Consider the following 112,919-nt stretch of genomic DNA (forward strand, 5'->3'; position numbering starts at 1 on the left):
GTTCCCCCGACGCATTTCGTCCGCGGATCGCTCAGGGCGCGTCCTGGACGTAGTAGTGCTTCTCCGCCCCGGCCCGACCGGTGCCGACGACGTCCACGGACGAAGAGTCACCGGTCGCTCCCCCGGCGACGCCGACCTGGTCCGTGCCGAGATCGACACCGCGACCACCGTTCAGGGGCGAGCCGGTGTCATCGTCATGGTGGACGACACCACCGCCGGCGGCGTTGTCGACCGGAGACTCGACGTGCGCGCGGCCACTGGCCACGACCGTCGTCCCATCGGTCGTCACCGTCACCGCCGCGTCGTTGCCGGCTGCCGCTCCCGAGACCGTCACCGGACCCGCGGGTCCGCGGTCCGGGGCCTTGATCGGTTGCTGGGCCACCGAGGCGGCCCGGCTGTCGGCCTGCTCGACGGACTGCGAATCGGCGCAGGCGACCGCGGCACCGGCGACCATCAAGCCACCTGCCACAAGGGTCACCGCCACCGATCGCCGAAGTCCCCGGAGGACCTTCGAGTTCATCGCGTTCTCCTGACGTGTTCGGGTGTTGAGGGAATGCGGGACCCCGTCAGCGCCCGCACCCGGCGCCCGAGCGCTCGGGGATCGCGGCTGGCGCGGACGGGGTCCCGCCGAGCGGGGCGAGCGAGGTCCTGGTCACGCTCATAGCCCCACCCATCGGACCGGACGGATCGGCAGTCTGAGGCGACTGGCCAGCTTCACGCCCGGTGGTAGATCCATGCAGGGCGACGCCCCCCGGCGTCCAATCGCCCACATGGATCCGTTGCTCGGTTCGACGCTCGACCGTCACGGCGCGTCCGGCGTCACGAGCCATCGCGGCACGGCGTACACCGTGGCCTCGACTGCTCGTCGAGGCCGTCACAGCCTCATTGCTCAACATGGACGCTCCCGAGTTCGGTCCGAATCAGAGCCTTCAGTACTTGTTACGTACGTCGATGCGCCGATGTTGCAGTTCTTGGAGAAATATCGAAAAGGTCCCGCAAACACATCACTGAGACGTGTTTGCGGGACTTTGTCTCCGAGTCAGCAGCCCTCAGCGCACCTCCGTCGTCGAGCTCAGCTCCTCGACGACACCCTCGTCGCCGGCGTCGACCGAATAGTCCGAAGCCGAGGTGGCGTCCTCACCGTCCGGCACGTTGAGCGCCCTCAGGATCGGGGTCAGGACGACGACCACGATGAGGTTGAGCAGGAACGCGGTGAGCGCGATGTAGATCGGCGTCTCCGTGCCCGGGAACGGCGCCAACGGTCCACCGAAGTGCTCCTGCGTGGGCGAGGAGACGCCGTACGCGACGATCGTCCCGTACGCCATCCCGACCGCCCAGCCGGCCAGGACCGCCCAGCGGTGGAACCACCGGGTGTAGAGGCCGACGACGATCGCCGGCAGCGTCTGCAGGATCCAGACACCGCCGAGCAGCTGCAGGTTGATGGCGTACGACTTCGAGAGCGCCAGCACGAAGATCAGCGCCCCGAACTTCACGACCAGGGACACGATCTTGGCCTGCTTGGCCTCGTCCTGCGGGGTCGCGTCGGGCTTCAGGTATGCCTTGTAGATGTTGCGCGTCCACAGGTTCGCGGCCGCGATCGACATGATCGCCGCCGGCACCAGCGCACCGATGATGACGGCCGCGTACGCGACGCCCGCGAACCACGCCGGGAACTGGTCCTCGAAGAGCTGCGGGATCGCCAGCTGCGGGTTCGGCGGGTCGCCGACCATCACCCCGGCCGCGAGGGCGACGAACCCGAGCAGCGCCAGGAGCCCCAGCAGGAACGAGTACGCCGGCAGCAGCGAGGCATTGCGGCGGATCACGTTGCGGCTCCGGGTGGAGAGGACGCCGGTGATCGAGTGCGGGTACATGAACAGCGCCAGCGCCGAGCCGAGAGCCAGGGAGGCGTAGGCCCACTGGCCGGCCGCCTGCGTCGGGAACAGTGCCTTCGGGGCGGCGTCGCCGGCGGCGATCGCGTCGGCGTTCTCGGTGTTGAACGTGTCGAAACTGTTCTGCACCGTGTCGAAGATGTTCCCCCACCCACCGAGCTGCGACGGGATGTAGATGATCGCCACGATGATCACGATGTAGATCAGCGAGTCCTTCACGAACGCGATCAGCGCCGGCGCCCGCAACCCGGAGGAGTACGTGTAGGCGGCCAGCACCCCGAACGCGATGAAGAGCGGCAGGTCACGGATGAACCAGTTCGAGGAGTCGCTCTGCAGACCCATCACCTCGAGCACGACCTCCATGCCCACCAGCTGCAGCGCGATGTAGGGCATCGTGGCCAGCAGGCCGGTGACCGCGACAGCCAGACCCAGGGACCTGGACCCGTAGCGCCCGACGACGAAGTCGGCCGGGGTGACGTAGCCGTGCTTGTGCGAGACCGACCACAGCTTCGGCAGGAACGCGAAGATCAGCGGGTAGACGAGGATCGTGTAGGGCACCGCGAAGAACCCGACCGCCGAGCCGGCGAACAGCGTCGCTGGGACCGCGATGAAGGTGTACGCCGTGTAGAGGTCACCTCCGATCAGGAACCAGGCCACGAACGTACCGAAGCCGCGCCCACCCAGACCCCACTCGTCGAGGTTGTCCATCGACTTCGCCCGGCGCCAGCGCGCGGCGGAGAAGCCGAGGATCGTGACCAGCAGGAAGAGGAAGGCGAAGACGGAGACTGCTACCGCACTCACTGGCCACCCTCCTTCCACGGACGCCCGGCGGCGGCACGGTCACGCCGGAACGCGGCCTTGGCGACGAAGTAGGCGAGGGTCGTGAACAGGACCGAACAGGGGATGAGGACGAGCTGGAACCAGAAGTAGAACGGGAATCCGGCGAACGTCGGATCCTCCTTCGCGTACAGCGGCACCGCGAGCGACGGCGCTGCTGCCGCGAACAGGAGGACCCCGACAAGGATCCACGAGCCCTTGGACGAGGACGGCATGGGTCACCTCCGAGATCTGTCGAAGTGGGGTTGGACGACCTGTGACCTTGGTCACATTCAAGTGCCGTGTCCAGCCCAATTCGACCGACACGACGACGAACGGTCGATCTGCCGGGACGAGCGGTCGAATCGCCTGCCGAGCAACGCCTTCAGGGCTAGCCTGCAAGGTGATCCTCCCCCTCGGCACAGGAGCGCCCCATGACCACTGAAGTCCCCAGGATCGACCGGCGCCGTCTGCTCGGCGCTGCAGCAGCCGGCACCGTGGCGGCGCCGCTTCTCACCGGTTCGGCGGGCGCCTCGACCGAGCAGGTCTCACCGCTGGGTGGCGGCGAGGCGGTCAGGACCGGCGCCGAGCGAGCGGCCGGCGACGGCTGGTCGGTGCTGTCGGGCGATCGGGTCGGCATCATCACCAACCCGACCGGCGTGCTCCGCAACCTGCGCAACATCGTCGACGAGATGCACGAGTCCGGGACGGTCCGGATCGCCGGTGTCTTCGGACCGGAGCACGGCTTCCGCGGCACGGCTCAGGCGGGCGGCTCGGAGGGCACCTTCGTCGACGAGCGCACCGGGCTGACCGTCTATGACGCCTACGGCGCCAACGTGGCGAAGATGACCGAGCTGTTCACGACCGCTGACGTCGAGACCGTCGTCTTCGACATCCAGGACGTCGGCTCCCGGTTCTACACCTACATCTGGACGATGTGGACGGCGATGCAGGCAGCCGTGGCGACCGAGAAGCGCTTCGTGGTCCTCGACCGCCCCAACCCCGTGGGCGGGACCGCCCGCGGACCGATGATGACCGCGGCGTACACCTCGGGCGTCGGCGCCCGCGAGATCGTCCAGCAGCACGGGATGTCGGTCGGTGAGCTGGCCCGGTTCTTCGACGGGGAGTTCCTCGAGGAGCACGCCGGCGGGCGGCTGGCGCAGCTCGACGTCGTCCAGGTCTCCGGATGGCGGAGAAGGACGTTGTACGCCGACACCGGGCTCGACTTCGTCCTGCCGAGTCCCAACATGCCGACCCCCGAGACCGCGCTGGCCTACCCCGGCACCTGCATGTTCGAGGGCACCAACCTGTCCGAGGGGCGAGGCACCACCAAGCCGTTCGAGCTGATCGGGGCGCCGTTCGTCGACCACCGCTGGGCCGCGGCGCTGGAGGAGGCGAACCTTCCGGGCGTGACGTTCCGGGAGGCGTACTTCAACCCCTCGGTCAACAAGTTCGCCGGCCAGGTCTGCGGCGGAGTACAGGTCACGATCCGGGACCGCGACCGCTTCGACCCCGTCCGCACCGGCGTCGAGATGCTGGTCACCGCCAAGGCCCTCTACCCCCAGTTCGCCTGGCGCCAGGACTCCTGGGACACCGCCCGGCCGTTCTGGATCGACAAGCTCACCGGCTCGACGAGGCTGCGTACGCAGATCGACGCGGGCGAAACCGGCGACGAGGTCGAGGCGGCCTGGCGAGACGAGCTCGCCGCCTTCAACTCGACCCGTCGCCAGTATCTGCTCTACCGCTGACCTCGCCCACCCGGCGAGGTCAGCGGAGAGCGGCGGTGGCGGCTGCGAGCGCGGTGACGCGGTCCCAGTCGCCGGAGGCGAGCGCGTCGGCGGGGGTGAGCCAGGAGCCGCCGACGCAGCCGACGTTGGCGAGGCCGAGGTAGCTGGGAGCGGTGGCGAGCGAGATGCCGCCGGTGGGGCAGAAGCGTGCGTCGGGGAGCACGGACGGCAGCGAGCCCAGGTACTTGGCACCACCGGAGGCCTCGGCCGGGAAGAACTTCATCGCGGTGTGGCCGGTCTCGAGCACCGCGAGGGCCTCGGAGACGGTGGCGGTGCCGGGCAGGAACGGCAGGCCGGTGTCACGCATCGCACCGAGCAGCGTCGGGGTGGCACCCGGCGAGACCAGGAACTGGGCCCCGGCCGCGGCGGCCTCCTTCGCGAGCACGGGAGTGGTCACGGTGCCGGCGCCGATCAGGACCTCCGGCACCTCCTCGGCGATGGCCCGGATCGCGTCGAGCGCCACCGGCGTACGCAGGGTCAGCTCGACCACGGGCACGCCGCCCTCGGCGAGGGCGCGGGCCACGGGCACCGCCTGGTCGACGGAGTCGACGACGACGACCGGGATCACCGGGGAGAGGTCGAGCAGATGGGTGGAGGTGAGGTCAGACATGAACGGGGGTCTCCTGGGGCGAGGCGCTCTGCTGAACGGGAGCGAAGGGGAAGACGGACGCGCCGGTGTCGGCGGAGCCGACGGTGGCGCGGAAGGCGGAGAAGAGCTCTCGGCCGGTGCCACGCCACTCGGCGTCGAGCGGTGCCCGGCCGGTGGTCGGGCGGTGCGCGAACTCGTCGGCGTCGACGCCGATGCTCAGTGTGCCCGCGACGGCGTCGACGGTGATCAGGTCGCCGTCCTGCACGCGGGCGAGCGGCCCACCGAGCGCGGCCTCGGGGGTGAGGTGGATGGCCGCGGGCACCTTCCCCGAGGCGCCGGACATCCGGCCGTCGGTGACGATGGCGACGTGCTGGCCGCGGTCCTGCATCACCCCGAGCGCCGGGGTGAGCTTGTGCAGCTCGGGCATCCCGTTGGCCGCGGGGCCCTGGTAGCGCAGCACCGCGACGAAGTCACGACCGTCGAGGCGCTTCTCGGAGAAGGCGGTGAGGAAGTCGGCCTGGTCGTCGAAGACGATCGCGGGGGCGGAGACCACCTGGTGCTCGGGCGCGACCGCCGAGGTCTTGATGACGGCGGTGCCGAGCTCGCCGGTCAGCACCCGCAGACCACCGTCGGGTGAGAACGGGTCGTCGGCCGGGCGCAGCACGTCGAGGTCGCCGGAGACCGGGGCGCCCTCGACCAGCTCGATCTCGCCGTCGCGGGTGAGCCGCGACTCCTGGGTGTAGGCCGACAGCCCCGGCCCCAGGATCGTGGTGACGTCCTCGTGGAGCAGCCCGGCCTCGAGCAGCGTGCGGACCAGGAAGCTGACGCCACCGGCCGCGTGGAAGTGGTTCACGTCGGCGGAGCCGTTGGGGTACATCCGGCTGAGCAGCGGGACCACCGGCGACAGGTCGGAGATGTCGGACCAGGTCAGCTGGATCCCGGCGGCGCGAGCGATCGCGACCAGGTGGAGGGTGTGGTTGGTCGAGCCGCCCGAGGCGAGCAGCGCGACGCAGGCGTTGATGATCGACTTCTCGTCGATCATCTCGCCCACTCCCGGACCGCCGGTGAGCGCCAGCTCGGTGGCACGGGCGGCGGCGGCGCGGTTGAGCGCGGCCCGCAGCAGGGTGTCCGGCGAGGCGAACGAGGAGCCCGGCAGGTGCAGGCCGAGCACCTCCATCAGCAGCTGGTTGGAGTTGGCGGTGCCGTAGAAGGTGCAGGTGCCGCGGGAGTGGTAGCTGGCGGCCTCGGCCTCGAGCAGCTCCTCGCGGGTGGCCTCGCCCGCTGCGTACCGCTGTCGGACGCGGGCCTTCTCCTTGTTGGGGAGCCCCGAGGACATCGGGCCGGCCGGAACGAAGACGGTCGGCAGGTGACCGAACGAGAGGGCCCCGATCAGCAGGCCGGGCACGATCTTGTCGCACACGCCGAGCATCAGCGCGGCGTCGAACATGTCGTGCGAGAGGGCGATCCCGGCCGACATCGCGATCACGTCGCGGGAGAAGAGGGAGACCTGCATCCCGTCGCGGCCCTGGGTGATGCCGTCGCACATCGCGGGTACGCCGCCGGCGACCTGCGCCAGCCCGCCGGCCCGCATCACCGCGGCCTTGAGGAGAGGCGGGTAGGTCTCGTAGGGCGCGTGCGCCGAGAGCATGTCGTTGTAGGAGGTCACGATCGCGACGTTGGGCTTCGCCGCAGGGGTGATCACCTTGAGCTCGGCCTTCGTCGGCGCGGTGGAGGCCGCGAAGCCGTGGGCCAGGTTGCTGCATGCGAGCCGGCCGCGGGCGGGCCCGGTCGCGCGGGCGGAGGCGATGCGGGCCAGGTAGTCGGCCCGCGTGGCTGCGGAACGCTCGATGAGACGCGCGGTGACGTCAGCGACGGTGGGGGATACGGCAGTCACGGGTCCTCCAAAAGACAGTGTGCTTTCGCACACCTTGACACGATCTTTGGATCGATACAAGTAAATCTTTGGTACATGAAAGACATAAGGGGCGTACGCTTCACCCCATGCCCGAGATGACAACCGCCGCCGACGTCCTCGCTCTGGTGCGCTCCGGGCGCGCCCTGACCCGCAGCGATCTGCAGAAGACGACCGGTCTGTCGCGTACGGCTGTGGTCTCCCGGGTCTCGGCTCTCGTCGACGCCGGACTGATCCTCACCGGGGAGGAGCTCGCCTCCACCGGTGGCCGGCCGCCGGGCTCGCTGACCTTCAACGCCGACGCCGGGGTGGTGCTGGCGGTGGCGATCGGGCGCTCACGCAGCCAGCTCGCCGTCTTCGACCTCGACGGCCGCGAGCTCGCCGGCGACACCCGTGACCACGAGGTCGGCATCTCCGCCGACGACCTCATGCCCGACGTGACCGACCGGCTCGAGCGGCTCCTGGAGGGCATCGAGCCGCCGGTGCTCGGCGTCGGGATGAGCCTGCCCGGCGTCGTCGACCCCGTCCGCCTGGTCTCGGTCGACTCACCGGTGATGCGGGGTTGGGACGGCGTCGCGCTCGACCCCTACTTCGACCGGCTCACCGACGGACCACTGGTTCTCGTCAACGACACCGACGCGCTGGCCACGGCGGAGCTCTTCGGCAGCGGGCTGCACCCGCGGGACGCGCTCGTCGTGAAGGCGTCGACCGGTCTTGGCCTGGCGGTCATCGCCGACGGCCAGGTGCTGCGCGGCCACGCCGGGGCGGTCGGCGAGATCGGCCACACCCGGGTCGAGTCCGCCGGCGAGCGCCCCTGCCGGTGCGGTGCCACCGGATGCCTGGAGACGGTCGCGGCCGGCTGGGCGCTGACCCAGGGCCTGGTCGACTCCGGCGTCTCCGCCGGCCACATCCGCGACCTGGTCGCCGCCGCGCTCGCCGGTGACGCCATCGCCCGCGGCCTGCTGCGCGAGGCCGGTCGCCAGCTCGGCGAGGTGCTGGCGATCGCGATCAACCTGCTCAACCCCGAGGTGGTCGTCATCGGTGGCGACATGGCGGGTGCCTTCGACCTCTACACCGCGGGCGTACGCGAGACCGTCTACTCCCGCTCGACCGCCCTGGCCACCCGCGACCTGACCTTCGTCCCCTCCACCCACGCCGACTCCACCGGCATGGTCGGCTGTGCCGCGGTGGTCATCAACCACCTGCTCTCGCCCGAGCGCCTCGACGCCCACCTCGACGCCGTCGCCAAATGATCCCTACTTCGCTCCGACCGTGAAGGCGGCCTCCACCTCGGCGTAGACCGAGATGTCGTCGGGATCGAAGGCCAGGTCGGGTGCGCCCGAGCCCGACTTCCGGGCTCCGGCGGGGGCCATCTCCATGTCCATCGCCGCCGACGCGTACGCAACCTGGTGGCTGATACCGACGTCGTTGATGCTCCGGACCGCGACCGGGCCGAGGTCGAGCGCATCGGCGTAGTCCTGCGCGCGCACCTTGGCCTGCCGCACCGCCTCCTGGCGTACGTCACGCTCGACCTTCAGCCGGCTCTCCTTGGTCAGCTGCCACGAGACGTGGTCGACCCGGAGACCTTCGTTGCCCGCGGTGCGGCCGACCCATGTCGCCAGCGCCTTGAAGTCGACGAACTCCGCCCAGAGACCGACCGTGGCACGGTGCACCAGCGGCAGCTGCTTGCCGTCCTTGTGCCAGGGCCGCTCAGCCGAGGTGCGCGCCCGCTGGATGACGAGCCGCTTGATCGCGCCCTCCTGCTCCAGCCGCTCCAGCTCCGTACGCACGCCGTGCAGCCCACGCCGCAGTTGCTCCATCACCGGCTCCGGCGCGGGACCGTCGAATCGGATCTCGGCGGACACCACCCCTCGCTCCGGCGCCACCTCGACAGTGTGCGACCCGCGCACCTTGATCAGGATTTCGCTCATGTCAGGAAACGTACGCCCGACGTCCTATCCTCACCACGTGAACGCAACCAGCCGCCTGCGCCAGATGACCGGACGCGACCCGCACGAGGAGCATCGGGCCGCGACTCCCTTGGAGCTGCTCTTCGACCTCACCTTCGTCGTGGCCTTCGGCATGAGCGGCAACGAGCTGGCCCACCAGCTCGCAGAAGGCCATATCGTCGCGGGGATCGTGGCGTTCTGCTTCGCCTCGTTCGCGATCTGCTGGGCGTGGATCAACTACTCCTGGATGGCCTCGGCCTACGACACCGACGACTGGGCGTTCCGGCTGCTCACGATGGTGCAGATGGTCGGCGTGATCATCATGGCCCTCGGCCTGCCGGAGATGTTCGAGAGCGTCCACGAGGGCGAGCGGCTCCACAACGAGATCATGATCGCCGGGTACGTCGTGATGCGGGTCGCGCTCTGCGGCCAGTGGCTTCGTGCCTGGCGCCAGGACCCGGGCCGACGCGGCGCGCACCGGGTCTACCTTGCTTCCGTCCTCGGCTCGCAGGTGCTCTGGTGCGTCATCGCCATCCTGCCGCTCGACGTGGCGACCGCGTTCGCGGCGATGATGGTGCCCCTGGTGATCGAGCTGTTCGGACCGTTCATCGCCGAGCGCCACTTCGGTGGCACTCCCTGGCACGCCGACCACATCGCCGAGCGCTACGGCCTGCTGACGATCATCACTCTCGGCGAGGGCGTGATCGGCACCGTCGCGGTGATGTCCGCGATCGTCCACGAGCCTGAGCTGGGATGGAGCCTTGAGGCGATCCTGCTGCTCGCCGCCGGTATCGGCCTCACCTTCGGCCAGTGGTGGACCTACTTCACGATCCCCTGGGCCACCATGCTCGAGCGGCGGCGTGACCGCTCGTTCCTGTGGGGCTACGGACACATCCTGCTCTTCGCCGCGATCGCGGCCACCGGGGCCGGCCTGCACGTCGCCGCCTACCTGCTCGAGCACGAATCCAAGCTCGGCGAGGTCGGCACGGTCGTCTCCGTGGCACTCCCCGTCGGGGTGTACGCCTTGGTCCTCTACCTCCTCTACAACCTGTTCATGCACGTCATCGACCCGTTCCACATCCTCCTGGTCGCCCTCACCGCCGTGGTGCTCGTCGCGAGCGTCGCGATGGCGATCGCGGGCGTGCCGGTGGCCTGGTGCCTCGTCGTCGTCGCCCTCGCGCCAGTCGTCACCATCGTCGGCTACGAGGCCGTCGGACACCGCCACCTGGCCAGCCACCTCGACGCCCTCTGACCTCACCGGTCACATGAGCAGGTGCCCCACACTCGAGAGCGTGGGGCACCTGTCGTTGGCGGACATCAGGGCTTCGGGTCGGGGCCGGGCTCGCCGTCCTCGGACTCCTCGACCTCGTCGATCTGCTCGGCGGTGACGGTGTGTTCGTCGTCGCCGGCCGCGAGGATGCCGTAGAGCTTGCGCCGGGTGTCGGCGAGGACATCGGCAGCGGCCTGGCGCTGGGCGTCGGTGCCGGAGGTGGCGAGCTGCCACACGGCCGGGAGGACCTGGGCGAGCTCGCCGCCGAGGACTCCGAAGCCGGCCAGGTCACCCAGACCACCTGGACCACCACGGCCGCCGCGACCCTGGCCGCGGGCATTGTCGACGGCCTTGTCGAACGGCGTCCAGACGCCTGCCAGCTCGTCGGCGTGCTCGGTGGCGTAGGTCTTGCCGGCCTCGGTCAGCCGGATCGCCCGGCGGCCGTGCTCGTCGTCGGACTCCACGAGACCCTCGTCCTCGAGCTGCTGGATGGTCGGGTAGACCGAGCCGGGGCTCGGCCGCCACTCACCCGAGCTGCGCTCGGAGATCTGCTGGATCACCTGGTAGCCGTTGATCACCTGGCCCTGCTCGGCCGCCTCGGCCATCACATAGATGATCGCGGAGCGTACGTCACCACGACGGACCCGGGGACCGGGTCGCTGCGGGGGCTGGTTCTCGAAGCCGAGCAGCGCCGCGATCCACGGCGGCGGACCAGCCGGTCCACGACCGCGACCGTGGTGGCCGCCCTGCCAACCGGGACCGCCAGGTCCGCCCCAACCGGGACCGCCCTGCCAGCCATGGGAGCGGCGCGGGCCGCCCTTGCCGAACTCTCGACCCATCTGGTCGATCCACTCACCCCAAGGGTTGCTGTTGTTGTACGTCATCAGGTTTCTCTCCAACTTTCGGAAGACTAGATCGCGTTCCTTCGCGATATATCGTGATCTTACGCCGGAGATCAGAGCGATTCAAGTCAAAAGCAAGGGAGCCCCCGAAGATCCGGGGGCTCCCTGAGCCAGACCCTGAGGGTCGTGAGTGCGATCAGACGCCGGGCGTCTGCGGCGGCGTCGGGTTCTGAACGGTCGGCGCGGCAGCCGAACGCGCGCCGCTTTCGGCCTGGAGCCGCTCCAGCTGGCGGGCGGCAGCCTCGCGACCGCCGAGACCGAAGGCGAGCGCCGCAGCAGCGGCACCACCGACGACCACGGCACCGAAGCCGAGGTTGATGATCGAGTCGGCGAGACCCATGAACTTCAGCCCGATCGCGACGAAGAGCACGATCGTGGCGTACTTCAGGATCTGCGAGGCCGACCCGGGCACGAGCTTCGCGATGACACCGGCGATCACGACGCCGGCGGCGATGATCGCGCCACCGAAGATGACCTTGCCACCGAGCTCGAGAACCTCGCTGATGAAGGCAGTGATCTGCGGGAACTCCAGCATCTGCGCCGCCATCACGGCGAAGAAGAGCACGATGCCGATCTGGATCACCTTGGTGATCGCCGGAGTCGCGCTCTGACCGGCAGGCAGCACGTCCATCGAACGGAGCGCGTTGTCGAAGCCGAGGCCGTCGATGATCTGGCCCAGGATGTCAGCGGCGAAGCGGGCGATGAGCACGCCGATGCCGAGCAGGATCGCGGCGGCGATGAGCTTCGGGATCGCAGCCAGGATCATGTTGAGCATGCCCTCGGCAGGCTCGGAGATCGAGCTGATCCCGAGAATCTGCAGAGCGGCGATGGCCACCACGATCATGATGATCGCGTAGAGAACGAGACCGATGACCTTGACGATCTGCGCGGCGGTGCCCGCGGGCGCAGTCGGTGCGTCGTACGGGTCGGCGGTGGTGTCGACACCCACCGTCGCGTCGACCTGGCCGGAGAGCTTGCTGCCACTGCCGATCCACTTGTCGAACGGGACCGCACCGAGCGCGGTCTCGACGAGCTGGCGGACGACCTTGGCGACGAGCGCGCCGACGATGAAGACGAAGACCGCACCGATGAGGTTGGGCAGGAAGCCCATCACACCGTCGAGCAGGCCCTGGATAGGCGTCAGCACGGAGCTGAGCTCGAACAGGTCCAGCAGCGCGATCAGACCGAAGAGCCACACCAGCAGGGCGGCCACGGAACCGAGGCTCTTGCCGATGCTGTCGCCGTCATTTCCAGCCTTCTGGAGCACCGGGATCTTCGAGGTCAGCTTCGCGAACGCCCAAGCGACGATCTTCGCGATGATCCATGTGACGACGAGGATGACGATCGCGGCGAGCACCTTGCTCCCGAGACCCACCCAGTCGATGTCCTTCACGGCATCCATTTGTCTCTCCCCTCAATAGGGTTCAGTTGAGAAGGTGCCTGAGATCGACGAGCAGCCCGAGTGATGCACGCAACAGGCACCTCTGCTTCCAGAGACGTTCGTCCAGATGGAGCCACGACGCAAGTTTGGCGCTCCATAGGACGCAAATAAGCGATTCCTTTACAAGACAAGGATTTCGTGTTCGTACGCGTCAAACACGTGTTATAAGCGCCTTTCAGGGCCCTGTGTCAGTAGCGCATGTAGTTCCGGGTCATCTGCACCGGAGCTCGGGTCAGCGGAACCAGGCGCACCCGTCCGCACGCATCGGTGGAGCGGCGTACCGTGGCCCACTTCCACCCGCTGGTGCGCGACCAGGCGCTCACGGTGCCGACCTTCGAGCTGCCCAGAAAGACGTTCATCTTGCCCTGACCGGGGCCCTTGAACACGCGGACGCGAACCCCCTTGGCGCAGTAGGCCCCATTGCTGCGCTGCGTGCCGAAACGCGTCGACACGTAGGCGACGGCGGGGCTGTCGGCGGACCCGTCGAGGTGCAGGCCGGAGATCAGGTTGGGCTGGCAGCACCATGACCACGTCTCGGCGGCCCGCATCGGGGCGTGCGCGCAGCGCCAGCCCGTCCATGCCGAGGTCAACCCCGCCGCGTCCTTGGCCCGAACGCGGAAACAGTCGACGGCACCGGGGTCCAGGCGACCTCGGACCGAGGTCCGGGACGGGTAGAGCCACGTGCTGGAGCCGTCCGCCCGCCACACATAGCCGGCCGCGCTCATCTTGGCTCGGCGCGTCGGGGAGGTGCTCCACGGTGCGCTCTTCCGCTGCACCTGGAACCCGGTGACGCCCTGGTCGTCACTCGCTGCGTACGAGAACGCCGGGGTCCACTGGATGAGCCCTTCGGTCTTCACCGGCATCCACGTGGAGATCGTGGCCTTGGTGATCCGGGGCGCGGTGTTGGCAGATGCCGGAGCGGCGGTGAGCAGAGTGGCACCGAGAAATCCGAGGATCGCGAGGGCGAGAAGACGGGTCGAGCGACCCGGACGGGGATACATCTGAAGAACCTGCCTGGGGGAAGGCACGAGGAGTGCCGGGCGACGCTGACGAACATTCAGCGGACGTACCCTAGCGGGTATCGCGACCGCTGCCGTCCGGGGTCCGTGATCGCGTCAGGAGACCAACCAGGCCGCATACGCATCGAAGGAGTAGGGCCGGCCGAGGAAGTCGGCGACCAGGTCGGCCGCGTCCTTCTCGCCGCCGCGGGCGAGCACGAGATCGCGGTAGCGGCCCGCCACCTCGGGATTGAACAGGTCGTCCCGGTCGAAGGCGCTGAACAGGTCCTTCGCGATGACCAGCGACCACATGTAGGTGTAGTAGGCCGAGGAGTAGCCGCCCAGGTGGCCGAAGTTGGCGAAGAAGTGGGTGCCCTCGAGATAGGGGTAGGGAGAGTACGCCGCCTGGAGCTCCTCGAGCCGCTTGGTCAGGTCGTCGGGCTGCTCCTTGTGGAACCAGTAGGAGATAGCGGCGTAGAACATCTGCTGCCGTGCGTGGTAGCCCTTGCCGAAGTCGTCCGCGGCCCGCATCCGCGCGACCAGGTCGGCCGGGATCGGCTCGCCGGCCGCGTTGGTGGCGAAGGTCTGGAGTACGTCGGCGTCCCAGGCCCACTCCTCGAGCATCTGGCTCGGCGCCTCGACGAAGTCCCACTCCGTCGCGACCCCGGAGAAGCGCGCCCACTCGCCCTGTCCGCCGAGCACGTGGTGGATCAGATGGCCGAACTCGTGGAACAGGGTCACCACGTGGTCGTGCTCCATCAGGCCGCGGGAGAAGTTGCAGACCAGCACGCCCTCGGGGAGCTGCCGGCCCTTCACCCCGGTGGCCAGGTCGAACTGCGCGGCGTGCTTGTACTTGCCCTCGCGGGGGTGGAGGTCGAGATAGATCCGGCCGAGGGGCTCGTCGCCGTCCTGTTGATAGACGTCGAAGACGCTCACGTCCTCGTGCCAGGTGACGACGTCGGAGACCGGCTCGTAACGCAGCCCGAAGAGCCGGCCGGTGACATCCAGCAGCCCCTGGTGCACCTTCGCGAAGTCGAAGAACGTACGCACCACCTGGCTGTCGACGTCGTACTTCTCCTGCCGCACCAGCTCCTCGTAGTAGAGCGCGTCGGCGGCGGAGACGGCGCTGGCGCCGGGGACGTCGCGGTCGTAGCGGTCGAGGAGCACCTCGAGGTCGCGCTTCATCCGCCCCTCGGCGGCACCGGCGATCTTGTCGATGAACTCGGGGATCGCCGGTCCCTCGCCAATCATCTTCACCGCGGCGTCGAAGGCCGGCCAGTCGTCGTAGCCGACCAGGTTGGCCAGCTCGTGCCGCAGCGCGAACATCTCCTGCAGAACCGCTTCGTTGTGCGGCCAGCCGCGCTCGAGGCTGGCAACGGTGACGGCGCGACGGATCGCGGGATCCCTCACGAACATCCGGGCGGGAAGCGCGTCGGGGTAGTCGGTGGTGATCTCGACGAGCCCCTTGTCGTTGACCGGGTGCGCCTCCAGCCAGTCGGCCGGCATCCCGTCCAGCTGCTCGGGCGTGGCCAGGGTGATGCGTACGTCGTCCCGGGTCACCCGGGAGAACTCGAGGTTGAGCTCGGTGAGCCGTTCGTTGATCTCGGTGAGCCGGGCCCGGGTGGCGTCGTCGCGGTCGACGCCGGCGCGGGTGAAGTCCTGCAGCGTCTTCTCCAGGAGCCGTTTGGCCAGCGGGTCGAGCGAGTCCGTCTGGTCGGCAGGAAGGTCCGCGAACACCCGGTAGAGCGCCTGGTCCTGGGTGAGCTCGGTGCGCAGCCGGTCGACCTCGACCTCGGTGTCCTCGCACGCCGTACGGACCGCCTCGACGGGGTGCACGTTGGCGAGCAGGCCGGCCAGGCCGCCGAGCGAGCCGAGCTCCAGGGACAGCTCGTCCCAGGCCTTCAGCACCTCGATCGCCGCGCTCGGCGGCGCGGTCCGCAACTTCTCGGCCAGCTCCCGCACGTGGGTCAGCGTCGTGGACGTACGGTCCTTGACCCAGCTCTCCGCGGCTTCGGTCTCGGGCAGGGCAAGCGGCTCTGGCGTCATGCGGCAAGCCTGCCACGACCTGAAACGCTTCGCCGCCGAGATCCAGCGAAGCGTTGGATCAGGTCCGAGGCTCAGTCGTCCCAGGAATACTCGTTCGGGAAGCGGTGGACCTCCTGCGGCCAGTCGAGGCAGACCGCCACCTTGCCGGCCCAGTAGCGCGCAGCCTCGTCATCGGCCACGTCGATGACCGTGAAGCCGCCGATGTGCTCCTTGGTCTCGACGTAGGGACCGTCGGTGAAGACGGCCTCGCCGTCGTCCGCCTCGACACTGAAGAGGGCGGTCGAGGCGTCGATCCCGCCATTGGCGTAGACGAAGACCCCGGCGGCCTTCATCTCGTCGAGCACGGCCTTCGAGGCGATGCTCTTCTCGCGCAGCTGGTCCGTCGTGTGCTCGTCCACCCACTCGTCGTTGAACGCGATCATGTACTCGGGCATTCGTTTCGTCTCCTCGTCTCCGGGGCAGTCCGGTGACCGCCGCTCACTCCTTCTACGAACGCACCTGCGCCGATCCGACAGCGTAGGAAGAAATTCGTTCAACTTCGTCCGAGCTGGTCCCGGCGTCTGGTCAGCAGCGCGACCTCGGCGGCGTTCTCGGCGAGCTCGATGGCCTTGTCGTACGCCGCCCGCGACTCGCCGCTGCGGCCGAGGCGGCGCAGCAGGTCGGCTCGAGTGGCGTGAAAGGCGTGGTAGTCGTCCAGGCTGGATCCCAGGTGCCGGTCGATCTCGGCGAGCGCGACCTCGGGGCCGTCCAGCTCGGCGACGGCGATCGCCCGGTTGAGACGGACGATCGGCGAGCCGTCGACCCGGATCATCTGGTCGTAGAGCGCGACGATCTGGGACCAGTCGGTGTCGCGGGCGTCGCGCACCGAGGTGTGGACTGCGTTGATGGCGGCCAGGATCTGGTAACGCCCGGGCCGGGGGCCGCCGTTCGCGACGACCTCGAGCCGCTCGCGCACCAACGCGTGGCCCTCGGCGATCAGCGCGAGATCCCACGAGCCGCGGTCCTGCTCGTCGAGCCGGACCAGCTCGCCGGTCGCCGAGATCCGGGCCGTACGCCGCGCCTCGATCAGCAGCATCAGGGCCAGCAGGCCGGCGACCTCGCCGTCGTCGGGGAGCAGCGCACGGACCAGCCGGGTCAGCCGGATGGCCTCGAGGGTCAGGTCGCCGCGTACGGGATTCTCGTGGTCGCCGGAGGATAGGTAGCCCTCGTTGAAGACCAGGAAGAGGACCGCCAGGACGCCCGAGACCCGCTCGGGGAGGTCGGCCGCCTCCGGGACCCGGTAGGGGATGTGGGCGGCCTTGATCTTGTTCTTCGCGCGGGTGATCCGCTGGCCCATCGTGGTCTCCTGGACCAGGAAGGCGTTCGCGATCTCGGGCACGGTCAGGCCGCCGACCATACGCAGCGTCAGCGCGATCCGCGCCTCGGGTGCGAGCGCGGGGTGGCAGCAGGTGAACAGCAGTCGGAGCCGGTCGTCCTCGATGGCGCCGAGAGGCTCGTGCGGGGTGTCATCGTGCATCGCGACGGCCTCCTTCTGCTTGTCGTCACGCTTGGACTCGCGGCGGATCCGGTCGATCGCGCGGCGGTTGGCGGTGGTGGTGAGCCAGGCGCCCGGGTTGGGGGGTACGCCATCGAGCGGCCAGCGCTCGACTGCGACCGTGAACGCCTCGGCCGCGGCCTCCTCGGCGATGTCGAGGTCGCCGAAGCGCTTGGCGAGGCTGGCGACCACCCGGGCCCATTCCCCCTGGTGGGCTCGGGTGATCGCCTCGTCGATATCCGTCAACAGCGGTTCACGCCTCGGGGCCGGTCTGCATCGGGCGCACCTCGACCTTGCCGAGGCAGGCCGCGGAGGCCTCGGCGGCAAGCTTGAGAGCGACATCGAGGTCGGGGACATCGATGATCCAGAAGCCAGCCATGTACTCCTTGGCCTCTGCGTAGGGGCCATCGGTGATGACCGGCTTCTCGCCCTGACCGTCGACGACGGTCGCAGTCTTGGCGGCATCGAGGCCGTCGGCGAAGACGAAGTAGCCCTCCTGCTGGAGCTTGTCGTTGAACTTCCCGGTCGCCTCGAACGACTTCATCATCTCTTCCTCCGAGGCGTAGCCGTAGTTCTCCTTCTCGTAGTCCGAGTCGGGACCCCAGACGGACATCAGGTACTTGGCCATGGTGCTCACTCCTTTGTGTCGGACGGCCTCGGTGGCCGCCTCTCACCCTTGCTACGAACGTCTACACCTCGATCCGACACCTCTCATCGGAATTTCTCCAGGTAAATTCATTCGCTTAGCATGGGTAACCATGTCGAAGGCCCCGCAGAAGTGAGCATCGCCGACAAGCTCAGAGGTGCCGTCGCGGACACGCGCCCCCTCCAGGAGCCGCACTTCCGGCGCCTGTGGATCGCCGGGATCATCACGATGATCGGCGCCCAGCTCACCGTCGTCGCGGTGCCGGCCCAGATCTACGCGGACACCGGCTCCTCGGCGTACGTCGGGCTGACGGGTGTCTTCGGACTCGTCCCGCTGATCGTCTTCGGCCTCTACGGCGGCGCGCTCGCGGACCACTTCGACCGGCGTACGATCCTGATGGTCTCGACCACCGGGCTGATCGGCACCAGCGCGCTCTTCTGGCTCCAGTCCGCGCTCGGCAACACCAACGTCTGGCTGCTGCTGTGCCTCTTCTCGGTCCAGCAGGCCTTCTTCGCGGTCAACCAGCCGACCCGGAACTCGCTGCTGCCCAAGATCCTGCCCGCGCACCTGCTCCCGGCCGCCAACTCGCTCAGCATGACGGTCTTCCAGGCCGGGGCGATCGCGGGACCGCTGGTCGCCGGCGTGATGCTGCCGTTCACCGGGTTCACCTGGCTGTACGCCATCGACACCGTCACCCTCTTCGCGACCCTCTACGCGGTCGTGCTGCTGCCGAGGATCCCCGTCGAAGGCGCCGGCTCGAAGGTTCCCGGGCTGCGTTCGGTGTGGGACGGGTTCGCCTACCTGCGCCATCAGCCGGTGCTGATGATGAGCTTCGTGGTCGACCTGATCGCGATGGTCTTCGCGATGCCGCGGGCACTGTTCCCGCAGATCGCCCACGAGTCCTTCGGCGGCCCCTCTGAGGGCGGGATCGCGTTCGCGCTGCTCTTCGCGGCCATCCCGGCCGGCGCGGTGATCGGTGGGATCTTCTCCGGCTGGGTCTCGCGGATCGAGGCTCAGGGCCGCGTCGTCATCTACTGCATCGGCGTGTGGGCCCTCGGGATCACCCTGTTCGGGCTCACCGTCGCGTTCGCCGAGCTCGCCGTTGACAAGCGCAGCACTGCCCTGATGCTGGGCCTCGCCGTGCTCTTCATGATGGTCGCCGGCGCCGCCGACGTGGCCTCCGCGGCCATCCGGATGTCGATCCTCCAGTCGGCGGCCGACGACAACGTACGCGGCCGGCTGCAGGGGGTCTTCACGGTCGTCGTCGCGGGTGGCCCGCGGGTGGCCGATGTCCTGCACGGAGGCGCGGCGGCCGTGGTCGGCACCGCGATCGCGACCACCGGCGGTGGCCTGCTCAACCTCCTCGGGATCGCGCTGTGCGCGCTACTCGTCCCGAGCTTCCTCGCGTACCGGGTCAACCGGACCGCGCCCACCGAGAACGAACTCGCGAAGTAGCCCGGCGAGCAGCTCGGGCTGGTCGATCGGCACCAGCGTGGAGGAGTCATTGACGATCTCCAGCCGCGCGTCTGGATAGTGCGCCGCCAGGCGCGGGCCATGCTCGGCGGGCATCATCGTGTCCTGATCGGCCCAGACCACCAGCACCGGCTTGGTGAACTTCTGCTGCCCCTCGGCCAGCTCGAGCAGCTCGTCGCGACCAGGAGCGCCGCCGGCGAACTTGATGAAGTCGCGGCGGATCGCCCGGTCGGTCAGCGCCGGCGCGAACCAGCCGTGGACGAGGTCGTCGTAGAGGTGGTAGCTCTTGTCGACCGACATCCCGCCGTAGCCGGAGCTCATCTGCCGGAAGCTCTCCATGCGGAAAAGCTGCAGCGCGGCGGTGAAGAGCGGCGGCATCTTCGAGAGCACCGCCAGCGGCTTGGCCGCCTTGGGCGGGTAGTTGTCGAAAGCCTCGCACGCCACCAGCGCCAGCCGCGCGATGCGGTCGGTGCGGTCGGCGTTGATGAGGAACTGGCCACCGCCCCAGTCGTTGAGGACGAGAGTGACGTCGTGGAGGTCGAGCGCGTCGAGGAAGTCGCCGAGGATGCTCGCCACACCCTGCTGGCTGAGGTCCGCGTCGGGCCGCATCGGCCGCCGGTGACCACCCAGCGGCAGCGTCGGCCGGATCACCCGGAAGCCGCCGAGGTAGGGCAGCGCACGGCGCCACAGACGGCCGTCCATCGGCACTCCATGGAGGAGTACGAGGACAGGACCGTCACCGCCGGTATCCTCGAAATCGATCGGACCGGCCGACAGCTCGACGCTGGGCATTCAGTGGGCTCCTCGAAGCAATGACGTGGGGTGCCCACACCTTGCCCCCCGGGGAACAGGCGTGCAACGGGAATCGCCCAATTCCCTACGCATCTGGGTATATCGCAGGTCTTAAGTCCCTGAGCCACTAGGGCCGTGTTATACGCCCCAGGGCTTCCCGGCGGACGCCGACGGGAGGCGCTCAGAGCCCGACGGGCAGGTCCTCCGCGGCGGCGAACGCCTCGATGCCCTTGGCCGGGCCACGCTCGTCGATCGTCTCGATCAGGGCGGCGAGGTCGTCGCGGCGGTCCTGCGAGACCAGCCAGGCCATCAGGCGCTGGCCACGCGGGACGGTGGTCTCCTCGAAGGGGACGCCGGCGTCGTACCAGAACTCGAGGACGGCGCCACGCAAGAGCGACCAGTAGCGGTCGGGGTCCTCGGTGGTGGGGTTGACGGCCGCACGGAAGTGCTCCCACATGTCGATCGGGAGGATCTCGGTGCGCAGCGTACGCATCAGCTTCGCCGAGCCCGAGCCGGCCACGAGCTCGACGGTCTGGCGCTTGGTCGTGATCCGCTCGAGCAGGTTGGCGATCTGGGCGCGCTTCTGGGTCGCGGAGGAGAAGTCGGAGCGGACCCGCCAGTCGTAGACGACGTCGGTCAGGATGTCGAAGTTCCTGGCGGCCAGGAACGCCTGGGTCAGGGCCACCTGGTCCTGATAGCGGGTGCGCTCGGGGAAGGTGATGTCGTTGTCCGCCCAGAAGGAGCGCCGGAAGATCTTGTTCCACACGAACACGTCCGCGAGCATCAGCGGGGCGTCCTCGATCCGGCACCTGAGCCGTGTCCGGGTGTGGTTGCGGCGCATCAGCGGGGTGACGTACCTCCGCTCCTCGCCGTTCACGAGGGTGACCCGCTCGGCCGAGCCGACGACGAAGTCGGAGCCCGTACGTCGCAGCGTCTTCACCATCGAGCTCCAGGCGTCGCGGGGCAGGATGTCATCGGGGTCGACGAAGGTGAGCAGGTCACCGGTGGTGGCCTCGATCCCGGTGTGGCGGGCGATGGAGACACCGGAGTTGGGCTGGGAGATCAGCGTGACCCGAGGATCCTTCGCGGCGATGTCCTTGACGATCTCGGCCGACCCGTCGGTGGAGCCGTCGTCGACGACGACCACCTCGATGGCACAGACCTCACGCAACGGCTGATGAAGGATGCTGTCGAGGCTCTCGGCGACGTAGTCGGCCACGTTGTAGACCGGCACGACGACGCTGAGCAACCTCGGCTTCCTCCTTCTGAATCCCCCCACGCGCATCAACTCTAATTGGGTGCGCATCAACGCGACCTAGCGATGGTGAGCGTGTCGACCTCGGAGCCGTCGGTGGCGATGACTTCGAGGTCCAGCCTCGCCTGCCCGTGGGCGTCGCGCGGGTGCGCGTCGAAGAACGCGACCGAGTGGGTGGCGTCGCCGACGGCGCGGTAGGTCGTCGGCTCGGGGATCTTCAGGCCGTTCTTGGCCGTGTAGTAGGAGAACACCGGCAGCACATCGGGGTAGGTCGAGCCGCCACCGCCGCCGGCGGTGATGTAGATCGTCCCCTCGTTGGTGCTGACCGTGGATCCGCGCGGCGCCTCCTGGACCGGCTTGCCGTCGCGCATCAGGTGGGTGCGCTCGTAGCAGTGGTTGTGGCCGTTGATCACGACGTCGACCTGGTAGCGGTCGAAGAGCGCCTCCCAGCGGTCGCGGATGCCGCCGTCCGAGGCGTGCGCGATGTTGGTGCAGTAGGCGCACTGGTGGAAGCCGACCAGGATGAAGTCGATGTCTCTACGGGCCCGGAAGTCGGCCAGCCGCTCCTCGAGCCAGCTGTCGAGCGTCTCACCGAGGTAGCCCGCGTTCCGCGTGTATTCGTACGTCGCGTCGTTGCCGTCGAGGGCGATGAAGGCGACGTTGCCTCGGACGAAGGAGTATGTCTCCTGTCCGCCGCCGGCGCCGTTGCCGGGGTGACGGAAGCGAGCGCGGTGGCCGTCGTAGCCGAGCTCGCCGTTGCCGTTCTCCATCTCGTGGTTGCCGACGACGGTCATCCACGGGATCGCGTTGGCGCTGGGCTGGATCTGGGTCAGGAACTCGTCCCAGACGCCGAAGTCCTGCTGCATCTCCCCGCTCTTGCCCTGGCCACCGGTGTCGGCGTACGCGATGTCGCCGACGACGAACGCGAACTCGGCGCGCTGCTGACGGATCAGGTTCACGTTGCGCGCCGCGTCCTCGGCCACGCCCATGTCGCCGAAGGCCGCGAAGCGGAAGGATCCCGTGGTCTTCGGGGCGGTGGTGAACGAGCCCCTGGTCGCGGTGCCCCCGTCATGGCTGAGCCGGTAGTAGTAGCGCGTGCCCGGTCGCAGGTCGCTCAGGTCGACGTGGTGGTAGACGCTGTCGACGCGGATCGAGGAGAGCGACTCGGGTCGGAGGGTGAGCCCGTAGTCGGGCGTCACGCCCAGGTCGAGCCGCGGCGCCTGCACCGACCCGGCGGTCGACCAGGAGACGTTCATCTGCTTGACCGGGTTGGCGCCGTACGACAGATGTACGCCGGTGGCCGGTGCGGCCGACCTGGCCGCCTGTGTCCACAGCATCGGGCCGGCGACGACACCGGCACCACCGATCAGGCCGGCCTTGAGGAAGGTGCGCCTGGAAGGGGCCATTGTGGTCGGGCCACTGTGGGGGCTATCGGTCACGGGAGGATCAACGCATAGGTAGACGAGACGTTAGGCCACGTGTGGTGTCGCCCGGGTGAACGAGCGGTGAGGAATTAGGCACTCGCGGCATGGGATGCTGCCATTTGGGCACCGAAGGCTGCGTTGTCACGCACCAGCGCGATGTTGGTCGCCAGCGAGTCACCGCCGGTCAGCTCGACGATCCTGGCGAGCAGGAACGGGGTGATGTCCTTGCCGTGGATGTCGCGGGCCTCGGCGTCGGCGAGGGCCCGGTCGATGTGTTTCCCGATCACCTCGGCGGGGATCTCGTCAGCGGGCGGGACCGGGTTGGCGACGACCAGGCCACTGGGGAGGCCGAGCTCCCAGGTGGCCTTCATGACCGCGGCGGCCTCGTCGGGGCCGTCGATGCGCAACGGCGCCGCGAAGCCGGAGCTGCGGGAGTAGAAGGCCGGGAACTCGTCGCTCCCGTTGACCAGGACCGGCACCCCGTAGGTCTCCAGGGTCTCCAGCGTCAGGCCGATGTCGAGGATCGACTTCACGCCGGCGCTCACCACCGCGACCTGGGTGCGGGCGAGCTCGGTCAGATCGGCGGAGATGTCGAAGGAGGTCGCCGCGCCCCGGTGTACGCCACCGAGACCGCCGGTCACGAACGTCCTGATCCCGACCATGGCCGCCAGGCGCATGGTGGCCGCGACCGTGGTGGCGCCGTGGAGGCCGCGGGCTACGACGTAGGGAAGGTCGCGGACGCTGACCTTGGTCACGTCGGGGTCGGAGGCGAGGAGCTCGAGGTCGTCGGGCGACAGTCCGGCACGAGGGATGCCGTCGAGGAGCGCGATCGTGGCCGGGACGGCGCCGTTGTCGCGCACGATCTGCTCGACCTCGGTGGCCATCTTGACGTTGTCGGGATAGGGCATGCCGTGGCTGATGATCGTCGACTCCAGCGCGACGACCGGGCGACCCTCGGCGAGCGCGACCCCGACCTCTTCGGTGAGCCGGACCTTCACGCCAGCTCCCGCACGAGGCTCTCGCTGAGGTCCATCCGGACGGTGTCGTGGGTGCCGCAGGTCAGCGCCGCCGCGGCGTGCCCGAACCGGGCCGCCTCGACCAGGTCGACATCTCGGAGGAGCTCGTGGGTGAACGCCGCGAGCATCGCGTCGCCCGCACCGGTGACGTCGAGGACATCGGTCCGCACGGCGGGAAGCTCCTGGTAGACGTCGTTGTAGCTGATCACCGAGCCACGGGCGCCGAGGCGCACCCAGACGACGCCGACACCGCGGTCGTGCAGCGAGTGGACGGCCTTCTCGATCTCCGCGTCGGTGCCGGCGGGCAGGTCGGTCAGCGCGGCCAGCTCGGCCTGGTTGGGCGTGACCAGGTAGAGCTCGCGATCGGCCCGGATCAGGTCGCGCGCCCGCCTCGCCTTCGGCACCGAGACCGGGTCGAACCCCACCGGCACGTCGAACTCGCGGGCGAGGTCGATCGCCACGTCGGCGGTGCGGACCGGGATGTTGCCCTCGACGAGCACACCGCGAGCGCTCTTGATCAGGTCGCGGGCCGCTTCCACGACCAGCGGGGAGAACTCGTCGGTCGCGGCCATGTCGGCCACCGCGACCACCAGCTCACCGGAGGAGTCGAGCACGGCGTTGTAGGTGCCGGTGCGTACGTCTGCCCGGCGTCGGACGTAGGTGCAGTCGACGCCGACGTCCTCGGTGTAGCTGATCACCTCGTCGCCGATCGGGTCGTCGCCGACGACCGAGACCAGCGCCACCGAGTCACCCAGCCGAGCGAGGTTCTCCGCGACGTTGCGGCCCACCCCGCCGGGCGAGAGACCGGCGGAACCGGACATGCTCGACCCCATCACCACCTGCTCGTGTGCACGAGCGTGGAGATCCATGTTGGAGCCGCCGATCACGACGATGTCTGGCGGAGATTGCGGGTTCATCACTTGCATCGTAAGTGGGGTTCACAGATAGCGCCCCCTCATAAAGTATGAACTTGGCGCGGCCGAGGCGTGTCCCTGCTCTCACCCGCTGTCCTCAGCCGAGGAGCTCGCGGCCGATCTCTTCGACAGAGCGGCAGCCGACGAGGCCGAGGGAGAGGTCGAGCTCGGCGATCATGTGCTCCAGGACGGCCTGGACGCCGGCGGCACCGGCGAGGGCGAGGCCGTAGACGTAGGGGCGGCCGATGAGGACCGCGTCGGCACCCAGGGCGAGCGCCTTGAGGATGTCGGCGCCGGAGCGGATGCCGGAGTCGAAGAGGACCGGGATGCGGCCGTCGACCTCGTCGACGATGCTCGGCAGGGCGTCGATGGAGGCGATGGCGCCGTCGACCTGACGGCCGCCGTGGTTGGAGACGATGATCCCGTCGACGCCGTGCTCGAGCGCGCGCCGGGCGTCCTCGGGCGCCTGGAGTCCCTTCAGCACGATCGGCAGGTCGGTCATCTCCCGCAGCCGGTCGAGGTCGTCCCAGATCAGGTCGGAGCGGGAGAAGACGTCGAGGAAGGTCTCGACCGCGGCTCGGGCGTGACCGGAGCGAAGGTTGTCGACGAGCTTGCCGGGATGGTGCTGGGCCATCGAAGCGACCGCGGTGAGCGCCGAGGGGATCTCCCGGAGTCCGGGGCGCACGCTCGTCCCGCTCTTGCCTGCGAGCCGCGCTTCCACGAGGGCGCGGAAGGCCGGGTCGGAGGTGTACTGCGCGATCCCCAGTCCCCGGGCGAATGGCAGGTAGCCCAGATCGAGATCACGCGTACGCCACCCGAGCATGTGCGTGTCGAGGGTGACGACCAGCGCGTCGGAGCCGATGGCCTCGGCGCGGCGTACGAAGGACTCGACGATCGACTCGTCCTTGGACCAGTAGAGCTGGTAGAGCCGCGGGGTGTCGCCCAGGTCCTTTGCGACCTCCTCCATCGGGACGGAGGCCTGGGTGGAGATCACCATCGGGATGCCCGTCGCGCGGGCCGCCGCGGCGACCTCGTGCTCGGCACGAGGATGGGCGAGCTCGAGCACGCCGACCGGGCCGAGCATCAGCGGCGCCGGCATGTCCACGCCGAAGAGCGTGGTGCGCAGGTCGCGGCTCTCGACGTTGGTGAGCATGCGCGGCACCAGTCGGAAGTGGTCGAAGGCGGCGGTGTTGGCGGCGACGGTGCGCTGCTGGCCGGCTCCGCCGTCGACGTACGCCCAGGCCTCCTTGCTCATCGCCCGCTGGGCGGCCTCGGCGAGCGCCGAGGGCTCGGTCGGCACCACGGGGCGGTGGCCGAACAGGCCCTTGCGGAAGATCGCCGACTGGAGGTCTCTGCCGATGCTCACGCGCGTAGGCTACTGCGTTCCGCTGCGGGCAGCGCGGCGCCGGAGATCGCGATGATCAGCCGATGGCACCGCTCCGTCATCTGAGCCGGCGTGACGCCGGGATGGTCGAGCCACCAGGTGATCAGCGCATCGACCGCACTCATCCAGACCGCGGTCAGCGCGGAGGCGTCGAGGGGATCGTCGTCGCCGACGAGCCTCATCAGCTCGCCGACGCCCTCGACGGCGAGACGGGTGATCCGGTCGGTGTAGACGGCGCGAGCGGCCGCCACCTCACCGTCGTCGGGCGCCGACGGATCGAAGAGGAGCCGCCACACCCACGGCTGCGGCTCGAGGGTACGGAAGAGGCCGTCGAGCGTGCGCAGACCACGTTCGAGGCCGACGGAGTCGTCGGCGGCGACCCGCTCCATCTCGGCGGCGAGCGTCTCGGCGCCGTAGTTGAAGCTGGCCAGGAAGAGGCCCTCCTTGGAGCCGAAGTACTGGTAGACCAGCGGTTTCGAGATCCCGGCGTCGGCGGCGATCGCCGCGACGGACGCCTTGGCGAACCCGACGGTGCCGAAGGCCTGGCAGGCGGCACGCACGATCTGCAGCTCGCGGTCGGCGCGCGGGACGCCCTTGGTTCCAGCGTTGGCCCGTGACATGTCCAAGAGTCTAGCGGCGGCATATGACCTTGAGGTAACTTACTCGAAGGTCATATCCCTGGGAGGTCCCCCATGAACGACATGCTCGACCCGTTGAAGAACCCATTGACGTACGCCATCCCGTTCTTCGTGATCTCGATCCTGATCGAGCTGGCGGCGCTGAAATGGCTCGACCACGACGACAACCTGGCCGGTTACGTCTTCAAGGACGCACGCACCTCGATCCTGATGGGCCTCGGCTCGATCGTGTCGATGACCGTGTTCAAGGTGCTGACCTTCGCGGTCTACGCGGCGATCTTCGCCTACGCATCGCTGTGGCAGATCCCGGAGACGTGGTGGGGTCTCGCGATCTCCGTCGTGGTCGTCGACCTCGCCTACTACTGGAACCACCGCTTCGTGCACCGGACGCGAGTCGGCTGGGCGGCCCACCAGGCACACCACTCCAGCGAGTACATGACGTTCGCGACCGCGCTGCGGCAGAAGTGGAACCCGTGGTTCGAGTTCTTCTTCTTCCTGCCGCTGCCGTTTCTCGGCATCTCACCGGCGGCGATCTACATCGCCTTCTCGATCAACCTGATCTACCAGTTCTTCGTGCACACCGAGACGATCGGCAAGCTCTGGCGGCCGCTGGAGCTCGTGCTCAACACGCCCTCGCACCACCGCGTCCACCACGGCTCCGACCCGGAGTACCTGGACAAGAACTACGCCGGCATCCTGATCGTCTGGGACCGCCTCTTCGGCACCTTCCAGCCCGAGCGGCAGCGCCCGACGTACGGCCTGACCTACAAGGTCGACACCTACAACCTGCTCCGGCTGGAGTACGGCGCCTTCCGTGAGCTCTGGACCGACGTACGCAGCGCCGACGGCTGGCGACTCAAGCTGAGCTACGTCTTCCGGCCGCCGGGGTGGGTGCCGGAGGAGGCTACGCGGCCTTCCGTCGCCCGAGAATCATCACGATGATCAGGCCGAGCAGGCCGACGACGACGAGCACGACGCCCGGAGCGGCGACCTCGACGAGCTTCTGGCCCTCGGGAGACGCGGGCTCACTGAAGCTCACCTGCTGAGGCTCGGGGGCGATCACCTCGGGGAACTCCTTGGCGATCTCGGCCTGGAGCTTGTCGGTGTACTCCTCCACGCGCGGCGCGCTGCCGGCGGCGAGGATCGTGTCGCCCTTCTTCTGCACGAAGAAGTAGTAGTCCTCGTTGGCGGTCAGCGACTTCTTCTGGCACACGCCGGGGTTGAGCGCGACGTCGAGGCTGCTGCCGCCGGTGACGCCCTTGAGCGCCTTGACGACGGTCACCGGGTAGACCACGGGGCCGCCCTTCTTGGTGGCCTTGCCGGGTCCGGTCACCCGCGCGTGGAAGACCAGCGGCTCCTTGACCGCGTCGCTGAGCTCGAAGGCCGGGCACTTCGCGGGAGCCGTGACCGGGGCTGCCGAGGCGGGTGCGGGGCTCGTCATGACCACCGCTGTCACCGCAAAGGCGAGGGCAGCGAGGAACTGGGGGACGCGGCGCATGGCGAAGATCAAACCAGTCACAGGCCGAAGACTCCAGCCAGGACCCGCGCGACACCGTCATCTTCGTGCCCGGGCGCCAGGTGCGACGCGCAGGCGACCACGCTCGGATGGGCGTCCGCCATGGCGTACGAGGTCCCGGCCCAGGTCAGCATCGGCAGGTCGTTGGGCATGTCGCCGAAGGCGATCACGTCCGAGGCGGAGATGCCGAGCTCGGTGCAGACCAGCTCCAGGGTGGAGGCCTTGGTGACCCCGGGAGCGCTGATCTCGAGCAGCGGAAACGACGAGTGGGTGACGTTGACGCGATCGCCGACGACGGCCGTCGCGGCCGCGAGCAGCTCGTCGGCATCGTCGTGGTCGTCACGGCGGGCGAGCAGCTTGATCAGCGGCTCGTCGGCGAGCTCCTCGATCGTCGCGACGCGCCTGGCGGGGCGGAGGGCGTCGGAGGTGTGGGTCGCGAACGCGGGCTCGCACGACCACCCCTCGAGCGACTCAGTCGCGAACACCAGTCCGGGCACGCTCTCCTTCAGCGTCGCCGCCACCTCTGCGGTCAGGGCCGGCTCGATCAGCCGGGTGAGCCGGGGCTGATCGGTGGCGACGTCCCAGACCAGGGCTCCGTTGGAGACGATCGCCAGCCCGACGCTGCCGATGTGCTCGAAGAGCTCCCGGGTCCAGCGCAGCGGCCGACCGGTCACGAAGATGACCGGCACGCCGAGCTCCTCGAGCTTCACGAGCACGCCACGAGTGAAGTCCGAGACCGAACCGTCCGCTCTGACCAGGGTGCCGTCGAGGTCGGTGGCGACGAGCTTCGGCGTCCTCATTCTTCCATTCTGCCACCGGGCACCGGCCTGGCCATCACCAGATGCCCGTCCTCGTCGGCGCCACGCAGCTCGGTGAACCCGCACTTGGCGAGCACTCGGAGACTGGCGGCGTTGGTGGGCTCGACAGAGGCCCGGATGCGTACGCCCTCTTCGTCGGCGCACGCCAGCAGACCCTTGAGCGCCTCGGTCGCGAAACCCCATCCGCGTGCCTCTTCGATCAGGCCGTAGCCGACCTCGGTCTCCGGGGTGCCGTCAGGGGAGGCGTCGGGCGGCCCGAAGAAGCCGATCGAGCCGAGCACGGTGCCGTTGCGCATGATGTAGCGGGAGCTCCACCGGTCGCCCTCGACCCACATCGTCGCCGCGTCGCGGTCGTCCTCGCGCGGGAACTGCGGGTGCCAGCTCTGCGGCCGCCCGATCCCGCCGTCGGGATCGCTGATGGCCTCGACGTCGGCGCGGGTCCACAACGGCAGCGTCAGCCGCTCGGTGGTGACGGTGTTGGGAAGAGTCACGAGGTGGCACTCTGCCACCCGTGTACGTCCCGACCAACCGGAAAACGCCGGCCTTGCTCCGGCCGGTGGCGGACATTTTCCCGCCATGGCGGGAAAATGCGGCCCCGCCGGCGACACCACCCCCGCAGAATCCCGCCATGGCGGGATTCTGCTCAGCTCAGAACCAGCGGGAGAGTTCCAGCGCCGCGCCGTCGTCGGCCACGTGGGCGGTGACGGCGTCGGCGACCTCTTGGACGACGTCGGGGGCGTTGCCCATGGCTACCCCGCGACCTGCCCACTCGAGCATCTCGACGTCGTTGCGACCGTCACCGATGGCGAGTACGTCGGCCGGCTCGAGGTCGAGCTGGTCGCAGACGTAGGAGAGGCCCGATGCCTTGGAGACGCCGACCGGGGTGAGGTCGAGCCAGGCGGTGTAGCCGACCACGTAGTCGATGCCGTGCAGGCCCAGCTCGCGGCCGAGGGCGAGGAAGTCCTCCGGCGTCGCGTCGGGGTCGCGGATGATCACTCGGGAGACCGGCTCGGCGACCATCTCCTCGACCGGGGCGATCAGATGAGCACCGTCGAGCTCGCCCTCGGGGAACGGCCGGTTGAACCGGTAGCCCAGGCCTCGGTTCTCGACCGCGACCAGCACGTTCGGCCGTCGTTCCACGATCTTCTCGACCGCCGCGCGGGCGTCGAAGGTCTCCTCGTGCACCACGTCGACCGGCGGGTAGCGAAGCACCACCGCCCCGTTGGAGGCGACGATCCACAACCGCTCCGCGCCCTCGTCCGGGAGCCCGAGCAGGTCGGCGATCCCGGTCATCGAGTGGGCCGAGCGACCGGAGGAGAGCACCACGTGGGCGCCGGAGTCGTAGGCCCGGCGGACCGCGTCGCGCACCTTGTCCGAGAGAGCCTCGGAGGTCGTGCCGGTGCCCTCGATCCAGCGCAGCAGGGTGCCGTCGATGTCGAGCGCGACGAGCTTCGGCTGCCACGCGGCCTCACCGGGCCAGGCGGTGGTGCTCTCGGTCGTGCTCACTTCTGGATCGGCTCCAGAACCTCGCGGCCGAGCCACTTCTGCAGCGCCTTCGGCACCCGCACCGAGCCGTCGGCCTGCTGGTGGGTCTCCAGGACGGCGACGATCGCGCGGGTGATCGCGGTCAGCGTGCCGTTGAGGGTGGCGACCGGGGTGGTGCCATTCTCGGTCCGCGCCCGGATGTCGAGGCGACGTGCCTGGAAGGTGGTGCAGTTGGACGCCGAGGTGAGCTCGCGGTACTTCCCCTGGGTGGGGATCCACGCCTCGCAGTCGAACTTCCGCAGCGCGCTCGGACCGAGGTCGCCCGCGGCCACGTCGATGACCTGGTAAGCGAGCTCGAGCTTGTCCAGGAAGGCCTTCTCCCACTCGAGGAGACGCTGGTGCTCGGCGTACGACTCCTCGACGGTGGTGTAGACGAACATCTCCACCTTCTCGAACTGGTGGACCCGGATGATGCCCTTGGTGTCCTTGCCCGCCGATCCGGCCTCCTTGCGGAAGCACGACGAGAAGGCGGCGTAGCGTCGCGGGAGGGTGTCGGGGTCGAGGATCTCGTCGGAGTGGTAGGCCGCCATCGGCACCTCCGAGGTGCCGACGAGGTAGAGGTCGTCGTCCTCGATCTTGTAGACACCGTCGTCGACCTGGTCGAGGAAGCCGGTGCCCTCCATCGCCTCCGGGCGCACCAGCGCGGGCGCGATGACCTGGGTGAAGCCGGCCTCACGGGCCTGCTCCATCGCCAGGTTGATCAGCGCGAACTCGAGCTCCGCGCCGACCCCGGTCAGGAAGTAGAAGCGGCTGCCCGAGACCTTGGCGCCTCGCTCGAGGTCGATCGCGCCGAGCAGCTTGCCGAGCTCGACGTGGTCACGCGGCTCGAAGCCCTCGGCCTCGAAGTCACGGGGCTTACCGACCTTCTCGATCAGGACGAAGTCGTCCTCACCGCCGGCCGGGGCGTCGTCGGCGAGGTTGGGGATGGCCTTGAGAGCCTTCTTCCACTCCTCCTCGGCAACGCCCTGCGCCGCCTCGGCCGCCTTGACGGCGGCGGCGAGGTCCTTCACCTCGGCGAGCAGCTGCTGCTTCTCCTCGCCCTTGGCCTGGGCAACCTTCTTGCCCATCTGCTTCTGCTCGGCCCGCTTGGCCTCGAAGTCCGCGATCGCCGCGCGCCGGGCGCTGTCCGCGGACAGAGCCCGGTCCACCACGTCGGAGGACGCGCCACGGCGCTCCTGCGAGGCACGTACGCGGTCGGGGTCTTCGCGGAGGATGCGCGGGTCGATCATGCGGCAAGGCTAGTCGACCGGACCACCAGATCTCACTTCAGTAATCAGCCGGTCACCAGTAGACCGGGCTGGTCTTGCCGCACGGGCGCAGGAACGAGCGATAGACGGTCCTGTTGGGGAAGTCGTAGCCGTAGGAGTCGTTGGTGAAGTAGGTGCCGCCGGTGTAGGTGATGTACGCGGCCGAGGTCCCATACGTCTTCGGGAAGCCCGAGGGGTTCGACGCCGTCGAGCGCGAGCCCTTGCTGGGGATCGAGCCATTGATCACCGGGTTCGCGAGGGAGCCGCTGGTGGTGATCGTGGCCTGCCTCCATCCGGTGCTGCGCTTGTTGGTCACCGTGTAGCGGATCGACTGGCCGCCGCGGACGATGACGCAGGCGTACCAGTTCGCGGTCGCGGTCGACGAGACGATCGTGCCGGCACCGGACATGCCCGCCTTGATCTTCGACCAGGTACGCGACCCGACGATGCCGTCGGCCGACAGCCCCTTCGCGCTCTGGTAGTCCTTGACCCGGGCGGTCGTCGCGGACCCGAACGAACCGTCCGGCCGGAGCCCGCCGAGCACCTTCTGCAGCAGCGTCACGCAGCTGCCGGTGTTGCCGGGACGTACGGTCTTCGGGCTGCTGATCGTGCAGCTGACCGCTGCCTCCGCAGGCGCCGTGCCCGCGTCCACGGCGACCAGTCCGCCCGTTGCCACAGCTGCCGCCGCGAGCAGGCCGCCCATGCGCAACCGCACCGATGTCTTCACTGTATGGATCCCTCTCGATTCATGTGCTCGGAACTCGAAAGGGGCAGTGTCGCGAACCGGTGCTGCCGCCCGAACCCGTACCTCTCCCGTACCTCTGGGGCTACGGAATGCGTACGCGCCGCTCGACCGACGAGCTGCTGTCGCTGCCCGTGCCACCGTCACCGTAGTCACGGCCGTAGCCGCCGTAGAGGCGGTCGTTGCCCGAGTGGCCATAGAGCGAGTCGTTGCCCGAGCCGCCCTCGATCCGGTCCGAACCGCCGAGGCCGACCAGCTTGTTGGCGCCCGAGTTGCCCCGAAGGACGTCGGCGTAGTTGGTGCCTGTCAGTCGCTCGAAGGTCAGCAGACGATCCGCTCCCGCGCCGGTCGACTGCACCGAGGTCGTGTTGAGCGCGACCTTCACGCCGTTGCGTACGTTCGAGTACTCGACGGTGTCGGTTCCCGAACCACCCTCAGCGCGGTCGTTGCCAAGTCCGGGCAGGATCGTGTCGTTGCCGCCGCCACCGAGGAGTACGTTGGCGCCGCCGTCGCCGGTGAGGCGGTCGGAGTAGGGACCGCCCTTCAGGTTCTGCATCCCGGCTAGCGTGTCGCTGCCGCCGCCACCGGTCGCCCGGGACAGGCTCGCGGTCACGGGGTTGTCGGCGGTCGCGTAGGACGCTGTGTCGATGCCGGTCCCGCCGTTCAGAGAGTCGTTGCCGGAGTTGCCCGCCAGCACGTCGTCGCCGCTGTCGCCGCGCAGTGAGTCGGTGTCGTTTCCACCCTCCAGGGTGTCGTTGCCGCTGCCGCCCTCGATCGCGTCGTTGCCGGCGTCTCCCTTCAGACGGTCGTTGCCTCCTCCGCCGAGGACTCGGTCGTTACCGGCTTCCCCGACGACGGAGTCCGCGCCCTCTCCCGCACTCACGGTGTCGTTGCCGGGGCCGGCCTTGATCGTGTCGTTTCCGTCCCCGCCATCGATGCTGTCCGTGGATCCGACGGTGGGGCTGTAGTGGTCCTCGTCGCCGTAGATCTCGTCTGCTTCGCCCTGACCATGGATCGAGTCAACGCCGGAACTGCCGATCAGCACGTCCTTGCCGGCCCCGCCCTCGATGAGGTCGTTCCCCGCGCCACCCCTGATGTAGTTCGACGCCGCAGCACCGTAGATCTTGTCGTCGCCGGCATCGCCTGAGGCGTTGAGCGAGCCAGAGCCGCCGTGGATGACGTCGTTGCCGTTGCCACCCTCGGCCACGCCCCCGAACTGACCGACGTGGATCGTGTCGTTGCCGTCCTCACCGAAGGCGTTCTCGGCTGCCCGCTCAGCGCGGCCGATCGTGATGGTGTCGTCGTCGCGGCCACCGAGGATGACCGATGCTCCGGTGCCACCGTTCAGGATGTCGTTGCCGTCGCCCCCGAGGATGGTGTCGTCCCCAAACGCCCCACCGGTGATGGTGTCGTTCCCACCGTCACCGTAGAGCTGGTCGAAGTTGTCGTTTCCGTAGGGCGTCGGCGTGAGCGTGTCGTCACCTTCGTCGCCCCGGACGACGTCGTCGCCAGACCCGTCGTTGAGCGTGTCCTGGCCCTCGCCACCGCTCACCCGGTCGTCGTCGGCACCGGCCTCGACGACATCGTCACCGCTACCAGCATCGATGTTGTCGTCGCCGCTCTCCGCACGGAGGACGTCGTTGCCGAAGCCACCGACCAGTCGGTCGTTGCCGCGGTAACCCAGGACCGTGTCATCACCTGACCCCGCGTCGATCGTGTCGTCGCCCTCGTAACCGTCGATCGTGTCGTCACCGCTCGTACCAGTGATCACGTCGGCGTGCCTGGTTCCGACCACCGACTCGAACCCGGCCAGGGTGATGCCCCAGCTGTTGGCGCCGGACGCCATGTCGAGCTCGATGGCCGTCGCCGACAGGTTGGTGTCGAGATCGGGAGCGAGGTCGAGCTCGTCCGTCGCGGTATCGGCGGAACCGGCATCGAAGACATCCCCTGACGCGCTCGCGTCGTTCACCGTGATCCGGTCAGCGCCCTCGCCGCCGAGCACGGTGTCGGCGTCCGCATTGCCCCTGAGCCAGTCCGCACCGACGCCGCCGTCAATGAGATCGGCACCTGCATCTCCGCGGAGACTGTCGTCACCGTCCGCGCCGTAGAGCCGATCGTCTCCAGCCCCGCCGTAGCCGATGTCGCGACCAGGGCCGCCGAAGAAGGTGTCGGTGCCGCCCTGCCCGTCAAAGACGCCACCGGTGGTTCCTGCGTGGAAGGTGTCGTCGCCCTCTCCGCCCTTGGCCCCGGCGGCGACGTGGAGCGGCTGCTTACCCCCATGGATGACGTCATTTCCAGGACCCGCGTCAAGGCCGATGAAGCCGCCGCTGATCGTGTCGTTCCCCTCACCCGCATCGACCCTATTGCCGTAGTCGGAGTAGATGGTGTCGTCGCCGAGCCCGCCGACGATAGTCGCCGTGCCCTGGCCCTGGACGCAGATGGTGTCGTGACCGCCCAGCGCGTCGATGGACACTGCCGGCGGAACGGCGATGACGTCATCGCCCTCGGTTGGGACCTGACCTTCAACCGAGAGGTCGACGGTGACCGTCTTGCCGCCACACTCACCTTCTGCCGCGGCCGCAGAGCCGGCGAGAAGGCCACCGACACCGAGGGCGACGGCGGGGACAGACAAGAGCCCGAGGAGGGCGTACGCGGAAGCGCGAGAGCGCATGAGAGACCTCACAACGACGAGGGACCGAGGGGTGCCGGCGCCGACCCGAATCATGCGCGGAAAGCGCACGATAGCGCTTTCCTCCGGCCACTGCCTCAGCTTTTGTCCAGCCCGTTCATCGACTGTGTGGAAGACGTTTGGCGCACAACGGACTCACGAATCACGGAAGGCTGACCTTGCGCTCGATCGACGTCCACGAGTCTCTGCCCAAGCCGCCATTGCCGTAGTCCGTCCCGAGGCCGCCGTGAAGGGCATCCGTGCCGAAGTTGCCGTCGAGCTTGTCGCTACCCCTGCCGCCGTAGATCTTGTCGGCCCCTTGACCGCCGGTGATCACATTGACCAGGGCGTTGCCGCTCAGGACGTCGGCGTACTCCGTTCCCACCAGGTTCTCGATGTTGCGGATGGCATCACTGCCAGCCCCGGTGGCCTGAGGAGCCGTCGTCGCGAGCGAGACCTTCACACGACTCCACTGATCTGCGTACGAGAGAGTGTCCGTCCCTGCGCCGCCGTCGACGCGGTCGTTGCCGCCCTTCGGGAGGATGGTGTCGGACCCGCCTCCGCCCAGAAGGACGTTGCCGCCGGCGTTTCCGCGGAGGCGATCTCCATACCGAGATCCCGTGACGCTCTCGATCTGATCCATGGCATCCGTCCCAGCCGCCCCCGTCGCTCGGGCAGCCCCCGCGGCGAGCGAGACGTTGACCGCACCGGAGGCACTCGAGTACGAGGACGTATCCGCACCTGATCCACCAGTGATCTGGTCGTTTCCGGTCCCGCCGACGATCAGGTCGTTCCCGCTGTCGCCGCGGATCGTGTCATTGCTCGAGCCGCCATCGAGGGAGTCGTTGCCACTGCCACCCTCGAGGTGGTCGTCGCCCGCGTCACCCGCAATCAGGTCATTTCCGGCATCCCCGCGGAGTTCGTCATCGCCGACGCCCCCGACGAGGCGATCAACGGCCGCATCTTCGGTCGTGCCGTCATGAGCGCCACCCGTCAGGAAGTCGTTGCCGGCATTCCCGTAGAGAGTGTCAGCGCCATGCCCGCCATAGACGATGTCGGTTCCCGAGCCACCCTCGATTCGGTCGTTGCCGCCGAGCGCCGAGATCTTGTTGCCACCACCGCTGTCACGCACCAGATCATTGCCCTGCGAACCTACAATCCGGTCGTCGCCGAGACCACCGTCGATCGTGACCTTCGAGCCGCTGTTCCCGTTCAGGAAATCGTCGCCGGCGCCGCCCAGGATCACGTTCGCGCCCAAGCCACCGTCGACCGCGTCCGTACCGGTGCCGCCGTCCAGGCGATCATCACCACCCCACCCGTAGATGAGGTCGTCGCCACCAGCGCCGATGACGGTGTCCGCACCGTCGTCTCCGTCCAGTTCGTCGTGACCTTCGCCGCCGTCGACAAGGTCGTTGCCGACGTACCCGCTCATCTCGTCGTCTCCAGGACCGCCGAACAAGAGGTCGTCGTCTCCCACGCCTGAGTCGTAGTTGTTCCCGCGCTCGCCGTAGACAAGGTCAGCGCCGTCTCCTGCCTCCACACGATCCTTGCCCTGCCCGCCTTCGAGGACATCACCACCAGCACCACCGAGAACGACGTCGGCGCCCTCGGATCCGTCTACCCGGTCGCCCCCGCCGGCCGCATCGATGGTGTCGTCAGCGTCGGTGCCGGTGATCACGTCGGCGTGATCGGTGCCGACCACCGACTCGAAGCCCGCCATGGTGACGCCCCAGCTGCTCGTTCCGGACGCCATCTGGAGTTCGATGCCTGTGCCCGAGGGCACGAGACCCTGGTCGAGGTCGAGCTTGTCCACCGATGCGTCGTCGGGACCGGCGTCGATCACATCTCCCACCGCGTCGACGTCCGTTACGGACACATGGTCTGCGCCGCTTCCTCCGAGCACGGTGTCAGCGCCGCCGTCACCCCTGAGGTTGTCGTCACCGTCCGCACCGTAGATCCGGTCGTCTCCGGCACCGCCGTAGCTTCTGTCGTTGTCCGGACCACCGTAGAAGGTGTCGGCGCCACCCTGTCCGTCGAAGGCGCCGCCGGTGGAACCCGCGTGGAACGTGTCGTCGCCATCACCTCCCTTGGCGGTGACAAACAGAAACTGCATCCCGCCGAAGATGACGTCGTGTCCGGCACCCGCGTCGAGCGTCAGGAAGTCGCCGTCGATCGTGTCGTTTCCCTCTCCGGCGTTCACGCGGTTCCTGTACCTCGGGTAGATCGTGTCATCACCCGGGCCACCGACGATGTCCGCGGCGCCCTCCCCCTGGACGCAGATCCAGTCGTTGCCACCCATGGCGTCGACAGCGATGCCTGCCGGGACGGCGATGACGTCGTCACCCTCGGTCGGCGCCTGACCCCCGACGCTGAGGTCGACGGTGACGGGCCTGCCGCCACACTCACCTTCTGCCGCGGCGGCAGAGCCGGCGAGGAGGCCACTGACACTCAGGGCGACGGCTGGGACGGACAGGAGCCCGAGAAGGGCGTACGCGGAGACGCGAGAGCGCATGAGAGAGACCTCACAACGACGAGGGACCGAGTGGTGCCGGCGCCGACCCGAATCATGCGCGGAGAGCGAACGATAGCGCTCTCAGTCAGGCCCTGCCCGCGCTTTTGTCCAGCCCGTTCATTCACTGTGTGGAAGACGTATCGCGCATACTGACTCACCGTGCTTGACCTTTCGCGCCGTGCCCTGCTGCTCTGGGCGGCCTCGCTGTTCGCTCTGTGCGCCCTGATCGGGATCGTGGGGATCAACGGGTGGCCGCCGGTCTCGACGATCGACGAGCTCGGCCGGGACGCGACGGCGGTGACCGCGGAGAACGGCTGGATGCTCGACTTCTGGCACGTCGTCGAGGTCGGCACGGACTGGTACTTCGCGGCCGGGGTCGCACTCCTGGTCGCCGCGGGCCTGTTCCGCAAGTATCCGCGCGCGGCGATCTACGTCCTCGGCGTCGTGGTGGTCACCCTGGTCGTACGGCGTGGGCTCGTGCAGCTCGTCGACCGGGACCGGCCCTCGTGGCAGCTGACGTCGTGGCTGCACGAGTCGCCTGCGTACCCGTCCGGTCATGCGACCGGGATCGCGGTGCTGGCGGGCGTGATCGCCGTGGTCGTGACGATGTTCGTACGCCGCCGCGGCATCCGGCGCCTGGCCTACACGGGCCTCACGCTGCTGGTCGTGCTGGTCGCCGCCGACCGGGTCTTCCTCGGACGTCACTACCCCTCCGACGTGCTCGGCGGGATCCTCTTCGCCGCCGGCGCCGTCTTCCTCGGTATGGCGCTCTACACGCCGCTGCCCGTCTCGCACGCGCTGGGACGTCGGCCGCTGGTCGACTCGGTGCGCGGCAACCGGAAGATCGCGGTCGTCCTCAACCCGATCAAGGTCGAGTCGGTCGAACACTTCAAGACGATGGTCACCGCGATGGCCAAGGAGTCCGGCTGGAAGACCCCGACCTGGCACCTGACCACGGTCGAAGACCCGGGCAGGGGCATGGCGCGTGCCGCCCAGGAGGAGGGCGCCGACCTGGTCCTCGTCTGTGGCGGCGACGGCACCGTACGTGAGGTCTGCTCCGCCCTGGCCGGCACCGGCATCGCGGTCGGGATCGTCCCCGGTGGCACCGGCAACCTGCTGGCCCGCAACCTGTCGATCCCGCTCTACATCCGCGCCGCGATCGACGTCGCGCTCACCGGGCAGGACCGGGCGATCGACCTGGTCCGGGTCTCGGGCGACAACATCGAGGACACCAACTTCCTTGTCATGGCCGGGATGGGCTTCGACGCCGCGATCATGAGCGGCGTCAACGAGGACATCAAGAAGCGGATCGGCTGGATGGCGTACGTCCTCTCCGCCTTCAAGAGCCTGATGTTCCCGGCGATGCGGCTGGAGATCTCCGTCGACGACGGCGAGTTCACCAGGCACCGGGCGCGCACGGTCGTGGTCGGCAACGTCGGCTACCTCCAGGCGAACATGCCACTGCTGCCGGCGGCCGCGCTCGACGACGGCCTCATCGACGTGGTGCTGCTCTATCCGCAGCGATTCTGGTCCTGGCTACCGCTCGCTGTCCGGGTGCTGAGCAAGCGCCCGCGCACCGACAATCTGGTCAACCGGATGACCGGTGCGAGCGTCGTGATCCGGACCAACCACGACCAGCCTCGCCAGCTCGACGGCGACACGATCTCCGAGGGTCGCGAGCTCCGCATGCAGTGCCTCCCCGGGCGCCTGCTCGTCCGCGTGCCACGCTGACGCCCAGTCCCGATTCGGTCCCGAATCTAAACGACACGCGGCAGGGCAGAACGTCCCGGGAATCAGGGCCTAAAGTCCCTCTTTCTGCGGGTTTTCAGCGCGTTTGGCGTCGATTCTCGTGGCAAACCGAGCCGACTCGCCGACACAGATGTCTTGTTGACAAGTAAATGTTCATAAGGTGTCTGACGCGACTCGGCGTGAGCCGAGTCGTCGTCTTCGACCGGGCTCAGCCTGACTCCGGCCGGTGACGTGGCAAGACCCACACACTGGTCGGATATCCCCCGCGACCAGTGGTCGACTCCCGGGCCGTCCCACCCGCAGCCCGGGTTTGAAAAACCGGCACGCTCGGAACGGTTCCCCCGCCACGCCCGAGCGTGCCGGTGTCGTTTTCGGGCCCGGATCAGCCCGGATCAGCTCCTGGGTTTGGCCTGCTGGACGGCCTCGGTCTCCTCGGGTGACATCAGCTGGGACGACTTCCAGGCGCTGATGCTCTTCGCGTACGACCTCGCCTCGGTACGGCCGTGGATCGAGGTGAGCACGACCCCGTCGCCGTTGTCGTCGAGCAGCGCAAGGCACCAGCTCAGGTGGCCGCCGGCGTCTCCGAAGGCGTCGAAGCGCACGACCGCGAGGTGGCGCAGGTTCATCGCCGACTCGGCGCGCAGGGCCGCGACCTCGGCGCGCAGACCGGCGACGTCGGTCGGGAGCGACTCGACGGCGGCAGGGTCGGGGCGACGTACGTCCTTCGTCTTCTGCCAGGCCGCTCCGGCGAGGACCAGAGCGGCGATTGCTGTCAGCAGACTGAGAATTGCAAGAGCGAGCACATCGGGCGAATCTAGACTGTCGCTGTGTCCGAGCCACATCGCATCGCCTATCAGGGCGAACCAGGGTCCAACTCACACATGGTGTGCCAGCGGCACTACCCCGAGCTGGAGTCGGTGCCGTGCGCCTCGTTCGAGGACGTGTTTGCGACCGTCGAGGCGGGTGAGGCATCGCTTGCGATGATCCCGATCGACAACTCCCTGGCCGGGCGGGTGGCCGACATCCACCACTTCCTCCCCGAGTCCAACCTGCACATCATCGCCGAGCACTACCTGCGGATCCGGTTCCACCTGCTCGGCCTTCCGGGCGCCCACCTCGACGACATCCGTACGGTCCACTCCCACGTCCACGCCCTGGGCCAGTGCCGAAACATCATCCGGGAGCATGGCTTCACGCCGGTCGTCTCCGGTGACACCGCCGGCGCCGCGCGCGAGGTGATCGAGGCCGGCGATCCGACGATGGCCGCGATCTCTCCGCCGCTGGCGGCCTCGATCTACGGGCTGGACGTGCTCGCCACCGACATCGAGGACGCCGACCACAACACCACCCGCTTCGTGGTGCTCTCGCCCGACTTCATCCAGGCTCCCGCCGACGCGGGTCCGGTCGTGACCTCGTTCATCTTCAACGTACGCAACCTCCCGGCGGCGCTCTACAAGGCGCTCGGCGGCTTCGCGACCAACGGCGTCAACATGACCAAGCTGGAGTCCTACATGGTGGATGGGAAGTTCACCGCCACCCAGTTCCTCGCCGAGGTCGACGGTCACCCGGACCAGCCGGGGCTGAAGCGGGCCCTGGAGGAGCTGGCCTTCTTCACCACCGACGTGAAGCTGCTGGGCGTCTACCCCGCCGACCCGGCGCGGTTCTGAGTGATGTCGGACGACGAGCCGACCGCCGACCTCGGGTTCGCCCGCGTGGACCTCGACCGGGAGCGCCGCACCGGCGACCCCGAGGTCGTGTACGCCGGCGGCAAGACCCCCGAGCAGGTCGTCGCGATCCTTCGCCGACTGCACGAGGCGCATCCCTCGCGCGCGGTCCTGGCCACCCGGGTCTCCGCCGAGGCGGCCGCCCGGGTCGGGGCCGAGCTGCCTACGGCGGTCCACGATGCCGAGGCCCGCGCGGTCACGCTCGGGCCGCTACCGACCCCGCACGGCCGGGTGTGCGTCGTGGCCGCCGGGACCTCCGACGGGCCGGTCGCGGCCGAGGCCGCGCTCGCGGCCCGCGTCCACGGGGCCGGTGTCGAGCGGATCACCGATGTCGGTGTCGCCGGGATCCACCGCCTGATGGCCGTACGCGACCGGCTCGACGACGCCGACTGCCTGATCGTCGTCGCGGGCATGGAAGGTGCCCTGCCCTCCGTGGTCGGCGGGCTGGTCGGAGTGCCGATGATCGGGGTGCCGACGTCAGTGGGCTACGGCGCCTCCTTCGGCGGGCTGGCCGCGCTGCTGGCGATGCTCAACTCCTGCGCTCCCGGCGTGACCGTGGTCAACATCGACAACGGCTACGGCGCCGGGGTCGCGGCGGCTCGGATCGCGCGGCGGGCGCTGGGTCAGGGATGAGCATCGTCTGGGTCGACGCGTCCTCCGGAGCCTCGGGGGACATGCTGCTCGGCGCGCTGGTCGGCGCCGGCGTGCCTCTCTCCGTGATCGCCTCGGCCGTGGATGCGGTCGCCCCCGAGCCGGTGGATCTCGCTGCTTCGCCGGTGACCCGTGGCGCGCTGGCCGCGACCCGGTGTCATGTCGAGATCGCCGACTCGGTCCATCACCGCACCTGGACCGACGTCCGCGCACTGCTGACCGCCGCCGCTCTCGACGGCTCCGTGCGCGACCTGGCGCTGCGGGTCTTCGAGCGGCTGGCTGAGGCCGAGGGCGCCGTTCACGGGATCTCTCCCGAGCAGGTCCACTTCCACGAGGTCGGGGCGCTGGACGCGATCGCCGACGTCGTCGGGGTCTGTGCCGGTTTCGCACATCTGGGCGCCGACGCAGTCGTGGTCTCGCCCGTCGCGGTCGGGTCGGGCTCGATCCGGGCCGCCCACGGCACCCTCCCGGTGCCGCCGCCGGCCGTGGCGCGGCTGCTCACCGGCGTACCTTCCTTCGCGGGACCTCCGGGACATCCCGAGATGGAGCTGTGCACACCGACGGGCGCTGCCCTCCTCGCCACTCTCGCCACCTCCTGGGGCGAACAGCCAGCGATGACGACCCGAGCGATCGGCACCGGCGCCGGCGGCCGGAACCCGGCGGGCTGGTCGAACACGCTGCGCCTGCTGATCGGCGACGCTGCGGTGCGGCCGGGGGCAGAATCCCGCCATGGCGGGGAAATGCGGGCGGATCCCGCGGTCGGAGGCGGCATTTTCCCGCCATGGCGGGAAAATGCGCCGACCGAGCTCGTCATCGAGGCGAACATCGACGATCTCGAGCCTCGACTGATCCCGGGCGCCCTCGACGCGCTTCTGACCGCCGGCGCGAACGATGCCTGGGTCACGCCGATCCTGATGAAGAAGGGCCGACCGGCCTACACGCTCCACGCCCTCACCCGTCCCGATGCCGCCGAGGCGGTCCGGCGGGTGTTCTTCCGGGAGACCTCGACGATCGGCGTACGTCAGCACGAGGTCGTCAAGCACGCCCTGCCCCGCGAGATGCTGACCGTGACCGTCGAGGGACACCCGATCGCGGTCAAGGCCGCCCGTCTCGACGACGAGGTCGTCAACCTGCAGCCCGAGTGGGACGACGTCGCGCGCGCCGCCGCCGCGCTCGATCGCCCGGCGATCGACGTACTCGCCGAGGCCAAGGCCGCCGCCCTCGCCGAGAAGTCGGCCCCGTCGGCCGAGAAGTCGGCCCCGTCGGCCGACTAGGCACCGCCGTGACGTCTCGGCCGACGCAGGCGACGTCTCGGCGGGGCGGTGGTGCGACGATATGAGCCGGACGTAAAGAAACTGGAACGGAACCCTGATGGACATCACCGTCGTCGCGCTGGCCTTCGCCGCGATCTTCGTCGTCGAGCTCCCGGACAAGACGTTCCTGGCGACGCTGGTGCTGTCGACGAAGTACCGGCCGATCTTCGTCTGGCTCGGGGTGGGCGCGGCGTTCGCGGTCCAGACGCTCATCGCGGTGGCGATCGGCGGGGTGGCGACGCTCCTTCCGACCGACCTGATCCATATCATCGCCGCCCTGCTCTTCCTCGGCGGCGCGGTGTACCTGTTCATCGAGGGGCGCCGCCACCACGGCACCGCGTCCGAGGACGACGGCAGCGAGTTCGCCGAGAAGGCGAAGGACGTACGCGGCTTCCGCCAGGTCCTGGCCAGCTTCATGGTCCTCTTCGCGGCCGAGTGGGGCGACCTCTCCCAGCTGCTGAGCGTCTCGCTGGTGGCTCGCTACCACGACCCGGTCTCGGTCTTCATCGGATCCTGGGCCGCGTTGCTGACGGTGTCGGGGCTCGCGGTGCTGCTGGGACGTACGTTGCTCCGGTTCATCAAGCTGCACTTCCTGCACTACGTCGGAGCCGTCGTCTGCCTCGTCCTGAGCATCCTGACGTTGGTCGAGGTGTTCGCCTGAGCGGCTTCATCTAGGCTCTGCGCCATGGTGAGACTTGGCGCCGACAGCGAGGTCGGACGACTGCGTACGGTAATGCTCCACCGGCCCGGCCGGGAGCTCACCCGGCTGACGCCGCGCAACAACGACAAGCTGCTCTTCGACGGCATCCCGTGGGTGAAGCGGGCACAGGACGAGCATGACGCCTTCGCGGCCGCGCTGCGGGATCGCGACGTCGAGGTGCTCTACCTGACCGACCTGCTCACCGAGACGCTCGAGGTGCCCGAGGCGCGGAAGCTGGCGCTCGAGAACGTGCTGGGCTCGCTCACCCTCGGCGACACCCTGCGCGGCTACCTGAGCGGTGCCCTCGCCGACGCCGGACCGGCCGAGCTGACCGACCATCTGACCGCCGGCGTCCGCAACGACGAGGTACGCGGAGGCCACGGTCTGGTCACCAGCCTCCTCGCCCACGACGACTTCCTGATCGACCCGCTCCCCAACCTGCTCTTCACCCGCGACTCGTCGGTGTGGATCCGCGACCGGGCCACGGTCACCTCGCTGGCGATGCCGGCTCGCAAGCGCGAGACCGCGCTCACCGAGCTGATCTACCAGTTCCACCCGCGCTTCCGGGCCAGCCCGCGGCTGCACGGCGCCCACCTGGAGCACGTCGAGGGTGGGGACGTACTCCTCCTCGCTCCCGGTGTCGTCGCGGTCGGGGTCGGCGAGCGCACCACCCCCGCCGGGGCCGAGCGGCTCGCCCGCCAGGTCTTCGCCGAGGAGCTCGCCCACACCGTGCTCGCGGTGCCGATCGCGCAGGAGCGCGCGACGATGCACCTGGACACCATCGCCACGCTGGTGAACACCGACAAGATGGTGATCTACCCGAACGCCGTCGACTCGCTGGTGGCGTACGCCGTGACCCCCGCGGGCGACGACGGCCAGCTGAACATCGCGGCCCCGCGCCCGTTCCTCGAGGTCGCGGCCGAGGCGATGGGGATCGACAAGCTCCACCACATCGACACCGGGCTCGACCCGGTCGCCGCCGAGCGCGAGCAGTGGGACGACGGCAACAACACCCTGGCACTGGCGCCGGGCGTGGTCGTGGCGTACGAGCGCAACACGCAGACCAACGGAGCCCTGGAGGCCGCCGGCATCGAGGTCATCGCGATCGCCGGCTCCGAGCTGGGCTCCGGCCGCGGCGGCCCGCGATGCATGAGCTGCCCGATCGCGCGCGACCCGCTGCCCGCATAGGCAACTACACCCGCGGGTAACCCCTGTAGACGAACATCGTTGATCTCTGTAACTGCCGTCACATAGCGGTAGCCACCCCACAGCCGACCCCGAAGGAAACCCTCGTGACCGAGTCGTTCTTCTCCATGTTCACGCCCAAGGAGATCGCGCACATCAGCGCCACCGGCACCCGCGTGCACCTGCCCGAGGGCTGGTCGCCGATCTGGGAGGACACCCCGCCGGACAAGGCCTACATCATCCTCGACGGCACCGTCTCGGTCCGCCGGGACAAGGAGGAGATCGCCCAGTGCGGTCCCGGTGACATCATCGGCGAGGCGGCGATCATGAGGGGCTCGCTGCGCACGGCCTCCATCGTCGCCCTCACCCCGCTCGACCTGATCCACCTCAGCGCCGACAAGCTGCAGCAGCTGTCCGTCGAGATGCCGACGTTCGCGCGGGCGCTGGAGAAGGTCGCCAAGGATAGGTTCGGCTCCTGACGCTCGAGGACCAGGCTGACGAGAGCCTCGGCCAGGGCCGTAGCCGTGAGGCTGACATCGAGCTGGCCGAGGCGCTCGCCGTGGTCGAGTCCTTCGTTCTCGGCCAGACGCCCACGCTGACCCGCGCCGAGGTGGCGGATGCCGCCGGCGTACCAATGGAGGTCACCGAGGACCTCTGGCACCACCTCGGCTTCCCGCACGCGGGCGAGGACGAGATCGCCTTCACCGAGGCCGATGTCGAGGCGCTGCGGATGACGCAGGAGCTCGTACGCCTCGGTGTGCTCAGCGAGGACCGGCAGGCCGCGCTCGTACGGACCTGGGGACGGTCTTACGCGCGCCTGGCCGAGTGGCAGACGTCGCTGCTGGCCGAGGTCGCCCGGGAGCGGGGCGGCGACGAGGTCGAGGACCTGGTCGCCCTGACGGGGCAGGTGCTGCCCCTGGTCGAGTCGCTGCAGGACTACGTCTGGCGGCGCCACCTGGTCAGCGCGGCGCGGCGGATGCTCACCGTCGCGGACGCCTCCGCGGTGCCACTGGCGGTCGGCTTCCTCGACATCGTCGGCTACACGGCCCGGTCCAAGCGGCTCAGCGACAAGGAGCTGGTCGACTGGGTCGAGGAGTTCGAGGACACCTGCTCCGACGTCGTGGTCGAGCACGGCGGACGGGTGATCAAGTATCTCGGCGACGGGGTGTTCTTCACCTTCGAGGACGTCGCCGCCGCAGCCCGGACCGCCCTGGACCTGGCCGCCCTCGGAGAAGATCGCGACAGCGCGTTTCCGCACGTCAGAGCCGGGATATCCTACGGCGACGTGGTGCTCCGGCTCGGCGACGTCTTCGGTCCGACGGTCAACATCGCGGCCCGCCTCACGACCGTCGCCCGGCCATCATCGGTGGTCATCGACGAGAACGCCGCCGCCGCGCTCGAGGACGTCGACGGCTTCCAGGTCGAGAAGATGCGGCGTACGAGCGTGAAGGGCTACTCCCGCCTGCAGGCGTTCCGGCTGCGTTCGCGGTCCGACTGAACCTGATCGAACCTGGCCAGACTGAATCTGACCAGAAAGGTCGGGCGCCGGAGGTTGCTCCCGGGCGAGGCTTGATGGCGAAAGGAGGACCACATGATCGGAACGCTCAACACCCTGGTCGACCTGGTCGAGGCAGAGCTCACCGGCGAGGTGGACGTGGCCCAGGTCGCCCGCGACCACGGCACCACCGAGTACCACCTGCGCCGGATGTTCTCGGCGCTGGCCGGGATGCCCCTGTCGGAATACGTACGCCGCCGCCGGATGACCCTGGCAGCCGCCGACCTGGTGGCCGGCGCCCCTGACCTCCTGGAGGTCGCGGTGCGCTACGGCTACGGCTCGACCGAGGCGTTCGGGCGCGCGTTCCGTGCCGTGCACGGTTCGGCTCCGGCTGACGTACGCCGATCCGGTGGTCCGCTACGCACACAACCCACGCTCAGGTTCCGTCTGAGCGTCGAAGGGAGCACCCCGATGGACGTCACCATCAACGACATGCCCGAGCTGCGGCTGGTCGGCCACGCCACCAAGGTCCCGCTGATCTACGAGGGCGTGAACCCACACATCCAGACACACATCGCCTCGATCCCGCCCGACGAGCACGTTCGGCTCAAGGAGCTCAACGACACCGACCCGCGCGGCATCCTCGCCGTCACCGACTCCCCGTCGCCCGATGCGCAGGAGGGGACGATGATCACCTACCTGCACGGGGTCGCGGTCACGCCGTCGGCCGCGGTGCCGGACGGGCTCGACAGCATCACCGTGCCGGCCGGCTCCTGGGCGGTCTTCGCCTCCAGCGGCCCGCACCCGGAGACGCTGCAGCGGCTCTGGGCGGCGACCGCCACCGACTGGTTCCCGTCGAACCCGTGGCGGCTCCGCCCCGGGCCGTCCATCCTGCGCTACCTCGAGCTCACCGAGACGTACGCCTCGTGCGAGCTCTGGTTGCCAGTCGAGCAGTAGCCGCTGGTCGAGTCAGCGGATGGTGACCTGGCGGTTGGCGAGCCCGGCGCGAGCCGAGCGCACCTCGGGGGTGATCTCGGAGTCGTCGGCGAGGGCCTCGTCGAGCAGCTTCTTGAACGCCACCGCCGGCTCCTCGAGCGCCTCGGCGCCGGTGCCGACCGGCAGGTCCCAGACGGGAGCGAGCAGGCCGTGGGCACGGAACATGCCGACGAAACGAGCGTCGGGGACGATCACGTCCTCGCCGGTCACGTGCAGGCGCGCGAGCGCGGTCAGCAGGGCGTCCTCGGGCTCGGGCATCACCCAGCGCAGGTGCTCCTTGGAACCGACCGAGGTCCAGTACGCCGCCTCGACCGAGGTCAGCCGCTCCGTCGGCAGCACCGACTCGTTGGCGTGCTCGAGCGCGTGCTCTGCCCCAGAATCAAGCAGAGCGCCCTTGTCCTCGACGTCGGCGAGCCACCAGTCGAAGCCCTCGTGGACGGTGACGTCCAGGGACTCGTTGGTGACGATGTCCTGGAGTCGCGGGCCGGGTCCCGGCGCGGAGGTGAGGCCGAAGATGCCGGACTCGCCCGCGGCGCGGCTCTCCAGCGCCTGGAGCAGGGCCGCGGCGACGTCACGCGACACGTCTCCGTAGTTGTGCTGCACTTGCAGCCCGGCCCAGACCTCACCCGAGTCGCGGGACATCGCCGGCGCGGCGCCGGGCAGCAGGGTGCCCAGCGTGACGGGGGTCGACTCGAAGCCCTTCACCGTCAGCGACACCGTCGCCGAGGGCACCAGCTCGCGCAGCGCGACCAGGTCGCACTCGCCGGGCAGGCCCTCGAACGGGCGCCCCACGAACGCGCCGCCGGCGGCACCGTGGCACGCCTTGTAGCGCTTGCCGGACCCGCACGGGCACGCCGCGCGCGGGTTGGGACCGTCCGTCGGGGCCGCAGCCGCCTGACGGTTCTTGACTCGGGACTTCTTGGCCACGGCCAAACCCTAACCTGCCGGGCCCGCGCACCAGGTAACACGCCTCAGCGGCCGAGCAGCTCCAGCATGAACCCTGGCCGGTCGGTGATGACCGCGCTGACCCCGAGGTCGAGGCAGAGCTTGAGCTGCTCCTCGGTGTTGACGGTGTAGACGTGGAGGTTGCGGCCCTTCGACGCCAGCCGACGCCCCAGCTTCGGGTGAGCGGTGAGCATCTCGATGCTGGCCCCGAGCCACCAGTCCGGGCCGATCGCGTGCCGCAGGAGCGACCAGTTGGCGGCGCGGTCGACGAGCTGGACCAGAGGTACGCCCGGCGCCAGCCGCTCCACCCGCTGCAGCGCCGTGAACGAGAAGCTCATCACCCGCACCGGGCTGCCCGGACCCGCCCAGCCGAAGTCGTTGAGCACGTCGACCAGACGCCCCTCGGTCAGCCCGCCGTAGCGCGTCGGGTGCTTGGTCTCGATCGCCATCTCGACATGCCGGCCGTAGTCACGCACGACCCGCAACAGCCGGTGCAGCGTGAGCACGCCGCGCATGTCCCGGTCCGGCAGCTCGTCCTCCCCCTCCCAGAACCCGTTCTTCCAGGCCGCGAAGTCGATCGCCTGCAGCTCGGCGAGGGTCATCTCCGAGACCAGCCCCCGCGCGCCGATGCGGCGCAGGTGGCGGTCGTGGACGCAGACGAGATGCCCGTCCATGGTCAGCCGGACGTCGCACTCCAAGGCGTCCGCGCCCGCGTCCAGGGCCGCGACGTACGCAGCGAGGGTGTGCTCGGCGATCTCATGACTGGCGCCGCGATGCGCGACCACCTGGGGCCTCATGAGGAGATTGTGGTCCATCTGCCGACCGCGCGGGTGCACGACACGACACCGAAAATCGTTACCCCACGGCGTACGCGGCAGGTCCTAGAACGGCACGGCCACGAAGCGACCGAACGCCACGAAGGCCGCCAGCGACCAGAAGACCAGGTCACCGGCGGCGGAGCCCCACTCCTTGCGGATGATGCGGGTGGTCGTCGCGCCGGTCATGAGCAGCACCAGCCCGAGAGCGGCGAACGGCACCAGCCAGGTGGCGACCCCGGTCACTGCGGGCAGGATCAGCCCGGCCGCGGCCAGCACCTTCATCACACCGATGGCCTTGAGGAAGCCGCCGGGGAAGTCGTCGGCGTAGTGCCACCCCTCGAAGGCGTTGCGGAACCTCTCCTTCGACAGCAGCAGCATCGCCAGTCCACCGGCCAGGAATCCGGCAGCCAGAAAAATCGTCACGATCCACAAGATGATGTTCATGCCAACGAGACGACGTACGTCGCCCTGCTGTGACATCAGACGGGGGACATCACCGCCCGCCGGTCACCCGCAGCGTCGTGGCGGTGACGTACCCGGCCTTCTCGCTCATCAGCCAGGCGACGGCCTCGGCGACCTCGTCGGGTGAGCTCGCTCGGCCGATCGGGATCTGGGGTGCCATCCGCGCGATCCGGCCGGGGTCGCCGGTGTTGGCGTGCATGTCGGTCTCGGTGAGCCCGGGGGCGACCGCGACGACCCGGATGCCGAGCGAGGCGACCTCGAGCCCGAGGCCCTTGGTGAGCGCGTCGATCCCGGCCTTGGCGGCGGCGTAGTGGACGTACTCCCCCGGCGATCCCAAGGTGGCGGCGCCGGAGGAGATGTTGACGATCACGCCGCCCTCGGCGAGCGCCGACACCGCCGCACGGGCGACCAGCGTGGGACCGACCAGGTTGACGGCGTACGTCTTCCGGATCTCGTCGGGGGGAGTGTCGACGAGGGGCGCGTAGCGGTAGGTCGCGCCGGCGTTGTTGACCACGCCGGTGATCGGGCCGGCCGCCTCGAAGAGCGCGGCGATCCCGGCGTCGGTGGTGATGTCCGCAGCCACGATCTCGCAGGAGACCCCGAGCGCCCTGATCTCGTCGCGCGTCGCGACAGCAGCAGCTTCGTCGGACAGATATCCGAGCACGAGCGAGTGGCCCTCAGCAGCCAGCCGGCGAGCGACAGCGGCACCGATCCCGCGGGTGCCTCCGGTGATGAGAGTGCTCAGAGTTCTATCGTTCACACCCGAAGGGTGTCACGCAGCCTCCACGCCACCAGCGCCAGTGCCAGGACGCCGGCAAGCGCCCATCCGGCGGGGTAGTGCACCGCGGGTTCGTTCCAGCGCTCGTGGAAGTAGACCAGGTGTGAGGAGAGCAGCCCGGCGTCGACCGAACGGCCCTCCTGGATGAGTACGCCGATGGCCACCAGCACCGTCAGCAGCGTCTGCATCGCCCAGCCCAGGATCCAGGCGGGCACCCAGGCGACGACATCGACGGCGCGGCGTACGGACGTCACCAGCACGGTCACCAGGGCGGCCGCCAGCAGCGCGTCGATGACCGACGACGGCAGCTCGCCCGGGAGCATCCCGTCGAGCCAGAGGGGTACGCAGACGGCCGGCGCGGCCAGCATCGGTGCCCGCAGCACGCACGGCCCGAGGCTCGCGGCGATCCCGGCGGCGAGACCGGCGACCGTCGTGATCGCGGCGATGGCGATCAGATGGGTCAGCATCGATGGGTTGGCCGCCGCCGGCCCGGCGGCGAACATCAGCCCGAGGAGGGCCGCGACGACGACACCGGTGCCGGCGAGCACGGCACTGAGCAGCCGGCGGTCCGGGCGCAGCCCCGCGGCGAGCCCACCGAGCGCGGCGGCGAGCAGCGTGAACGAGACCAGCTCGGCGACCATCGGGGCGAGCAGGAGCGGCTGCGGCTGGACGAGCTGGGGAAGGAAACCGACGCCCCAACCCGCGGCCGCGACCAGCGGAACCATCCACAGACGAGTCCGTTCAGTCATGTCGTCCACGGTGACAGGCGGAAGGTGAGGCCAGGCGGCGTACCGGGGAACACCAGCCCAACGTCAGGTGGCCCGACCGTTGCCGTTCATCACCAACGTAGGTGGATTTCTAATTGCAGGGCGCAGAAATGGAATACCTGGGTAGGCTCATGGGACGGACACGTACCCCACGCGTGGAAGAGGTGAGACCGGCATGAGCAAAGCACCCCGAAAATTCTGGGCCAGAAGCATCAGTACAGCGGCGCTGACCAGCATCGGGCCTCGGGCCGTTGCCGCCGTCGCGCTGACCGCTGCCTTCGCGGTTCTGGCCCCGAACGAGGCGCGCCTCGACACCGGTCATCAGCAGCCCGAGCTTCCCGATCCGGGCGCTCTTCAGGACCCCCTCGGCATCTCCAACGGCCTGGGTGGCGTGAAGAACCTGACCCCGAGCGACGCGGTGAAGCTGGCCTCCAACGCCGAGGAGCTGTCGATCCCGGCGGTCGCCCTGGCTGCGTACCAGCGCTCGGCCACCGTGCTCAACGACGCCGACGCCTCCTGCCGCATCGACTGGGCGCTGGTCGCCGCGATCGGCATGGTCGAGAGCAACCACGGCCGCTTCGGCGGCAGCGAGCTCAACTCCAACGGCCTCGCCCTCCCCGCGATCATCGGCCCGCAGCTCAACGGCGCCGGCAACTTCGCGGCGATCCGCGACACCGACAACGGCCTCTACGACCACGACACGGAGTACGACCACGCTGTCGGCCCGATGCAGTTCATCCCCTCCACCTGGACGGTCATGGGCACCGACGGTGACGGCGACAACCGCCGCGACCCCCAAGACGTCGACGATGCTGCCGTTGCCACCGCGGCCTACCTGTGCGCCGGCACCGAGGACGTCAGCACCGACTCCGGCGCCCAGTCCGCGGTCTACCGCTACAACCAGAGCGACACGTACGTCGAGGCAGTGCTGAAGATCGCCGACCAGTACCGCAACGGGGAGTTCCCGGGCTCACCGAGCGTCGACGGCGGGTCCACCTCGTCTATGCGGCCCACTGCCTCCCCGCTCCCGGTCACCTCGAACACCGTCAAGCCGACGACCAAGTCGGATATCAAGGCCGCGCCGGCCAAGACTCCGGTCAAGGATCCGGTCGAGAGTCCGGCGCCGAGCAAGTCGCCGACCCCCTCCGACAACAACACCGGGGAGACCGACTCCGGCGACAACTCGTCGGGTGGCGAGACCGAGACCCCGACGCCCACGCCGACCCCGACTCCCACCCCGACTCCCACGGACCCCCCGACCACGGAGGAGCCGGAGCCGACCGACGCCGCCACGGCAGCGACCCTCGAGGCGCCCTGCAAGGCAGCGACCGCAGCGGTCTACGAGACGCTCGAAGCGAGCGACCCGGACACCTACACCCTTGTCATTGCCGACTGCATCGCGAAGTTCGAGCCCGAGACCACGATGCCCACCGACCTCACGATCAGGGATTACCTCCGCACTCTCGCCGGCACGGAGGAGTTCCCGACCCTCAAGGATCCCGCCCCGGAGGCCACGGCCCCCGAGGAGGAGATCCCCGCGGGGTGATCGAGGTCAGCTGACCTGGATCACCGTCTTGCCGAAGTTCTGACCCCGGAGCATCCGGTTGAACGCGGCAGGCGCGTTCTCGAGGCCTTCGGTGATGTCCTCGCGGTAGCGCAGCCTGCCCTCGGCCAGCCAGCCGCCGGCCTCGGCGAGGAAGGTCTGCTCGTGGTCGCGGACGAACTCGGTCTGGATGAAACCCCTGATCAGCAGGGACTTATTGAGCACGTGCCGCATCAGCCCGGGCGCCCGGTCGGGCCCCTCGGGCGCAGCGGTGTCGTTGTAGTGCGCGACGATCCCGCAGACCGGCACCCGGGCGAACTTGTTGAGCCGCGGCAGCACCGCGTTCCACACGTGGCCGCCGACGTTCTCGAAGTAGACGTCGATCCCGTCGGGGACCGCCGCCTTCAACTGCTCCTTGAAGTCGGGTGCGCGGTGATCGAGGGCGGCATCGAAGCCGAGCTCGGTCAGATGCGCGACCTTCTCCGGCCCGCCGGCGATCCCCACCGCGCGGCAGCCGAGGATCTTCGCGATCTGTCCGACCGTGGCGCCGACGGGACCGGTCGCGGCCGCCACGACGACGGTCTCGCCGGGCTTCGGCTGCCCGATCTGGGTCAGCCCCGCGTACGCCGTGAACCCCGGCATCCCCAGCACGCCCAGCGCGGTGGAGACCGGTGCGGCGGACGGATCGAGGCGGCGGGTGTGCTTGGCCGGCGCGACGGAGAACGCCTGCCAGCCTCCGTACGCCAGCACCACATCGCCCACCTGCCGCGACGGATCCCGCGACTCCACCACCTCGGCGACCGTGGCGCCGGGCAGCACGTCGCCCAGGGCGGTCGGAGCGGCGTACGACGGCGCATCGCTCATCCGCCCGCGCATGTAGGGGTCGAGCGAGAGGAACTTCGTACGCAGCAGCACCTCGCCCTCCGCGGGCGACGGCACCTCGGAGGTGACGATCGAGAAGTCCTCGGCGGTCGGCTCACCGACCGGGCGAGCGCGGAGCAGGATCTGGGTGTTCGTATCGGTCATCCCGCCATCGTGCCTCACCGGCGGGCAGGCTTGCTTAATTACAACTAAACCTATTGACTTAGCCCATGAAGCCCGCGGTCGATGTCCACCAGCACCTGTGGCCACCCGCGCTGGTCGAGGAACTACGCCGCCGGCGGCAGCCTCCGTACCTCGATGGCTGGGTGCTCCACCTCGACGGAGAGCCGCCCTACGACGTCGACCCGGGAGATCACGACCTCACCCGCCGCGCAGCGCAGGAGAACGGGCTCGTCCTGCTGTCGCTCTCCAGCCCGCTGGGGATCGAGTCGCTCGCCGCGGCCGAGGCACACGGGCTGCTCGACGCCTGGCACGGCTTCGCCGACGACCTGCCCGCCGACTACGGGCTGTGGGCCGCGCCGGCGCTCGTCGAACCGGACCTCGACGGCCTCGAGAAGACCCTCGCGCACGACCGCGTCCACGGCCTCCAGGTCCCGGCGACGGCGCTGTCGACCCCGGCCGCGCTCGAGACCCTGACTCCCGTCCTGGCCGTGGCCCAGCAGGCCGATCTACCCGTCCTCGTGCACCCAGGACCCGCCGACCCAGGCCCAGCGAGCGAACTGCCCGGATGGTGGCCCGCCCTGACTTCGTACGTCGCCCAGCAGAGTGCCGCGTGGCACTCCTGGCACGTCGCGGGGCGGTCGCTGCTGCCGACTCTGCGGATCGCCTTTGTGGCGTTGGCCGGCCTCGCGCCGCTCCACCACGAGCGCCTCGCGCAGCGCGGCGGGGACCTCGGTGCGATCGACCGGCACGTCTACTACGAGACCTCGTCCTACGGCACCCAGGCGATCGACGCGATGTCGCGCGTGGTCGGCGTGGACCCACTGGTGAACGGCTCGGACCGGCCCTACGCCGAACCGACCGATCCCGCCCTCGGCGAGGCCCTGAGCCAGGCGATCTTCGTCGCCAACCCGCACCATCTGCTCACCGGAGGAGACCGATGACCGTCACCGAAGCGACCGTGGACACCGTCCTGAGCACCGCGGACCTGCCCGAGCTGCCCGGACGTACCCTCACTCCCGGCGAGCTGCGCGCCTGGGTCGACGAGCTCGCCGCGCACCCCGAGCGGTGGGAGCACCTGGCGCGCCACGACACCGGCGGTCGCCACTACGTCTCGCTCTACCGGGACAAGGACATCGACGTCTGGCTGCTGTGCTGGAACACCGTCGACGACACCGGCTGGCACGACCACGACATCTCCTCGGGGGCGGTCGCGGTGACCCACGGATCGGTCTTCGAGCAGCAGCCGAGATTCGGCGGCGAGCCCGTGCAACGGGAGATCGGGGCGGGTCGCAGCTTCGGCTTCGGGCCCGACCACATCCACCGGATGAGCGGTGCGGTCGACGGCTCGGTCTCGATCCACGCCTACTCGCCGCCACTGTGGCGGATGGGGCAGTACGCGATCAGCGACGACGGCGTGATGCGTCGCGTCTCGGTCTCCTACGCCGACGAGCTGCGCCCGCTGGAGGACTGAACGACCTGCGCCGCGCCGAGTCGACATCTCAGGCATCGAGTCCCGGGATGTGGCAGATTTCAAGCATCGAGGTGCGCGGCTCGGACGGCGAACCCGACTTACCTGTCCGTTTAACATCTTCGGTTCTTTCCCCAGATCTGGCAGGCTGAGGATCTTGTGCAACGGCGTCCGCAGGTGAAGAACAACAGACAGGAGCGGTGGCTGTGATCGAGTTCGAGGGCGTCACCAAGCGCTATCCGGACGGCACCGTTGCCGTGGAGGACCTCTCCTTGACGGTCGACACCGGGAAGATCACCGTGTTCGTCGGGCCGTCCGGATGTGGCAAGACGACCGCGCTGCGGATGATCAACCGGATGATCGAGCCGAGCTCCGGCCGGATCCTGATCGACGGTGACGACGTCACCAGCCGCCCGGAGGCACAGCTGCGGCGCGAGATCGGCTACGTGATCCAGGGCGCCGGGCTCTTCCCGCACCGCACGGTGCTCGACAACGTCGCGACCGTCCCGATCCTGCAGGGCATCTCCCGCCGGGAGGCCCGCACGAGCGCCCTCGACCTGCTCGAGCGCGTCGGGCTCGCCGCCAACCTCGGCGAGCGCTACCCGGCCCAGCTCTCGGGCGGCCAGCAGCAGCGCGTCGGGGTCGCCCGGGCGCTCGCGGCCGACCCGCCGGTGCTGCTCATGGACGAGCCGTTCTCGGCCGTCGACCCGGTCGTACGCGACGACCTCCAGCAGGAGCTGCTCCGGCTCCAGGACGAGCTCGGCAAGACGATCGTCCTGGTCACCCATGACATCGACGAGGCGATCCGCCTCGGCGACAAGGTCGCCGTCTTCGCCCAGGGCGCCCGCCTGGCCCAGTTCGCCCCTCCCGCCGACCTCCTCGCCGCCCCGGCCGACGACTTCGTCGCCTCGCTCGTCGGCCGCGACCGCGGCTTCCGGGGCCTCGGCTTCGCCGATGGGAGCTCGGTCGCGCTCAAGCCCATCGACCACGGCGTCGACGGCCTCACCCTCGAGGTCGACCGCGACGGGCGACCGCTCGGCTGGCGTGGCTCCAACGGGCTCCTCCCGACCGAGGGCACCTTCAGCGACGGCGCCAATCTGCGTACGGTCACCGACCTGGTCATCCTCTCGCCCGCCGGAGCGGCGATCCGGGTCGACGCCGAGGGTCGAGCCGACGGGCTGGTCCTGCTCGAGGACCTGGCCGGGAGCGTACGTTCGCAGCAGCGGGAGCGCCTGGCGGCCCTGGCCTCCGCGGAGGAGGCCGGGTGAGCGAGATCTGGCGCTATCTCGAGACCAACGCGGACGACGTCTTCACCGCGCTCGTCCAGCACATCTGGCTCGCTCTGATTCCGGTGGCGATCGCCTTCGTCCTGGCCCTACCGCTGGGCGCCCTGGTCCATCGCTACGTACCGGCACGCCACATCGCGCTCACGGCCGGCAGCGTGATCTACACCGTCCCGTCGCTGGCGCTGCTCCTGCTGCTTCCGGGCATCCTCGGCACCAGCGTCCTCGACCCGGTCAACGTGGTCATCGCGCTCACCCTCTACTCGCTAGCGCTGCTCGTCCGCACGACCGCCGACGGTCTCGACGCGGTCGACACCACGGTCCTGCAAGCAGCCACCGCGATGGGCTATCGGCCCGTACGCCGCTGGTTCACCGTCCAGCTGCCGCTGGCGATGCCGGTGATCCTGACCGGTCTGCGGGTGGCGACCGTGGCCAACGTGAGCATGGTCAGCATCGCGGCCCTGATCGGCATCGGCGGCCTCGGGCAGCTCTTCACCCGCGGGTTCCAGCTCGGCTTCTACCTGCCGCCGATCATCATCGGGCTGGTCCTCTCGGTCACTCTCGCGGTCATCGCCGACGTCCTCATCGTCGCCCTCCAGCGCGGGCTCACCCCGTGGGCGAGAGCGGGTGCGCGATGAGTCTCGACTATCTGCTCGACGCCGCCAACTGGTCGCTGACGAGCCCCGACGGCTTCCCCCAGCGCATCCTCGAGCACCTCGGCTACACCTTCCTCGCCCTGGCGATCGCGGCCGTGATCGCGTTCCCGATCGGTCTGCTGATCGGCCACACCGGCCGCGGCGCGCTGGTCGCCATCAACCTCGGCAACGCCGGCCGCGCGCTGCCGACCCTCGGCGTGCTCATGCTCGCACTCGGCCTGGTCGGGATCGGTCTGGTCCCGGTCACGATCGCCCTGGTCGTGCTCGCCGTCCCGCCCATCCTCGCCACGACGTACGCCGGCATCCAGTCCGTCGCCGACGAGACCGTCGACGCGGCGCGAGGGGTCGGCATGACCGAGGCCCAGATCGCCTGGCGGGTCGAGGTCCCGATCGCGCTGCCGATCATCATCGGCGGCCTGCGCAACGCGTCGCTCCAGGTGGTCTCGACCGCGACCATCGCTGCGTACGTCGGTCTCGGCGGCCTCGGCCGCTACCTCTTCGATGGGCTGGCGACGCTCCAGTACGACCAGGTGGTCGCCGGAGCGATCGTGCTCGCCGTGCTCGCGGTCGCGATCGACCTGGCGCTCGCGGGCGCGCAGCGACTCCTCGTCTCGCCCGGCGTCGACGGCCGCGAGGCCAGCACCCGTCCGACCACCCTCCGCCCCGAACCCGCCGGCTGACCAATCCAGCAAACCCGAGAGGTATCTCAATGTCCCGCCGAATCCGCACCACCGCGTATCTGTTCGCGACGCTCGCCGTGGCAGGCACCCTGACCGCCTGCGGCGGTGACCCGCTCGACTCGGGATCGGACTCCGACTCGGGCGGCGGCACGATCGTCGTCGGCTCGGCCAACTTCCCCGAGAGCGAGCTGCTCATGGAGATGTACGCCCAGGCTCTCGAGGCCGAGGGCGTCAAGGTCGAGACCAAGCCCAACATCGGGTCCCGCGAGGTCTACATGGAGGCCTTCAAGAGCGGCGACATCGACCTGCTACCGGAGTACAACGGCGCCCTGCTGGCCTACCTGAAGCCGGACGGTGTCCCGGAGAACGTCTCCGCCCCCGAGGACGTCTACGAGGCGCTCCAGGACGTGCTGCCGGAGGGCAGCGAGACCCTGCCGCAGTCGGAGGCCGAGGACAAGGACACCCTCACCGTCTCCAAGGAGACGGCCGACAAGTACTCCCTGAAGAGCATCGAGGACCTGGCTCCGGTCGCGAAGGACCTCTCGCTCGGCGGCGCCCCCGAATTCAAGGAACGCCACCAGGGCCTGGTCGGCCTCGAGGAGGTCTACGGGGTCACGTTCAAGGATTTCAAGCCGCTCGACGCCGGCGGCCCGCTGACGACCAGCGCGCTGGCGAAGGGCGACATCGACGTCGCCAACGTCTTCTCCACCGACTCTTCGATCCCCACCAACGGCTGGGTCGTCCTGGAGGACCCGGAGAACCTCTTCCTCTCCCAGAACGTCGTCCCGCTGATCCGCTCCGAAGCGCTCAGCAGCGACGCCGAGACCGCGCTCAACGCAGTCTCCGAGGCGCTGACCACCGCCAACCTGACCGAGGCGCTCGCCAAGGTCCAGGTCGACAAGGCCGACCCGGCCACCGTCGCCAAGGAGTTCCTCGCCGACAACGGCGTCAGCTGAGCGCTGACCCCAGGCCGCTCCGGTAGGTCAGAAGTCCCTCGAGCCCTCGTAGGAACGTCTCACCGACCGGGGCGGGATCGGTCAGACAGCCGGCTGCCATCGCACCGTCTCGCAACATGACGAAGTGGCGGCCGGCAAACTCCGAATCAGGCTTCCCCGTCGCCGCGAAGAGATCGGTCATCGTGGCCAGGAACCACTGCCGGTGCTTCAGCACCGCCTGATGGACCACGTGGGCCGGGTCCGGGTATTCGGCGGCGGCGTTGAGGAACGCGCAACCTCGGAACCCCTCGCCCTGGATGTCCGTGGCGATCGACCGGCCGACGGCCCGGATGAGGTCGTCGGGGTCCTCGACCTCCGCCCGAGCGGCGTCCACTCGCGCCCGGATCGCCTCGTCGGCCTGCGTCAGGTACGCCACGACGAGCTCGTCCTTGCTCCGGAAGTGCCGATAGAGCGTCGCCCGCGTGACCTGCGCCTCGGCGATCACGCGATCCACTCCGACCGAGTGCAGACCCTCGGCGTAGAAGAGTCGACTCGCTGTGCTGAGCAGTCGATCCCGGGCTTCAGACATCCGCCATCCCTCTCGTTCTCACGGTCTAGGTCTCGCCGGCTCGACGGTAGCAGACAGAACGATCGGTCTTGCATTTGTCGGACGACTGGTGCAGACTCTCGATCCAGGTAGAACGATCGTTCTGTCTCTCAAATGATCCGAGAAAGGGATCCCATGTCCACCTCCGTCGAGACCGGCCATTCCGGCACGCTGATCGCCCCGCCCCGCGCACTGCCGAAGCTCTACTTCTTCCGCTTCGGGTTCGCGATCGTCTGGGCCGTCCTGGTCGCACTCACCGCGACCACGCTCGACGCGGCGAGCATCGCGCTGCTGGTCATCTACCCGCTGTTCGACGTGGTGGCCGCCGTGGTCGACCACCGCACCTCGGGCGCCAAGGGCCAGCGCGTCCTGCTGTACGCCAACATGGCGCTCAGCCTGCTCACCGCCGTCGGCGTCGCCGTCGCGGCCACCTCCGGGATCCCGGGCATCCTGCGGGTGTGGGGCGCCTGGGCGATCACCGCCGGCCTGGTCCAGCTGTTCGTGGCGGTACGCCGCTACCGACTCGGTGGTCAGTGGGCGATGATCCTCAGCGGCGGGATCTCGACCTTCGCCGGAACCGGATTCATCCTGATGGCCGCCGGCCCGAAGGCGTCACTCACCGGCCTCGCGGGCTACGCGACCTTGGGTGGCATCTTCTTCCTGATCTCTGCCCTCCGACTGCGCCAGCGCGCAGGTAAGGTCAACTGACATGACGAGCACAAGCCAAGACCTCACCGTCGACGTCATCATCATCGGCGCCGGCCCGACCGGCGAGAACGTCGCAGACCGCGTCGTGCAGGGCGGCCTGACCGCCGCGATCGTCGAGCGCGAGCTCGTCGGCGGCGAGTGCTCCTACTGGGCCTGCATGCCGACGAAGGCCCTCCTGCGGGACGCGGCAGCCTTGCGCGCCGCCCGCGCGCTTCCGGCCGCCGGTCAGGCGGTCACGGGCACGCTCGATGCCGTCGCCGTGTTCGCCCGGCGTGACGAGTTCGCGTCCAACTGGAAGGACACCGGCCAGGTCGAGTGGCTGACCGGGGCCGGGATCACCCTGGTCCGCGGACACGGGCGCATCACCGGCACCCGCTCCGTCACGGTCACCGACGACGACGGCACGACCACGAACCTTCAGGCACGCCACGCCGTGGTCGTCTCCACCGGCAGCTCCTCCCTCATCCCGCCGATCCCGGGACTGGAGGAGGCCAGGCCCTGGACGAACCGGGAGGCCGCCGGCGCCCATTCCGTTCCGGCACGCCTGGCGATCATCGGCGGCGGGGTGGTCGGCGCCGAGATGGCAACCGCCTACAGCGCCCTCGGTGCGCAGGTGACGCTGATCTCCCGCACCCGGCTCCTGCCGGGCGTCGAGAAGTTCGCCGGCGAGCAGGTGGCCGAGGCGCTCCGGACGTACGGAGTCACGCTTCATCTGAACGCCGGCGCGGTCGAGGTCCGGCGTGACGACACCGGCGAGGTGCGACTGACCCTCTCCGACGGCGCCGAGGTGACCGCGGACGAGGTCCTTGTCGCCACCGGTCGGATTCCCAACACCAAGGACCTCGGCCTGGAGCACGTCGGTCTCGAGCCCGGCAGCTGGCTGAAGGTCGACGACGCCCTGGCCGTGGTCGACGACAACGGGCAGCTCGAGGATGGCTGGCTCTACGCCGCAGGCGACGTCAACCATCGAGCGCTGCTGACCCACCACGGGAAGTACCAGGCCCGCGGGCTGGGCGATCTGATCGCGGCGCGCGCTCGCGGCGAGAAGCTCGACCTGAGCGCATGGGGACGTCACGCCGCCACCGCGGACGAGCGCGCCACCACTCAGGTGATCTTCACCGACCCCGAAGTCGTCGCGGTCGGACACTCCGCCGAATCGGCCGAGGCGGCCGGTATCGAGGTCGGCGTCGTCGACTACGACCTCGGCTCGATCGCCGGAGCCTCGCTCCACGCGGACGGCTACCGCGGTCAGGCGCGGATGGTCATCGACGAGCAGCGCAAGACGCTGGTCGGCTTCACCGCGGTCGGCCCGGACATCTCCGAGCTCCTCCACGCGGCCACGATCGCGATCGTCGGGGAGGTCCCCCTGGACCGCCTCTGGCACGCCGTCCCCGCCTACCCGACCATCAGCGAGATCTGGCTCCGCCTCCTCGAGACCGCAGGACGCGATCGCTAGAACAGCTGGCGGAGGTTGGCCTTGCTGAGGTCGATCAGCTCGTCGCCCCGACCCGACATGACGGACCGAAGGGCGTAGAGGGTGAAGCCCTTGAGCTGCTCGGCGGTGATGTTGGGCGGGATGGAGAGCTCCTGGCGCTCGGTGACGACGTCGAGGAGGGCGGGGCCGTCGTGGCCGAGGACGTCGGCGACCGCGTCCGGGAGATCCGCTGAGTGTTCGACGCGACGTGCGTAGATGCCCATCGCGTTGGCGACGTCGGCGAAGTTCGGGTTCACCAGGTCGGTTCCGTACGTGACGAAGCCGGCGGCCTTCATCTCGAGCTCGACGAAGTTCAGCGAGGAGTTGTTGAAGACGACGAGCTTGACCGGGAGCCGGTTCTGGATGAGGGTGACCAGCTCGCCGAGGAGCATGGTGAGCCCGCCGTCACCGGCGAGCGCGACGACCTGCCGGCCCGGGTGGGCGACCTGGGCGCCGACCGCCTGCGACAGCGCGTTGGCCATCGAACCGTGGGCGAAGGAGCCGATCAGCCGGCGGCGACCGTTCATGGTCAGATAGCGCGCCGCCCACACGACCGGCGACCCGACGTCGGGGATGAAGACGGCATCGTCGGATGCGGTCTGGTCGACCAGCCGAGCGAGGTACTGCGGGTGGATCGGCGCCTTCGACCGCGACGGGGTGGCCAGCTCGTCGAGCTTGGTCCGGGTGCGGCGGTAATGGTCCAGGGAGTCGTCCAGATGACGGCGATCATCGCTCCGGTCGAGCAGCGGCAGCAGCGCCGAGGCGGTGTCCTTGACCGTGCCGACCAACCCGAGATCGATCGGGTGGCGACGGCCCAGCTGCTCGCCGCGTACGTCGACCTGGATGGTCTTGGCATGCTTCGGGAAGAACTGCCGGTAGGGGAAGTCGGTGCCGAGCATCAGCAGCGTGTCGGCCCGCTCCATCGCGCGATAGCCGGAGGCGAAGCCCAGGAGGCCGGTCATCCCCACGTCGTAGGGGTTGTCGTACTCCAGGAACTCCTTCCCGCGGAGCGCGTGCACCACGGGGGCGCCCAGCGTCTCGGCCAGGGCCACGACCTCGTCGTGCGCGCCGGCACAGCCGGCACCGGCGAGGATGGTGACCCGCTCGCCGGCGTTCAGCAGGTCGGCCGCCCGCCTGATGGCGTCCTCGTCGGGGATGACCCGGGAGCGCGTCGGGCGGATCTCGACGGTCCGCTCGACCACGGACTCGGCCAGCGCGACGTCGCCGGGGATCACCAGCACCGCCACGCCCTGCTTCTCGACCGCCGTACGCATCGCGATCTCGAGCACGTGCGGCATCTGGCTCGGCTGGGCGACGTACTCGGTGTAGACCGAGCACTCCCGGAACAGCTCCTGCGGGTGCGTCTCCTGGAAGTAGCCGGTGCCGATCTCGGCGGTCGGGATGTGGGCGGCGATCGCGAGCACCGGCACCCGTGAGCGGTTGGCGTCGAAGAGCCCGTTGATCAGGTGGAGGTTGCCCGGCCCGCAGCTCCCTGCGACCACCGCGAGCTCACCGGTGGTGGCCGCATCCGCGGACGCTGCGAACGCAGCAGCCTCCTCGTGACGTACGTGGATCCAGCTGATGTTCCCGTTCTTGCGGAGCGCGTCGGTGAACCCGTTGAGGGAGTCACCCGGGATCCCGTAGACGCGGCGGACACCGCTGGCGGACAAGGTGGACACGATCTGTTCGGCGATGGTCGACATGCAGTCTCCTTCTCGGCGCGTACGTCGTCCACCGTAGAACAGAGTCGATGCGATCCTGACGTGCGAGTCGCCCTCACCGGGGCGGCGCGGGATCCCTCCGTTCCACCCGGCTCGCCGACAGCAGCCCGCCGATCAGCAGGGCGAGCGACACCAGTAGGAGTACGCCGCCGACACCGAGCAACACCCCGATCGCGATGCCGAGCATCGGGAGGGTGGCGCCGATGGCCGCCACGGCGGTCACGGGAGCATGTCCGTCGGCATTCATCACCACAAGGGTCCAGTCGCCCGACTCGACCTCCCAGGTGAGCGTCTGGGGCCCGGTCCCGCTCGCCGAGGCGGTCCAGAAGCCGGCATCGGCGGGGAGGGACGCCGGGGTTCCGCCGTCGACCGCATCGTACGTCGGGGTGTTGCCGTCGAAGCCGTCGATCGTCGAGTGGCGGACGTCGGCGAGGTAGGCGTCGACATCCGCGGACGGCGCGACGCCCACGAAGACCGGGCCCTCCTCGACTGAGGTGACGACCAGCTTGGCGTCCCCGACCAGCATGCCGGGTACGTCCGCCCCAGCGTCGGTCTCGATGGTGATCGACTCGGAGGTGATCGCGTGTCCGGGGGCGGAGATCGCCACCCCGTCGGTCACCAGGTAACCGTCGTCGTCCCGCTGGGCCGCGGCCAACGCGAGAGCACCGCCACCGACGATGAGACCGAGCGAGACCAGCAGGAGAACGCTGCCGGCCACGACGGCGATGACTCGCCCGGTCGTCCAGCGGGGCCGTTGGGTCGTCGTTGCCCGAACCTCGTCCTGCGGCTCCGTCGGGTCACTCACGGAACAGTCCGATGATGTTGCCGCCGGGGTCGCGGAACATGGCGAACGACCCGGTGCCGGGGATCTCCATCGGCGGCACGACGGTCTCACCACCCAGCTCTCCGGCGCGCCGGAGGCTGCCCTCGAGGTCATCGGTCGAGACGTACACCGTGACGTAGGCGGGCATCTCGTCGCGGGTCTGCATGACACCGCCACCGATCCCGTCCTCTGTGGCTTTCACGAGCCAGTAGTCGGGGCCGGCCCCCTGGACGTCCCAGCCGAACAGGTCTCGGTAGAACCCGACGAGCCGCTCGCCGTCGGCTCCGGCGATCTCGAAGTGCACCACTGGATGCGCCATGACTGTCTCCTTCCGTCTCGATCGAGCATCCGCCGAGACGTCGAGGCGATCACAGGGACGAAGTGCCACTGCGGCTGGTCCTTGGTCCCCGACCGGCGGCTCGACGACCTCCCGGGACCGAGGACTCCTCGAAGGGGCCCTTGGACCGCTGCACCCGGCATCGCCGGCTCCTAGCGTCGAAGTGGTACCGCACGAGAAAGACCGACCGAAGGAGGACATCACCATGGATGACCGGAACACCTCGGCTGAGGAGCGGACCGATCCACCGGCCATGGCGCCCGAGGAGGCACTGCGCCTCGCCGCGGTGGAGCAACTGAAGAAGCGCCGGGATCTGGGGACTCACCTTCTCGTCTTCGTCCTGACGAACGCTGCACTCGTGGGAATCTGGGCGATCGCCACGCCGGATTCGTTCTTCTGGCCGGTGATTCCCCTGCTGCTGTGGGGGATCGGTCTCGCGATGAACGTCTGGGACGTGTACCTGGCCGGCGACCCGAGCGAGGCCAGCATCACGCGCCAGATGAACCGGCTGCGCAAGCGGACCTGAACAAGGACGGAGACCGAGCATGATGTACGCAGCAGTCGGTGACCGGCTGGTGGTCCGTGGCCACCAGGTCGGCGAGCCCGTGCGCGACGCCGAGATCCTCGAGGTCCGCCACGAGGACGGCAGCCCGCCCTACCTCGTACGCTGGTCGGACAACGGCCACGAGGCGTTGGTGTTTCCGGGCTCAGACGCCTTCGTGGAGCACTTCGAGCATGAAGCGACGGACACCAAGAAGCATCGGTGAGACGGATCGGGCGTCATGGGCGCAGGAGCACCCGTTCGCCCAGCCGGGGCACCACGGCGACGACGCCGAGCTCGTCCTGGATCCGGTCCGCCAGCGCGCGGGATGACGTCGGCTCGCCGTGCACGACGTACACGGTCTGCGGGAGCTCGGGTGCCGAGGCGACCCACGCGAGCAGCTCGTCGGCGTCGGCATGCACGCTGAAGTCCGAGATCGCCACCACCTCGGCACGGACCGGGACGTATCGGCCGTGCATCTTCACCGCCCGGGCGCCCTCGACCAGCTGCCGACCGCGAGTGCCCTGAGCCTGGTAGCCGGTGAGCACGATGCTGTTGCGGGGGTCGGGAAGCTGGCGGAGCAGATGGTGGACGACGCGGCCGCCGGTGGCCATCCCGGAGGCCGAGATGATGATGCACGGCTCCTTGGGGCGGTTGAGCCGCTCGGAGCTGGCGGCATCCCTGACGCGGTGGACGTCCAGGCGGTCGAGGTCGTTCAACGGCGCCGCTCGCTTCAGGTCGAGCTCGTCGCTGTGCGCACTCAGGGCTGCCCGGTAGACGTCGAGCGCGGCGAGGGCCATCGGGCTGTCGACGAAGATCGGAACCCGGGGGATCTGGCCGGCGCGGCGGAGCCTGAGCAGCTCAAGCAGCACCAGCTCGGTCCGGTCCACCGCGAACGCAGGGATCAGTACGACGCCACCACGGGCCACCGTACGGCGCACCGTGTCGGCTAGGGCCTCGGGATCCGCCGGTGGATGCCGTCGATCGCCGTACGTGGACTCGAGCACCATCGCGGAGGCGGCCGGAGGCTTGTCGGGCGGCTGCAGGAGCGGATGGCCGGGTCGACCCAGGTCGCCGCTGAAAACCACCCGCTCACCTCCGACGTCGACGACGGCCACCGAGGAGCCCAGGATGTGACCGGCGCGCTGCAGCGTCACGACCATCCCTCCGAGCGGCCATGGTTCGCCGAAGGCCACCGGGTGCAGGCGCTCGAGCGTCTGCTCGACATCTGACGCCGTGTAGAGCGGCAGAGCCGGGTGGTGCTTCGACCAACCGCCCTCGTTGGCTACCCGAGCGTCCTCCTCCTGCAGGTGCGCGCTGTCCCGGAGTACGATGGCGGCGAGCGCAGCGGTGCCCGGCGTGCACACCGTCTCGCCGGCGAAGCCGTCGCTCACCAGCCGAGGCAGGTATCCGGTGTGGTCGAGGTGAGCATGGGTGAGGACGACGGCGTCCAGGTCCGCGGGCGCCACCGGGAACGGTGCCCAGTTGAGCCGCCGGAGCTCACGCAGTCCCTGGTAGAGACCGGCGTCCACCAGCAGGCGATCGCTGCCGTACGTCACCAGGAACCGGCTTCCGGTCACCGTGCCTGATGCCCCGAGGAACTCCAGCGCGGGATGCTTCGAGCGCGATGTGCCGGGGTCGCCGATGACAGGGTTCTCGTGGTGCGCCATCGGGCTTCCCTTCGCAGGTGGTGGTGTCACCACGCTGCTGCATCCGTCCGGGTGCAGGGAGGGTCCTACGGCCTTCACCGAGGGACCGACGGCCCGATCACTCACCCTCCGGGCACAGCGGCGGGCTGCGGCCGTCCATCGACAGCCGCAGCCCGCTCGTTGGGTGGTGGGATCAGCCGCCCGGCTGGGTGACCCCGTCGACCGTCAGGGTGTAGCGCGCCGGGTCGGACACGCTCTCCGTCGGGTCGTCGAACATCACGACCGCCGCCACGGTCTCGGCGCTGTCACCGATCGCGGCGTCGAGCGCGGCACCACCGAGGGTGCCGTCGAACGACCCGTCCAGCGCGAGCGTGTGCACCCACGCGGGCGAGCCCGCCGGGCCGTACGCCACCAGCTGGACCGTCCAGCCCTCGACCGGAGTCGGGTTGACCTGCGACATCGACCGCCAGCCGTCCAGGGTGTCGCTGGGCAGCGCGGTGCCGCCGACGGCGATGTCACGCACCCAGAAGCCGGACTCGTCGACCCCGGAGTCGGTGATGTAGCGGAACGCCACCAGCACGCTCTGCCCGCCGTACGCCGACAGGTCCGCACTCTGCGGCCGCCAGCCTCCGGAGTCGCCGGAGAAGCCGGGCAGGTTGTCGACCACGGTCGGGATGGCACCCGGGTCGTGCTCGCTGGTCGTGTCGGCGGTGGCCAGGCTCTGCCAGGTCTCACCGCCGTCGGTGGAGACCTGGACGTAGCCGAAGTCCCAGCCGACCTCGGCGTCCCAGAGGGCGTCGAAGGTCAGCGAGGCTCCGCCAGCCGGCACGTCGACCGCTCGCACGACCGACCGGTCGAGGTTCGGTCCGCAGCCGGCGTACAGCGCCGCGGCCCCAGTGCCGGCGGCGGGCGGCGAACCACAGCTGCTGTCGGCCGTCGTGGCGTCCGGCGGGGTGGTGTCGACCGTCCATTCGACCGGCTTGGGCGCCAACGACGTCGCGCCGTCGAAGCTGAGCGACTCGATCTCACCCGCGGAGAGGTAGGCCCCCGAACCGTCGCGCAGGCGTACGTAGTCCGAGCCGTTCGGCGGTGCGCCGTTCTCGTTCCACGCCTCGGGGTTGTCCCAGTTGACCTTCGCGGAGAGCGAGTCGGCCTGGAACGTCGCCGCGTCACCGCCGTTCAGGTTGCCGCCGTTGGCGTCCAGCGCCCCGTCGAGAGCCACCATGGCGGCCCAGTCGTGGATCGTCTGCTGGGCGGAGACGTCGGCGCCGAACTGGTCCAGCACGACCTGGAGCCCCTCGAGACCACCGGCATCCTCACGGTGCAGGGCACTGAGGAAGTCGGGGCCGTAGTGGCTGGCCAGATACTCCATGAAGGAGTAGACCGCGCCGTAGTCGCACAGCGTCTCCGGCCCGCCCTGGTCGCCCCAGGCGGTCAGCGAGTTCTCCGAGCCACCGAACGCCGGATCGAGGTAGCCCATGAAGCACGCCAGGTGCGAGTCCGCGCCGGGATCGTCAGGTGGGGTGCTCGGGTCGACGTAGCCGACCAGGGTCTGGGCGTAGTCGGACAGACCCTCGTTGACCCACGAGACCTCGTCGGTGTCCTCGTAGTACTCCAGCAGGTGCTGGTACTCGTGCGCGAAGGTGCCCTCGTACAGGAGCGGCCGAGATGCTCCGACCAGCCGACCGGGAGCGCTGTTCAGCTCCTCGTTGCAGGCGACGTACGCCGGATCGGTGCTGTCATCGGGCGGGTTGGTACCGGTGCGGTGCAGCCAGTCGAAGACATCGATGCTCATCACGTTGCGGTCGAAGTACTCGTTGAAGACCGAGTAGAAGAAGCCCGCGATGTAGGTCTGCCCATCTGGAGTGGCGGGCTCGTAGAAGTTGGCGTCGCGGACGTTGTCGACCAGGACCACGATGTTGTCGCCGTCGCCCTTGTACTCCGAGGAGGGCAGGTTCGGGATCAGCCCCGGCAGCGTGGCCTGCTTGCCGTCCCGATCGGGCGGCACCGAGAACTCCTCCGACTCGATCGGGTAGATGGTGTCGTCGAACTCCGAGATGAAGTTCGAGACCTGGGCGTTGGTGACCTCGGTCAGGCCGAGGGCGTTGCGGCAGTCACCGTCCGGGAACGCCCGGTCGTCGGCGACCCACACCTCGATGTTGTCGCCGACGCCGCGCAGCGTGTAGTCCTTCAGATAGATGCTTCCCTGGGCGTCGTCGAGACCCAGCCAGGTGCGGCTCTGGCCGACCTTCGCGGGTCCCTTCGGCGGCTGTTTGCCAGCCAGGTCACCCCGCTTCCGTTCGATGCCGACCTTCTTGCCGTTGTTGTAGTCGGACCCGGTCTGCTTGAGCTCCTTGGCGGCCCGACCTCGGTCATCGTCCGCCGGAGGTGCACTACCGGCGGGTGCGCCGGGCAGCGTCAGGCCGAGGACGAGCGCTCCTGCGGCTCCGATGGTGAGGAGTCGCGCCTTCTTCCAACCACGCATGCGTGGTTCTCCCTCCACTCGTTCGTGCTGCGCCCGAGCTCGCTGCGGGAATGCGGCCGATGTGATGTACGTCACTGGCCACCGCCAAAGTCAAGCACCGTGCCTACGCGGAGGGAAGAGGGAATTACGCCCTGTTTGCGGAGCTGACGCCGAATTACCCCTGTTGGCGTAAGTAGCGGCCGAAATGAGGGACGGTGAAGGCGATCCGGCCGCGCTCACCGGAGTAGATCAGGCCCTTCTTCATCAGCGCGTCACGCGCCGGGGAGAGCGACTGCGGCTTCTTGTTGAGGAAGGCGGCGACGTCCGCGGTGGCGACGGTGCCGATGTCGTCGGCGCCGAGCTCGACGGCCGCGTCGGCCATCGCCCGCAGGTAGTCCCGCTCGGCAGGGGTGGCGCGCTCGTAGCGTGAGCCGAAGAAGCCGACCGCAAGCTCGCGCTCGGCTTCAGGGGCGGCGACCTTCACGTCCTCCACGGTGATCGGGGAGCGGGGCGCCTGGTCCCACACGGTCTTGCCGTAGGCCTGGATGAAGTAGGGGTAGCCGCCGGTGGCGGCGTACATCTCCGCCAGGGCGGCGGGCTCGAACTCGGCCTCCTCCTCGCCCGCGGGGGCGGCGAGGGCGCGGTCGGCGGCGTCCCGCTGCAGACGGTCGATGCGCTGATAGGAGAAGAGCCGCTCGGAGTAGGACTTGCTCGCCGAGAGCACGGCCGGCAGGTGCGGCAGGCCGGCGCCGACGACGATCACCGGCAGCCCCGACTGGCTGATCTCGTGACACGCCGCGCACATCGCCGAGACGTCGTCGGGGCCGAGGTCCTGCATCTCGTCGATGAAGACGCCGACGCCCTTGCCGACATCGGCGGCGAGCCCGCCGACGTCGGTGAGCAGCTCGACCAGGTCGATCTCTATGTCACCGGAGTCGGCCCGGCCCCGCACTGCCGGAGCCTCGATGCCGGGCGACCACTGCTCGCGCAGCTTGGCATTGGGACCGGCCTCCCGCTGGGCGAAGGAGCGGATCACGCCCAGCACGTGGTCGACGTCGTCGGAGCTCGGATGCCCCAGCTCGCGCACCGCCTGGTGCAGGGCGCTCGACAGCGGCCGGCGCAGCGACTGGTCGGGGCGCGCCTCCATCTTCCCGGTGCCCCAGCCCTTACGGACCGCCGCCGACCGCAGCGTGTTGAGCAGGACCGTCTTGCCGACGCCACGGAGCCCGGTGAGCACCAGCGACCGCTCCGGACGACCGCGCGCCACCCGCTCCAGCACCACGTCGAACTGCCCGAGCTGCTCGTTACGACCAGCGAGCTCAGGCGGCCGCTGACCGGCGCCAGGAGCGTACGGATTGCGGATGGGGTCCATGATCAGACGATATCCACATCTATAGGACGCGTCTTAGATTTGGCTAGCGAGCCACATCTTTCATGAACGTAGGTCTCTATTCGCCTTTCTAGGATGGATCTTAGAAAGGCGCAGACTCTCACATCTATCGCCAGTGTCGAACGTGTGTTCGATCGTAGCGGGATTTCCTCCCCTCGCGCAAGCCTGACGATCTAGACTCGCGGACATGCCGGAACTCCCCGAGGTGGAAGCGCTCGCCGAGGACCTGCGCGGGCGCCTCGATGGCCGTGCGATCACGAAGGTGCACGTCGCGCAGTTCAGCGCCCTGAAGACGTACGATCCCCCGCTGACCGCGGTCGAGGGCACGCTCGTCGACAACGTGACCCGCCACGGCAAGTTCATCGACATCGAGGCGAGCGGCGTCCATCTCGTGCTGCACCTGGCCCGCGGCGGCTGGATCAGGTGGCGGGACGAGATTCCGGCGGCGCCGCCTCGCCCGGGATCGAAGTCGGGGCTGGCGATCCGGGTCGTGCTCGACGACGACACCGGGCTGGACATCACCGAGGGCGGCACCAAGAAGCGTCTGGCGCTCTACGTCGTCCACGATCCGCAGGACGTCCCGGGCGTCGCCTCGCTAGGCCCCGACCCGCTGGCCGACGACTTCACGCTGGCCCGCTTCCGCGAGATCCTCGCAGGTCAGGGCCGCAAGCAGATCAAGGGCGTGCTGCGGATGCAGTCGATCATCGCGGGCATCGGCAACGCCTACTCCGACGAGATCCTGTGGGCGGCGAAGATGTCGCCGTTCAAGCCCGCCGAGATGACCGAGGAGGAGTCGGAGAGCCTCTACAACGCGCTGCGGACGACCCTCGAGGAGGCCGTCGAGCGCGACTCCGGCCTGGCGATGAGCGAACTGAAGGGCGAGAAGAAGTCCAACCTCGCCGTGCACGGCAAGGCCGGCAAGAAGTGCCCGGTCTGCGGAGACACGGTCCTCGAGGTCAGTTTCGCCGACTCGAGCCTGCAGTACTGCCCCACCTGCCAGACCGGCGGGAAGCCGCTCGCCGATCGCCGGATGTCCCGGCTCCTCAAGTAGGCTTGACGGGTGACCATCCCCACCGTCGAGATCGCCGGAGTGCCCGATCCCCTGCCCGTGGCCGTCCTGGACGTCCGCGAGGACGACGAGTGGGCAGCGGGTCACATCGAGGGCGCGACCCACATCCCGCTCCAAGAGCTCCCGGCGCGCCTCGGCGAGCTTCCCGAGGGCCAGACCCTGGTGGTCTGCAAGGTCGGCGGGCGCAGCGCCCAGGCGGTCAACTACCTCGCCCAGCAGGGCTTCGAGGTCGTCAACCTCGCCGGCGGGATGCTCGACTGGGCCGCCGCAGGGCGACCGATGGTCAGCGAGACCGGCGCCGAGGCGTACGTCCTCTAGGACTGCCGCTAGGACTGGGCCGGAGGACCGCCGAAGGCCTCCGGGAGCGGCAGCCTGAGCGCCTTCTCCAGGCGGTCGAGGTAGTCGTTGCGGCCCACCTCGACGACGCCGAGCGAGGCCAGATGGTCGGTGCGCCACTGCACGTCCAGGATCCGCTGGTCGATCGACCCTGCCTCGCGCAGCGCCGAGACCAGCCCGACCAGGGCGACCTTGGACGCGTCGCGAACACGGTGGAACATCGACTCCCCGGCGAAGAGACCGCCGATCGCGACCCCGTAGAGCCCGCCGACCAGGCGATCGTCCTGCCACGCCTCGACCGAGTGCGCCCAGCCCAGGTCGTGCAGGTTGCCGTAGGCCCGGCGGATCCGCTTGTCGATCCAGCCGTGGGGCCGGCGCGGGTCGGCGCACGAGGCCACCACCTCGTCGAAGCTGGTGTCGATCCTGATCTCGAAGTCCCGCATCGACCTGCGCAGGGACCGCGAGACGACGAGCCCGTCCAGCGGGAGTACGCCGCGCCTGACCGGCGAGAACCACATCATGGGGTCGCGCTGAGACTCACCGGGCATCGGGAAGATCCCGTGTCGGTACGCAGCCAGGAGTGTCCCGGGCGCAACGTCCGCGCCCATCCCCACCAGATCGTCCAGATCGGCCCCGCCATGGCCCGCGCCTGGGTCCCGGAGGTCAGCGAAGGCCCACGGCGAGGGCTCGGGTTCGATCGGTCCCCGAAGTTTCGCCACGACGAAACGTTATCGTCCCCTGCGGCGCCAACCACCACACACTTAGGATTTGCCTCATGATCGGTCCCAAGGCAGTGCTCACCAGTGCGGCTGGCCGGCTCGCACCCAAGGTCATCCAGTCCGCTCCCGGCGTGACCACCACCGTGGTCCGGCAGGCGCTGCACCACGCGATCGTCGGAGTCGGCCCGCTCCCGGCAGCGGCCGCAGCCGCCGAGAAGCACCTCAAGGACCACGACAACGACGTCGAGCTCGCGGTGAAGCACGTCATCGACAACCACGTGCGGCTGGCCGGTGTCGGCGGCTTCGCGACCAACATCGGCGGTGTGGTCACCCAGGCGATCACGCTCCCGGCCAACATCACCGGGATGGCCATCATCCAGTGCCGCATGGTGGCCGTGATCGCGCATCTCCGCGGCTACGACCTGACCGATCCTCGGGTGCGCAACGGCATCCTGCTCACCCTCCTGAGCGAGGAGAAGGTCGGCAAGCAGATCAAGGAGAAGAAGATCCCCGCTCCGCCGATGGCCATCGCAACCGCACCGGCCTACGACCGCGCGATCGATGCCATCGTCGCCTCCGAGGTGGCCCAGGAGCTGCTCAGCCGAGTCACCGGCAGGGGCATGATCTCCATGGCCGCCAAGCGGATACCGCTGGTCGGCGGCGTCGTCGGTGGAGGGGCCGATGGGTGGATGACCTACCAGATCGGTCGCTACGCCTCGCGCGAGCTGCTGCCGCGTCACCCCGACAACGGCTGAGCCCGGCTCACAGGAACTTCACAGGTCCGTCCAACGTTCCTCAGAGCACGGAACTCCACACTGTTGGTGTCCGCTTGGGAGGAGCAGTCGATGACCCTCGACACGACGTACGCCCCGATCAGCCCAGCCCGCGCTGCCGGGGTCGAGGTGAGACCTCACCTGCTCCTCCTGGGCGGCGTACCCGGCGCCGGCAAGAGCACGCTGATCCGCGACGTGGCCGACCGGCGTCCCGACGTACGCACCCTCGACCCGGAGACCCCGGGGCGCTGGCTCGCAGCACGGCTGCCGGAGGTGCCCTACCGCCTCTACCGGCCGCTGGTGCACCTGTGGCACGCGATCGCGACCCTGGTCCTCGTCCTGCTCGGCCCGACCCCCGGTGGCCACACCCTCCTCGTCCACGACCCGGCCACCCGGCCCGGCCGGCGCGAGCTGCTCGGGCGGATCGCCCACGCCCGCGGCTGGCGTACGTCGCTGGTCATGATCGACGTGCCGCGCGTTACGGCGATCGACGGCCAGCACGAGCGCGGGCGCATGGTCCGTACGGAGGCCTTCGAGCGCCACTGGCACCGCTGGACCGACGACCAGCCCCGGCTCCTGACCGCGGCGACATTTGGTGACGCCGACGGCTCCTGGGACCGGGTGCACGTCTTCGACCGCGCCCGGGCCGCGGGACGACTCGAGGCGATCCTCTAGCGGCGGATGAGGCGGTAGACCTTCAGGACCGCGCGGCCCCACCAGCGCCGCTCGAGACCCTCGCGGGCCCGCTGCTTCGGCACCAGCGACCGGGTGTGCTCCAGCTCGGCGCGCAGCTCGCCGACCTCGTCCTCCAGCCGGGCCTCGGACTTGCGCAGCCGGATGGCCTCCTGGAGCAGCGCGTCGATGGTGGCGACGCCGGCGTCGAGGACCTCGCGCGAGGAGATGGTGTCGGGGTCGACGAACGGCTTGCCCGCCAGGTCAGCGGGGACCAGCAGCTCCTCCAGCCCACCGACCACGTCGTAGCCACGCCCCGACAGCGCCTTGACCCAGCTCTCGGAGAGCGACTCGACCCACGGCAGGATCGAGGGGGAGAGCGCCAGGCGCGCGGAGTCGCGGCGCTTGGCCAGCGTGCGGTGGGCCAGGAACTCGCGTACGAAAGGCCGGTAGTCAGCCGGCTCGAGCACCGGCACGACCGCCAGGTTGATCTCGCGGAGCAGCGCCGCCTCGGGCACACCGAGGGACGGGTTGCCGCGGTCGATCCCCTCGAAGTCGATGGTCAGGTCGTCGAGGCCGAAGGCGGTGGAGAACCGCTCCCACAGCAGCGTCGAAGGCGAGCCCGGCGGCGGGACGGTGATCAGGTGGACGCGCTCGGGCGCGATGCCCTGAGTCCATCGGTCGAGGATGTCGGGCAACTCCTGGACGCCCCAGAACCATGATCCGATCCGTCCCTCGCGGGCGGGGTCGCGGATCTCCTCGAGGAACTCGGCGTAGGTCACGACCGAGCGGTGCTTGACGTTCTCCTGCCACTCGGCCGGGATCTGCCGAGCCAGGTCGCGCGCGGAGAGCATGATGTGGATCTCGGAGTCGCCCAGCGAGTCCAGGGCGTGCTTGGCCTGCTGCCAGGACGCGCTCGCCAGGATCTCGTGGGAGATGATCACCGTGCCGTTCTCGACGGAGCGCACCTTCTCCGCGAGGGCGTCCCAGGCGCCGGTCGCCTCCTCCTCGATGCCGCCCCAGGGCAGGTCCATCAGATCGAGGGCCGCCAGGAAGTGGGCGTCGAAGCGGTCGGCGAAGTAGTGGACTCCCTGCTCGGCAAGGGACTCCCGGTTGTGGAAGAGGACGTCTTGAAGATAGGACGTGCCCGTCTTCGGGGTGCCGACATGAAGCAGCACGCGCCGCCCAGTCTCCAACGTTCTACTCCTCTAGGAACGCCCCGCCAGCAATGACAACGCGAGCGCCAGCGCCCGGCGCTCGTCGGGACTCTGCGTCGCCGCCCCCGAAGGGAGCAGCCGGTCAGGGTCTCCGTGGAGAGCGTATCCGGCTTCCACCAATGCATCACGTTGGGCCCGCGCCTGTGTTACGACCCAATCCAAACTTTCTGGGGGAACGCCGACCTCCCGGGCGTCCGGAACGAGCGGCTCTAGCTTCTCCAGCCGCGGTCGCAGGCGGTCGATCAGCAACTTCCGCTGGGTCTCGAGATCGGTTCGTACGCTGAGAACCTGCCCGATCACGCGAGCGACCTCGTTGCCCTCGGCCGAGATCGGCCAGGGGCCGGGCAGGCTGTCCACGCCGAGCAGGCCGGGCAGCAGGGCGGGATCGGTGACGATCTCGACGCGGTCCTTCCCGACCCGCCGGGCCCACCAGCGGGCGATCCTCGGCAGATCGGCACGGGGGCCGAGCCAACCGCGCCACTGTGCGTCTCGGATCCAGATGTGCCAGGGGTTGACCCGGTTGGTGAAGGTGCGGAACCTCCACGCACCGGCGGCGATCTCGTCCAGCGGGCCACCGAGGACGTAGACGGTGTAGCCATCGGCGCCGGGCAGCCTTCCCTGCCGTTCCAGCTCCTCGCGGATGGGCAGCGTGAGCCACGGCGAACCGACCAGGCGGTAGGGGAACTTCTCCTGGTCAGGCTCCGACTTCTTGGGCCGGCGCGACCACCTTCGCGGACGCCGCTCGGGCGCCGTCTCCACGGTGCCGAGCAGGTCCTCGGCGAGCAGCACGCTCGCCGCTCTCAGCAGCTCCCGCGCCGACAGCGTCGCCGGATCGACCGGCAGCGGGCCGTACGTCCTCGTCTCGGTGTCCCCGAGCAGCGGCAGGTCGCGGCGGCCACGGCCGGGCGGGCTCGTACGCAGCAGTGCGTCGACCCGGGCCGGCTCCGACGGACCGGTCGCGTTGAGCCGCCGCAGCAGCTCGAGCATCTCGGCACCCGGCAGGTGGTCGGTCATGAAGGGCGCGGCGGGCTCGGACCAGGACGCCCAAGGAGTCGTACCGCCCTCGCGCAGGTGCGCGGCCCAACCCCAACCCCTGGTGGGTGCAGCTGGCATCAGGAGCGTCGCCCCTTGACCCGCCGCATCAGACTGGCAGCGCGGGACGCGACGGGGCGCTGGGGCGGGTCGGTGCGGGCCGCCTCGACGACGACCGCGACCAGGGCGTCGATCGCCGCGTCGGCGACATCCTTGGTGCGCGGTGCGTCCGGGTCGATCCACTCGACGTCGGCGTCGGGTCGCTGCGGGCGGAGGTCGTCGAGGTCGCCGGCGATGTCGACCTTGGCCAGCTCGGCCCACTCGATCCAGGATTCGGCGACCTGGTCGGCCCAGTCGAAGGTGGTCGGCGGAATGGTGACCCGCTCTCGACCGTCGCGGTGGGCGAGGGTGCGCTTGGCGATCACCTCAGTGACCATGTGGCGGTAGTCCTCGCGGGGGAGCTCCTGCGACTCGAGCCGCGCGTTGAGCCGGCGCAGCAGCGTCGCCTCGGCACGGCCGAGCGACTGATTGTGGCGGTCGCTGTCGATCGGGGTCCAGGACTCCTCGATGCCGATGACCTCGCAGAACCGGCGCCAGAGCAGCTCGCTCGGCGCGCCGTCGTGCGGCACGGTGACCAGGTGCACGCGCTCCGGCGGCAGGTTGCGACCCCACCGGCTGAGCACGTCGGGCAGGCCGTGCGTACGCCAGAACCAGGCGGCCGAGCGCGACTGCTTCGCGGTCTGCATCCGCTCGAGGTAGCGCGCGAAGGTGACCTTGCGCTCGCGCTGCACCTGGTCCTGCCACTCCGCCGCCAGCACGCGCGCGATGTCGCGAGCGGTGTAGACGATGTGCACCTCTGTGCGGCCGCCCTCGCCGAGGTCGGTCATCGCCTTCTCGACCCGGTCGGGCCGGGCTCCGGCGAAGAGGTGGTGGCTGATCAGGATCGTCTCGGACTCGTCGCGGCGCACCCGTTTGACCAGCGCGTCCCACTCGCCGTGGACGGTCTTCCTCATCCCGCCCCACGGACGGTCGATCAGGTCGAGCGCCGGCCGGAAGAAGTCGGGCTGGCCGCCGACCGGGTAGAAGACGCCATGCTTCTCCAGGGACACCCGGTTGTGGAACAACCTGTCCTGGAGGTACGTCGTGCCCGTCTTCGGAGCGCCGACGTGGAGGAAGACTTTGCGCGCCATGATCCCGCTATTCTGCACCAAGTTAGTAGAGATTGTCGCGGCGGTCCGTCTTTTGTCACCCGGCCGTCACTCTTGGATGCAGTCTAGGGCGTGTCTCCAGCTATGACCGCAAGGCACGTACGACGGCCGAGGGGCTCGGCCTGCCGAGGTGGCCGGCGAGCCAGCTGCTCGTGTCGGCGACCTTGTCGAGATCGACACCGTGCTCGATCCCGAGGCCGTCGAGCATCCAGAGCAGGTCCTCGGTGGCCAGGTTGCCCGTGGCCGACTTGGCATAGGGGCAGCCGCCCAGGCCGCCCGCGCTGGCGTCGTAGGTGGTCACCCCGGACTGGAGGCCGGCGAGGGTGTTGGCCAGAGCCTGGCCGTACGTGTCGTGGAAGTGCAGCGCGAGCCGGTCGGTCGTGACGCCGGCCTCCTTGAACGCCTCGATCAGGGCCTTCACGTGCCCGGCCGTGGCGACGCCGATCGTGTCGCCGAGGCTGAGCTCGTCGGCACCGAGATCGAGGAGCCGCTTGCCCGCCTCGACCACCTTCGCGATCTCCACCTGGCCCTCCCAGGGGTCGCCGAAGCACATCGACAGATAGCCGCGGACGGTCATGCCTTCGGCCTTCGCGCGGCTCATCGTCGGCTCGAACATCGCCCACTGGCCGTCGAAGGTCTGGTTGAGGTTCTTGTTGGCGAACGTCTCCGTCGCGCTGCCGAAGATCGCGATGTGACGCAGCCCCAGCTCGAGCGCCCGGTCGAGGCCCCTCTCGTTGGGGACGAGCACCGGGAGCTCTCTGGCCCTGTCGCCGAGCCTGTCCACGAGCTCCGTCATCAGCTCCTTGGCATCGGCCAGCTGCGGCACCCACTTCGGGTGCACGAAGCTCGTCGCCTCCACCGGGCTCAGCCCGGCATCGAGCAGCCGGGTTATCAGGTCGGCCTTGACGCCGGTGTCGATCGCCGTCTTCTCGTTCTGGAGGCCGTCACGCGCACCGACCTCGTAGATCGTCACCTGTGTGGGGAGGCCGTCTTGGCGTACGACGGCGGGGAGGCTGGTCATGAGGTTGGCTCCTGCTGGGTTCGTTCCACGTGTAACACGCTGTTCGTAGGACTACTCGCCCTAGTGGAACGACCGGACAGTCCTACGAACAACGTGTTACACGGGTCACGGTCAGTCATCGGTCGGCTCCACGACGAACAGTTCCGCGCCGAGGGGCACCTGGGATCCCGCTGACGCGCCGACCACGGTGACGGTGCCGGCGAACGGCGCCTTGAGGGAGACCTCCATCTTCATCGCCTCCATGACACCGAGGACCTGGCCCTCCTCGACGGTGTCGCCGACCTGGACGCGTACGTCGATGACGGTGCCGGGCATCTTGGCCTCGACTGCGCCGTCGCTGTGGTGGGCGGCGGCACCGGCTACGCGGTCGGGCGGGGAGAAGTCGAAGCGGTGTCCTTGGTGGACGATCTCGGCGAGGCCGGGCTGGACGTTGATGGCCGCCCAGTGGCGTACGCCGTCGACGATGGCCAGGAGCACGTGGTCGGCCGCGCTGAGCTGCCGGACGAGGTGACTGGCGACATCGCTGGCGACGCGGCCGGAGGGGCGGTCGACGGTGACGCTGCGGTCGAGGTCGACGATGGTCGGCGCCGGTGAGCCGGCGAGGCGCCAGCCGTCGGCACGGAACGGCGTCGTGGTGTCCGACGCCGCCGACAACATCGCGCTGACCCAGGCGACGAGGGTCCGCGGCACCTCGGGGTCGGGCGCGGGCACCTCGTTGCGGTCGAGCCAGGCGGTGTCGATCTCCGCGTCCCGGAAGGCGTCGGAGGCGGCCAGCACGCGCAGGAAGCCGGTGTTGGTGGTCAGTCCGAGGACGGCGGTCGCGTCGAGGGCCTTGACCATCGCCGTACGGGCCTCCTCGCGGTCGGCGCCGTGGACGATCACCTTGGCGAGCATCGGGTCGTAGGCGGTGCTGACCACCTGCTCGCTCTCCAGAGCGTGCTCCACTCGGGCGCTCTCGGGCCAGCGCACGATCGAGGTGCGGCCGGCCTGCGGCAGGAAGCCCTCGAAGGCGTCCTCCGCGTAGACCCGGACCTCGATGGCGTGACCGTCGATGCGTACGTCGTCCTGGGCGATGCCCAGCGGTTCACCGGCAGCGACCCGGAGCTGGAGCGCGACGAGATCGGCGGCGGACCCGTCGATGCGGACCGCCTCCTCGGTGACCGGGTGCTCGACCTGGAGACGGGTGTTCATCTCCAGGAAGTACGCCTCGCCGGACGCCTCGTCCAGGAGGAACTCGACCGTCCCGGCGCCCGTGTAGTCGACCTGGCGAGCGAGTGCGACGGCGCTGGTCAGGACCAGGTTCCGCTGCTCGTCAGTGAGCGTCGGGGCGGGCGCCTCCTCGATCACCTTCTGGTGGCGGCGCTGGACGGAGCAGTCCCGCTCGAAGAGGTGGATGACGTTGCCGTGGGTGTCGCCGAAGACCTGCACCTCGATGTGACGGCCACGCTCGACGTACTTCTCGATCAGGAGGGTCTCGTCGCCGAACGCGCTCAGCGCCTCCCGGGCCGCCGCCGCGCGCGCCTCGTCCAGCTCCTCCGGCGAGCGGACGATCCGCATGCCCTTGCCGCCGCCACCCGCCGCGGCCTTGACCAGCAGCGGGTAGGGGCTGTCCTCGCCCCGCGGAACCACAGGTACGCCGGCGGCGACCGCGATCTCCCGGGCCGCGTCCTTGCGGCCCATCTGCTCGATCACCTCGGGCGTCGGACCGACCCAGGTCAGCCCCGCCTTCGCCACCGCGCGTGCGAACTCGGCTCGCTCGGAGAGGAACCCGTAGCCCGGGTGGACGGCCTCGGCACCGGCCTCGGCGGCGGCCGCGACCACCGCATCGGCGTCGAGGTAGGACGCGACCTCGACGGCCTCGTCGGCGTCGCGTACGTGGGGCGCGTCCGCGTCGAGCGCGGTGTAGATCGCGACCGTGCGGATCCCCAGCTCACGACAGGTGCGAAAGACGCGTCGCGCGATCTCGCCGCGGTTGGCGACCAGAACACTCTCGAACATCCCAGACTCAAACATCCCAGTCACATCCTGAAGATTCCGTAGCGGGGTTCGGGGGTCGGCGCGTTCGCTGCCACCGCGAGCCCCATCGCCAGCACCCGTCGGGTGTCGGCGGGGTCGATGATGCCGTCATCCCACAGGCGCGCGGTGGCGTAGTAGGGAGAGCCCTGGGTCTCGTACTGGTCCCGGATCGGCGCCTTGAACTCCTCGTCGTCCGGCTTGCCGGCGACGGTCGCGAGCACCGACGCGGCCTGCTCGCCGCCCATGACCGAGATCCGCGCGTTGGGCCACATCCACAGGAACCTCGGGTCGTACGCACGCCCGCACATGCCGTAGTTGCCGGCGCCGTAGGACCCGCCGATGACGACGGTGAACTTCGGGACCACCGAGCAGGCGACGGCGGTGACGAGCTTGGCGCCGTCGCGGGCGATGCCCTTGTTCTCGTACTCCTTGCCGACCATGAACCCGGTGATGTTCTGCAGGAACACCAGCGGGATGCCGCGCTGGTTGCACAGCTCCACGAAGTGGGCGCCCTTGAGCGCCGACTCGGAGAAGAGGATGCCGTTGTTGGCGACGATGCCGACCGGCTGCCCCTCGATGTGGGCGAACCCGCAGACCAGCGTCTCGCCGTAGAGCGCCTTGAACTCCTGCAGCTTGGACCCGTCGACGATGCGGCGGATCACCTCGCGTACGTCGTAGGGCGTCTTCGTGTCGGCGGGCACGACGTCGGCGAGGGTCTCGGGAGACTCCACCGGCTCGTCGTACGTCGTCGTCCGCGTCTCCTGCTCCGGCAGCGTCGAGACGATGCCGCGGACGATCTCGAGCGCGTGCTTGTCGTCGTCGGCCAGGTGGTCGACGACACCCGACTTCGTCGCGTGGACGAGCCCGCCCCCGAGCTCCTCGGCGGTGACCTCCTCGCCCGTGGCCGCCTTCACCAGCGGCGGCCCGCCGAGGAAGATCGTGCCCTGGTCGCGCACGATCACGGTCTCGTCGCTCATCGCCGGCACGTAGGCGCCACCGGCGGTGCACGACCCCATCACCGAGGCGATCTGCGGGATCCCGCGTGCGGACATGTTGGCCTGGTTGAAGAAGATCCGCCCGAAGTGCTCACGGTCGGGGAAGACCTCGTCCTGCTTCGGCAGGAACGCGCCGCCGGAGTCGACGAGGTAGATGCACGGGAGATTGTTCTCGGCCGCGATCGTCTGGGCTCGCAGGTGCTTCTTGACCGTCAGCGGGTAGTAGGTGCCACCCTTCACGGTCGCGTCGTTGGCCACGATCATGCACTTGCGCCCGCTCACCAGCCCGATCCCGGCGACCACCCCGGCCGACGGCACCGCCCACTCGTCCCCGTCGTCGTACATCCCGTACGCCGCCAGCGGACTCACCTCCAGGAACGGTGACCCGGGGTCGAGAAGACCGTCCACCCGGTCGCGCGGGAGCAGCTTCCCGCGGTCGGTGTGCCGTTGCCGGGAGCGTTCGCTCCCCCCTTGCCGTACGCGCTCGAGCCGCTCTCGCAGCTCGAGCGTCAGCTCGCGCAGATTCGACGCCATGGACCGAGGTTAACGTTCATTAACCTCGGGTGACAAGCCCCACACCGAAGTCACCCGCGGCCGGGGCGGCTCGGCGGCTACTCGGCGAGGGCGCCTCGGGCCATCTTGGTGAGCACCGCGCGGGTCGCTTCCTCGGGGAGGACCCGGTTGTGAGGGGTGGAGTTGATGAGGCCGAAGACGGCGTGGGCCATCGCGCGGGCGCTGTCGAGAGCCAGCGCCGGGTTGCGGTCGCGGAGCTGGTCGGCCCAGAGGTCGACGTACTTCCGCTGCAGGGTGCGCACCTGCTCGCGAGCCTCGTGCGGGAGCGACTGCCAGTCGCGCTCCTGGACGACGATCAGGGCCCGGTCGCGCAGCGCGAAGTCGACGTGCCAGTCGATCAGCGCATCGATGGCCTCAGCGGTGCTCGACGCGCCCTTCACGCGGACGCGTCCTTCGCGGAGCAGCTCCTGGGAGATCGAGACGAGCATCTCGGCGAGCATCGCGTCCTTGCTCGGGAAGTGCTTGTAGAGCGCCGGGCCGGAGATTCCGCAGGCAGCGCCGAGCTCGGAGACGGAGACTCCGTGGAAGCCACGGGCCGCGAAGAGCTCGGCCGCGGTGTCCAGGATCTGCTCGCGCCTGGTCTTCGTCGGGGCCGAGGTCATTGCACGAGGTTATCGCGTGAGCTCCGGAGGCATCTCACTCCTCGAGCAGGTGGCGCGCTCGGAGCACCGCGTCGAGCGCGATCTCGACGTCGTCGACCTGGTCGCGGGTCGACTCGCCGGGCGCAGCGACGTCGACCGCCGCCGGCCCTGCCGGCCGATCCTGACGCAGTCCCCTCCGCAGGCCCGCCAGCAGCTCGTCACGCTCCGCCCCACGCAGATGAAGCAGCGCGGACGCGTCGCGATCGACGATCCAGCAGAGCTGGTGCAGCACCGCGAGCGAGTGGCCGCACACCGCGTGCCAGTGCCCGCACGTGCAGGTGACCGCGAGTTCCTCGCCATAGGGAACCAGCTCGACCCCGGCCTCCTCGGCGTGCTCGGCCACGTCCAGCGGCAGCTCACCGACCAGGAGCGCCTCGGCCCGCTCGGGCGAGGCACCGAGGACCTCCGAGAGCGCGGCGACGGACTCTGCGCCCAGCTCCGGCACCGTGCCGGTCACCGTCCACAACCCGAGCTCGTCATCGACCGCCGCCGCAAACCGCCCGGGCTCGACGACCAGGCCGCCGATCCGCCCCGAGCGGGCGAGCGACCGAGCGCCGGAGAGCTGGTTGGCGTCGTACGCGAGCTCCTCGATCGCCCGCAGGAACGCTCGGCCCCACCACGACTCGACCCGCACCATCCCGCGCCGGTGCGGCTCGCGGGCGAAGGTCAACGCTTTGCTCATGAAGCGATCCGGCGCCGTTTTCGGCGCTTCTGGGGACCGAGCTTGACCAGCTCACGGAGCTCGGCGTTGGACAGCTCGGTGAAGGCGGCCTCGCCGCCTCCGAGGACCGCGTCCGCGAGGACCCGTTTGCGCTGCAGCAGCTCCGCGACGCGCTCCTCGACGGTGCCTTGGGTGATGAGCCGGTGCACCTGGACCGTACGCGTCTGGCCGATGCGGTGAGCCCGATCGGTGGCCTGGTCCTCGACCGCGGGGTTCCACCAGCGGTCGACGTGGATCACGTGGTCGGCGCGAGTCAGGTTGAGCCCGACCCCGCCGGCCTTGAGGGAGAGCAGGAAGACCGGGACCTCGCCGTCCTGAAAGCGCGAGACCATCCGCGAACGCTCCGCGACCGGGGTGCCGCCGTGCAGGAACTGGTGGGCGACACCGGCCGAGGCCCAGTGGGCCTCGAGGAGCCGGGCCATCGCGACGTACTGCGTGAAGATCAGGACGGCCCCCGACTCGGCGAGCACGGTGGAGACCAGCTCGTCGAGGAGGTCGATCTTCTGCGACCGCCCCGCGATCCGTCCGCCTTCCTGCTTCAAGAACTGCGCCGGGTGGTTGCAGATCTGCTTGAGCCCGGTGAGCAGGCTGAGCACCAGCCCGCGCCGCTGCGGGTCATCGGCGTCGAGCCGCTCGATCCTCGCCATCGCGTCGCGCACGTAGGCCTCGTAGAGCACCGTCTGCTCCCGCGTCAGCGACAGCAGGTGGTCGGTCTCGGTCTTGGGTGGGAGCTCGGGAGCCACCCCGGGGTCCGACTTTCGGCGGCGCAGCATGAACGGCCCGACCAGCGAGGCGAACTCCTTCGCCTTCCCGACGTCCGCGCCGGCCTCGATCTGGCTCGCCCAGGCGCGGCGGAAGGCCAGCCTGCTCCCGAGCAGACCCGGCACGCACCAGTCGAGCAGCGCCCACAGCTCGGTCAGGTTGTTCTCCACCGGGGTTCCGGTCAGCGCCACCCGGGCGTGGGAAGGGATCTCGCGGAGCGCCTTCGCGGTCGCGGAGGCAGCGTTCTTCACGTGCTGCGCCTCATCGGCGACGACGAGCCCCCACGGCACTGCCGAGAGCAGCTCGGTGTCGCGCCGCATCGTGCCGTACGTCGTCAGCACCACCCCGCTCGCGCCCTCGACGTCGCGCTCGGCACCATGGTGGCGTCGCACCTCCACCTCGGGAGCGAACCGGGCGAGCTCGGCCTCCCAGTTACCCAGCAGGCTCGCCGGGCACACAACCAGGGTCGGCCCCGAATGCTCCTTCTGCCGATGGAGGTGGAGGGCGATCGTCATCAGGGTCTTCCCGAGCCCCATGTCGTCGGCCAGACAACCACCGAGCCCGAGCGAGGTGATCCCGGCCAACCAGGTCAGCCCCTCGACCTGGTAGCCACGCATTGTGGCCTGCAGCCCGGTAGGCACCTCGACAGGAGGCCCCGAGGTGGCCGCGATCACCTCGTCGCGAAGGCGCGCGATCGAGGCCCCGATGATCACCTGCTCGCCCGGTGCCGCCTCGGTGACCTCCTTCGGCACCTGACCGGTCAGGGCGACGGCCAGCGCCTCCCCGCCGCTGATCCGCTTGAGCAGTCGCTTGCGCGCACGTCGGAGGACCGAAGGATGGACGACCGCCCATGCCCCTCTCAGCCGAAGCACCGGACCCGCGGCCGCGGCCAGGGAGTCCATCTCGGCGGCATCGAGCGGCTCGCCGCCGAGCGCCAGCTGCCACTGGAAGGCGAAGAGGCCCTTCTCCCCGAGCGGCGACTCGCGCATCAGATCCTCGCGCGCGCCGGTCGACGAGGACCCCACTCGGTCCACCGCCACCGACGTCGTCAGGTCCCGCGACAGCGAACGCGGCCAGAGCACGTCGACACCGCGCTCCTTGAGCCACTCGACGCCGTCCTCGAGCAGGCCGACGACCTCATCGCTGGCCAGGGTCAGGGACGAGGGCACCGGCAGGTCGAGCAGCTTGTCGAGCACGGGCCACGCCTCCGCGGCACCGCGGAGAGCGACCTGCGCATGCGTACGCGCCCGGGGGCCGAACCCGTGATCGTCGGCCTCGTCCCACAGCCGAGCGGCATCGGCCACGTGCAGCGGGTCGGCCTCATCGTGCACCTGCGGCACCAACGTCAGCGACCCGATGAGCAGGTCCTCCTCCGGCGCCTCGACACGGAACGAGAGCCGCACCAACGACGGCAACGAGGCCGTCACCGGCCCCTCATCGGTCCGATAGCGCGACAACCGGGTCTGCAACGACTCCCGGAACGCACTCGACCCAGAGGCCTTCGGCGCCGAGGTCGGCACCGCGTCCGCGACCGCGGCCACGATCTCTCGCACCAGCAGCTCGGCCGCCTCTCCGTCCAGATCCTCATAGGCGCGCGAGGTGGCCAGCAACCGCACCCGCTCCTCGTCCTCCGGGGTGTAGCGCACAGCCCAGGAGCCACCGTCGGGCTCCAGCTGTCCCGCGGCCACGAACCGGAGCCCGAGATGGGCTGCTGATGCGACCAGAGCAACCGAGGGATGCAGGTCGGTGGCTGCGTACGCCTTCTTCAGGACCGGCAGCGCGGCCCGCATCGGCAACGACACCGACCGCCGGGAGTCCACGAACTCGATGGCTGAGTCCCGCGGCGGCTGCGCCGGGCGGAAGACCGCGCGACCGGTGACGGGAACGAAGGACATGGACACGACCGTAGTCGCCACCACCGACGGTTTCTCATCCTCGAGGATGAGGTGGTCGCCCCCCAAGGTTGAGGCGCGCCATGCCGGAGCCCTGCCACGGTGGCTGACATGACTGAGACCACGCATCCACGCGCCGCCCTCCCACCTGGACAGCGGCGCATCGACTTCTTCCCGCGCTTCGGCCGTCGTGTCGACCAGCCCCCACCGACGGCGCCCGAACATCCGACGGTGGTGTTCGGCGGAGCGCTCAAGACGCCGATCGAGATCACCGTGGAAGAGCTCGTCGGCAAGGGTCGTCGCGACCTTCACGCCGACTTCCACTGCGTCGCCGGATGGTCGGTGACGGGCCTTCAGTGGGAGGGCGTCGCCTTCGCCGACGTCTACCGGCGTCACGTCGCACCGGCCGTCGCACCGGGCACGGTCGTGACACACGTCCTCGTGCGCGGCCTCGACGGCGAACACTTCGTGGCCGAGCTCGAAGATCTCCTCGCCGACGACGTCCTGCTCGCCGACCGGCTCGGTGGCCGGCCGCTCGACGGCGATCACGGCGCCCCGCTGCGACTGGTCAACCCAGCGCAGTACGGGTACGCCAACATCAAGCACGTGTGTCGCGTCGACGTGCTCGCCGGCGCGCCATCGGGCGGGTCACCGGCGCTGGTCGACCGGCTGCTGCAGTCCCACCCGCGGGCGCGGGTCTGGGAGGAGGAGCGCCACGGCACGGTGCCCGGCTGGCTGATCCGCCCGGTCTACCGAGCGATCAAGACCGTCATGCTCGCCGCCGCTCGCCGCCGCAGAACTGCGGGTGAGCCAGGTCACTAGTCAAAAGTAAATAATGGCTAGGGGACCTATCAACCCACACGTAGGCTGTCAACCCGTGACAGACATCTCTGCCAAGAAGGCACCGGACGATCACCTCGACAAGAGCGTGCTCATCGTCGCGGGCGTCGTCGTACTCGGATCGATCATGTCGATCCTCGACATCACCGTTGTCTCCGTCGCGCTGGAGACCTTCCAGCGCGAGTTCGACGCCACCTCTGCCGAGGTCGCCTGGACGATGACCGGCTACACCCTCGCCCTGGCGACGGTGATCCCGCTGACCGGTTGGGCCGCCGACCGGTTCGGCACCAAACGCCTCTACATGACCGCGATCGTGCTCTTCGCGCTCGGCTCGGCGCTCTGCGCGCTGGCCACGACGCTGCCGATGCTGGTCGGCTTCCGCGTCCTCCAGGGGCTCGGCGGCGGCATGCTGATGCCGCTCGGCATGACGATCCTGACCCGCGCCGCCGGACCCGAACGGGTCGGTCGCGTGATGGCGATCCTGGGCGTACCCATGCTCCTCGGTCCGATCCTCGGCCCCATCATCGGTGGCGCGCTGATCGACTCGGCGTCGTGGCACTGGATCTTCCTGATCAACATCCCGATCGGCGTCATCGCCCTGGTGTACGCCTGGCGAGCCCTGCCCAAGGACCACGTCGAGCCGTCGCAGTCCTTCGACTTCCTCGGCATGGTGCTGCTGTCCCCGGGTCTGGCGCTGTTCCTCTACGGCGTCTCTTCGATCCCCGAGGCCGGCACGCTGCTGGACACCAAGGTGCTCTCCTTCATGGTCGTGGGCCTGGTGCTGATCGCCGCGTTCATCCCGTGGGCACTGTCGTCCCGAAACGACCACCCGCTGATCGACGTACGCCTCTTCGGCAACAAGGAGCTCACCGTCGCGGTGATCACCCTGTCGATCTTCGCGATGGCGTTCTTCGGTGCCTCGCTGCTCTTCCCGCTCTACTACCAGCAGGTACGCGGCGAGGACGCCCTCCACGCCGGCCTGCTCCTGGCTCCGCAGGGTCTGGGCGCGATGGTCACGATGCCGATCGCCGGCATGCTCGCGGACCGCACCGGTCCGGGCAAGATCGTCCTCAGCGGTCTGACCACGATCGCGGTGGGCATGTTCATGTTCTCGCGGCTCGACGAGGCCACGCCCTACTGGTACCTCCTCCTGTCGCTGTTCATCATGGGCCTCGGCATGGGCGCGACGATGATGCCGACCTTCGCCGCCGCCCAGGCGACGCTGCGCGAGCACACCATCGCCCGAGGCACGACCCTGGTGAACATCGTCCAGCAGGTCGCCGCCTCAGCGGGCACCGCGCTCTTCTCGGTGCTGCTCACCAACGCCCTGGCGGGCAAGGAGTCGATCTCCGCCGCCGACGACCTCGCCGACAAGCTCGGCGTCCCGGCCGACGGACTGGAGAAATTCCTGGCAGACCCAGCCAACCAGCAGAAGGTCGGCGAGGCCGCCGCTTCGCTGGGTCTGGACCCGGCCAAGCTGCCCGAGGTCTTCAAGGCCATCCCAGCCGAGATGGCCGAGGCGTTCTCGACCACCTTCGTGATCGCCGCGATCCTGGTGCTGGTCACGCTCATCCCCGCGTGGTTCCTGCCCAAGAGCAAGGCCGAGCACGGAGCCGCCGCTCCCACGGTCCTCCACTGATCCGCTCACGTACGCAGGGCCGGGCGGCCAGTGGCAGCCCGGCCCTCGCTCTACTTGTCGGCCTGTTCACCCTGGTGGGTTGCGGCTCCCCTTCTGTCGCACTCCCACCGACGGAAGGCGTCTTCGACTACCAGCTCGGAGGTGCCGCCTCTCGGCTGACCGACGGCTCACCGATCGACGTGGTCGTACGCGACGCCACCGCCGCGCCCCTCGAGGGCGCCTACAACGTCTGCTATGTCAACGGCTTCCAGACCCAGCCCGGCGCCGACTGGTCCGACCGCCCGTCCGCGCTGCTGCGCGACGCCTCCGGCGATCCCGTACGCGACCCCGACTGGCCCGACGAGATCATCCTCGACCCCTCCACCGCGTCTGCTCGGGCGTCGATCCTCGAGGTGATCGAGCCGGTCATCGAGGACTGCGCCGACTCGGGCTTCGACGCCGTCGAGATCGACAACCTCGACACCTGGACCCGCTTCGACGCGATCTCGAAGGACGGCGCCTTCGCCCTGGCCGCGGAGTACGTCACCGCCGCCCACGACCTCGGTCTCGCGATCGCCCAGAAGAACGCCGCCGAAGCCGCCCGCCCCGCCCACGACGACCTCGGCTTCGACTTCGCCGTCGTCGAGGAGTGCGGCGCCTACTCCGAGTGCGCCGCCTACACCGACGTCTACGGCTCGCATGTGCTCCAGATCGAATACCCCGACTCTCTAGCCGAAGCCGACCTCCCCTTCGCCGACGTCTGCGCCGATCCTGCCCGCGCCCCGCTCACCATCCTCCGCGACCGCGACCTCGTAGGACAGAAGGACTCCGCGTACGTCTATGACGCCTGCTGAAAAGTTGAGTTGAGAGATTTGGTTAAGAGATGTGGCCACACCACTCTCGGAAATGCTCCCTCAGATCGTGACTTTGAACGTCCCCGATCGAACCTTCAGCTACTGCGCGCAGGGGAACCAGATCGTCGGCTGGTGGGACATCGCCAAGGTGACCAGCCTCCACCCCACCTAGGCGACGCAAGCCGACGAGTCCTACCGCCTGACCGTCACCCTCAACGAGCACAACGGGACGTTCGACTACAACGAGGTCAGCAGGTCCTCTGAATGGAACGCAGGTTTCACCGACGACGGTGTCGGTCTTGGCGGCATGCTGCAGTGGCACTCCGGCAAACGCGTCGAAAGTCCTGGGGCTTCCAATTCGGTGGCCTCACCGCTCCTCAACCGGCGGCGACGGCCCCGAAGTGGGCATTGAGCCGGCGGTCCACTCCTTCGAGACCAGTCGGACCCAGGACCCGCTCTTCGGCTGGCTCCAGTCTCACGACTGGAGCCACAAAGCTTCCTTGGCAGGCTCTTTGCGAACTAGTGCGAGCGGCACGTTGGGTTTTCAGCACGGCTAGCAGCAGCGGCCAGCACAGCGTTCCCGCCGAGGGTGGGGGCCCATTCAGGGCGTGGCTTCTTCGCCCCCGAACGGATCGATCCCACCACGCTCTTACCCGAGTTCGATGAGTTGGCACCGCCCTGGCGAGCGCGGCGGGACCAACGCGTTCCCGTCCCCCGAAGAGCGTGAGACGATGCCCGAGTTCACGGCAGTCACTCGAGGGGATGTCATGTCAGATCAACAGAGCATTGACCAGGGCAGCGTTCGGGCGCCAGCGGGCCCGATCGAGCGCCCGCAGACCCTCAGGCTGGCCGTGATCGGCATCTGGATCGGCGCAGCATTGGCCGCGCTCAGCGTCGTCGTCGTGTATGTCGAGATGCTCGCGGTGGTCGCAAGCAACAACGCGCGCCTTGAGGAGAAGTATGGAGACAGCTACGTCCGCATGGACAGCCTCTCCGAGGCCGGCATCTGGCTGTCCGTTGGCATTGCCGCGGCCTGGGCTCTGATCGAGATCGCATTGTGGATAACAATGGCGTTCACCAACCGAAGCGGCTACGGATGGGCAAGAATCGCGGCAACCGTCATGGGAGCCATAGGCCTTCTGTTCGCAGTGGCCAACTTCGCACTATCGATAGTTCAAGAAAATCTCGTCGCAATCTCCGTAGTTTACAACCTGGCAAATCAGGCGTTGACCATCGCCATCGTCGTGCTGCTCTGGATGCCCGCTTCGACGGCTTACTACAGCGCTAGGAAACACGAGCGAGCAGCCAAAGTTGTCACCCAACCGTGACTTTCCCCGAGACAGCGTCGACCTCCACGGACCAAGTGGGTCGCGTTGCAGGATGAGCGACTATCGATATCAAAGACTCGGCTTCTGCTCTACACCTTCGAAGACCCCATTAGAAATCTCTGGGGGACAACCGGGATTCATCTCCGTGTGCTGGGACGGATTACTGGGGTTGACGCAGATTCCGTAGGTATCCCCGCGACGCATACTCTTGCGGTAGATGCTGGTCTTACCGTAGAACGTCTGCCCATTGAAGTCGTATCGATAGACAACGATGTATGAGCTCCCGGCATCTGTCAGCTCGAGAACTTCGGCGCTACCTTGCTCAGTAAGTGCGCTTGCATCGTCTCCCTCGCGGGTGAAGAGAAACCACACAACTCCGATGAAAACAGCGACCACAGCGGCTAGGGAGCCGACTCCGATCAAAACCCATTTGAGCACACGCATCTCCTATTCGAGCAACTGCAGGCTGGACAACAATGACGAGGCTAGCCGACGACCAGTCTCGGTGTCCGTTACGGCAGCATGGACGAGGTACGTCGTGGCACCGTCCGATGCGACCAACACACCGTTGTGCAACCGGACTCCTTCACGGATCCCATCCACAGGCATTTTGAATGCTGCGACCGCCCCAGGAACGTCAACAGACTCTGGACGGGGTCGTTCTCCATCGGCAGGGCGCCGCAGAGGCGCGCTGATCCGATCGGTCTCCGCGAGAAGGCGATGTCGTACCCCGTCAGCCGACTCCTGTGCACCCGGGCGGGCGGCGACGACGAGGCTGATCAGGCTGTTCCCGTTGCCGATCCATTGCCACATCTGACCGTAGGTCCCCCGGGTGTAGGTCGGCGACCCGAGGGGCGCCACCAAAGCGACGCCGCCGAGATCGACTGCCCTTATCGGCACCGAAGCAATGTCATCGTTGGCGTGTCCAGCCGTCACAGTTCCGGGCTCCCGCCAACTCCGCCCGGTCGCGTCTCTCATGCGACGTCGACAAACTCGGTCGTGTTCGGCGGCCGAACCAGCGTGCGTTGCGTTGCTGTTTGCTTAGCACCGCCGTCTACTGGCCCGATCTCCTGGTCTGCCTGCGTAACGGTCGTTGCTCGAACGACCACCTGCCCATGGTCTATGGCGATATCCGCGGCACGGGACATGTCGCCCGACTTCAGCGCCTCCTCCATCTCGCCCCACATGACGTTATCGCGACTCATCTTGAGTTCGACGTCCCCGCCTCCACCTGATCCAAGGCCCGGGATATCGAGGCCCAACTTCTGGTTCGCGATCTCGCCCGTCAGTGCACCCGATAGACTTACCTCTTGAGGAGCGCCACGTAAGTTGGTCTTCACTTCCCCCGAGAAGTCGAAAGCTCCTCCTGCTTTCACCCCGGCTTCCGGAATGCCACCCTTTACGTCCAACGACCCCTCAACTCTGATGCCGTACTCACGCTTCTCCTCGTCGTACCAGCCTTCAGCACGGGCACCGGTGTTGCTCCCGACGTACGGGGTCTCGAACCCGATATCACCCTTCGCGTATAGACCGACCTTTCGACTGGTCACATTCTGATCATTGATGTATTCGGCGAGTCCGGCGGGCATCGGTCTACCAGCGCTCCAACTAACATCCTTCGCCGCGTCGTCAAGACCGGCTAGGAACCGTTCGGCCTCCGCCTTGGACTTGAAAGTGATCTCGAAGTCTGTAAAGCCTCCAACACCGGCACTGGCCTCGACCTCGCCGTTCACTCCGAGCCCGACCCCGGCCCCCATTTTGAGCGACATCTTGACTTCCCCGTTCTGCATGACCCGATACTGCGCGGATCCCTCGAAGTCGGCCGTGAGGAATTTGTAGACCGGAATACTCCCTTCGAGATACGTCATGATGGTGTCGATGGCAATTTCATCGCCGAGCAATTCGGCGATCTCCCCGGGGCTCATCCTGTCGAGCGACGGCGGCAGTTGGGATGCCACTGCTTCCTTGATGGTCCCATCGCCACCACGGGTCATTCCTGCGACCACATCCGCCATCGACTTGGCGAGCCCAACGTCGGCGGCCTCAGCACGCTTGAGCGCCTTCTCGATTCGATCGACGAACTCCTTCGCTTGCATGGCCTGGTCCGCGAGCGCCTCTTCATAGCGGCGCTCATCGTCCTGGAAATGGTAGGACGGGCGCATCGGATCTGGCGGCTCAAGCTTGGGCGGCTCGACCTCGCCCGTACGGTGGTTCACCTTGTAGCCCTCGCCTGACGCTTCGTTGAGGACTGCGTGCAGGTCGTCCTGCGCGCCCTTGATCTCTTTGCCGGCTTCCTTCGAGGCGAGGGCGAGATCAGATAGTTGAGCAGCGATATCGTTGAGTTTTAGCCGCTTCTCCTCGTAGGCCTTCAAAGCTTCGGCCCGAGCAGGCGCGACCCAAGACTCAGGAGGCTTGGCATCGTTGATCTCGTCCTGAAGCCTCACCACGATCGTGCGTTTGTCGTAGAAGTACTCGGCCAGGCTGTCGATGACGCTCGGCTTCCACGCCAGCACCTCATCAATGGTGACCATCAGAGACCACCGCCGTTCATACGCTCCTCGAGGTAGGCAGTGCGGTCGCTGGGCGACTCACGTGGGTCGAAGGTTGCCGGGCCACGGCTCACCGTGATTCCCGAGGAGCCATTCTGGAAGCCGTGGTTGACAACAGACTCTTGCTTCCTGCCCTCATCTGCGGCTTGTTGATCGGCGGTCTCGTACTCTCTTGTCGCTTTGTTCAAAGCCTCCGCCTGCTCGGTTGCGCCTTCACACCAAGACTTGAAACGACCGTGGAACTCATTCGTCAGTTGGGTCACCTGGCGGGCTGCCGCACCACCTGGCATGGCAGTCGCCACCTCCGGGACACGGTCCGTAGGATTCGCGTTCGCAACCTGGTCTCTCGCGTCGTCCCATGCACCTGCGGCACGCCGCATATCCGACGGCGTCACCCTGATCGTCTCTGTGGGATTGCTGTCGATCAGCATGCCTTGCCCCCAGATGCGGCGTGCGAAACCTCAGAATCCGCAGCTTTCGCACCGTTGCCGGCTTCGTCTAGAACCTCCAAGGCGGCCTGGACGTTCACGACCGACTACCCGAGTCAGCCGTTGGTTCGACCAACCCCGATGCGAACGTCGTTCTGGTCTTGGTGCGCATAAAACCCCCCGAGATTTGCCGCCCTTGACACCTTCGTCTTACCCGGCTCCCGGCAGTCTAAACGTAAAATTTCTACAGTGTCAGGGTCAGACTGTCACTTGGTCGGGGAGATTCGCGACGACGTGGCGCGTCTGACGTGCCGGCCCATAGAGTTGCTCGCGGCACTGCGGACATCAAACGCTCACGGCGCTGGCTCGACGAATAGACGTCGGACCCGCGCCGTGTGATCAGCGAATCGATGCGTACTAGTTGCGGCGGCGCTTCTCGTCGCCGGAGTCGTCGCCCTGCGGTGCGTTCGGGACCCAGCCACGGGAGGCTCCGGGGTCCAGGACGTCGCTTGCGGTCTCGGTCCAGTCGTCGGTGTAGTCGGCTTCCCACTCTTGGTTCTGGGTGCCGTTCTGGTCCCGCTTCTTGGCGCCGCGGCCGCCGGCCCCACTGGCTCCGGCGCGACCACCCGCGCCGCCGCGGCCGGCGCCACGTCCTCCGGCACCGGTGCCACGCGCGCCGGCTCCCGTGCCACGTGCTCCCGCACCGCGGCCTCCAGCACCAGCGCCAGCTCCCGCGCGGGCACCGGCAGCGCCGGCCCTGGCGGCTGTGGACCGGGCAGCGGCTGACCTCGATGCCGCGCCGGCAGTTGCTGCCTTCGCAGACGCACCAGCGGAGAGCTTGCTGGCGATCGCCTTGGCGACGCCGGCACCGAGCAGGGCACCGCCGCCGGCGATCGCGAGGGCAGACATGCCGCCCGTCCCGCCAGCGAGCGGCGCAAGGCCGTCAGCGGTCTCGACCATTGCGTACGAGGTCGCGGGAGCGGGGGTGCCGTCGGCGTTGATCCACTCGGTGCCGTTCCACTCGGGCTTGTTCTCGGCCTTGTGCGCCTCGATGTTGGCCTTCTCCTGAGCGATCAGCTCGTGGCCCCAGCCGTCGGGGTAGAGAGTGCCGGAGTTGTACTTCGCCATTCGGGCTTCTGCGGCCGCTACCTGACTCGCCGACCCGGGAGAACCCGAACTGCCGGCAGGAACCGGATCAGAACCGCTGCCATCGTCATAGAGAGCCCGGACCTTCGGCTCAGCATCGTCAACCGAAGTGTCGACGTCCTGCACCTGCTGCGCAGCGGCCCGCTCCGCATCGGCGATCGCGGCCTCCCGCGCGGCGTGGGCGGCACGATCAGCTTGGAGGGCCTTCTGGTTCTCCGTCGCCTGAGCTGCGTCGACTCCTGTCCCAGACTGGGCGTACTTCGGATCGGATGCATTCGGCGCGGCACCATGGGTCGCAGGCAGGGTTGCCTCGAGCCTGGCGTACTCGCGCATCGCGGTGGTGATCTTTGCTCGTACGTCCTGCATCGCCTCGACGGCTGCTTTGATCACTTCGCTCTTGTCGGTCGTCTTGTTGCCCGAAGCCTCCATGTTGCGACGAGCGGCTTGACCTGACATCGACGCCGCCGAAAAACCGTCCTCTGCAGCCTTCCCGCTCTGGACGAGCACCGATCCAGACGTGCGGAACTGGCGCTCCGCCTCTCTCCAACTATCGATCAGCATGTCGATCGTGGACGGGTCCGCTCCGGAGACGTAGGTCCGAAGACGTTCCATCCATGGGCCTCGTGTTGACACGCGCTTTCCTCCCCGAGCGTTCGAGACAAGGGGTCCGATCGCCCCGCGATCCCATTAGACAACACATCCGACCAGGTCGTCACCGTCGTTCATCAGTTGCCCTAGAGTGCGGTCACATGAGGACGTCTCGGGCGATCGCGATCGCCGCTCTGACCCTGGTCACCGCGACTGGTTTCGCCGGGTGCGGAAATGACACGCCCACCACAGAGCCGACCACTGACGTATCGGGCTCGGCGACGGCAGAGCCGTCCGGGTCAAGCGGTCCGGAGGTTCCGGCTGATTGGCAGGTCGCATCGGTAGAGGTAGCGCAACTGCAGGTCCCCGCGAACTGGAACATCAGGTCCAGCGGTGATCTTTCGTTGAGCATGCGTGCGCCGGAGGATGCCATCGGCATCTCGCCTGGCGCAGCAATCTTCCAGGGCGGTGTACATGCGGGCGAAGGAGACGGCGAAGCGGCTGTTGACGCTCTTGCGGCCCTTGAGGAGAAGGCCCTGGCAGATGACGTTCAGAATCTGAAGCGCCTGCCGAATGAGACGATCAACGGGTCGACCTTCTATCACTTCCAAGGCGACACCGGACACGAGTGGGAGGATCACTACGGAACAGTGGTTCCCGGCGGCGATCACAGCGTGACAGTCACCTGGCGATTCACGAAGTCGGACATCGACCGCAAGGGCGCCGAGGCTCTGATCGCCGAGATCATGCCGACATACAAGGCTCTTTGAGCCAGGCTGATCTCGTCAGATCATCGGGATCTTCCCACGGAATTCCTTGCTGAAGATCACGAGCGGGTTGCTCATCACGGCCAGTGCCTCAGCCATCTTCTTCGCGACGATGGCTGCGCCCTCGTCCGTCGCAGCAATGTCGTGGATGGCGTCGTCGACGGCGCTGGCGTACTTCTCCAGACCCTCGACGGTCTCCTTCTTCGCCTTGCCGATGTTCTCGTGACCCTTGATCACCGCGTTGGCGAGCCACTCGCCCTTGGCTGAACCACCGAACGCGCTCGCTGCCGGGGCGCGCCCGAGGTCGAGGCTCTGAACCAGACCCTTCTGCTCCTCGAGGTCCCGATGGACCTTGTTCAGATTGTCGTAGTCAACGGTGAGCTCGTCGCCGTTACCCATGGTCCGCCCTCCCGAGGCTTCCGTACGCACCCCCGGCGGGTGCCTCAGTAGGAGTAGTACACCATGGCTCACAGGGCGACGGGCAGGGTTGCGTAGCCGCGAAGGATGCGGGTGGGGCGGCGCACGGGTTCGCCTTGGACGCGCAGGGCAGGGAAGCGCTCGAACAGCATGCGGAGGCCTACGCGGGCCTCGAGGCGGGCGAGGCTGGCGCCGAGGCAGAAGTGGGCGCCGGCGGAGAAGGAGAGGTGCTGGTCGGCGTTGGGCCGGGTGATGTCGTACGTGTCGGGGTCCTCGAACACCGACGGGTCCCGGTTGGCGCCACCGAGGACGACGGCGACGGCGGTGCCCTTGGCGACGTCCACGCCCGCCACGCTCGTGGCGGCGTAGGCCTCGCGGACGGTGGCCATGACCGGTGGGTCCCAGCGCAGGGTCTCCTCGATGACACAGTCAACAAGAGACGGATCGTCGAGGAGCAGCGAGCGCTGAGCCGGGTGAGCGTCCAGGGCCGCGACCGCGTTGCCGAGCAGGTTGACGGTCGTCTCGAAACCGGCCGCCAGGAGCAGGAGACCGAGGGCGTGGAGTTCGATGTCGTCGAGGTCGCCGGCGATCACGAGCGCGCTGAGGAGGTCGTCGCCGGGGTCGGGGCGGAGGCGGCGTACGTGTTCCTCGAACCAGTGGTGTAGGGACCTCATCGCGGTCTCGACCTGGGCGTAGTCGCGCCACGACAACCCCGGATCGAGGATGGCGGCGGCCTGGTCGCCCCAGCGCAGGATGTCGGCACGATCCGCGGCAGGCACTCCCAACAGCTCGGCGATCACGGCGATCGGGAGCTTCGCGGCGTACTCCTCGATGATGTCGACGCGCCCCTCGCGCGGGTCGATCTCGTCGAGCAGGTCGCCGGCGACCGCGGTGACCATCTCGGCCATCGAGCTGATCCGGCGGGCGGTGAACGCCTTCGAGACGTGCTTGCGGTAGCGGGTGTGCAGCGGTGGGTCGACGGCGAGCATCGACGGCGGGTCGACCGGACCGAGGGCGTCGGGCGCGCTCACCTTGCCGAGCAGCCACCGCAGCGGCACGGGCAGCTCGCCCTGGCCGTCACCGACGCCGAAGTCGCTGCTGCGCAGGATCTCGTTGGCGGCGGCGTACGACACCGTGCCGGCCATGAACGGGTTGATGTGGATCGGGCCGCGCGCTCGCAGACGGCCGTAGTCCGGCTCGTCCCGCGACCACATCAGCTCGGCGAGCGGGTCGCCACGCCTCGACGCGAAGCTCAGCACCGCTCGGTTGATGCCCTGGGAGAGAGCCCAGCGGGCGTACGACCTCGGCCTCTCGAGCAGTGACTGTTCAGGCCGAGGCATCGGCCAGCTCCTCACGGAACTCGTGGGTGCCGATCCGGCCCATCAGCGGCGCCAGGTCGGCCAGCAGGTCGGCGAAGGTCGCCTCGTAATCCTCCTGCGACAGCGTCGGGTCGAGCTGCGCCTGGAACCGGATCCGCCACCGGTGCCGGAGAGCCTGGGCCAGACGGTCCGGGCTGCCGAAGGCCTCGGCATAGGCCGGTGACCACGGCAGGCGCCGCGCGAAGCCGGATCGCAGCTCCGTCTCCGCCTCGTTCAGCAGCCGGTAGCGCTCATGGGTCTGCGTCCACGTCATGGTCCTCACCGTCTCCGTCGTCGTCGGGATGGTTCGACGCTACGGATCGGCGACGCCTCGGCGCATCGGCCGCTGGCAGGCACCTTCGTTCCTACCGTGGTAGGAGAGCGGCCGCCTGCCGTGGTCGGATGCGACGCGACTCCCGCGTTTCTAGACTGAACGGCATGAGTGTCCAGGACTCGGCTCGCGATGTGCGTGACTTCCTGGAACAGCGCTGCCGCAGCAAGAACCTCGACATCCCCTGGTGGGCGCCGCTGCTGTCGGCATTCGGGCTCCTCGCGATGGTCACCGTCGCGGTGCTCCAGCGCGAGGCCGCCGGCGACATGGTCATTGCGGGCCTGGTCATCGTCGTCCCGTCGCTGAGCATCTTCTTCATCCCGAACACCGGCGAGTGGCTCAAGAACCACATGTGGGTCGTCGACCTCGTCCCGACCCTCGCCGGGTCGGCCTGGCTGATGTCGCAGCCCGCCTCCGCGTTCTGGCCACAGCACGACTTCGCGCCGGCGGTGCTGGTCCCGCTGACCCTCGAGATGGTCGTCCGCGAAGGCTTCCGGACCGGGACTATCTACGCGATCGCCTCGGCCGTGGTGATGGGGATCTTCGCCTCCGACACACCCAGCGGCGTCGGGGTCCACTTCCTGCTGCTCTTCGTCGGCTGGATCCTCGGGCTGCTGATCCTCGCCCAGATGCGGGCGCTGCGGGCCGAACGACAGGCGCGATCGCAGGAGCACGCTCGCGCGACCGAGGCCGAGCGCATCCGGATCGCTCGCGAGATCCACGACCTGGTGGGGCACTCGCTCTCGATCACCCTCCTGCACCTGACCGCGGCGCGGCGCTCCGTCGCAGAGGGCGACGAACCGGACGAGGCGGTGTCCGCGCTCACCGAGGCGGAGGCCGTCGGGCGCCGGGCGATGGCCGAGATCCGGCGTACGATCGGGGTGCTGTCGGCCTCCGGCGCCGGGACGGCACCGCTCCCTGGGGCCGCGGACGTGGTCCGGCTCGTGGAGGAGGGCCGCAGCGCGGGCCAGGCGATCACGTTCTCGTCCTCCGGCGACCTCTCGCGCATCGACGCCGGGGTCGGGCTGGGCATCTACCGGATCCTGCAGGAGTCTCTCGCCAACGCCATCCGGCACGCACCCGGCGCACCGGTCTCGGTCTCGCTGGCGGTCGCCGACGGCGTACGTCTCTCCGTGCAGAACCCGCTCGTCGGCACCCGGCGCGCGGTCGGCGAGGGGTCCGGGCTGGCCGGCATGACAGCCCGCGCCGAGCAGCTCCGCGGCCGGTTGTCGGCGGGAGCCGAGGAGTCGATGTGGAAGGTTGACCTGGTGATCCCATCGCACTGTCACGTACGCAAGGCCCTCGCATGACGTCGGTCAACCCCGCCACCACCAACACAGCCTCGCCGATCCGGGTGGTCGTGGTCGACGACCAGGAGCTCGTACGCAGCGGCCTGCGCCGCATCCTGCGGCGGCGCGACGGGCTGGAGATCGTCGCCGAGTGCGGAGATGGCTCGGAGGTGGTCGCGGCACTCGAGGCCAACCCGGCCGATGTCGTGGTCATGGATCTCCGGATGCGGCAGGTCGACGGGATCACCGCCACCGGCCTGGTGCGGGCGCTGCCGTCGGCGCCGCCGGTGCTGGTACTGACCACGTTCGACGAGGACGAGCTCGTCTCCGGCGCACTTCGCGCCGGGGCTGCCGGCTTCATCCTCAAGGACTCTCCCGCCGAGGAGCTGGTGATGGCCGTACGCTCCGTCGCCCTCGGCGACGCCTGGCTCGACCCCGCCATCACCGGCCGCGTCCTGGCCACCTACCGCTCAGCCGTCGCACCGGCTTCGAGCGCCGTCGAGGTCTCCGAGCTCACCGACCGCGAGCTCGAGGTCCTCCGCGGCGTCGCCTCCGGCTGGACCAACTCCGAGATCGCCGAGCGGCTCGTCATCTCCGAGCTCACCGTCAAGTCCCACATCGGCCGCATCTTCGCCAAGCTCGACCTCCGCGATCGTGCCGCCGCCATCGTCTTCGCGTACGACCACGGCATCGTCCGACCAGCCACCTGAAATGCAGCGATGCCAGGCGCGCAGTCGCACACCTGGCATCGCCGTTCAGAGGTCTCAGCGAAGGCTGGCCTCGACCTCCACCACATAGGTCGCCGTGGTGTAGCCCGGCTTGGTGACCGTCACTACCAGCCTGAGAGAGGCGTTCCGCCACTCACGGATCAGCGCGAGCGACTGCTCCGCACCGACCTCCTCGTAGTCGGGCCTGCTCTGGCCGATCTTCTTGCGCCGGATCTGCCAGGAGTACGCCACCTCGGCACCCTCCGGTGCGGTGAACTCCGCACTGATGGTCTCGGGGATCCACACGTTTCCGCTGATCACCGGCTCATCGACGGCCGAAAGAAGGCCTTCGCTGACAGCGCCGGACGGCGCCGATACGGCCGTGCCCGGGTCCCAGCTGTCTTTGGTCACCGAGACCTCCACCGACATCGCCGCGCCGAGGTCATCGACGCCCAAGACGTACGTCTTCGCGGTGGCTCCAGGGACACGGACACCGTCACGCCGCCACTGGAAGGCGGCCGCGGTCCCGTCCGCGCTCCAGACACCCGGCGTGGCAGTGAGCGTCTCGCCGACTCGCGGCGTACCGGTAACCGTCGGCGGTTCGGTGTTCGTCAGCGGACCGTGCGAGACGACGTCGGTCGCCGACGAGGTGGCGGTAGCCGAGGCATATCCGGTCTTCTCCGCGGTCACCTCCACGCTGAGCCGGTGGCCCGCGTCCGGCTCACCGATGACGTACGTCGCCTCGACCGCGCCCTCGACCGGCTCGCCGTCCCGCAGCCACTGATGACTCACCGAGACGTCGGTGACGTCCCACTCGCCGCTGGTGGCCGCGAGCGTCTCTCCGACGAGCGCCCTGCCCGAGACCGTCGGAACGGCGACCGAGGTGATCGCGGGTGGCTGCTTCTCCTCGATGACGATGTCGCGGGTCACCGCCCCGGCATCACTCTCCGTAATCGTGAACTCCTCGGACTCTGCCGGGACGTGCACGTCGTCCCACAGATCGACGGCCACCCGGTAGGTCCCCGGCTCCAGCGCTCGGCTGCTGTAACGGCCGTCGTCGTCGGTGTAGGCGTAGGTTTCCTGGACCCACTCCCCGCCGGAGGCGAGTCGTTGGATCTGGACCTCGGCCCACTCAACCGGGCTGCCGTCGGCGAGCGACACCCGGCCCGCCACCGTTGCACCCAGACTCAGCACGGCGTCGGCCGTGCTGGTCTCGCGGAGGCCGACGACGACATCGTCAGCTTCCGCGAAGGACGATGCGTCCGAAAACCACTCGCTCCGGTGTCCCTGGTTGCTGGTGAACAGGATGCGGTAGGCGCCCGCCGGGACGCCGCGGACCTTGTAGGTGCCGTTCCCGTAGTCGAGATAGCCGCTGCGCACGTACTCCTCGGTGTCGGCGCTGTAGACCTCGACGTATCCGTCGCTGATCGTCTCACCGTCCGAACCGGTCAGGGAACCAATGATCAGGCCGCCGGTCGACACCTGCAGATCGGCCGTGACCGGCTCACCGTCGACCACCTCGACGGTTCGAGAGGTGTTATCGGCGTAGAGGTAGTCGTCCTCGATGTAGAACATCAGCTCGTACTGGCCGGACTGCAGACCGGAGAAGGCGTAGGACCCGTCCTCGCCCGACCTCTTGGACCCGATCCACTCCCACTCCTCGGCGTCGTAGACGTCGACGGAGACACCGGGGACCGGCTGTCCGGCGTCGTCGGTGACGGTTCCGGTGATCGCCCCGTTCCCGGCGCTCGACGCCAGCTCGGCGTCGACCGGACCTGATTCACCGGCGATCACGTCGGTGGCGTCGCCCACAGTGGCCGCGTCGGGGAAGAACTCTCGCTTCCAGCCGCTGCCCGAGAATCCGACCCGGTAGGTCCCGCCGGGCTTCAGCGCGCCGAACGTGTATCGGCCGTCGCTGTCGGTGGAGACGACGTCGACCACGTCCCAGCCGTCAGCCGGTTCGTACAACTGCACCGCGATGTCGTCGAGCGGCTCGCCGGTCTCGCTGGTGACGGTGCCGGAGATCGCCACGCCCATGGCCAGCGAGGCGTCGATCCCGCTCACGATCCCGGAGCCGACCACGACGTTGGTCGCCTGCTCACGGGTGGCCGCGTCGTTGTAGTACTCATTGAGGAAACCGAGGCTGTCGGCCTCGAAGCCGACCTTGTAGCTGCCGCCAGGGAGGTTCAGCTGGTAGGTCCCGTCGGCCCCCGTGTCGGTCCCGCGAACCCGGTCCCACTCATGCGCCTCCTCGTTGAAGGACCAGGCACTGGCGTACACGCTCCCGACCGGGTTGCCGTCGGCGTCGGTGACCCGGCCGGTGATCTGACCGTACGCCGACATGACTGCGTCGATGCCCGAGGTCTCGCTCAGCCCGACGCTGACCGTCTTGGCGGCGTGGACCGTGCTTGCTGCTTCATAGAAAACGGGCGCGAGCGTGGCCGGCTCGGAGTAGTTCTCGTAGTTGACCTCGGAAAAGCCGAAGCGATAGTCGCCCGCGGGGACGTAGAGACCGTAGTCGCCTCTCTCGTCGGTAACCACGCGATAGGTGTGGCGCTCCTCCCAGTACCCGTCGGCAGAAAGGAGATAGGTATCCACGGTGATGCCCGCAAGCGGTTCCCCCGAGGTGCCCTCGACGTGACCCGTCACGATGCCGTGGGGCACCTCCGCGAGTTCACGGTCGATCCCGGTCAGGTCGACGCCACTCTCCACGACCTGCTCGACGTACGTCTCCGTCTCCCAACGCACTGTCTCGTTGCGAAGACCAGGCTTGCCCTCGCCACCGCTGCGGTCCGATGTGTTGAACACGATGTGATAGGTGCCGGCAGGCACCCGGAGCTCATAAGTGCCGTCTGCGGACGTGATGCCCTGGTCGACGACGTTGTCGAGCCAGGCACCGCCGTCGTCCGCGCGAGCCTCCAGACGGATGCCAGCCAGCGGGCCGGCCCCTGCGCCCGTCACCGTTCCAGTGATCACACTGTTGGCGACGAGCTCGAAGTCGGCCGTCACCGGCCCGTCAGTGACGACGAGGTCGGTCCCGCCCTCGTTCGGCCACTCGGCGTCCGATCCGTAGACAGCATTGGGGTAGTGGCCGTTGGCCGACCTGGCCATGAGTCGGTAGGTGCCGGCCGTCAACGGCAGGTCGTACGACCCGTCCTCCGCCGTCGTCGCCGCGATGTCGTTCCAGCGGTCGTCGTGGCACGGCCGCCAGTAGTCCTCTTCAAAGCAGTAGGCGGTCACGGTGACGTCGGCGATGCCCGCGCCTGTGTCTGCGTCCAGTACCCGACCGGTAACCCCCGGTCCGTCGAGAGCGGCCGCCGGTGAGGCTCCGCTCAGGAAGACCACCGTGGCGGTGGCCAGGAGCACCGCCAGCAAACCAGCGAGCGCTCGAACAATGGCTCTCATCTGCGTCTTTCCATACCTAGGTCGCGGTGCGTGCCCTCCCGCAGAGATCGGCCGCGCCGACAGGGCGGGCTCAGTTTGGAGTAACCAAAACCACGCGAAAGTAACCAGGTCCACTCACCGTGGAAACAGTCATGCCGAGGCGTCAGGCACGTCGGCCGAGTGGGCAGCAGGGTGACGTCTCGACCGACGTGGGTGACGCCTCGACCGACGGGCGTGACGCCTCGGCGGGGGTCGTCAGGTGGTGGTGGCGAGGACGAGGGGGTGGACGGTGGCGGCGCCGGCGTCGAGGAGGGCTCGGGCGGCGAGGGTGACGGTCCAGCCGGTGGCGATGCGGTCATCGATGAGGAGTACGCCGGCGCCGGGCGGGACATCGGCCTGGAGCGAGAAGCGGCGGCCGATGGCGGCGACGCGCTGGGCGGAGTTGGAGGCGCCCTGGCCGGGGCCGACGTCGGGATCGACGATGGCCCACGAGCCGAGGACGGGGACGCGGAGATAGCGCGAGAGGCCTTCGGCGAAGTCGTGGGTCAGCGTGGGGCGGGTCGAGGACTCGACGTAGACGATGCCGCCGACCCGAGGACGCCAGTCGCCGAGGACCTCGACGACCGCCTTCACCAGCGGCACCGGGACCGGGCCGTCCTGAGCGGGTTCGCGGAAGAGGTCGCGCAGCGCCTGGCCGTAGCCGAGGTCGGTCAGCCGCGCGACCGCACGTCCCTCGAGCGGGCCGTCCTTGATCTTGCCCTTGAGCGAGATGCCGAGCCGGTCGAGGCCGGTGGGCCACATCTTCTTCGGCTCCACGACCACCCCGGGGCGCGACAGCCGCGCCGAGGCCTCCTCGACCGCTCCCTCGGAGACCGACGACGTCACCGCGAAGCCACCGCAGTTGTCACACCGGCCGCAGTCGACGGCACCGGGATCGTCGAGCTGCTCGCGCAGGAACCGCATCCGGCACTGATCGGTCGAGATGTAGGCGAGCATCGCGTCCTGCTCGCGGCGCCGGGCCTCTGCGACCCGGGCGTACCGCTCCGCGTCGTAGTCCCACGGGACACCGGTCGCCTCCCAGCCACCGCCGACCCGGCGGGCGGCGCCGTCGACGTCGAGCACCTTGAGCATCTGCTCCAGGCGTGACCGCGACAGGTCGACGTACGTCTCCAACGCCTGCGTCGACAGGGCCCGGCCGGCCTCGGACAGGACCCCGAGGGTCTGGCGCACCTGCTCCTCGCGCGGGAACGCCAACGAGGCGAAGTAGGCCCAGATGTCGCGGTCCTCGACGCCGGGGAGCAGCACCACGGATGCGTCGGAGGTGCCACGCCCGGCACGGCCGACCTGCTGGTAGTAGGAGACCGGCGAGGAGGGCGCGCCCATGTTGACCACGAACCCGAGGGTCGCGTCGAAGCCCATCCCGAGCGCCGAGGTCGCCACCAGCGCCTTGACCTTCCCGGCGGCCAGCGACTCCTCCAGGTCGGCCCGCTCCGCCGCCTCCGTGCGCCCGGAGTAGGCGGCCACGTCATGACCGCGCGAGCGCAGATAGTCGGCGATCTCCTCGGTCGCGGCCACGGTCAGGCAGTAGACGATGCCCGACCCTGGCTGCTCGGAGAGATGGTCGGAGAGCCAGGCCAGCCGCTGCTCAGGAGTCTTCAATGTGACCACCCCGAGCCGCAGCGACTCCCGGTCCAGCGAGCCGCGCAGCACGAGGACGCCCTCACCCATCTGCTCGGCGACGTCCGAGGTCACCCGAGAGTTGGCGGTCGCGGTCGTCGAGAGCACCGGGATCCCGTCGGGAAGGTCGGCCAGTAGTGTGCGGATCCGGCGGTAGTCGGGCCGGAAGTCATGCCCCCAGTCGGAGATGCAGTGGGCCTCGTCGACCACCAGCAGGCCACACTCGGCAGCCAGCCGAGGCAGCACCGCGTCGCGGAACTTCGGGTTGTTGAGCCGCTCGGGGGAGACGAGCAGGACATCCACCTCGCCGGCGTGGATGGCCTCCTCGATCGAGATCCAGTCCTCGGGGTTGGTCGAGTTGATCGTCACCGCCCGGATCCCGGCCCGCTGCGCCGCCGCGATCTGGTTGCGCATCAGCGCGAGCAGCGGCGAGACGATCACGGTCGGCCCGAGACCGGCCTCGCGCAGCAGCAGCGTCGCCACGAAGTAGACCGCCGACTTCCCCCAACCGGTCTTCTGCACGACCAGCGCCCGGCGACGCTCGACGGCGAGCGCCGAGATCGCCGACCACTGGTCCTCGCGCAGGGCCGCATCCGGGCGCCCCACCAGCGCCTGCAGATGCGCCTCAGCACGAGCACGTACGTCAACGGCCGGATCAGTCATGACCACAGGTCTATCAGGGACCGCCCACAGAGTTGTCCAGCGCCAACCGGGGCCAGTCGGACAGGTCGGCCAGCATCTGCCGGTCGTGCGTGGCCACCACCACCGCGGCGGGCGTCGCGCGCAACGCCACCGTCAGCTCGTCGACCAGCCCGGCCGAGAGGTGGTTGGTCGGCTCGTCCAGGACCAGCACCTGCGGGAGCGAGGCCAGCCGAAGCGCCAGCTCGAGCCGCCGCTGCTGCCCTTGGGACAGCCGCGCGGCAGGCGTACGCCGCGCCTCGGCGTCCACCAGTCCGGTCGACCGGAGCGACGGGATCGCCCGCTCCGGCACCATCCCGGCGGCGACCAGCTGGCCACAGTGCTGGGAGTAGACCTCCGCCGCCGTCAGGCCCGGCGCCCACTCGGGCTCCTCCTGACCGACGAGCGCGACCCGCACCCCCGACGATGTCCATACCGACCCCTCGGACGGCGGAAGTACGCCGTCCAGCACCTGCAGCAACGTCGACTTGCCCGCCCCGTTCGGACCGGTGACGACGAGCCGCTCGCCGCCGTCGAGAGCGAACGAGACGGGTCCGGGCAACCGGCCGGGCACGCGTACGCCTTCACACCGCAGCAGCGTGCCCCCGACATCCGAGGAGAGCACCGGGAACCGCAACGACATCGGCGGCTCCGGCACGGAGATGCGGTGCGCCTCGAGCGCCGCGAGGTCACGGTTGAAGGAGCGCACCAGACCGGGCGCTCGGGTCTGTCGTTGATGCTTGCCGGTGCCCTTCGGCGGGCGCCAGCCGGCGCTCAGCCGGTCCCGCGCCGCCGAGACCGAGTCCTGCAGCCGCCGGTGCTCCTCCTGCTGAGCCGCGTAGTCCTGCTCCCAGCGCTCCCGGTCGCGGCGCCGACCGTCCTGCCAGCCCTGGTAGCCACCGGCGTACGTCCTGGGCCGGCCGTCCTCGCTCGGATCCAGGTCGAGGAACTCCTCGCCGACCTCGCGCAGCAGCGCGCGATCGTGGGAGACGAGCACGACTCCGCCGGCATGGGCCCGGACCCGCTCGGTCAGGAACGCCAGCCCCGACGCGTCGAGATGGTTGGTCGGTTCGTCGAGCACGAGGAGGTCGTGGTGGGCCCCGAGCAGACAGGCCAGCCGCACCCGGTAGCGCTGGCCGACCGACAGCGTCGCCAGCTCTCGTCCGTGATCGGTGCACGCACCGAGCGCCTCCAAGGCGATCTGGACCCGGCGGTCGGCGTCCCAGGCGTCCAGCGAGGTCGCACGCTCCAGCGCGGCGGCGTACGTCCCGCCGGAGTCCGTCGGGTCGTCCGACAACGCCGCGGCCGCGTCGTCGAGTGCGCGGAGCGCGAAGTGGGACTCGGCCAGAGCGGCGGAGGTGAGGGTGCCGACGGTGTCCCCGGCGCGTATATCCAAGGCCTGCTGCGCGATCCCGAGACTGCCGTGCCGTTGCACATGGCCGGAGTCGGGATCAAGCAGCCCGGCGAGGACGTGGAGCAGCGTGGTCTTGCCCCGACCGTTCTCGCCGACGATGGCCAACCGGGACCGGTTGGCGGCGGAGACGGTCAGGGAGACGCCGCGCAGAACGGGGCGACCGCCGCGGGTGACGGAGATGTCCTCGGCGCGCAGGTGGGCAGAGGTGTGGTGGGTCTGTACAGACACGAAAGTGAACTTCCAGCTCGCATACGGGAGCCGGGAAAGCGAGATCAGCTACCCGGCTAGGAGGCAGCTGAACGATCGCGCCGTCGCGAGCGTCGCGAGGCGAGTGCGCCGGCAAGGCGCCAGCGCGAAGGCAGGCTGGACGCCTGTTGAGCGCTGGCAACGCCGCCGGCGTGCCGCATCGCGGCGCGCAGCAGGCGGGATCGTTCGGCTGTCTCCGTAGGGCCGGACAGCGGCGTGAGTATGCCTCGCAGCGCCGCCGTCAGGCGGCGGGGCGCAGGCGCATGTAGGCGATACCGGAGTACATGCCTCCAGGGTAGACAGCGACGACCCGTCCACGCGAACCGTTATTCACCGAGCGCACAAACAAACGCCGAGCCGGCGCTGTTGGTCCTCCCCCACGGGGACCCGCAGAACCGGCCCGGCATCTCCAGTATGCGTCCAATCGCCGAACCGGCATAACCACACGCCCGAATTCGTACTTTAGTTACCCAAAGCGGTCGACGGCGCCGCCTCCAGAAGGAAAACGACGCCGTCGGACGACTCTGTTGTCAGTGTGGCGGGATCAGCTCACGGAGACCGCGGTCCACGTCGCCTCGACCGCCGCGACCTCTGGGCTGGAGGCACCGTAGAGGTCCGAGGCCGCCTGCACCGTAGCGTCGCGCGCGCCGGCGTAGTCGGTGGTCGAGGTGAAGTAGGTCGAGTTGGCCCGGAACCAGATCTGCTCCGCCTTGTCGCGACCGATCCCGGCGATCGTCGAGCCGTCACAGGTCGTGCTCGAGTGCTCGACCCCACCGATCGTCTTCGTGCCCGAGCCCTCGGAGAGCAGGTAGAAGAAGTGGTTGCCGACGCCGCTGGAGTAGTGGACGTCGAGGTTGCCGGTCGAGGACGACCAGCAGTTGACCGAGTTGCCGTCGACGGACGGGTTGTCCATCCGGCGCAGCGGGTCGCCACCGTCGAGGATGAACGACTCACCGATCAGATAGTCGCCCTGGTCCTCGGCGTTGTCGGCGTAGAACTCGACCGCCGTGCCGAAGATGTCCGAGGTCGACTCGTTGAGGCCACCGGACTCACCGGAGTACTCCAGGCCCGAGGTGTTCTCGGTGACACCGTGGGTCATCTCGTGGCCCGCGACGTCCAGCGAGACCAGCGGCCCGTAGCCGACACCGTCGCCGTCGCCGTACGTCATCTTCTCGCCGTCCCAGAACGCGTTGACGTAGTCGTTGCCGTAGTGGACCCGGTTGTAGGAGCCCGAGCCGTCGCCGAAGATGCCGTCGCGGGCGTGGACGTTCTTGAAGTAGTCCCAGGTGACGTTGGTGCCGTACTGCGCGTCGGCCGCCGCGGTCGCCCGGTCGTCGTTGGAGCCGTTGCCGAAGGTCGTGGTCGGGCTCGTGACCACCGTCCCGGCCGCGCAGCCGAACCCGAGGAGCTGGCACAGCAGGCTGTCCTCGGCGTTGTTCATGTCGGTCGTGTAGGTGCCGCCGCGGGTCTCGTCACGCAGCTCGTACGTCGATCCGTTCTGCTTCACCTGCAGCGGGACGGTCCCGGAGTAGAGGGTGTTGCCCTCGCCGTCGATGGTGTGGATGCCCTCGACCCGGCGCAGCACCTTGCCGGTCTCCGCGTCGACGTACGTCGCCAGGCGCGAGGGGGTGCCGTCGGCCTGCTTGCCCTTGGTGGTCACCCGCCACGCCAGCGTCGGGGTGCCGTCGACAGCGTCGACGACGAGCTCGGGTGCGTACTTCTTGTCGGCCTGGAGCTTGGTGATCTTCTTGGTGACGGCGTCGAGGGTCAGCGCGGCCTTGGTGGCCGCGGCCCCGGTGACGGCCGGCTTCACCGAGAGGTCGAGCACCTTGGTCAGCCCCTGGGAGACCGAGGTCAGGGTGCCGGCCTTGCTCTGGTGGGCGACCAGGTCGCCGCCGACGACCTCGAGGCCCTCGTACGTCCGGTTCATCCGGACGTGGGTGGCGCCGTTGGCGTCCTTCAGGGTCACCACGGGCTCGAGCTCCTGGCCCGCGCCGACCTTCCAGGTCGACGGCTTGCTCGTCAGCGCGCTGATCGCCTTGTCCGCGATCGACTCGTCGTCGATGACCTTCTGGGCAGCCAGGGTCTCTGGCGTGATGGCGGAGGCGGAGTCGGCAGGGGTGGCGCCGGCCGGGCTTCCGAAGGAGGCGATGAAGGCGGTTCCTGCAACGGCGGCAGCGGTGGTGGCACCAGCCGCTCGAACGAATCTACGCATGGGGGTTCTCCTCGAGATCAGGACCAGGATCGGACCGGATCCTTCCACCCGAATCGGGTGTGCGACCGAACAAATTCCTGCAATGCAGCTTTATGAAGCGGTCGCCCCGCGTAACTCGTTTACGTCGTTATCAAGAATTAACCAAACGCACCCGGGGGCATATCACCAGATGCGCACTCGGTCCTCCGGATCGAGCCACAGTCCGTCGCCGGGAGCGGTGCCGAAAACCTCGTGGAACTCGTCCAGGTTCCGCGCGATGTTGGCACGGAACTCGGGCGGGCTGTGCGGGTCGATCGTGAGGTACTGCTGCGCCTGCTCCTTGCGTCGCACCGTACGCCACACGTAGGCCCAGTTGAGGAAGAGCCGCTGCCGGTCGCCGACGCCGGCGGAACCGCCGGCGGCGAGCATGTAGGCGGTGTGCGCGATCGTCAGGCCACCCAGGTCGCCGATGTTCTCGCCGACGGTCAGCGCACCGTTGACGAACTCACCCGGCAGGTCCCGCGGCGAGAGCGCCGAATACTGCTCGATGAGCGCCTTGGTCTTCACCTCGAAGGCCGCCTTGTCCTCCGGCGACCACCAGTCCTGCATGTTGCCGTCGCCGTCGAACTGGGCGCCCTGGTCGTCGAAGCCGTGCCCGACCTCGTGACCGATGACCGCGCCGATGCCGCCGTAGTTCTCCGCCGGGTGCGCGTCCTTGTCGAAGAACGGGCGCTGCAGGATCCCGGCCGGGAAGCAGATCTCGTTGGTGCCGGGGTTGTAGTAGGCGTTGACCGTCTGCGGCAGCATGAACCACTCGTCGCGGTCCACCGGGCTGCCGAGCTTGCCGAGCTGCCGGTCGGTCTCGAAGACCGAGGCGGCCGAGACGTTGCCGATCAGGTCGTCCTTGGAGATGGTCAGCGCCGAGTAGTCGCGCCACTTCGACGGGTAGCCGATCTTCGGCGTGAACTTGTCGAGCTTCTCGTACGCCTTCTCCTTGGTCTCCTCACCCATCCAGTCGAGCTCGGAGATCGACTTGCGGTAGGCCTCCAGGAGGTTGTGGACGAGCTCGTCCATCTGCGCCTTCGCCTCGGGCGGGAAGTGACGCGCGGCGTACTCCTTGCCGACCGCCTCACCGATCGCGCCCTCCACGATCGCCACCCCGCGCTTCCAGCGTTCGCGCAGCTCTGGGGTGCCGTTGAGGGTGCGCCCGTAGAAGTCGAAGTTGGTCTCGACGAAGTCGTCGGTCAGGTAGGGAGCCGCCCAGCGGAGCACGTGGAAGTAGAGCCACAGCTTCCAGTCGTCGATGTCGACCTCGCCGAGCACGGTGGAGAGGTGCGAGAAGAACGACGGCTGCCGCACGACCACCTCACCGAGCACCGCCTCGGTGGTCAGCTTCGAGCCGGAGAGGTTGCGGACGTACGCATCCCAGTTGAAGTTGGGGGCCAGCTCGCGCAGCTCGGCGAGGGTCAGCAGGTTGTAGGTCTTCTGCTTGTCGCGGGTCTCCTCGCGCGCCCAGTGGCCCTCGGCCAGGCGGGTGTCGATCCGGATGATCGTCTCGGCGGCCGCACGCGGGTCGGGGTGCTCGGCGAGCTCGTAGAGGCGGGTCAGGTAGTCGGCGTACTTCCCCAGCACCTCGGCGAACTTCTCGTCGAAGTAGTAGTCCTTGTCGGGCAGCCCGAGGCCACCCTGGAGCAGGTTGAAGATGTAGCGGTCGGACTGCTTGTCGTCGTTGTCGACGTAGGAGCCGAACAGCCCGTGACCGCCGATCCGCTCGACCTCGCCCAGGAACGCCGCCAGGTCGTCCGCGTCGCGGAGCCCGTCCACGGCGGCCCTCAGACCATCGAGAGGACGTACGCCGCGCGCGGCCACCCCCTCCACGTCCATGAAGCTCGCGAAGAGGTCGCCGATCTTCTGGGCGTCGCTGCCCGGCTCGCCGCCCGAGGCCGCGAGCTCCTCGATGATCGCGCGTACGTCCTTCTCGGCCTGGTCGGCGAGCATCACGAACGGCCCCCAGCTCGACCGGTCGGACGGAATCTCGACCTCCCGGAGCCAGGTGCCGTTGACGAACCCGAACAGGTCGTCCTGCGGCCGAATGCTGTCATCCATGCCCGGACGGGCGTCATCGAGGATCGTCACGCCCCCCAGCGTAGATGCGAGGTCCCAAGCAGGTCAGCAACAACCCCGGATCAGCCCGGTTTGACGATGCGGTTCATCTCGAAGTGCATGGGGTCGGTCCACTTCCAGTTGCCGCCCCAGGTGAAGCCCCAGCGCTCGAAGATGGAGACGACGGTGCGGTCCATCTCGCCGACGGTGCCGCGCTGGTTGCCGGCGGTGTTGAGGTCGACGGCGGTGCCGAAGGCGTGGTTGGAGAGCTGGGTGGTGTTGGCGATGAAGCGGGGGTAGTAGCAGCCCGCGTATTGCGACGGATTGATCTTCTTGGCCAAGCCGCGGTCGACGACCTCCTGCAGCGCGGCGCGCAGCTGCGGGATCATCACCTTGTTGCAGGTCACCGAGCCGAGGATCGGCACCTGGGCGGTCACGATGTGGGAGCTGACCCAGCTCGAGGCCGGAGTGATGGTGCCGTCGCCGTTGGCCCGGTAGGTGTAGTTGCCGACGGCTTCGGCGACGGTGCCGACGACGTACGCCTTCTGGGGAGCGTTGGGGTCGAGACCCGCGCGGGCGACGACGTCGAGGCGCTGGACCGAGGCGTCCGAGCCGACGACTTTCTGGATCGGCTCGACGACTCGGTTGGGGGCGATGGCGGCGGTGGAGACGATGAGCGCGTTGCCCTTCTCCATGCCCATCTCCTCGCCCCACTTGTGGTTGACGA

101 protein-coding genes (1 of these 101 running past the window's edge) are annotated in these 112,919 nt (G+C 68.9%); 36 read left to right on the plus strand and 65 right to left on the minus strand.

Annotation, left to right across the window (positions count from 1 at the left end; all coding sequences use genetic code 11):
• Nucleotides 1-31: 31 nt before the first annotated feature.
• The 3 genes from ACFX43_RS02300 to ACFX43_RS02310 form a co-directional block, all read right to left on the minus strand.
• Complete coding sequence (locus ACFX43_RS02300) at nt 32-520, minus strand: hypothetical protein (protein WP_378816508.1); 489 nt, start codon at nt 518-520, stop codon at nt 32-34.
• A gap of 529 nt (nt 521-1,049) precedes the next feature.
• Nucleotides 1,050-2,690: a monocarboxylate uptake permease MctP gene (gene mctP / locus ACFX43_RS02305; protein ID WP_378816511.1), complete on the minus strand. Its 1,641-nt coding sequence runs from the start codon at nt 2,688-2,690 to the stop codon at nt 1,050-1,052.
• On the minus strand, nt 2,687-2,941 hold the full coding sequence (locus ACFX43_RS02310) for a DUF3311 domain-containing protein (RefSeq protein ID WP_355229061.1): 255 nt from the start codon (nt 2,939-2,941) through the stop codon (nt 2,687-2,689). Before ACFX43_RS02310 ends, mctP begins: the two co-directional genes overlap by 4 nt.
• Before the next feature lie 198 nt (nt 2,942-3,139).
• On the opposite strand from ACFX43_RS02310, the gene ACFX43_RS02315 reads away from it, so the two are divergent.
• Complete coding sequence (locus ACFX43_RS02315; protein ID WP_378816513.1) at nt 3,140-4,453, plus strand: exo-beta-N-acetylmuramidase NamZ domain-containing protein; 1,314 nt, start codon at nt 3,140-3,142, stop codon at nt 4,451-4,453.
• A gap of 19 nt (nt 4,454-4,472) precedes the next feature.
• On the opposite strand, the gene eda is transcribed toward ACFX43_RS02315, so the two are convergent.
• Together eda and edd are read right to left on the minus strand one after the other, a co-directional pair.
• Complete coding sequence (eda, locus tag ACFX43_RS02320) at nt 4,473-5,102, minus strand: bifunctional 4-hydroxy-2-oxoglutarate aldolase/2-dehydro-3-deoxy-phosphogluconate aldolase (protein WP_378816516.1); 630 nt, start codon at nt 5,100-5,102, stop codon at nt 4,473-4,475.
• Nucleotides 5,095-6,975 carry a phosphogluconate dehydratase gene (edd, locus tag ACFX43_RS02325; protein ID WP_378816517.1) on the minus strand — a complete coding sequence of 627 codons (1,881 nt, stop codon included), beginning with the start codon at nt 6,973-6,975 and terminating at the stop codon, nt 5,095-5,097. The genes eda and edd overlap by 8 nt, the downstream gene beginning before the upstream one ends.
• A 107-nt stretch (nt 6,976-7,082) precedes the next feature.
• Here edd and ACFX43_RS02330 point away from each other — a divergent pair, with 107 nt between their 5' ends.
• Nucleotides 7,083-8,246 carry an ROK family protein gene (locus ACFX43_RS02330; RefSeq protein WP_378816520.1) on the plus strand — a complete coding sequence of 388 codons (1,164 nt, stop codon included), beginning with the start codon at nt 7,083-7,085 and terminating at the stop codon, nt 8,244-8,246.
• A 3-nt stretch (nt 8,247-8,249) separates the two neighbouring features.
• Here the strand turns inward: ACFX43_RS02330 and ACFX43_RS02335 are convergent, their stop codons facing one another.
• On the minus strand, nt 8,250-8,924 hold the full coding sequence (locus ACFX43_RS02335; RefSeq protein ID WP_378816523.1) for an SIMPL domain-containing protein: 675 nt from the start codon (nt 8,922-8,924) through the stop codon (nt 8,250-8,252).
• A 37-nt stretch (nt 8,925-8,961) separates the two neighbouring features.
• On the opposite strand from ACFX43_RS02335, the gene ACFX43_RS02340 reads away from it, so the two are divergent.
• Nucleotides 8,962-10,194, plus strand: a complete 1,233-nt coding sequence (locus tag ACFX43_RS02340; RefSeq protein WP_378816525.1) for a low temperature requirement protein A — start codon at nt 8,962-8,964, stop codon at nt 10,192-10,194.
• A gap of 65 nt (nt 10,195-10,259) precedes the next feature.
• Here ACFX43_RS02340 and ACFX43_RS02345 read toward each other — a convergent pair whose 3' ends face one another.
• From ACFX43_RS02345 to ACFX43_RS02375, 7 genes are all read right to left on the minus strand, one after another.
• Entirely contained in the window at nt 10,260-11,096 is an 837-nt protein-coding gene (locus ACFX43_RS02345; RefSeq protein ID WP_378816526.1) for a PadR family transcriptional regulator, read from the minus strand.
• A gap of 154 nt (nt 11,097-11,250) precedes the next feature.
• Nucleotides 11,251-12,516, minus strand: coding sequence for a mechanosensitive ion channel (locus ACFX43_RS02350; RefSeq protein WP_378816528.1), 1,266 nt, complete (start codon nt 12,514-12,516; stop codon nt 11,251-11,253).
• 227 nt (nt 12,517-12,743) lie between these two features.
• Nucleotides 12,744-13,556, minus strand: coding sequence for a hypothetical protein (locus ACFX43_RS02355; RefSeq protein ID WP_378816530.1), 813 nt, complete (start codon nt 13,554-13,556; stop codon nt 12,744-12,746).
• 114 nt (nt 13,557-13,670) lie between these two features.
• On the minus strand, nt 13,671-15,599 hold the full coding sequence (locus tag ACFX43_RS02360) for a M3 family metallopeptidase (protein ID WP_378816532.1): 1,929 nt from the start codon (nt 15,597-15,599) through the stop codon (nt 13,671-13,673).
• Between the two features lie 71 nt (nt 15,600-15,670).
• Nucleotides 15,671-16,033: a YciI family protein gene (locus tag ACFX43_RS02365; protein ID WP_378816534.1), complete on the minus strand. Its 363-nt coding sequence runs from the start codon at nt 16,031-16,033 to the stop codon at nt 15,671-15,673.
• A gap of 98 nt (nt 16,034-16,131) precedes the next feature.
• Nucleotides 16,132-17,379: an RNA polymerase sigma factor gene (locus ACFX43_RS02370; protein ID WP_378816536.1), complete on the minus strand. Its 1,248-nt coding sequence runs from the start codon at nt 17,377-17,379 to the stop codon at nt 16,132-16,134.
• A gap of 7 nt (nt 17,380-17,386) precedes the next feature.
• On the minus strand, nt 17,387-17,761 hold the full coding sequence (locus ACFX43_RS02375) for a YciI family protein (protein WP_350662949.1): 375 nt from the start codon (nt 17,759-17,761) through the stop codon (nt 17,387-17,389).
• A gap of 120 nt (nt 17,762-17,881) precedes the next feature.
• On the opposite strand from ACFX43_RS02375, the gene ACFX43_RS02380 reads away from it, so the two are divergent.
• Nucleotides 17,882-19,234: an MFS transporter gene (locus ACFX43_RS02380; RefSeq protein WP_378816538.1), complete on the plus strand. Its 1,353-nt coding sequence runs from the start codon at nt 17,882-17,884 to the stop codon at nt 19,232-19,234.
• Here ACFX43_RS02380 and ACFX43_RS02385 read toward each other — a convergent pair.
• The 7 genes from ACFX43_RS02385 to ACFX43_RS02415 all read right to left on the minus strand — a co-directional run bounded on the left by ACFX43_RS02385 (nt 19,163) and on the right by ACFX43_RS02415 (nt 26,657).
• On the minus strand, nt 19,163-20,044 hold the full coding sequence (locus ACFX43_RS02385) for an alpha/beta fold hydrolase (RefSeq protein ID WP_378816541.1): 882 nt from the start codon (nt 20,042-20,044) through the stop codon (nt 19,163-19,165). The genes ACFX43_RS02380 and ACFX43_RS02385 overlap by 72 nt on opposite strands.
• A gap of 181 nt (nt 20,045-20,225) precedes the next feature.
• Entirely contained in the window at nt 20,226-21,293 is a 1,068-nt protein-coding gene (locus ACFX43_RS02390; RefSeq protein ID WP_378816543.1) for a glycosyltransferase family 2 protein, read from the minus strand.
• A 56-nt stretch (nt 21,294-21,349) separates the two neighbouring features.
• On the minus strand, nt 21,350-22,705 hold the full coding sequence (locus ACFX43_RS02395; protein ID WP_378816546.1) for a metallophosphoesterase: 1,356 nt from the start codon (nt 22,703-22,705) through the stop codon (nt 21,350-21,352).
• Between the two features lie 107 nt (nt 22,706-22,812).
• Nucleotides 22,813-23,721: a pseudouridine-5'-phosphate glycosidase gene (locus ACFX43_RS02400; RefSeq protein WP_378816549.1), complete on the minus strand. Its 909-nt coding sequence runs from the start codon at nt 23,719-23,721 to the stop codon at nt 22,813-22,815.
• A complete protein-coding gene (locus ACFX43_RS02405) occupies nt 23,718-24,656 on the minus strand; it encodes a carbohydrate kinase family protein (RefSeq protein WP_378816552.1) in 939 nt (312 codons plus the stop codon). Before ACFX43_RS02405 ends, ACFX43_RS02400 begins: the two co-directional genes overlap by 4 nt.
• 94 nt (nt 24,657-24,750) lie before the next feature.
• Complete coding sequence (locus ACFX43_RS02410) at nt 24,751-26,019, minus strand: alpha-hydroxy-acid oxidizing protein (RefSeq protein ID WP_378816554.1); 1,269 nt, start codon at nt 26,017-26,019, stop codon at nt 24,751-24,753.
• Complete coding sequence (locus ACFX43_RS02415) at nt 26,016-26,657, minus strand: TetR/AcrR family transcriptional regulator (protein WP_378816556.1); 642 nt, start codon at nt 26,655-26,657, stop codon at nt 26,016-26,018. The genes ACFX43_RS02410 and ACFX43_RS02415 overlap by 4 nt, the downstream gene beginning before the upstream one ends.
• A gap of 72 nt (nt 26,658-26,729) precedes the next feature.
• On the opposite strand from ACFX43_RS02415, the gene ACFX43_RS02420 reads away from it, so the two are divergent.
• On the plus strand, nt 26,730-27,617 hold the full coding sequence (locus ACFX43_RS02420; RefSeq protein ID WP_378816558.1) for a sterol desaturase family protein: 888 nt from the start codon (nt 26,730-26,732) through the stop codon (nt 27,615-27,617).
• Here ACFX43_RS02420 and ACFX43_RS02425 read toward each other — a convergent pair.
• From ACFX43_RS02425 to ACFX43_RS02460, 8 genes are all read right to left on the minus strand, one after another.
• The gene (locus ACFX43_RS02425; protein WP_378816560.1) at nt 27,580-28,194 is read right to left on the minus strand and encodes a hypothetical protein; all 615 of its coding nucleotides are present in this window, start codon (nt 28,192-28,194) and stop codon (nt 27,580-27,582) included. The genes ACFX43_RS02420 and ACFX43_RS02425 overlap by 38 nt on opposite strands.
• The gene (locus ACFX43_RS02430; RefSeq protein ID WP_378816563.1) at nt 28,191-28,991 is read right to left on the minus strand and encodes an HAD family hydrolase; all 801 of its coding nucleotides are present in this window, start codon (nt 28,989-28,991) and stop codon (nt 28,191-28,193) included. Before ACFX43_RS02430 ends, ACFX43_RS02425 begins: the two co-directional genes overlap by 4 nt.
• On the minus strand, nt 28,988-29,500 hold the full coding sequence (locus ACFX43_RS02435) for a GNAT family N-acetyltransferase (protein WP_378816566.1): 513 nt from the start codon (nt 29,498-29,500) through the stop codon (nt 28,988-28,990). Before ACFX43_RS02435 ends, ACFX43_RS02430 begins: the two co-directional genes overlap by 4 nt.
• Before the next feature lie 157 nt (nt 29,501-29,657).
• Complete coding sequence (locus ACFX43_RS02440; RefSeq protein ID WP_378816568.1) at nt 29,658-30,515, minus strand: HAD family hydrolase; 858 nt, start codon at nt 30,513-30,515, stop codon at nt 29,658-29,660.
• The gene (serS, locus tag ACFX43_RS02445; RefSeq protein WP_378816571.1) at nt 30,512-31,783 is read right to left on the minus strand and encodes a serine--tRNA ligase; all 1,272 of its coding nucleotides are present in this window, start codon (nt 31,781-31,783) and stop codon (nt 30,512-30,514) included. Before serS ends, ACFX43_RS02440 begins: the two co-directional genes overlap by 4 nt.
• A gap of 52 nt (nt 31,784-31,835) precedes the next feature.
• A complete protein-coding gene (locus tag ACFX43_RS02450) occupies nt 31,836-32,528 on the minus strand; it encodes a peptidoglycan-binding protein (RefSeq protein WP_378816574.1) in 693 nt (230 codons plus the stop codon).
• A 100-nt stretch (nt 32,529-32,628) separates the two neighbouring features.
• Nucleotides 32,629-35,214, minus strand: a complete 2,586-nt coding sequence (locus tag ACFX43_RS02455; protein ID WP_378816577.1) for a calcium-binding protein — start codon at nt 35,212-35,214, stop codon at nt 32,629-32,631.
• 160 nt (nt 35,215-35,374) lie between these two features.
• Nucleotides 35,375-37,510 (minus strand): calcium-binding protein, encoded by a 2,136-nt coding sequence (locus tag ACFX43_RS02460; RefSeq protein ID WP_378816579.1) that lies wholly within the window; start codon nt 37,508-37,510, stop codon nt 35,375-35,377.
• A 372-nt stretch (nt 37,511-37,882) separates the two neighbouring features.
• Here ACFX43_RS02460 and ACFX43_RS02465 point away from each other — a divergent pair, with 372 nt between their 5' ends.
• Entirely contained in the window at nt 37,883-39,454 is a 1,572-nt protein-coding gene (locus tag ACFX43_RS02465; RefSeq protein WP_378816581.1) for a YegS/Rv2252/BmrU family lipid kinase, read from the plus strand.
• A gap of 410 nt (nt 39,455-39,864) precedes the next feature.
• On the opposite strand, the gene ACFX43_RS02470 is transcribed toward ACFX43_RS02465, so the two are convergent.
• Nucleotides 39,865-40,275 carry a DUF4446 family protein gene (locus ACFX43_RS02470; RefSeq protein ID WP_378816584.1) on the minus strand — a complete coding sequence of 137 codons (411 nt, stop codon included), beginning with the start codon at nt 40,273-40,275 and terminating at the stop codon, nt 39,865-39,867.
• A gap of 24 nt (nt 40,276-40,299) precedes the next feature.
• On the opposite strand from ACFX43_RS02470, the gene ACFX43_RS02475 reads away from it, so the two are divergent.
• From ACFX43_RS02475 to ACFX43_RS02510, 8 genes are all read left to right on the plus strand, one after another.
• Nucleotides 40,300-41,139, plus strand: coding sequence for a prephenate dehydratase (locus ACFX43_RS02475; RefSeq protein ID WP_160025936.1), 840 nt, complete (start codon nt 40,300-40,302; stop codon nt 41,137-41,139).
• Nucleotides 41,140-41,142: 3 nt separating this feature from the next.
• Nucleotides 41,143-41,829 carry a nickel pincer cofactor biosynthesis protein LarB gene (gene larB, locus ACFX43_RS02480; protein WP_378816587.1) on the plus strand — a complete coding sequence of 229 codons (687 nt, stop codon included), beginning with the start codon at nt 41,143-41,145 and terminating at the stop codon, nt 41,827-41,829.
• The gene (gene larC, locus ACFX43_RS02485) at nt 41,826-43,121 is read left to right on the plus strand and encodes a nickel pincer cofactor biosynthesis protein LarC (protein ID WP_378816589.1); all 1,296 of its coding nucleotides are present in this window, start codon (nt 41,826-41,828) and stop codon (nt 43,119-43,121) included. The genes larB and larC overlap by 4 nt, the downstream gene beginning before the upstream one ends.
• Before the next feature lie 97 nt (nt 43,122-43,218).
• Nucleotides 43,219-43,821: a TMEM165/GDT1 family protein gene (locus ACFX43_RS02490; protein ID WP_378816591.1), complete on the plus strand. Its 603-nt coding sequence runs from the start codon at nt 43,219-43,221 to the stop codon at nt 43,819-43,821.
• A gap of 24 nt (nt 43,822-43,845) precedes the next feature.
• Nucleotides 43,846-45,048 (plus strand): arginine deiminase, encoded by a 1,203-nt coding sequence (locus ACFX43_RS02495; RefSeq protein WP_378816594.1) that lies wholly within the window; start codon nt 43,846-43,848, stop codon nt 45,046-45,048.
• 104 nt (nt 45,049-45,152) lie between these two features.
• Nucleotides 45,153-45,524, plus strand: a complete 372-nt coding sequence (locus ACFX43_RS02500) for a cyclic nucleotide-binding domain-containing protein (protein WP_160025941.1) — start codon at nt 45,153-45,155, stop codon at nt 45,522-45,524.
• A gap of 80 nt (nt 45,525-45,604) precedes the next feature.
• Nucleotides 45,605-46,543: an adenylate/guanylate cyclase domain-containing protein gene (locus ACFX43_RS02505; protein ID WP_378816598.1), complete on the plus strand. Its 939-nt coding sequence runs from the start codon at nt 45,605-45,607 to the stop codon at nt 46,541-46,543.
• A gap of 93 nt (nt 46,544-46,636) precedes the next feature.
• On the plus strand, nt 46,637-47,497 hold the full coding sequence (locus ACFX43_RS02510; RefSeq protein ID WP_378816600.1) for a GyrI-like domain-containing protein: 861 nt from the start codon (nt 46,637-46,639) through the stop codon (nt 47,495-47,497).
• 12 nt (nt 47,498-47,509) lie between these two features.
• On the opposite strand, the gene ACFX43_RS02515 is transcribed toward ACFX43_RS02510, so the two are convergent.
• From ACFX43_RS02515 to ACFX43_RS02535, 5 genes are all read right to left on the minus strand, one after another.
• A complete protein-coding gene (locus ACFX43_RS02515) occupies nt 47,510-48,463 on the minus strand; it encodes a DUF5926 family protein (RefSeq protein WP_378816603.1) in 954 nt (317 codons plus the stop codon).
• Between the two features lie 44 nt (nt 48,464-48,507).
• Nucleotides 48,508-49,278, minus strand: coding sequence for a glycerophosphodiester phosphodiesterase family protein (locus ACFX43_RS02520; RefSeq protein WP_378816606.1), 771 nt, complete (start codon nt 49,276-49,278; stop codon nt 48,508-48,510).
• 84 nt (nt 49,279-49,362) lie between these two features.
• On the minus strand, nt 49,363-49,743 hold the full coding sequence (locus ACFX43_RS02525; RefSeq protein WP_378816608.1) for a DoxX family protein: 381 nt from the start codon (nt 49,741-49,743) through the stop codon (nt 49,363-49,365).
• Nucleotides 49,744-49,792: 49 nt separating this feature from the next.
• A complete protein-coding gene (locus ACFX43_RS02530) occupies nt 49,793-50,521 on the minus strand; it encodes an SDR family NAD(P)-dependent oxidoreductase (RefSeq protein WP_378816611.1) in 729 nt (242 codons plus the stop codon).
• On the minus strand, nt 50,518-51,288 hold the full coding sequence (locus ACFX43_RS02535) for a hypothetical protein (protein WP_378816613.1): 771 nt from the start codon (nt 51,286-51,288) through the stop codon (nt 50,518-50,520). Before ACFX43_RS02535 ends, ACFX43_RS02530 begins: the two co-directional genes overlap by 4 nt.
• Nucleotides 51,289-51,481: 193 nt before the next feature.
• Here ACFX43_RS02535 and ACFX43_RS02540 point away from each other — a divergent pair, with 193 nt between their 5' ends.
• Nucleotides 51,482-52,852, plus strand: coding sequence for a lytic murein transglycosylase (locus ACFX43_RS02540; RefSeq protein WP_378816615.1), 1,371 nt, complete (start codon nt 51,482-51,484; stop codon nt 52,850-52,852).
• A 6-nt stretch (nt 52,853-52,858) separates the two neighbouring features.
• On the opposite strand, the gene ACFX43_RS02545 is transcribed toward ACFX43_RS02540, so the two are convergent.
• A complete protein-coding gene (locus ACFX43_RS02545; RefSeq protein WP_378816616.1) occupies nt 52,859-53,875 on the minus strand; it encodes an NADP-dependent oxidoreductase in 1,017 nt (338 codons plus the stop codon).
• A 65-nt stretch (nt 53,876-53,940) separates the two neighbouring features.
• Between ACFX43_RS02545 and ACFX43_RS02550 the strand changes: the two genes are divergently transcribed.
• From ACFX43_RS02550 to ACFX43_RS02575, 6 genes are all read left to right on the plus strand, one after another.
• Nucleotides 53,941-54,834, plus strand: a complete 894-nt coding sequence (locus tag ACFX43_RS02550) for an amidohydrolase (protein ID WP_378816619.1) — start codon at nt 53,941-53,943, stop codon at nt 54,832-54,834.
• Nucleotides 54,831-55,364 (plus strand): cysteine dioxygenase, encoded by a 534-nt coding sequence (locus ACFX43_RS02555; RefSeq protein WP_378816621.1) that lies wholly within the window; start codon nt 54,831-54,833, stop codon nt 55,362-55,364. Before ACFX43_RS02550 ends, ACFX43_RS02555 begins: the two co-directional genes overlap by 4 nt.
• 203 nt (nt 55,365-55,567) lie before the next feature.
• A complete protein-coding gene (locus ACFX43_RS02560; protein WP_378816776.1) occupies nt 55,568-56,629 on the plus strand; it encodes an ABC transporter ATP-binding protein in 1,062 nt (353 codons plus the stop codon).
• Nucleotides 56,626-57,282 carry an ABC transporter permease gene (locus tag ACFX43_RS02565; RefSeq protein WP_378816624.1) on the plus strand — a complete coding sequence of 219 codons (657 nt, stop codon included), beginning with the start codon at nt 56,626-56,628 and terminating at the stop codon, nt 57,280-57,282. The genes ACFX43_RS02560 and ACFX43_RS02565 overlap by 4 nt, the downstream gene beginning before the upstream one ends.
• Nucleotides 57,279-57,980, plus strand: coding sequence for an ABC transporter permease (locus ACFX43_RS02570; RefSeq protein ID WP_378816627.1), 702 nt, complete (start codon nt 57,279-57,281; stop codon nt 57,978-57,980). Before ACFX43_RS02565 ends, ACFX43_RS02570 begins: the two co-directional genes overlap by 4 nt.
• A 29-nt stretch (nt 57,981-58,009) precedes the next feature.
• A complete protein-coding gene (locus ACFX43_RS02575; protein WP_378816629.1) occupies nt 58,010-58,936 on the plus strand; it encodes an ABC transporter substrate-binding protein in 927 nt (308 codons plus the stop codon).
• On the opposite strand, the gene ACFX43_RS02580 is transcribed toward ACFX43_RS02575, so the two are convergent.
• On the minus strand, nt 58,929-59,504 hold the full coding sequence (locus ACFX43_RS02580; protein WP_378816632.1) for a TetR/AcrR family transcriptional regulator: 576 nt from the start codon (nt 59,502-59,504) through the stop codon (nt 58,929-58,931). The two genes, ACFX43_RS02575 and ACFX43_RS02580, sit on opposite strands and share 8 nt — an antisense overlap.
• A gap of 153 nt (nt 59,505-59,657) precedes the next feature.
• Here ACFX43_RS02580 and ACFX43_RS02585 point away from each other — a divergent pair, with 153 nt between their 5' ends.
• Together ACFX43_RS02585 and ACFX43_RS02590 are read left to right on the plus strand one after the other, a co-directional pair.
• Nucleotides 59,658-60,230 carry a hypothetical protein gene (locus ACFX43_RS02585; protein ID WP_378816635.1) on the plus strand — a complete coding sequence of 191 codons (573 nt, stop codon included), beginning with the start codon at nt 59,658-59,660 and terminating at the stop codon, nt 60,228-60,230.
• A 1-nt stretch (nt 60,231) separates the two neighbouring features.
• Nucleotides 60,232-61,686 (plus strand): dihydrolipoyl dehydrogenase family protein, encoded by a 1,455-nt coding sequence (locus ACFX43_RS02590; RefSeq protein ID WP_378816637.1) that lies wholly within the window; start codon nt 60,232-60,234, stop codon nt 61,684-61,686.
• Here the strand turns inward: ACFX43_RS02590 and poxB are convergent.
• The 3 genes from poxB to ACFX43_RS02605 all read right to left on the minus strand — a co-directional run bounded on the left by poxB (nt 61,683) and on the right by ACFX43_RS02605 (nt 64,567).
• Nucleotides 61,683-63,407 carry a ubiquinone-dependent pyruvate dehydrogenase gene (gene poxB / locus ACFX43_RS02595; protein ID WP_378816639.1) on the minus strand — a complete coding sequence of 575 codons (1,725 nt, stop codon included), beginning with the start codon at nt 63,405-63,407 and terminating at the stop codon, nt 61,683-61,685. The two genes, ACFX43_RS02590 and poxB, sit on opposite strands and share 4 nt — an antisense overlap.
• A 73-nt stretch (nt 63,408-63,480) precedes the next feature.
• A complete protein-coding gene (locus tag ACFX43_RS02600; RefSeq protein ID WP_378816642.1) occupies nt 63,481-64,230 on the minus strand; it encodes a hypothetical protein in 750 nt (249 codons plus the stop codon).
• Complete coding sequence (locus ACFX43_RS02605; protein ID WP_378816645.1) at nt 64,223-64,567, minus strand: VOC family protein; 345 nt, start codon at nt 64,565-64,567, stop codon at nt 64,223-64,225. Before ACFX43_RS02605 ends, ACFX43_RS02600 begins: the two co-directional genes overlap by 8 nt.
• Nucleotides 64,568-64,790: 223 nt before the next feature.
• On the opposite strand from ACFX43_RS02605, the gene ACFX43_RS02610 reads away from it, so the two are divergent.
• Both ACFX43_RS02610 and ACFX43_RS02615 read left to right on the plus strand, forming a co-directional pair.
• Nucleotides 64,791-65,111: a 2TM domain-containing protein gene (locus ACFX43_RS02610; protein ID WP_378816647.1), complete on the plus strand. Its 321-nt coding sequence runs from the start codon at nt 64,791-64,793 to the stop codon at nt 65,109-65,111.
• A gap of 19 nt (nt 65,112-65,130) precedes the next feature.
• On the plus strand, nt 65,131-65,352 hold the full coding sequence (locus ACFX43_RS02615; RefSeq protein ID WP_378816653.1) for a DUF1918 domain-containing protein: 222 nt from the start codon (nt 65,131-65,133) through the stop codon (nt 65,350-65,352).
• A 13-nt stretch (nt 65,353-65,365) separates the two neighbouring features.
• On the opposite strand, the gene ACFX43_RS02620 is transcribed toward ACFX43_RS02615, so the two are convergent.
• The 3 genes from ACFX43_RS02620 to ACFX43_RS02630 all read right to left on the minus strand — a co-directional run bounded on the left by ACFX43_RS02620 (nt 65,366) and on the right by ACFX43_RS02630 (nt 70,611).
• The gene (locus ACFX43_RS02620) at nt 65,366-66,796 is read right to left on the minus strand and encodes an MBL fold metallo-hydrolase RNA specificity domain-containing protein (RefSeq protein WP_378816656.1); all 1,431 of its coding nucleotides are present in this window, start codon (nt 66,794-66,796) and stop codon (nt 65,366-65,368) included.
• Nucleotides 66,797-66,968: 172 nt separating this feature from the next.
• The gene (locus tag ACFX43_RS02625; RefSeq protein ID WP_378816658.1) at nt 66,969-69,260 is read right to left on the minus strand and encodes a choice-of-anchor J domain-containing protein; all 2,292 of its coding nucleotides are present in this window, start codon (nt 69,258-69,260) and stop codon (nt 66,969-66,971) included.
• A gap of 154 nt (nt 69,261-69,414) precedes the next feature.
• Nucleotides 69,415-70,611: an AAA family ATPase gene (locus tag ACFX43_RS02630; protein ID WP_378816661.1), complete on the minus strand. Its 1,197-nt coding sequence runs from the start codon at nt 70,609-70,611 to the stop codon at nt 69,415-69,417.
• Between the two features lie 205 nt (nt 70,612-70,816).
• On the opposite strand from ACFX43_RS02630, the gene ACFX43_RS02635 reads away from it, so the two are divergent.
• Together ACFX43_RS02635 and ACFX43_RS02640 are read left to right on the plus strand one after the other, a co-directional pair.
• The gene (locus ACFX43_RS02635) at nt 70,817-71,680 is read left to right on the plus strand and encodes an Fpg/Nei family DNA glycosylase (protein ID WP_378816663.1); all 864 of its coding nucleotides are present in this window, start codon (nt 70,817-70,819) and stop codon (nt 71,678-71,680) included.
• A gap of 9 nt (nt 71,681-71,689) precedes the next feature.
• Nucleotides 71,690-72,016, plus strand: coding sequence for a rhodanese-like domain-containing protein (locus tag ACFX43_RS02640; RefSeq protein WP_355228780.1), 327 nt, complete (start codon nt 71,690-71,692; stop codon nt 72,014-72,016).
• Nucleotides 72,017-72,024: 8 nt separating this feature from the next.
• Here ACFX43_RS02640 and aat read toward each other — a convergent pair whose 3' ends face one another.
• Nucleotides 72,025-72,753, minus strand: coding sequence for a leucyl/phenylalanyl-tRNA--protein transferase (aat, locus tag ACFX43_RS02645; RefSeq protein WP_378816666.1), 729 nt, complete (start codon nt 72,751-72,753; stop codon nt 72,025-72,027).
• Between the two features lie 56 nt (nt 72,754-72,809).
• Here aat and ACFX43_RS02650 point away from each other — a divergent pair, with 56 nt between their 5' ends.
• Both ACFX43_RS02650 and ACFX43_RS02655 read left to right on the plus strand, forming a co-directional pair.
• Complete coding sequence (locus tag ACFX43_RS02650) at nt 72,810-73,508, plus strand: EcsC family protein (protein ID WP_378816669.1); 699 nt, start codon at nt 72,810-72,812, stop codon at nt 73,506-73,508.
• A 90-nt stretch (nt 73,509-73,598) separates the two neighbouring features.
• Nucleotides 73,599-74,201, plus strand: coding sequence for an AAA family ATPase (locus ACFX43_RS02655; protein ID WP_378816672.1), 603 nt, complete (start codon nt 73,599-73,601; stop codon nt 74,199-74,201).
• Here the strand turns inward: ACFX43_RS02655 and ACFX43_RS02660 are convergent.
• The 9 genes from ACFX43_RS02660 to ACFX43_RS02700 form a co-directional block, all read right to left on the minus strand.
• Nucleotides 74,198-75,394, minus strand: a complete 1,197-nt coding sequence (locus tag ACFX43_RS02660) for a hypothetical protein (RefSeq protein ID WP_378816674.1) — start codon at nt 75,392-75,394, stop codon at nt 74,198-74,200. The two genes, ACFX43_RS02655 and ACFX43_RS02660, sit on opposite strands and share 4 nt — an antisense overlap.
• Nucleotides 75,395-75,406: 12 nt before the next feature.
• Entirely contained in the window at nt 75,407-76,528 is a 1,122-nt protein-coding gene (locus tag ACFX43_RS02665) for a hypothetical protein (RefSeq protein WP_378816677.1), read from the minus strand.
• A complete protein-coding gene (locus ACFX43_RS02670; protein WP_378816679.1) occupies nt 76,528-77,637 on the minus strand; it encodes a hypothetical protein in 1,110 nt (369 codons plus the stop codon). The genes ACFX43_RS02665 and ACFX43_RS02670 overlap by 1 nt, the downstream gene beginning before the upstream one ends.
• Before the next feature lie 100 nt (nt 77,638-77,737).
• A complete protein-coding gene (locus tag ACFX43_RS02675; RefSeq protein WP_378816680.1) occupies nt 77,738-78,676 on the minus strand; it encodes a hydroxymethylglutaryl-CoA lyase in 939 nt (312 codons plus the stop codon).
• A gap of 111 nt (nt 78,677-78,787) precedes the next feature.
• Complete coding sequence (locus ACFX43_RS02680; RefSeq protein ID WP_378816683.1) at nt 78,788-80,674, minus strand: acetyl/propionyl/methylcrotonyl-CoA carboxylase subunit alpha; 1,887 nt, start codon at nt 80,672-80,674, stop codon at nt 78,788-78,790.
• A gap of 20 nt (nt 80,675-80,694) precedes the next feature.
• Nucleotides 80,695-82,221: a carboxyl transferase domain-containing protein gene (locus tag ACFX43_RS02685; protein WP_378816684.1), complete on the minus strand. Its 1,527-nt coding sequence runs from the start codon at nt 82,219-82,221 to the stop codon at nt 80,695-80,697.
• A 77-nt stretch (nt 82,222-82,298) separates the two neighbouring features.
• Complete coding sequence (locus tag ACFX43_RS02690) at nt 82,299-82,862, minus strand: TetR/AcrR family transcriptional regulator (RefSeq protein ID WP_378816686.1); 564 nt, start codon at nt 82,860-82,862, stop codon at nt 82,299-82,301.
• A gap of 34 nt (nt 82,863-82,896) precedes the next feature.
• Complete coding sequence (locus ACFX43_RS02695) at nt 82,897-83,583, minus strand: hypothetical protein (protein WP_378816689.1); 687 nt, start codon at nt 83,581-83,583, stop codon at nt 82,897-82,899.
• The gene (locus tag ACFX43_RS02700) at nt 83,580-86,279 is read right to left on the minus strand and encodes a DEAD/DEAH box helicase (protein ID WP_378816692.1); all 2,700 of its coding nucleotides are present in this window, start codon (nt 86,277-86,279) and stop codon (nt 83,580-83,582) included. The genes ACFX43_RS02695 and ACFX43_RS02700 overlap by 4 nt, the downstream gene beginning before the upstream one ends.
• 108 nt (nt 86,280-86,387) lie before the next feature.
• On the opposite strand from ACFX43_RS02700, the gene ACFX43_RS02705 reads away from it, so the two are divergent.
• The 4 genes from ACFX43_RS02705 (at nt 86,388) to ACFX43_RS02720 (ending at nt 90,916) form a co-directional block, all read left to right on the plus strand.
• Nucleotides 86,388-87,098 (plus strand): molybdopterin-dependent oxidoreductase, encoded by a 711-nt coding sequence (locus ACFX43_RS02705; RefSeq protein ID WP_378816694.1) that lies wholly within the window; start codon nt 86,388-86,390, stop codon nt 87,096-87,098.
• A 55-nt stretch (nt 87,099-87,153) separates the two neighbouring features.
• Nucleotides 87,154-88,755, plus strand: a complete 1,602-nt coding sequence (locus ACFX43_RS02710; protein WP_378816697.1) for a DHA2 family efflux MFS transporter permease subunit — start codon at nt 87,154-87,156, stop codon at nt 88,753-88,755.
• A gap of 74 nt (nt 88,756-88,829) precedes the next feature.
• Nucleotides 88,830-89,588, plus strand: coding sequence for an endo alpha-1,4 polygalactosaminidase (locus ACFX43_RS02715; protein WP_378816700.1), 759 nt, complete (start codon nt 88,830-88,832; stop codon nt 89,586-89,588).
• 731 nt (nt 89,589-90,319) lie between these two features.
• Entirely contained in the window at nt 90,320-90,916 is a 597-nt protein-coding gene (locus ACFX43_RS02720) for a hypothetical protein (RefSeq protein WP_378816702.1), read from the plus strand.
• A gap of 69 nt (nt 90,917-90,985) precedes the next feature.
• Here the strand turns inward: ACFX43_RS02720 and ACFX43_RS02725 are convergent, their stop codons facing one another.
• The 4 genes from ACFX43_RS02725 to ACFX43_RS02740 all read right to left on the minus strand — a co-directional run bounded on the left by ACFX43_RS02725 (nt 90,986) and on the right by ACFX43_RS02740 (nt 95,495).
• Nucleotides 90,986-91,354, minus strand: coding sequence for a hypothetical protein (locus ACFX43_RS02725; protein ID WP_378816704.1), 369 nt, complete (start codon nt 91,352-91,354; stop codon nt 90,986-90,988).
• A gap of 536 nt (nt 91,355-91,890) precedes the next feature.
• Nucleotides 91,891-93,447 carry a hypothetical protein gene (locus ACFX43_RS02730; protein ID WP_378816707.1) on the minus strand — a complete coding sequence of 519 codons (1,557 nt, stop codon included), beginning with the start codon at nt 93,445-93,447 and terminating at the stop codon, nt 91,891-91,893.
• A complete protein-coding gene (locus ACFX43_RS02735; protein ID WP_378816709.1) occupies nt 93,447-93,896 on the minus strand; it encodes a WXG100 family type VII secretion target in 450 nt (149 codons plus the stop codon). The genes ACFX43_RS02730 and ACFX43_RS02735 overlap by 1 nt, the downstream gene beginning before the upstream one ends.
• 414 nt (nt 93,897-94,310) lie before the next feature.
• Nucleotides 94,311-95,495, minus strand: coding sequence for a hypothetical protein (locus ACFX43_RS02740; protein ID WP_378816711.1), 1,185 nt, complete (start codon nt 95,493-95,495; stop codon nt 94,311-94,313).
• 293 nt (nt 95,496-95,788) lie between these two features.
• On the opposite strand from ACFX43_RS02740, the gene ACFX43_RS02745 reads away from it, so the two are divergent.
• The gene (locus ACFX43_RS02745; RefSeq protein WP_378816712.1) at nt 95,789-96,397 is read left to right on the plus strand and encodes a hypothetical protein; all 609 of its coding nucleotides are present in this window, start codon (nt 95,789-95,791) and stop codon (nt 96,395-96,397) included.
• Between the two features lie 15 nt (nt 96,398-96,412).
• On the opposite strand, the gene ACFX43_RS02750 is transcribed toward ACFX43_RS02745, so the two are convergent.
• The 3 genes from ACFX43_RS02750 to ACFX43_RS02760 form a co-directional block, all read right to left on the minus strand.
• A complete protein-coding gene (locus ACFX43_RS02750) occupies nt 96,413-96,793 on the minus strand; it encodes a hypothetical protein (protein WP_378816715.1) in 381 nt (126 codons plus the stop codon).
• A 68-nt stretch (nt 96,794-96,861) separates the two neighbouring features.
• Entirely contained in the window at nt 96,862-98,151 is a 1,290-nt protein-coding gene (locus tag ACFX43_RS02755; protein WP_378816717.1) for a cytochrome P450, read from the minus strand.
• Complete coding sequence (locus ACFX43_RS02760) at nt 98,138-98,443, minus strand: hypothetical protein (RefSeq protein ID WP_378816719.1); 306 nt, start codon at nt 98,441-98,443, stop codon at nt 98,138-98,140. Before ACFX43_RS02760 ends, ACFX43_RS02755 begins: the two co-directional genes overlap by 14 nt.
• 164 nt (nt 98,444-98,607) lie before the next feature.
• Here ACFX43_RS02760 and ACFX43_RS02765 point away from each other — a divergent pair, with 164 nt between their 5' ends.
• Nucleotides 98,608-99,810 (plus strand): sensor histidine kinase, encoded by a 1,203-nt coding sequence (locus tag ACFX43_RS02765; RefSeq protein ID WP_378816722.1) that lies wholly within the window; start codon nt 98,608-98,610, stop codon nt 99,808-99,810.
• Nucleotides 99,807-100,499, plus strand: coding sequence for a response regulator (locus tag ACFX43_RS02770; protein WP_378816725.1), 693 nt, complete (start codon nt 99,807-99,809; stop codon nt 100,497-100,499). The genes ACFX43_RS02765 and ACFX43_RS02770 overlap by 4 nt, the downstream gene beginning before the upstream one ends.
• Before the next feature lie 54 nt (nt 100,500-100,553).
• On the opposite strand, the gene ACFX43_RS02775 is transcribed toward ACFX43_RS02770, so the two are convergent.
• The 6 genes from ACFX43_RS02775 to ACFX43_RS02800 all read right to left on the minus strand — a co-directional run.
• The gene (locus tag ACFX43_RS02775) at nt 100,554-103,901 is read right to left on the minus strand and encodes a carboxypeptidase regulatory-like domain-containing protein (protein ID WP_378816728.1); all 3,348 of its coding nucleotides are present in this window, start codon (nt 103,899-103,901) and stop codon (nt 100,554-100,556) included.
• A 234-nt stretch (nt 103,902-104,135) separates the two neighbouring features.
• A complete protein-coding gene (locus ACFX43_RS02780) occupies nt 104,136-106,220 on the minus strand; it encodes a DEAD/DEAH box helicase (protein WP_378816730.1) in 2,085 nt (694 codons plus the stop codon).
• 13 nt (nt 106,221-106,233) lie between these two features.
• Entirely contained in the window at nt 106,234-107,877 is a 1,644-nt protein-coding gene (locus ACFX43_RS02785; RefSeq protein ID WP_378816733.1) for an ABC-F family ATP-binding cassette domain-containing protein, read from the minus strand.
• Between the two features lie 562 nt (nt 107,878-108,439).
• Complete coding sequence (locus ACFX43_RS02790; protein WP_378816735.1) at nt 108,440-110,110, minus strand: M4 family metallopeptidase; 1,671 nt, start codon at nt 110,108-110,110, stop codon at nt 108,440-108,442.
• A 162-nt stretch (nt 110,111-110,272) separates the two neighbouring features.
• Nucleotides 110,273-112,225, minus strand: a complete 1,953-nt coding sequence (locus tag ACFX43_RS02795) for a M13 family metallopeptidase (protein WP_378816738.1) — start codon at nt 112,223-112,225, stop codon at nt 110,273-110,275.
• A 50-nt stretch (nt 112,226-112,275) separates the two neighbouring features.
• Nucleotides 112,276-112,919: the 3' portion of a M15 family metallopeptidase gene (locus ACFX43_RS02800; RefSeq protein WP_378816741.1), read on the minus strand. Its footprint extends 565 nt past the window's final position; the window shows 644 of its 1,209 coding nt (coding positions 566-1,209); its start codon lies off the right edge, out of view; its stop codon occupies nt 112,276-112,278.

Source organism: Nocardioides sp. YIM B13467 (assembly GCF_042788075.1).
Lineage (GTDB): Bacteria > Actinomycetota > Actinomycetes > Propionibacteriales > Nocardioidaceae > Nocardioides.

What these genes read in the sequence shown, in the direction of transcription:
- ACFX43_RS02300 (WP_378816508.1), bottom strand. Translation starts at nt 520, where the DNA reads ATGAACTCGAAGGTCCTCCGGGGACTTCGGCGATCGGTGGCGGTGACC.
- ACFX43_RS02310 (WP_355229061.1), bottom strand. Translation starts at nt 2,941, where the DNA reads ATGCCGTCCTCGTCCAAGGGCTCGTGGATCCTTGTCGGGGTCCTCCTG.
- ACFX43_RS02315 (WP_378816513.1), top strand. Translation starts at nt 3,140, where the DNA reads ATGACCACTGAAGTCCCCAGGATCGACCGGCGCCGTCTGCTCGGCGCT.
- eda (WP_378816516.1), bottom strand. Translation starts at nt 5,102, where the DNA reads ATGTCTGACCTCACCTCCACCCATCTGCTCGACCTCTCCCCGGTGATC.
- ACFX43_RS02330 (WP_378816520.1), top strand. Translation starts at nt 7,083, where the DNA reads ATGCCCGAGATGACAACCGCCGCCGACGTCCTCGCTCTGGTGCGCTCC.
- ACFX43_RS02335 (WP_378816523.1), bottom strand. Translation starts at nt 8,924, where the DNA reads ATGAGCGAAATCCTGATCAAGGTGCGCGGGTCGCACACTGTCGAGGTG.
- ACFX43_RS02345 (WP_378816526.1), bottom strand. Translation starts at nt 11,096, where the DNA reads ATGACGTACAACAACAGCAACCCTTGGGGTGAGTGGATCGACCAGATG.
- ACFX43_RS02350 (WP_378816528.1), bottom strand. Translation starts at nt 12,516, where the DNA reads ATGGATGCCGTGAAGGACATCGACTGGGTGGGTCTCGGGAGCAAGGTG.
- ACFX43_RS02355 (WP_378816530.1), bottom strand. Translation starts at nt 13,556, where the DNA reads ATGTATCCCCGTCCGGGTCGCTCGACCCGTCTTCTCGCCCTCGCGATC.
- ACFX43_RS02360 (WP_378816532.1), bottom strand. Translation starts at nt 15,599, where the DNA reads ATGACGCCAGAGCCGCTTGCCCTGCCCGAGACCGAAGCCGCGGAGAGC.
- ACFX43_RS02365 (WP_378816534.1), bottom strand. Translation starts at nt 16,033, where the DNA reads ATGCCCGAGTACATGATCGCGTTCAACGACGAGTGGGTGGACGAGCAC.
- ACFX43_RS02375 (WP_350662949.1), bottom strand. Translation starts at nt 17,761, where the DNA reads ATGGCCAAGTACCTGATGTCCGTCTGGGGTCCCGACTCGGACTACGAG.
- ACFX43_RS02380 (WP_378816538.1), top strand. Translation starts at nt 17,882, where the DNA reads ATGGGTAACCATGTCGAAGGCCCCGCAGAAGTGAGCATCGCCGACAAG.
- ACFX43_RS02385 (WP_378816541.1), bottom strand. Translation starts at nt 20,044, where the DNA reads ATGCCCAGCGTCGAGCTGTCGGCCGGTCCGATCGATTTCGAGGATACC.
- ACFX43_RS02395 (WP_378816546.1), bottom strand. Translation starts at nt 22,705, where the DNA reads ATGGCCCCTTCCAGGCGCACCTTCCTCAAGGCCGGCCTGATCGGTGGT.
- ACFX43_RS02405 (WP_378816552.1), bottom strand. Translation starts at nt 24,656, where the DNA reads ATGAACCCGCAATCTCCGCCAGACATCGTCGTGATCGGCGGCTCCAAC.
- ACFX43_RS02415 (WP_378816556.1), bottom strand. Translation starts at nt 26,657, where the DNA reads ATGTCACGGGCCAACGCTGGAACCAAGGGCGTCCCGCGCGCCGACCGC.
- ACFX43_RS02420 (WP_378816558.1), top strand. Translation starts at nt 26,730, where the DNA reads ATGAACGACATGCTCGACCCGTTGAAGAACCCATTGACGTACGCCATC.
- ACFX43_RS02430 (WP_378816563.1), bottom strand. Translation starts at nt 28,991, where the DNA reads ATGAGGACGCCGAAGCTCGTCGCCACCGACCTCGACGGCACCCTGGTC.
- serS (WP_378816571.1), bottom strand. Translation starts at nt 31,783, where the DNA reads ATGATCGACCCGCGCATCCTCCGCGAAGACCCCGACCGCGTACGTGCC.
- ACFX43_RS02455 (WP_378816577.1), bottom strand. Translation starts at nt 35,214, where the DNA reads ATGCGCTCTCGCGCTTCCGCGTACGCCCTCCTCGGGCTCTTGTCTGTC.
- ACFX43_RS02460 (WP_378816579.1), bottom strand. Translation starts at nt 37,510, where the DNA reads ATGGGTGGCAACGACTGGATCTGCGTCCAGGGGGAGGGCGCCGCGGAC.
- larB (WP_378816587.1), top strand. Translation starts at nt 41,143, where the DNA reads ATGTCGGACGACGAGCCGACCGCCGACCTCGGGTTCGCCCGCGTGGAC.
- larC (WP_378816589.1), top strand. Translation starts at nt 41,826, where the DNA reads ATGAGCATCGTCTGGGTCGACGCGTCCTCCGGAGCCTCGGGGGACATG.
- ACFX43_RS02490 (WP_378816591.1), top strand. Translation starts at nt 43,219, where the DNA reads ATGGACATCACCGTCGTCGCGCTGGCCTTCGCCGCGATCTTCGTCGTC.
- ACFX43_RS02495 (WP_378816594.1), top strand. Translation starts at nt 43,846, where the DNA reads ATGGTGAGACTTGGCGCCGACAGCGAGGTCGGACGACTGCGTACGGTA.
- ACFX43_RS02510 (WP_378816600.1), top strand. Translation starts at nt 46,637, where the DNA reads ATGATCGGAACGCTCAACACCCTGGTCGACCTGGTCGAGGCAGAGCTC.
- ACFX43_RS02520 (WP_378816606.1), bottom strand. Translation starts at nt 49,278, where the DNA reads ATGAGGCCCCAGGTGGTCGCGCATCGCGGCGCCAGTCATGAGATCGCC.
- ACFX43_RS02525 (WP_378816608.1), bottom strand. Translation starts at nt 49,743, where the DNA reads ATGAACATCATCTTGTGGATCGTGACGATTTTTCTGGCTGCCGGATTC.
- ACFX43_RS02535 (WP_378816613.1), bottom strand. Translation starts at nt 51,288, where the DNA reads ATGACTGAACGGACTCGTCTGTGGATGGTTCCGCTGGTCGCGGCCGCG.
- ACFX43_RS02540 (WP_378816615.1), top strand. Translation starts at nt 51,482, where the DNA reads ATGAGCAAAGCACCCCGAAAATTCTGGGCCAGAAGCATCAGTACAGCG.
- ACFX43_RS02545 (WP_378816616.1), bottom strand. Translation starts at nt 53,875, where the DNA reads ATGACCGATACGAACACCCAGATCCTGCTCCGCGCTCGCCCGGTCGGT.
- ACFX43_RS02550 (WP_378816619.1), top strand. Translation starts at nt 53,941, where the DNA reads ATGAAGCCCGCGGTCGATGTCCACCAGCACCTGTGGCCACCCGCGCTG.
- ACFX43_RS02555 (WP_378816621.1), top strand. Translation starts at nt 54,831, where the DNA reads ATGACCGTCACCGAAGCGACCGTGGACACCGTCCTGAGCACCGCGGAC.
- ACFX43_RS02570 (WP_378816627.1), top strand. Translation starts at nt 57,279, where the DNA reads ATGAGTCTCGACTATCTGCTCGACGCCGCCAACTGGTCGCTGACGAGC.
- ACFX43_RS02575 (WP_378816629.1), top strand. Translation starts at nt 58,010, where the DNA reads ATGTCCCGCCGAATCCGCACCACCGCGTATCTGTTCGCGACGCTCGCC.
- ACFX43_RS02580 (WP_378816632.1), bottom strand. Translation starts at nt 59,504, where the DNA reads ATGTCTGAAGCCCGGGATCGACTGCTCAGCACAGCGAGTCGACTCTTC.
- ACFX43_RS02585 (WP_378816635.1), top strand. Translation starts at nt 59,658, where the DNA reads ATGTCCACCTCCGTCGAGACCGGCCATTCCGGCACGCTGATCGCCCCG.
- ACFX43_RS02590 (WP_378816637.1), top strand. Translation starts at nt 60,232, where the DNA reads ATGACGAGCACAAGCCAAGACCTCACCGTCGACGTCATCATCATCGGC.
- poxB (WP_378816639.1), bottom strand. Translation starts at nt 63,407, where the DNA reads ATGTCGACCATCGCCGAACAGATCGTGTCCACCTTGTCCGCCAGCGGT.
- ACFX43_RS02605 (WP_378816645.1), bottom strand. Translation starts at nt 64,567, where the DNA reads ATGGCGCATCCAGTGGTGCACTTCGAGATCGCCGGAGCCGACGGCGAG.
- ACFX43_RS02610 (WP_378816647.1), top strand. Translation starts at nt 64,791, where the DNA reads ATGGATGACCGGAACACCTCGGCTGAGGAGCGGACCGATCCACCGGCC.
- ACFX43_RS02615 (WP_378816653.1), top strand. Translation starts at nt 65,131, where the DNA reads ATGATGTACGCAGCAGTCGGTGACCGGCTGGTGGTCCGTGGCCACCAG.
- ACFX43_RS02620 (WP_378816656.1), bottom strand. Translation starts at nt 66,796, where the DNA reads ATGGCGCACCACGAGAACCCTGTCATCGGCGACCCCGGCACATCGCGC.
- ACFX43_RS02625 (WP_378816658.1), bottom strand. Translation starts at nt 69,260, where the DNA reads ATGCGTGGTTGGAAGAAGGCGCGACTCCTCACCATCGGAGCCGCAGGA.
- ACFX43_RS02630 (WP_378816661.1), bottom strand. Translation starts at nt 70,611, where the DNA reads ATGGACCCCATCCGCAATCCGTACGCTCCTGGCGCCGGTCAGCGGCCG.
- ACFX43_RS02635 (WP_378816663.1), top strand. Translation starts at nt 70,817, where the DNA reads ATGCCGGAACTCCCCGAGGTGGAAGCGCTCGCCGAGGACCTGCGCGGG.
- ACFX43_RS02650 (WP_378816669.1), top strand. Translation starts at nt 72,810, where the DNA reads ATGATCGGTCCCAAGGCAGTGCTCACCAGTGCGGCTGGCCGGCTCGCA.
- ACFX43_RS02655 (WP_378816672.1), top strand. Translation starts at nt 73,599, where the DNA reads ATGACCCTCGACACGACGTACGCCCCGATCAGCCCAGCCCGCGCTGCC.
- ACFX43_RS02665 (WP_378816677.1), bottom strand. Translation starts at nt 76,528, where the DNA reads ATGCCAGCTGCACCCACCAGGGGTTGGGGTTGGGCCGCGCACCTGCGC.
- ACFX43_RS02670 (WP_378816679.1), bottom strand. Translation starts at nt 77,637, where the DNA reads ATGGCGCGCAAAGTCTTCCTCCACGTCGGCGCTCCGAAGACGGGCACG.
- ACFX43_RS02675 (WP_378816680.1), bottom strand. Translation starts at nt 78,676, where the DNA reads ATGACCAGCCTCCCCGCCGTCGTACGCCAAGACGGCCTCCCCACACAG.
- ACFX43_RS02680 (WP_378816683.1), bottom strand. Translation starts at nt 80,674, where the DNA reads ATGTTCGAGAGTGTTCTGGTCGCCAACCGCGGCGAGATCGCGCGACGC.
- ACFX43_RS02685 (WP_378816684.1), bottom strand. Translation starts at nt 82,221, where the DNA reads ATGGCGTCGAATCTGCGCGAGCTGACGCTCGAGCTGCGAGAGCGGCTC.
- ACFX43_RS02690 (WP_378816686.1), bottom strand. Translation starts at nt 82,862, where the DNA reads ATGACCTCGGCCCCGACGAAGACCAGGCGCGAGCAGATCCTGGACACC.
- ACFX43_RS02695 (WP_378816689.1), bottom strand. Translation starts at nt 83,583, where the DNA reads ATGAGCAAAGCGTTGACCTTCGCCCGCGAGCCGCACCGGCGCGGGATG.
- ACFX43_RS02700 (WP_378816692.1), bottom strand. Translation starts at nt 86,279, where the DNA reads ATGTCCTTCGTTCCCGTCACCGGTCGCGCGGTCTTCCGCCCGGCGCAG.
- ACFX43_RS02705 (WP_378816694.1), top strand. Translation starts at nt 86,388, where the DNA reads ATGACTGAGACCACGCATCCACGCGCCGCCCTCCCACCTGGACAGCGG.
- ACFX43_RS02720 (WP_378816702.1), top strand. Translation starts at nt 90,320, where the DNA reads ATGCCCGAGTTCACGGCAGTCACTCGAGGGGATGTCATGTCAGATCAA.
- ACFX43_RS02730 (WP_378816707.1), bottom strand. Translation starts at nt 93,447, where the DNA reads ATGGTCACCATTGATGAGGTGCTGGCGTGGAAGCCGAGCGTCATCGAC.
- ACFX43_RS02735 (WP_378816709.1), bottom strand. Translation starts at nt 93,896, where the DNA reads ATGCTGATCGACAGCAATCCCACAGAGACGATCAGGGTGACGCCGTCG.
- ACFX43_RS02740 (WP_378816711.1), bottom strand. Translation starts at nt 95,495, where the DNA reads ATGTCAGGTCAAGCCGCTCGTCGCAACATGGAGGCTTCGGGCAACAAG.
- ACFX43_RS02745 (WP_378816712.1), top strand. Translation starts at nt 95,789, where the DNA reads ATGAGGACGTCTCGGGCGATCGCGATCGCCGCTCTGACCCTGGTCACC.
- ACFX43_RS02750 (WP_378816715.1), bottom strand. Translation starts at nt 96,793, where the DNA reads ATGGGTAACGGCGACGAGCTCACCGTTGACTACGACAATCTGAACAAG.
- ACFX43_RS02755 (WP_378816717.1), bottom strand. Translation starts at nt 98,151, where the DNA reads ATGCCTCGGCCTGAACAGTCACTGCTCGAGAGGCCGAGGTCGTACGCC.
- ACFX43_RS02760 (WP_378816719.1), bottom strand. Translation starts at nt 98,443, where the DNA reads ATGACGTGGACGCAGACCCATGAGCGCTACCGGCTGCTGAACGAGGCG.
- ACFX43_RS02765 (WP_378816722.1), top strand. Translation starts at nt 98,608, where the DNA reads ATGAGTGTCCAGGACTCGGCTCGCGATGTGCGTGACTTCCTGGAACAG.
- ACFX43_RS02770 (WP_378816725.1), top strand. Translation starts at nt 99,807, where the DNA reads ATGACGTCGGTCAACCCCGCCACCACCAACACAGCCTCGCCGATCCGG.
- ACFX43_RS02775 (WP_378816728.1), bottom strand. Translation starts at nt 103,901, where the DNA reads ATGAGAGCCATTGTTCGAGCGCTCGCTGGTTTGCTGGCGGTGCTCCTG.
- ACFX43_RS02780 (WP_378816730.1), bottom strand. Translation starts at nt 106,220, where the DNA reads ATGACTGATCCGGCCGTTGACGTACGTGCTCGTGCTGAGGCGCATCTG.
- ACFX43_RS02790 (WP_378816735.1), bottom strand. Translation starts at nt 110,110, where the DNA reads ATGCGTAGATTCGTTCGAGCGGCTGGTGCCACCACCGCTGCCGCCGTT.